Here is a 110,795-nt window from a genome sequence, read left to right on the forward strand (position 1 = left end):
AACCCTAGTGTGAGAGAGAGCGGTACCGCGACGAATTACCCCAAAAGCAGACCTGGACTTGCATTCCCGCCGCTAGGGTGATTCGTTATAATGCAAGCGGTTTATAACTGCGACCTGGGGCGCTAGTGTACCATCGCGCTTTAGCCAGCAGCGACCAACACGACATTGTTGTTCGTTTTGGCGGAGCTGACCCTGGTAATGTGCTGAACCTGGGCAGCGCCCAGGGTGCGTACCAGTCAATAATCAAACGGCATAGTGGATTAGCAATGAGAAAGTTACTGGCAAGCCTGGCAATTACCATGGGTGCCGTTGGCACCGCCCACGCCCAAGCGGACCTTCAAGCCGACGCTGACGCAGCGGCAGGACGTGAACTCGCCCAAACCTGTGCAGCCTGCCATGGCCAGCAAGGTATCAGCGCAGTGGGTACCTTCCCCAACCTGGCAGGGCAGCAAATGTCCTACCTCGCCAAGCAAATCATGGATATCCGTGATGGCAACCGTGTCGTCCCACAGATGGCCGGTTTGGTCGATGACTACTCAGACCAAGATGCTTGGGATGTCGCTGCCCACTTTGCAGGCCAAGAGGCTAACCTCGGTCAAACCAGTGATGAAGACGCTGAGTTGCTGGCCCGCGGTGAAGAGCTGTATCGCGCAGGCGATATGTCTAAAGGCATTCCCGCCTGTAGCGCTTGCCACACTCCCACCGGGGTAGGTATTGGTAGCGCTGTGTATCCGGCTCTTTCTGGTCAGCATGCGGAATATACCATCTCCACGCTGCAAGCATTTGCCTCGGGTGAACGTACCAATAGCCCCAACAACCTGATGGGCGATATCGCTTCCAAAATGAGCGACCGGGACATGGAAGCCGTGGCCAACTACGTGCTGGGCTTGAACTAATTTCCCCGCTGTTGGCCTCCCCATTCTGTGAAACATCCGCAGAATGGGGAACCTGTCTGACACACTAACGGTCACAGGTTCACTTTTGTTGGCCGCTTATTTGGAGAATGCTCGTTATGTTGAAAACGTTGATGGTCGCGCTTGCTGGTCTTGGCCTGTCTGCTGCGGTAAGTGCCCAGGAGCTGGTAGAAGGTCAGCACTACACGTTGCTTGAGTCACCGGTAGCTACCCAGGTAGACGAAGATCAGATTGAAGTGACCGAAGCGTTCTGGTTTGGCTGCCCGCACTGCTACCGGCTGCAAACGCCAGTAAACGAGTGGTACGAAACCCTGGATGACGATGTCAGCATTGTCAAAATGCCAGCGACCATGGGCGGTGACTGGAACACCCATGCCACGGCCTTCTATGCGGCCAAATCGCTGGGTATTGAAGAGGAGCTGCATGCGGATTTCTTCGATGCGATTCACCAGGATGGTCGTTCACTGACCGACGCTGACAAGATTGCGGAATTCTTCTCTGATTACGGCGTTAGCGAAGAGGAAGCCAAACAGGCGCTCACCGCCTTTAGCGTACGTAGTGAGGTCAATAAGGCCAACAGCCGTATGCGTGAAATGCGCCTGATGGGGGTTCCTGCGCTGATTGTGGATGGCCGCTATGTAGTGTCACCGCAGTCGGCAGGCAGCTTAGAAAATATGCCGCAAATTGCCGATGCGCTGATCGAAAAAGTTCGCAACGAGCGCGCACAATAACGGTGCTGGAGCACGGCCATACGGGCGGACAGTCGCGTTCTCCCGCTGCCCAGTCAACCTCCGCGTTGATAGAGCGTGGTCATATCCGGCTGCTAACGTTTAATTTGCAGGTGGGTATTCAAACTTCAGCCTATCACCACTATCTCACGCGGAGCTGGCAGCACGTGCTGCCTAATCCTCAGCGGCTTAAGCGTTTAGCGCTGGTAGGTGGCGTATTAGAGCAGTTTGACGTGGTGGGGCTGCAGGAGGTGGATGGTGGAAGCTTTCGCTCCAGCCGTGTGAATCAGGTGGAGTACTTAGCCGCCCAGGCCAAGTTTCCTCACTACTTCCAGCAACTTAATCGTAACCTAGGCCATTTTGCACAGCATAGTAATGGTCTGCTTTCACGTTTAACCCCTAGCCATATTGAAGAGCACCGGCTGCCTGGGATGTTGCCTGGACGCGGCGCTATTCACGTGCGCTACGGCGAAGGCCCTGATGCCCTGCATATTTTTGTGGCGCATTTGGCGCTTAGCCACCGTGGCCGTGTGCGCCAGCTCAATTATTTAAGCGATATTATTGAGCCGTTGCGCCATGTGGTGATGATGGGCGATTTAAATTGTACGCCTGAGCAGCTCCATGCTCACGAGCGGTTTAGTACGTCATTGCCGCTACACCCGGTCAAGCCGCTGCTTAGCTATCCATCGTGGCAGCCGCGCCGCGCGTTGGACCATATTCTACTCTCGCAAACCCTTGAAGCGGCCGATGTGCGCGTGCTGGATCACCTGTTCTCTGACCACCTGCCGATTGCAGTTGATTTGCCGCTGCCAGCGGCGTGTCTCGCGGCGATTCAACCAAGCGTTTAACAAGAAGCTCGCAGAACGCTTGTCGGGCGCTGCATTGTCTGCGTATATGCGCTATTGTCTGGGCCGCTGACCCCCCTTAGTCGTTTTACACGAGACACTTCCATGTCGGACACAACACAACTACCTGCGTTTATTGGTGCGCTGGACCGCGCTTCGGAGTGGTTCGGGCGTACCCTTGCGTGGCTGATCATCATTATGATGTTGATTCAGTTCGCGATTGTACTGCTTCGTTATATGTTCAGTGTGAATAGCATTTTTATGCAAGAGCTGGTGATGTACATGCACGCCAGCGTCTTCATGCTCGCTGCTGCTTACACCTTTCGCCACGATGGCCACGTGCGCGTCGATATTTTTTATCGAGGCATGACACCCCGCCGACAAGCACTCGTAAATATCCTGGGCATCCTCCTGCTCTTGATTCCGGTGATGGTGTTTGTCATCGCGTCAAGCTATGGCTACGTCGCTAACTCCTGGCGCATCATGGAAACCTCCTCAGATTACGGTGGCATCCCCGCTGTATACGCACTGAAAACGCTCATTCCAGTTTTTGCCTTATTGATGATTATTCAAGGCCTGATTGAAGTAGTGCGCAATGGCTATATCTTCACCGGGCGGATAACGCCGCCAGCCGCCGATGAAAATCACCTTGAGGAGCGTGTTTGATGCTCGAATTTATGCCGCTTATTCTGTTTGCCGCCATCTGTATCGTGTTGATGTTCGGCTTTCCTGTGGCGCTTTCGCTAGCGGGAACCGCGCTGCTGTTTGCTGGCATGGGGCTAGGCCTGGAAGCCGTTGGTATTGATGCCAATTTTGATAGTGGCTACCTTGCCGCCCTGCCGAACCGGCTCTACGGCATTATGACCAACCAGACACTCCTGGCGGTGCCGCTGTTTGTGTTAATGGGCGTGCTGCTAGAGAAGTCAAAAGTGGCCGAAACGCTGCTGGATGCCATGGCGCTGCTGTTTGGCTCCATACGCGGTGGCTTAGGTATTTCGGTCACGCTGGTGGGCATGTTGATGGCTGCCTCCACGGGCATCGTGGGTGCCACAGTGGTGACCATGGGCCTGATGTCACTGCCCACTATGCTTAAGCGTGGCTACAGCACCTCTCTTGCCACCGGTACCATCTGCGCTACCGGTACGCTTGGTCAGATTATTCCGCCTTCCATCGCCCTGGTACTGCTGGGCGACGTGCTCTCTTCTGCATATCAGCAAGCACAGCTGGATATGGGGATCTTCAGCCCGAAAACGGTCTCGGTTGGCGATCTGTTTATGGGCGCGCTGGGGCCGGGCCTGATTCTCGTCGTCATGTACATGATCTACGTGGGTTTGGTGGCGTTTTTCCGCCCCAGCATGGCGCCCGCGGCTGACCGCGAAGAGCTGATGGCAGAGCTTGGCCACACCTCGGGGTTAGGCATCCTGTTGCTCAAAGGCTTGGTGCCGCCAGTAGTGCTGATTGTGGCGGTGCTGGGCTCTATTCTGAGCGGCTTTGCCACGCCCACCGAAGCCTCGGCCGTGGGTGCCTTTGGTGCGCTGGTGCTGGCGTTGGCCTATCGCCAGTTGGACTGGGCCACCCTGAAAGAGGTGCTGCGCTCTACCACCCATGTAACCACCATGGTGTTTCTGATTCTGATCGGTGCGGCGCTATTCTCGTTGGTCTTCCGTGCCTACGGCGGTGAGCACATGGTCACCGAGCTGTTTGAAGGCATGCCTGGGGGCGTGGTGGGCGCGACGATCGTTGTTATGCTGGTAATCTTCCTGCTGGGCTTTATCCTCGACTTTATCGAAATCACCTTTGTGGTGGTGCCGATTGTCGGGCCGATTCTGCTGGCCATGGGGTTAGATCCGATCTGGCTGGGTATCATGATCGCCATTAACCTGCAGACCTCGTTCCTAACCCCGCCGTTCGGCTTCGCACTGTTTTATCTGCGCGGCGTGGCACCGCCATCGGTGCCTACCTCGGCGATTTATCGCGGTGTGGTGCCATTTATCTTGATGCAGTTAGGCATGCTGTTGCTGCTAACGTTTTTCCCGCAGCTGGCAACATGGCTCCCGACCCAGTTCTAATGTGTTCTGAGTTGAAAAATAACCCTGCTATCAACGCAAGGGAGTGGCAACCTTAACCAAAAGCAGCCAAGCTGCAGAGCACATAATGGCTTGCTTCCAGGATAAAGTAGAAGATTACCACGCGATTTCCGAGCAGGCGTACTACAACGCCCGTAACCCGGAAGGTGACACCTGCAGTAACAGGTGTAGCGCAGTACCCTTACCATGGCCGCCTTCGGGCGGCCATTTTGTTATAGGCAGGCTAGGGTTGCGATTAAAGCAGCGTAAGCGCCACCGCTTGGGTATCCTAGGGCAGATACTGTTCTGTCTCGTAAGGAGCGCTATGTCTACCGAATCCCGCCTTCGTAATGTGCTCACCATTGCAGGCTCCGACCCTTCCGGTGGTGCTGGGCTGCAGGGCGATTTAAAGACGTTTTCTGCCCTGGGTGTGTATGGCACAAATGTCATCACTGCGGTGATTGCCCAGAACACCTGTGGCGTGGCCTCGGTGTATCCGGTTTCCCCACAGGCAATTCGTGAGCAACTTGAACACCTGTTAAGCGATGTGACCATTGATGCGGTGAAAATCGGCATGGTAGCCAGCCACGATGTGGCCGAAGTGATTGCCGATGTACTGCGCCAGCAGCGCCCGCGTTGGATCGTGCTCGACCCGGTGATGGTGGCGAAGAGCGGTGACATCCTGGTGGATGACGCGGGTATTCGCGCCGTAAAAGAGATTTTAGTGCCGTTAGCGGATGTGATTACTCCTAACCTGCCGGAAGCCGCCGTGCTGCTCGATTCCCCATCGCCCGCCAGCCTGGACGAGATGGAAGCACTGCTGCCCAAGCTGGTGGGGCTAGGCGCGCCCTATGTGGTGCTGAAAGGCGGCCACTTACGGGGTGATACCTGCCCGGATCTGCTGGCGACCCCTAACGGTCATCAGTGGCTGCCCGCCTCACGCATTGCTACTGAGAACCTTCATGGCACGGGCTGCGCGCTCTCATCAGCCATTACGGCTTGCCTAGCCAAGTTGCCGGAAGATGCTAGCGCAGAGGCCCCAGAGCAGGCGATTACGGAGGCAAAGCAGTGGCTTCATCATGCTCTGGCCGCTAGCCACCGCTTAAGTGTTGGCAAAGGGCGAGGCCCAGTACACCACTTCCATGCTTGGTGGTAACTTCATGGCCGTTGCGTTGCGGCCGCAGAGTCTCCTTGCGGGATAAGCCAACGGGCACCATGCTGAAGGGTGCCCGTTTGTTTGCCTACTAGGCTGAACTGTTCGGCCAAGGAGCTGCCCATGTCCCGCACGCTGCTGTTTGCCACCGACCTCTCCCAGGAAAACCGCGCGGCCTTTGCCCGCGCGCTGCGCTTAGCCCATCAGCAGGGCGCGCAGCTTGATACCCTTCACGTGCTTGACCCTTACCTTCCGCATCGCATGCTCCATGACCTGGAACTCGCGGTAAACGACGATATTAGTGCGATGCTCACCGACCTGCGCGAAGATTACGCCTTGGAACTGCCATCGCTGATGATTCAAACGGTGGTTGGGGAGCCTCATGTAGAAATCGTGAGGGAAGCCCACGAGCGTCAGGCGTCGCTCATCGTGCTGGGTATGCACCGCAAACGTGGTCAAAAAGACCTGCTTTACGGCACCACCATGATGCGTATTTTGCGTAGCGCGCCGTGCCCCGTGGTGGTGGCGTCTTACCTGCCTACTCAGCCGTGGCAACATATTGTGGTGCCTATCGACTTCTCGCTGACGGCTCGGCAGACCCTGAAAGAAGCGCTGATTCGCTTTCCTGAGGCCAAGCTAACGCTTCTACACGCCTGGAGCCTGCCCGGCGAATTGGAGCTGGGGAGTCAAGCGTTCTACGCCCAGTGGCGTGACCGCGAGGTCAGTCGCCTGCGGGAGGCGCTGGATAACGAAGTCGAAAGCCTGCTGCGGGAGTTAGATGGCGTGCCGGACATTGAGCTTGCGCTAGAGCCGGGCCAGCCCTGCGATGTGCTGCATGACTATGTTAAACGGCACTCGCCAGATTTGGTCATGTTAGGCAGCCGCAGTCGACCACACCAACCTAATCCGCTAACCGAAATGCTGCTCAGTGAGCCCCACTGCGATGTGATGCTCTGTCGGCCTTGGTAAAGGCTTTGTGGCGGCTCAATGACTCCTCAATCGAGTGGTTGTACGGAACCTTTATGAGTTGTTTATGTGTGTATAGCTATGCATAGTGTTACCCAAACCAACAAAGGAGATGGTCACCGTGCAACGACCAACAAAGAGTACGCTATGGCTAGCCGCGTTACTGGGCGCTACGCTCGTCACGACTAGCGCCGCCGCTAGCAGCTGCGTCTCGCGCTCAATGGCGAAACGCTCTATGAAGATAGCAGCGCCTAATGAACGGACGAAGGGGCAAGCGTGAAAGCACTGATTCAACGGGTTAAGAGCGCCAGTGTCACGGTGGAAGGCAACAGCGTCGGTGCCATCGACCATGGGCTGCTGGCACTGGTGGGGGTGGAGAAAGGTGACAGCGAGGTGGATGCCGATAAGCTACTGCATAAGCTGCTTCACTACCGCGTGTTTAGTGACGAGGCGGGCAAGATGAACCATAACCTGCAGCAGGCCCAGGGTGGGCTGCTGCTGGTATCACAGTTCACGCTCGTTGCCGATACCCGCAAGGGCCTACGCCCTAGCTTCTCCAGCGCCGCCCCGCCCGACGAGGGAGAGCGGCTGTTTAACTATCTGGTAAGTCAGGCCCGCGCCGCTTGGACCCATATTGCAGAAGGGAAGTTCGGCGCGGACATGCAGGTTGCCTTGGTCAACGATGGGCCGGTCACCTTTTTGCTAGAAAGCTAGGGCTGATCAGGCGTTTTCGCTGGCCAGTAGCTCGGCTTCCATGGCCTCTAACGCCTCTTCTGCGGCGAGCCATGTCTGCTCGGCGGCATCCAGGCGCGCTTTAATCTCCGCCTGCTTGGCGAGTGCTTGGGTCAGCTCTGCCTTGCGGGTGCTGTCGGTGTAGAGCTCGGGGTCGGCGAGTACCGCTTCTACTTCCTCAAGTGCCTGCTGCGCTTTTTCCATGCTCTTTTCCGCCTGGTCGCGCTCTTTTTTCAGTGGGCGCAGCTTTTCGCGCAGCTCCGCTGCTGCTTTGCGGGCGGCTTTACGGTCGCCGCTGGGCTGTTGGCTCTGGCGTTCGCTCTTTTCGCTACGGGCGTCGCGGCGGTTCTCTTCCAACCGCGCCTTAAGCCAAGCCCGGTAATCCTCCAAGTCGCCGTCGAAGGGTTCAACCCGGTGGTCGGCCACCCGCCAAAACTCATCCACCGTGGCACGCAATAGGTGTCGGTCGTGCGAGACCAGGATGACTGTGCCCTCAAAGCTTGCCAGTGCCTCGGTCAACGCTTCGCGCATTTCCAGATCCAAGTGGTTAGTGGGCTCATCGAGCAGCAGCAGGTTGGGCTTTTGCCAGGCCACGAGTGCAAGTGCCAGGCGTGCTTTCTCACCGCCAGAGTAAGTGGCCACCTCGCCAAAGGCGTCATCGCCTTTGAAGCCAAAGCCACCTAGGAAGTTGCGAATTTCTTGATCACTTGCTGTGGGAGAGAGGCGTTGTACATGCACAAAGGGCGTGGTGGTCACGTCCAGGCTTTCTAACTGATGCTGAGCAAAATAACCAATGGCTAAATGTTCACCGGGTACGCGTTTGCCTTCTAACAGCTCAAGCTCGCCCGTGAGTGACTTGATCAGGGTCGATTTACCCGCACCGTTCGGACCTAATAAGCCGATACGGCTCCCGGGGAGTAGCGTAATGTTGACCTTCTCTAACTGAGCGATATCGCCCGCTTCGCCGCGATAGCCAAGGGTGGCTTGGTCCAGCACCAGCAGCGGGTGCGACGTTTTATCAGCGGCAGGCAAGGTGAAGTGGAAAGGGGAGTCCGTGTGGGCGACGGCGATATCCCCCATGCGTTCTAGCATTTTTACCCGGCTTTGCGCCTGCTTGGCTTTTGTTGCCTGAGCGCGAAAGCGGGCAATAAAACGTTCAATCTCTTCACGGCGGGCCTGCTGCTTGGCCGCTTCAGCCTGTTGCAGCGCGAGCTTTTCGGCCCGCGTGCGCTCAAAGCGAGAGTAGTTGCCCCGGTAAAGCTCTAGCGTTTGGTGATGCATATGCACAATGTGATCGCACACAGCATCCAGAAAGTCGCGGTCGTGAGAAATCAGCAGCAGCGTGCCGGGGTAGCGAGTGAGCCACTGCTCCAGCCAAAGCAGGGCGTCTAGGTCCAGGTGGTTGGTCGGCTCATCCAGCAGCAACAAGTCGGAAGGCATAAACAGCGTCCGGGCAAGATTTACCCGCATTCGCCAACCGCCGGAAAAGTCCGATAGAGGTCGCTTAAGGTCCGCCTGCACAAAACCCAGCCCGACCAGCAGCTGTGATGCCCGTGATTCTGCCGTGTAACCATCTAGGGTTTCGATTAGCCCGTGGAGTTCGGCTTCTCGATGCGCGTTATCGGCTTCGCGGGCGGCAAGCAGGTCGGCTTCGGCTTGGCGTAAGGCGTAATCGCCGTCTAATACATACTCTACAATGGGGCGATCCAGCGCCTCCACTTCCTGGGCCATGTGGGCAATTCGCTGGCCGCCGCTCATCTCTACATCCCCCTGATCGGGCCCCAGCTCGCCCAATAGGAGTTTAAACAGGCTCGACTTACCGGCACCGTTGGCCCCAATAATGCCGGCCTTCACGCCGTTATGTAGCGTAAGGTCGGCGCTTTCTAGGAGCGTTTGCGTGCCCCGTTGCAGGGCGACTTGGCGCAGTGCGATCATGTTTTCTCCCGAAAAAAGTGGGTAAACCAATGCGCGATTCTAACCGATTGCAGCGCTTGCAGCAGAGGCCGCTATGGGATTTTGCCTTAGCGCTTTATGCAAAGCCTGGCGTAGAGCAAGCCTGTCTCACCTTGCAAGATGAGGCTGGCGTGGATGTGTGTGAGTTACTGTTTCACTGCTGGCTGTATCAGCACGGATTAGCCGCCGAATCTGGCCCGCTAAAGGCCATACGGGAAGAGCGCTACCGTTGGCAGCAGCGGGTCACCGCAACGTTGCGCGAATTGCGCCGAACATTAAAGCCTCAAGCTGCTCATAACGATGACATTAAGGCGCTGCGTGCCACCTTACAAAAGGCGGAACTGCAGTCTGAGCGTGAAAACCTTCAACGTTGGCAGCAGTGGGCACTGCGCTCTTCGGTGGAGGAAGTCCGGTTAACAAAAAGCGACATAAGCCAGCACAATGTTGCACAGTGGCTGCAAGATACGCTGTTTTCGGCACCGCTTGACAACCGTTCGCCGCAAGCGTCACGCGTACGCGAAAACACACAAACGGCACTAATGGCCCTGACAAGCCAGCTTGACCGCTGTGATCCACCACGCTAGCCTGAATTTAAGCTGTTTTTGATCAACCCGCGTTGGCAGCGCTTATTTCGCCCGCTAACCCACAGCAATGCATACAAAGTTACGAATGACGTTTCTGCGTGTTAGCGGCTGAGCATAAACGCAACGCTGCTAGGGATAGACAAAAATTAGATTCTGGCGCTCTCGTACGGCGCGCTTACCACTGCTAGGGGAACTCTGCATGAAGGCAAGCAAATTAGTTTCAACTCGTTCCGTTACCACCAAATTAATCACTACGGCAAGCGTAGGTGCTCTGCTGTTGGGCCTAAGCGCCACTGCCCAGGCGGATAACTGGCGTTATGCCCACGAAGAGTACGAAGGCGACGTGCAGGATGTGTTCGCTTACGCGTTTAAAGAGTACATCGAAGAGAACTCCGATCACTCTGTACAAGTTTACCGTTTTGGTGAGCTGGGTGAGTCTGATGACATCATGGAGCAGACTCAGAACGGCATTCTCCAGTTTGTTAACCAGTCGCCTGGTTTTACTGGTGCACTGATTCCAGAAGCCCAGATCTTCTTTATTCCTTACCTGCTGCCGACCGACGAAGAGACCGTTCTAACATTCTTCGACGAGAGTAAAGCGATCAATGAAATGTTCCCGGAGCTTTATGCGGAACAGGGACTTGAGCTGCTGAAGATGTACCCAGAGGGTGAAATGGTAGTCACTACCGACGAGCCGATCAGCTCGCCGGAAGATATGGATAATAAGAAAATCCGTACCATGACCAACCCGCTGCTGTCGGAAACCTACGACGCCTTTGGTGCGACGCCGACGCCGCTGCCCTGGGGTGAAGTTTACGGTGGCCTGCAGACCGGTATTATCGATGGTCAGGAAAACCCGATTTTCTGGATCGAGTCCGGCGGTCTGTATGAAGTATCTCCGCACCTGACCTTTACCGGCCATGGCTGGTTTACCACTGCCATGATGGCCAATCAGGACTTCTACGAAGGCCTGTCTGACGAAGATAAAGAGCTGGTGCAGGAAGCCTCCAACGCGGCTTACGACCACACCATTGAGCACATCAAAGGTCTGGCCGACGAAGCACTCGCCAAGATTCAGGAAGCGTCTGATGAAGTCACCGTCACGCGTCTGAACGAAGAGCAGATCCAAGCGTTCCGTGATCGTGCGCCGCAGGTTGAGGAAGTGTTTCTCGAAATGACGGGCGATCGCGGTGAAGAGCTGTTGCAGCAGTTCAAGGCGGACCTTGAAGCCGTTAACAGCGACTCCTAATGGGTTAGCGCTTTTACGTTAATCAAGTAACGTCATAAGGGGCAGCCAGCGCTGCCCCTTTTTTGTTGCCAAAGCGCCCTGCAGGTGAGTGGGTTCATCGGCGCAGCTCGCCCCACCACGAAAAAATGTGTACCTCGGCGGCGTAACACAGAAAAATCTACGTACATCCAGCGTTGAAGCGAAAAGAGTCATTACCCGTTACGCTACAAAATGAAGCAAGGCCGAACATACTCCGTTCGGTGGTCAGTGACGGGAGGGTCGCTACGCTGAGATAGCAAGCGACCACGCTGCGTTTAAAGGAGAACGGCCATGACGGAAGAAGAGTCCGAAAAGAGCTACCGGTCCGGTTTGCCCGGGTTTTTGGGAGTGATCGACACTGCAATTAGCAAAATCGAGTCAGTGATACTGGCGATGGGGGTTTTGCTAATGGCGCTGAATACGGTCACCAACGTGATTGCCCGCTTTGTATTCGGCAATAGCATTATGTTCTCAGGTGAGCTGAACCGTATCTTGATTATCATGATTACCTTTGCGGGCATTGGTTACGCTGCCCGCCACGGTCGTCATATTCGGATGTCGGCGATTTACGATGCGCTGCCGGTGGGTGGCCGTAAAGTATTGATGATCGGCATTGCGTTCCTCACCTCGCTGGTGATGTTTTTCCTACTTTATTACTCGGTGGTGTACATCCTCGACCTGTATAGCAAAGGGCGCGTGCTGCCGTCGCTAGGTTTGCCGGTATGGATTATTTATATCTGGGTGCCCATGGGCTTTTTGATTACCGGGATTCAGTACATGCTGACCGCGATTAAAAACCTGACCACCCGAGACGTGTATCTCTCGACTGGGGTTGTGGACGGCTACAAAGATACCGAAACAGAAGTGTAAAGCAGGGATTGCACCCTAGGGGAACGCTATGACGACGATAATGGTAGTCACCATGATTGCCCTGCTGCTGCTGGGCTTTCCAATGATGATCCCGCTGATCACCGCCGCGGTGATTGGCTTCTATATGATGTTTAACGGCTTTGGCCAAATGGATACGCTGATTCAGCAGATGATGGCGGGCATTCGCCCTGCCTCGCTGATCGCCGTACCGATGTTTATTCTGGCCGCCGATATTATGACTCGTGGGCAATCCGCGAACCGCCTGATTGATATGGTGATGTCGTTTATTGGCCATATTAAAGGTGGGCTGGCGGTGAGTACTGCCGCTTCTTGTACGCTGTTTGGGGCGGTATCGGGTTCGACCCAGGCCACCGTGGTGGCTGTGGGGTCTCCGCTGCGTCCGAAGATGTTAAAGGCGGGCTACTCTGATCCCTTTACGCTGGCGCTGATTATTAATGCCAGTGACATTGCCTTTTTGATCCCACCCAGCATCGGCATGATTATTTATGGGGTGATTTCCGGTACCTCGATTGGCGAGCTGTTTATCGCCGGGATTGGGCCGGGCCTGTTAATACTGTTTATGTTCTCTGCCTACTGCATCGTTTATGCCATCGTAAAAGATGTTCCTACCGAAGAGCGCGCCAGTTGGAAAGAGCGGGCCACCGCCGTGCAAAAAGCGCTCTGGCCGCTGGGTTTCCCGGTGATTATCGTGGGTGGTATTTACGGCGGTATCTTTAGCCCCACCGAAGCGGCGGCAGCCTGTGTGCTGTACGCGGTGCTGTTAGAGTTTGTGGTGTTCCGCTCGCTGAAAATGCGCGATATCTACGCCATCGCCAAATCCACTGGCCTGATTACCGCCGTGGTATTTATCCTGGTGGCCGTAGGCAATGGGTTCTCCTGGATTATCTCTTTTGCGCAGATACCCCAGGCTATCCTGGAGGCCGTGGGCGTGAATGACGCCGGGCCAACGGGTGTACTGATCGCTATCTGTATTTCGTTCTTTGTGGCCTGTATGTTCGTTGACCCTATCGTGGTTATTCTGGTGCTGACGCCTATCTTTGCACCGGCGATTGCGGCCACCGGGCTAGACCCCGTGTTGGTGGGTATTCTGATTACCTTGCAGGTGGCGATAGGTTCGGCAACGCCACCGTTTGGCTGCGATATCTTTACCGCTATTGCAATCTTTAAGCGCCCCTACTGGGAGGTGATCAAAGGCACGCCACCGTTTATCTTTATGCTGATTTTGGCGGCGGCGCTGCTGATTATGTTCCCGCAAATTGCGCTGTTCCTGCGTGATGTTGCCTTCCGTTAAGCAGTCACAAGGAGAACGCGGATGTTTAATCGCATTTTGGTTCCAGTCGATGGCTCCAAGGGGGCCATCAAAGCGCTAGAGAAGGCCGTTGGCCTGCATATGCTCACTGGTGCAGAGCTGTACCTGCTGTGCGTATTTAAGCACCACAGCCTATTGGAAGCGTCGCTCTCTATGGTGCGCCCCAATAGGCTGGATATCCCCGATGATGCGCTCAAAGAGTACGCCACGGAAATTGCTGTGCACGCTAAGTCCCACGCCATTGAGTTAGGGGCGGATAGCATGCGAGTACGTGCCTTTGTGAAAGGAGGACGACCCTCCCGCACAATTGTACGCTTTGCCCGTAAACGGGAGTGCGACCTGATTGTGATTGGCGCTCAGGGCACGAACGGTGAGAAAAATCTGCTGCTGGGCAGTGTGTCCCAGCGTGTTGCCGGTGCCGCCCACTGCCCAACGCTGGTGGTGTAACGTACGCGGTAGCACTGGCTAAACCTCTACGCATCATTGTGGTCTGACTAACACCCGCCGTTTCAGGTAATGCAGCCTGAAGCGGCGGGTGTTAGTCTTTGAGGCACCCAAAAACATATGGCGCACTGCGCCGCTGGATAAGGTTTTTTCCATGAAAGCACTACTCTCTTCTACCGCGCTGACTGGCCTTCTGCTGGTAGCGCCGTTTGCCGCCGCCGCCCCGGAAACCGACGAGCAGCGCTTGGCTTACAGCCTGGGTGTTACGCTGGGCGAAAGCATGCAGGCAGATATTGAAGACCTCGATATTGATGCGTTCACCGACGGTATGCGCGATGTCTTCGATGGCAACGAGCTGGCGATGAACGAAGAAGAGATGATGGAAGCGCTAATGGCTTTCCAAGAGAGTTCAATGGAGGCGCGTGAACAGCAAGCCGCCGAGCTGGCGCAGACGAATCTTGAAGAAGGACAAGACTTCCTGGCAGAAAACGCTGAGCGGGATGAAGTCGAAGTAACCGAGTCTGGCTTGCAGTACGAAGTGCTTGAGTCTGGCGACGGCGCAACGCCCGGCGCAGAAGACACCGTAGAGGTGAACTACGAAGGCATGCTGCTCGACGGTACCGTATTTGATAGTTCCTTCGAGCGCGGTGAGTCGGTTAGCTTCCAGGTCAACCAAGTGATCGAAGGCTGGCAAGAAGCCCTGCAACTGATGAGCGTTGGCGATAGCTGGATGCTCTATATTCCTGCTGATCTTGCGTATGGCGAACGCGGCCAAGGCCCCATTGGCCCGAATGAAATGCTCACGTTCCGCGTTGAACTGCTAGGCATTGAATAAGCCATGGGCATAGCCGTTCATCAGCGCCGTCTCATGGCTGCGCTTATTCTGTTGGGCAGCGCCGTTGCCCACGCCGAGGAAGAGGCACCCGGCCTACCTGCGCTGGGTGCTGCTAACGACCAAGCCAGCGTGGTAGGAGTCTCTTCTGGCGGCTATATGGCCTCTCAGTTGGCAGTTGCTTGGCCTGAGCGCTTTAGCGGTGTGGGCATGCTAGCCGCAGGCCCATGGGGGTGCGCTCAAGGGGCATTAAGCCTAGCCCTGAACCAGTGCATGATGACACGCCGCGGGCTCCCATCGCTGGATGAACTGGAACAGCGGCGTGAGCGCTATCTTTCATTAGACCAAGTAGGCAGCCAAGACGCGCTAAGCCAGCTACGCGCTTTTGTGTGGCATGGCGATGCGGACGAGACGGTGTCGCCTGCGTTAGGAGATCTGCTGGCTCAGCAGTGGCAAGGCTGGCTGGAAAGCCCTGAGCAGCAACTGCGCTACGTTCAGCGGGCAAACACCGGGCACGGCTGGCCGGTAGCGATGCCAAAAGACGCCCCTATTGACCCGCAGTCTTTGGGCGATTGTCGCAACGGCGGCGGCAGTCATGTGCTGGCGTGTGGAGAAGACGTGGCCGGTGAGATGATGGCTTGGCTCTATCCCGAGCGTGAGACGAACGCCAGCAAAGGCGAGCTGTTAGCTTTTGACCAGTCCGACTTTGCAGCGAAGGGCTTTGCCGATACCGGTTATGTGTTCGTACCAGAGGCATGTGAGGCGGGCGGTTGCCCGGTAACGGTGGCGCTGCACGGCTGTCAGATGAACGCGGAGGCCATCGACGACACCTTTGTTCGCTACAGCGGCTTAAACCGCTGGGCGGCGGAGCATGGTCAGGTGGTACTTTACCCACAGGCAGAGAGCAGCATGGCCAACCCGCAAGCGTGCTGGGACTGGTGGGGCTTTGCTGAGAGTACGTGGCAGATCAATCCGCTGCACGATACTCGCGATGGCACCCAGACACAGGCGCTGATGGCGATGTTGGATCATCTACAATCGGCAACTGCTAACCAAGCCGCAACGGCTGAGTAACTACATGGCAGCTAACTTATTGAGGGTCCCCTTTTAGCGTTAGCTGCCAAGTTCGCTTTCCAGCGCCGATACTAACCCGTGGGGCGTTGGAGAGTAGAGCACCCGCTGCAATATTTCCCCTTCACGGTTGACCAAAAACAGCGAAGCGCTGTGGTCGATGGTATACGCCATGGCCGATTCCGGCGCTTCTACCCGCCGCCAAATCACCCCGTAACGCTCAGCCACATCGGTAAGCTGCTCTTGGCTTCCCACTAAGCCGATAAACTCACTGCCGAAGAATTGCATATATTCGCTCATCCGGTCGAGCGTATCGCGCTCTGGGTCGACCGTAATCATGACAGGCACAACTCGCTCTCGCTGGGCATCGCTCAGTTGGGCCAGCGCCTGACGTTTCACCGCCTGATTCATGGGGCAGACATCAGGGCAGTAGGTATAGGTATAGCCAAAGGAGACAATAGCGATTTCATTATCGCCTAGCTGGGTAAGGGAGACGTCACCCAGGGTAGAGGGCATTGCGATAGGGCCGCCCTGCGGTTCGTCGCTCTCCTGGCCGACGCCTAGCTGGTAAAGGCCCAGGGTGGCCGCCACCACTAGCACGCCTAACAGGGCTAGGCCAAGCCAAAGCGGCTTGCATTTTATGGAGGCTGCCATGCGCTTAACTCCTTTTAACATCGAAATCGAACCAGCTACCCAGCTTACCGTCAGGCGTCTCCAGAATAACCCTAGCGCGCCACGGCATCACCTCTTGCGTGCAAACGCCCACTTGGCCCTGGCCATGAAAGTGTCCGGGCGCAGTGGTGGTAAGCGCAAAGCGGTTTAACCCCATATCCATATCGCGGCCAACAAAATCCACCGTCACTTGGCTGGGGGTGATGCCCTCCACCTCGACATCCAAGGGCAGCACTTCAAGCGCCTCGATACGGCCATCGGCATCAATGGCTAACGTAAGACGGCCTCTGTCCCCCAGCGTTGTCGAACAGGGAGTCATATGCAAGTTGCATTCGCCGCTAGGAGAGAACCACACGATATCGCTATCGGCGCGAAGCCAGTTAGCGAACACGTACCATGTGCACGCGGCCAGCGCGAGGCCAGTCACCAGGATAAGCACTTTTAGCGCTGGAAAACCCGTAACATCGACAGGTTTAGGCAAATTCTTCATGGCAGAATAGTCGCTACGCAGGCCATAAGGCGGGGAAATTTATTACATGGTATGCGTTTCATGGTAACAGCTATCCCGCAGATGTCGCTGTGCTGGGATGTCGCACTTAATAAGGAAGAACAATGGAGAGCATTACCGGAGCACTAGGACCGCTGTTTTTATTGATTTTATTGGGTGCCGCCATGGGGTATGGGCGCTGGCCTCATCTCGATTTTTGGGCGCAAATGGAGCGGTTTATCTATTTTGTGCTGTTCCCTGCCATGCTGGTGGGCACGCTGGCGACAGCCGATGTGAGCCAAGTGCCCGTTGGCCGGTTGGCGCTGGCATTGCTGGGGGCAATGGCGCTGTTTGGCCTTGTGCTGTGGCATTTTCGAGCCTGGTTACAGCTCAGCCCGGCGGCATTCACCTCGGTGTTTCAAGGTGCCGTGCGCTTTAATACCTATGTGGGCGTAGCGGGGGCCGCCGCGCTGCACGGCCCGTTGGGGGCCACAACGGCTGCGGTCGCCGTGGCGCTGATGGTGCCCGTGGTGAACGTTATGTGCGTGGCCAGCTTTGTGGCGGCGGGCACGCTGGGTCGCGCAAGCCTAGGTAAAAGCGCGCTAGCGCTGGCGAAAAATCCGCTGATTTTGGCTTGCTTGGCAGGGATTGGGCTGAATCTTAGCGGCGTTGGCCTGCCCGGCTGGAGCGAAGATACCGTCACGTTACTGGGACGCGCAGCACTACCGCTGGGACTGGTGGCCGTGGGGGTCGCGCTTAAGCCTATGGCGCTGCTGCGTATTGACCGAGGGGTGATTGCTACTAACGCCATTAAGCTACTGTGCATGCCAGCATGTGTACTGCTGTTAGCGTGGCTACTGGGGCTCGACCCCGTCAGCCGGAACGTCGCGCTGCTGTTTGCTGCGCTACCCACGGCCACCTCGGCATACATCCTTGCCCGCCAGCTGGGCGGCGATGCGGAATTAATGGCGGCCATTATCACCGGGCAAACACTGCTTGCCATGCTGACGCTGCCGTTTTGGCTCAAATTAGTCAGCTGATATAAAAATAAATAAAAAGTATTCGCATTTGTGTTGACGGGGTAAATGAGAATGATTATATTGTGTTTGTCAGCGTTTGATGAGCCGCTGGCAACCACGACAGCGACTAGGCAGTTCAGCGCCGGTACCCTGTCATGGTTTCTCCCTCTCATTGCTAGTCACGGTCTTTTGCCGCTCCTTTGGAGCGGCTTTCTTTTTTTATGCCTTCCTATAAATACCACTCAGCCCTTCATGCCCTGTTGATGGGCTGCAGGGCAAACTTTTTCCCATGGGTTGTGCGTTGACGTCGGTGGCCTACCTCAAAAGTGGTAGCGGCAGGCCGCATCGAGTGGTTTACGATACGTTTTCGTCACCTGAGGGGAGTCCACCATGCAGCTTTATCTCAATACTTCTTCACCTTACGCCCGTGTCGTGCGGGTATGCCTGTATGAAAAAGAGCTAATGGAGCGCACAGAGCTCTGCTGGTGCGACCCCTGGGCGGCGGATAGCGAGCTTTTAAAGATTACCCCGCTGAGTCGTATTCCGACGCTGGTGACGGAAGGCGGCGAGGTGCTGACAGAGTCGCTACTGATTGCCCACTATCTGGATGCCGTGGGCGAAGGCGCGAAGCTGCTACCAGCGGATGGTTTAGCGGAAACCCTGGCGTTGGCGGGGCTGGGGCAGGGCTTGATGGAGGCGGCGTTTAACGTGGTGATTGGCCGCAAGCATGGTGGGCCAGACGTGGATGAGACGCTGTTAGGAAACCGGCGGTTAAAAGCGATTGAGCGCACACTGGTGACGCTGGAAGCGCACCCTAGCGTGCTGGCTGGCCATACCCAGTGCACGCTAGGGGCGATTGTGGTCGCTGTTGCCCTGGCTTACCTCAGCTTTCGCTTACCGGCCTTTGATTGGCCGAACCGCTTTCCACGGCTGCAGGCGTGGTTTGCCAAGGTGACCGAGTGCGACAGCTTTGCGCTAACGGCGTTTGAGTAAGCGTTACGCTTCCCGCCGGTAAATCAGATCCCAGACGCCGTGGCCGAGCTTTTCGCCGCGGGCCTCAAACTTGGTGAGCGGGCGGAAGGCCGGGCGGGGCACGTAGGGCGACGTCTCGGCGGTGGCGGTGTTAGCGTAGCCGGGGGCGGCGTCCATCACTTCCGCCATCCACTCGGCGTAGGCTTCCCAGTCGGTGGCCATGTGGAACGTGCCGCCGGGCTTGAGGCGTGTGCGAATCAGCTCCACGAACGCAGGCTGCACGATGCGCCGCTTATGGTGCTTCTTTTTCGGCCACGGGTCGGGGAAGAATAGCTGCAGCGTAGTCAGCGAGCCTTCGGGCAGACACTGCTCCAGTACTGCCAGGGCGTCTTCCCGGTAAACGCGCAGGTTGGTCAGGCCGCGTTTATCCACTTCATCGAGCAGTTTGCCAACGCCGGGGGCGTGCACTTCGATGCCGATAAAGTCGGTATCGGGATGAGTTTCGGCCTGCTCGATCAGCGAGTTGCCCATACCAAAGCCAATTTCCACCACGCGGGGGGCTTGGCGACCGAACAGGGCGTCTAAATCCTGGCGGCCATCGGCAATGGTCAGCCCCAGGCGCGGCCATACGTCTTCCAGGCCGCGTTGTTGGGCTTGGGTCATGCGCCCGGCGCGAATCACATAGCTTTTAATGCCGCGGCGGTGCAGCGGCGCATCGGCACTTTCGGGGCCAGTGGTGTTGCTCTCGGGCGCGGTGTCGTTCGTATCGGTCATGGTGTCTCTGTATCAGCCGTTGATTCGGCCTGCAAAAGGCGAAGAGGGATCGGCATTTTGGCGGCGCGGCATGCGGCCTGCCAAGAACGCATCGCGGCCAGCCTCGACGGCGAGCTTCATGGCGTTGGCCATGCGCAGCGGATCGCGGGCGTGGGCAATGGCGCTGTTGAGCAGCACGCCGTCGCAGCCAAGCTCCATGGCCATAGCGGCATCGGAGGCCGTACCAATGCCTGCATCCACCAGGACCGGCACGCTGCTCTGCTCCACGATCAGGCGGACATTATGCGGGTTTTGAATGCCGTGGCCCGAGCCAATCAATGAGCCCAGCGGCATGATGGCGCAGCAGCCCATGGCTTCCAGCTCGCGTGCCACAATCGGGTCATCGCTGGTGTATACCATCACGTCGAAACCGTCGGCCAGCAGGGTCTCGGCCGCTTTGAGCGTCTCGACCACGTTGGGGTAGAGCGTGTGATCGTCGCCGAGCACTTCCAGCTTGACGAGGTTGTGGCCGTCCAGCAGTTCGCGGGCCAAGCGGCAGGTGCGCACGGCATCTTTGGCGTTGTAGCAGCCAGCGGTATTGGGCAGCAGGGTGTACTGCTTGGGCGAGATGACGTCGAGCAGGTTCGGCGCATCGGCATCCTGGCCAAGGTTGGTACGGCGCACGGCAAAGGTGACGATTTCGGCACCGCTCTGGGCAATGGCAGCACCGGTTTCGGTAAAGTCTTTGTACTTGCCGGTACCCACTAACAGGCGGGAGCTAAAATCACGTCCGGCAATGGTGAACGGTGTATCAGTCAGTTGCGTCATAGCGATTCCTTGAAAAAGCACCGGCAGCTAGCCGCCGCCAATGGCGTGGACCACTTCGATCTGGTCGCCTGCGGCCAGCGGGGTCGCGGCCAGTTGGCTCTTAGGCACAATCTGTTCGTTGATTTCGACAGCGATACGACGCCCGCCCAGGCCAAGCTGCTCGACCAAGTCGGCAGCGGTGAGGCCTGCGGTCATGGCGTAGGGTTCGCCGTTGAGCGTAAGCTGTATCGACTCATTGGGGGTAGGCATAAACAGTAAGCACCCTGGTGGATGAGGCAAAACGGCCTCTATTGTAGCGGTTTCGACCCGTGCAAGGTATGCAGCGGGGTGAATATCTCATGATTAACGGGGTGGCGATGCGCCGCCAACATAGGTGAAAAGGAGTCAGGCGTGCAGCGAATCGACAAGCTGTGGTGGTGTGTGGTGGCGCTTTTAGGGGCAACCATGGTGATGCTGGGGGCTTACGCGGCCCATGGGCTCTCGGCACGCACCAGCGCTGCCATGGTAGATATCGTAGAAACCGGCGTGCGCTACCAAGCGTGGCACACGCTGGCCATGCTGGCGGTGCTTGCTTGGCGCAGCCAACGTCCGCTCCCCGGTCAGCAGGTCGTACTCGCCTTATGGGCGTTAGGTGTGCTGGCCTTTGCTGGTTCGCTCTACCTGATGGCGCTGGCCGGGTTGAGCGTAGGTATCGTGACGCCGATCGGCGGGCTGCTGCTGATGGCCGGTTGGCTGGCCCTGGGCGTCACGGCGCTGCTAAGCCGCTCTTAATCGATGCTAGCCCAGTAGCATGCGCAGCGGCATCCACAGGCCCATGCCGATCATCACCAGGTTTTCGGTGAGCGACACAAAGCCGAGCGGTACGTTGCTGTTGCCACCCACGCAGGCGCACTTGAGTTCGCGCTTATCGATGTAAACCGCTTTGAAGACTGATACCGCGCCCACGGTGCCGACGAATAGCGCCAGCGGCGCGGCTACCCAAATCAGTGTACCAGCCAGCATCAACAGCCCGGCGGCGGTTTCGGCGTAGGGGTAAACGTAGCTATAGGGCACGTAGCGCTGGGCGAGCAGGTCGTAGTTGAGAAACATGGTGCTGAAGCTTTCGATATCCTGCAGCTTCTGCAGGCCCAGCAGCACCATCGCGGTCGCTACGGCAAACTCTGGCATGCGCGCCGTGAGCAGCGTGCCCTGGGTCGTCCAGCTCATCGCCAGGCCTATCAATAGCGCGATGGCAAAAATGGCCAGCACCGGGCGGTAGGTAGTCTCTTTGGCATTGGGAACGCTCATCCCTAGATGCTCACGCAGCTCTTCGTAGCCGCCGATACGCTCCCCATCGATATACACCTGCGGCGTGGTATCGACATCTTCTCGCGCCTTGAACGCGTCGATCTCCTCACGAGAGGTGAGGGTGTGGTCATCCACCGCGTAGCCTTTGCGTTTGAGCAGGTCGACGGCCTTCAAGCCGAACGGGCACATGTGCTCGGCGGTTTTCATCCGATACACCTGTGCGGTGTGGTGGGTCGTTGCTGCCATCATCAGCCTCCTTGTCGTCTTACGATCAACGTCCAGCCTTTAGCGTAGAACACCAGTGCCGCCCATAGGTCAAATGAGAGGGAAAGACCGTTGTCTGGTCCTTGACCTGTGGGTAGCCCCAAGGTGGTAAGCTTTGCAAAAAACGGTGTCATAGGAGAGCGATATGAAACGACATGCCACTGCGCTGCTGGTATCCGGTGCTTTGATGTTCGGCGCTGCGACCGCCCACGCCGCGCTGCCGGATGAGGCGACGCTGTATAAGAACCCTCAATGTGGCTGCTGCGATGAGTATGCGCGTCATCTTGAAGAACTTGGCGTAGACGTCACCATCATCGATGACGTCGAGCTGGGTGATATTAAGCAGCAGGCGGGCGTGCCTTACGGCATGGGCTCGTGCCACACCATCGAGATAGGCAACTACTGGATCGAAGGGCACGTGCCGATGGAAGCGGTTGAGGCACTGTTTGAACAGCAACCGGATGTCGATGGCATCGGCTTAGCCGGTATGCCAATTGGCACACCGGGCATGCCTGGGCCCCAAAGCGAGCCTTACAACGTTTACCTATTCAGCGATCAAGACGCCCAGCCGTTTATGACGCTGTAGGCGAAGAAGCGCCGTTGCGTCGCGCAAACTCTGCTGCGGGTGCTGGCTTGCCAAAATAGTAGCCTTGATACACATGGCATCCTAAGCGAACCAGCACCGTGCACTGGTCGGCAGTTTCCACACCCTCGGCAATCACATCAAGCCCTAGGCTCTCTGCTAGGGCGATAATGGTGGCGGCTGCCAGGTGGCTGTGGCGGGGTTTGTGCAGCGTTTCCTTAACGCCACCGGTATTCGCGTACGGGACTACCCGATGACGCTGGATCGGCTGATCGACCAGCTCCCCAAAGTGAGTTGAGCGCGTTAAAGCGTGAACGACCGCGCTGTTCGGCTGCCTAGAGTTTATCCGGCAGCGCATAGCTGGCGGTGACATGCACCACGGGGCGCGTGTCATCGCTGGCGGAGAAAATCTGTACTTCGCCCACCGCCAGGCGGCGGCCCAGCTTAATCAGCTTGGCGTGGGCGATAATATCGTGATCGCCGGAGGCTGCGCGTAGAAAGTGGCAGTTTAAATCGCTGGTCACGGCCATCGCTTCGGGGCCTATTTGGGCGAGTATCGCCACGTACAGCGCCACATCCGCAAAGCCCATCATGGTAGGGCCTGACACGCGGGGGCCAGGGCGCAGGTGCTCATGGCCAATGTGTAGGCGCATGGTGGCGCACATCTCTCCAACGCTCACTATCTTGCCCATCCGCTGGGGAAAGACTTCATCTAAAAAGTGCTCAATCTGCTCGGCGGTCATCACGGTCATTGTTGTTATTCACTCTGACAGGCTGGGGATCTGCTGCCAGTAGGTCGCCAAGAGGGCGCTGTGAACCCATCCCTGGGCGCTACTTATGCCATCCTTGGCATAAGACCCTCTCGGCAACCTACTGCCAGCGCATTAAATTGTCGCGTAGCTTGCTGTGTGTTTCTTTTACGTCAACGTAAGGCTAGCATAAATAAAAAAGCCCCAAGGCGCGAGCCTTAGGGCTGGGTGGCTATTAAGCGATTGGGCTTACTTAGCCTTATGCACCTGACGCCACGCGTGCAGGAGCGGTTCGGTGTAGCCAGAAGGCTGTTCACGGCCCTTGAAGATGAGGTCTGAGGCCGCTTTAAAGGCGGTAGAGCCTTCAAAATCGGCGCTCATGGCGGTGTAAGTGGGGTCGCCAGCGTTCTGCTCGTCAACTACTTTCGCCATACGCTTGAGGGTTTCCTCAACGCGGGGTGCATCAACGATGCCGTGGTGCAGCCAGTTGGCAATGTGCTGGCTTGAGATACGCAGCGTGGCACGGTCTTCCATCAGGCCAACGTTGTGAATATCCGGCACCTTGGAGCAGCCGACGCCGTGTTCAACCCAGCGCACCACGTAACCCAGAATACCCTGGCAGTTGTTATCCAGCTCTTGCTGAATCTCTTCATCCGACCAGTTGGGGTTTTCCGCTACCGGCACGGTGAGCAGGTCATCCAGGAAGTCCGGCTCGCCCTGGGCTTCCAGCTCGCGCTGAACGTCGTTCACGTTTACTTGGTGGTAGTGTAGCGCGTGCAGGGTCGCCGCTGTGGGGGAAGGTACCCACGCGGTGTTGGCACCGGCTTTCGGGTGGCCAATCTTCTGCTCCAGCATGCTGTGCATCAAATCGGGCATGGCCCACATGCCTTTACCGATCTGGGCGCGGCCACGCAGGCCACAGGCCAAACCGACCTGCACGTTGTTCTTCTCGTAGGCGGTGATCCACGCAGCGCTCTTCATGTCACCCTTGCGCACCATCGGGCCGGCTTCCATGGCGGTGTGCATCTCATCGCCGGTGCGGTCCAGGAAGCCGGTGTTGATGAATACCACGCGCGAGGTCGCTTCGGCAATACATGCCTTGAGGTTGACCGTGGTGCGACGCTCTTCGTCCATGATGCCCATTTTCAGGGTGTCACGGCTCATGCCGAGAATGTCTTCCACGCGGCCAAACAGCTCGTTAGCGAAGGCGACTTCTTTAGGGCCGTGCATCTTCGGCTTGACGATATACACCGAGCCTGCACGGGAGTTGCGCGGCTGGTCGGCATCTTTTTTCAGGTCGTGCAGGGCCAGCAGCGAAGTCACCACCGCGTCCAGAATGCCTTCCGGCAGCTCGTTGCCGTTTTCGTCCAGAATCGCCGGGGTGGTCATCAGATGACCCACGTTGCGCACGAACATCAGCGAACGGCCCGGTAGCGTGACGGTGTTGCCGTCAGTGGTTTGCCAAGTGCGGTCGGCGTGCAGCTTACGGGTGAAGGTTTTGCCGCCTTTCTCGATGGTCTCTTCCAGGTCACCCTTCATCAGGCCGAGCCAGTTGCTGTACACACCGACTTTATCTTCAGAATCCACCGCCGCAACGGAGTCTTCGCAATCCATGATGGCGGTCAGCGCGGCTTCAACCACGACGTCTTTGACGTGTGCCGGGTCGGTCTTGCCGATGGGGTGGCTGGCGTCGATCTGGATTTCCAGGTGCAGGCCGTTGTTGGCCAGCAGAATCGATTCGGGGGCGGAAGCATCACCGTTAAAACCAATCAGCTTACCGGAGTCTTTTAGGCCGGTTTCACGGCCGCCTTCCAGACTGACGACCAAGTGGCCGTCGCGGATGGTGTACTTCACGGCATCCCGGTGCGAGCCAGTGGCCAGCGGGGCGGCACGGTCCAGCACGCCACGGGCGTAAGCGATGACTTTTTCGCCGCGTTTCGGGTTGAAGCTGGTGCCTTTTTCCGCGCCGTCCTCTTCGGAGATGGCGTCGGTGCCATACAGCGCGTCGTACAGGCTGCCCCAGCGGGCGTTGGCCGCGTTCAGGGCGTAGCGGGCGTTGCTCACCGGCACCACCAGCTGCGGGCCTGCTTGCGTGGCGACTTCGCGGTCAACATTGGCCGTGGTGGCTTTCACGCTATTTGGCGCGTCTACCAAGTAACCCACTTCTTTCAGGAAGCTGCGGTAGGCGGGCATGTCGCTGACCGGGCCGGGGTTTTCACGGTGCCAAGCGTCCAGTTTCTCTTGCAGCGTGTCGCGCTCTTCGAGCAGCTGGCGGTTTTTCGGGGTCAAATCGTGAAATAGAGCATCGACACCGGCCCAGAAGGCGCTTTCGTCGACGCCGGTGCCCGGCAGAGCCTGCTCGTTGATGAAACGATCTAGGTCGGCTGCCACCTGTAAACGGTGACGCGTGATACGCTCGCTCATGGGGTTCTCCTGTGAAGGTGCCCGTGGTTGGTTTGAGTGCCACGGTTCGGGTGAAGGGTGATTTATGGAAAATACTTCCACACCTGCGTTGGCATGTAAACAGCGTAGACCCTAAAGCGTTAAAATGCTCGACCAAATGATAAGAGCGGGCGGCACCGCCGCTGTTATTTTGTGCTGTTACTCAGCCCATGGAAGTGTGGTGTTCACGGAGAGATGTCAATGCATAATTTCCAGCACTTGGAAGACCTGTTTCGGCAGGCGCAAGGGGAGTCGTCGCTCTCCCGCTTGACGCCAGGCGACGCGCTAACGGACGCTGTGCATGACTACTTTCGCCACTACGGCTTAGAGGCGCTGCTCAACGACACTAGCGAAGTGCATGCTGGATTCGTCGATACCGGACGGTTCGCGCTGTGGTGCCAAGTGTGGAGTCCCCCCGAGCCTACCGGCACCGCCTTTGTCATTCATGGCTATTTCGATCATTTGGGCCTGTACCGCCACCTGCTCAGTTGCCTGCTGGCCAAAGGCTGGCGCGTGGTGCTGTGGGATTTGCCCGGCCACGGGCTTTCCAGCGGCCCCCGGGCGGAAATTGAGGACTTCGATGACTACCAGCACTGCTTGGCGCACCTGCAAGAGACGCTGCAAACTCTCGGCATGGCACCGGAACCGTGGCTGGGCGTTGGCCAAAGCACCGGCGCGGCGATTCTCGCCACCGATGCGCTCACCCGTCGCGACACGGCCGGCTGGGCTGGCATTGTGCTGCTGGCCCCGCTGGTGCGCCCCTGGCGCTGGAGCCAAGCCAGCTGGCTGCATTTAATCGCCAGCCCCTTTGTCAAAGAGCTGCCGCGCAAGTATCGTCCCAACTCCACCGATGAAGCGTTCACCGCCTTTCTACGCGACCAGGACCCGCTACAGCCCGAGCGCTTGAGCGTGGCCTGGATCACGGCCATGCGCCGTTGGATGCCGCGCCTGTTAGCGCTTGAGCCCAACCCGCTGCCCACGCTGATTCTGCAGGGCGAGCAGGACCTCACCGTGGATTGGGAGTGGAACCTGGCCATCCTGGCGGAAAAATTCCCCAACGCGGAGATTCACCGCCACCCGGAGGCGCGCCACCACTTGGTGAACGAAGCAGATCCTATCCGTGAAGTACTGTTTGAAGCGCTGGATAATTTTGTCGATGGGGTTGTCGAGAGTGCTCACCGATAGGTTTCGTCAACGATATCGGTGAGAGGTCTGTCTAAACGTTACGAGCACGAAATGAACGCCGCTGAGCATTCATTCCGTGCTTCACCGACCTATGTTCACACTCATCTTACTGGGCGTTCAGAAAGTCCTCTACATCGAGCAGTATCAGCTCATTATCATCCGCTTGCCCCTGCTGGCGTCCAATCGAGAACGGATAGTTATTATCGTTGGCGACTACGATGGTGCGCTCATCGACGCGATCAACGTTCTCAATGGTGACGAAGGGGAAATTAAAGGTGCCGTCGATCGTGCCTCTCGGCGCAAGGCCCTCTGGATCCTGGATGTCCATCAAATCGATATAGGCGATTTTCTCAAGCACGCCCTGCTCGTCCTTACGTTCGAGATCAATGAGATAGATACGTTTGAATTCGGCGGGGTTCTCTGCCCACGCTTCTCGCGGATCGCCCTGGCGACCATCACGCTCGATGATTAGGCCGCGGGTGCCACCGATAAGATTGAAATCGCCGATGGCGTGACCCGCTGATTCCAATGGGTAATAGCGGGTGGTGTCGCCCCATTCGCCGGTGTCAGTGTCGAGTTCGAACATTCTCAAGACGGGAGTGCCATTGATGGTTTCCGGGGCATTGGCGGTGCTGTCCCAGATCGGCTTTTCCAACAGCGGATAGAGGGTCGTTTGATCTTCGGAGAGCGCCATGCCCTCATAACCGCCGGAGCGAAACACCACCACATCCTCAGCGAGAGGTGCGCCGGGATTTGGGGTGAGGGCAAAGGCATTGTCAGGGGAGCGCAGCGGCGTGCCGTTGGGGTCTGTGGCCAGCACCTGAAGCACTTCGCCTTCGCTATCGACCTGGATGATCCAGGGGCCGAATTCATCGCCAATCCAGTAGTTATCGCCCACTGGCTGTATCGATTCGATATCGAAATCAGCGCCGGTTAAAAAACGACCTGGCGTGGCTTCATTCATAATCGGGAAGGGGACTCGGCGGTTTGGGTCCGATAGTCGAACGGTCTTTTCGATGGCGACGCGGCCGGTGTCCCAGTCGGGCTTGATGATGTTAAACATCAGAATGACGTCGGAGGAGTTCGCTTTGGAGCCAAAGCCGTTATCGGTTAAGACCAAGAAACGGTCATCGCCCAGCGAGCGAATGCCTGAAAAACCCTGCAGTGGCTGGCTGGGGAACGGAAGCGCTAGCCCCGTGGCTTGAACGGTGGTGTAGAGTTGCTCAGCGCGTCCCTCTTGGGCGGTAAAGCGGCCAGAGACGTTGTAGTGCTCAGGGGCGCCGGCCGGAGCCGCCACAAAGGTGCTGCCGGGCAGCTGGGCATGACCGGTTAAGGTGGCGGGAAAGACTGCTTGAGCGTTTGCCGTGCCGGTAAGCGCAAAGAGAGTAGTAAGGGCAGTGGCTAATGCTGGCTTTATCATTGCTATCTCACCATTTTAGACGAGGAGTGGTTGGGGCTGGTTCAGCTTTCGATGATTCTCCTCGGCAATGGTGACGATTGGGTGACAATCAGCAGACGTTTCAGTGGCTGTTAGTGTCCAGCGTGAGCCTGTCCGTTAATAAGCCAAAAACGCCTTGCCTATCAGGCGTAAATGCTAAATGGTTGAGTCTTTAAAGTACGTTACGGAAGGAGAGGAAAATGGCGTCATCGGTAGCGAAAGTTCTTGTATTTGCAGGCAGCGCCCGTGAAGGCTCACTCAATAAACAGCTTGCCAAGCTAGCCGCCCGGCGCATCGAGGCGTTGGGCGGCAAGGCCACGTTCATCGACTTGAAAGCGTACCCCTGCCCGCTGTTCGATGAGGATATCGAAGCCCAAGGAATGCCGGAGAACGTGCTGAAACTGCGTGAAATCTTGGCGGATCACCAGGCGCTGCTAATCGCTTCGCCGGAGTACAACGGTTTTATCACGCCGCTGCTGAAAAACACCCTGGACTGGCTCTCGCGCCCCTACGGCGATACCCCCGGCTTGGGACTGTTTGCCGGTAAGTGGGCGGCGCTGGTGGCGGCTTCCCCCGGCGGCCTAGGCGGTATTCGCGCGCTGCCATTGGGCCAGCAGTTGCTGGCCAACTTGAGCCTCACCGTACTGCCCCAGCCGCTCTCGCTACCTAAAGCGGGCAGCGCCTTCAACGACAGCGGCGCGCTGCATGATGACGCCACGGGGCAAAAGCTGGATGCGCTGTGCCAGCGCTTGGTCGATGCCCTTGCAGCAACGCACGCCCAATGACGAAGGGGCTTATGCCCCTTTCAATAGCCGATCCAACTGCCGGTAGCCGATGGCTTCGATAAAGTGCGGCTGGGAGGGCTTGGGCTCGCCCTGCAGGTCGGCCAGGGTGAGGGCAACGCGCAGCACGCGGTGGTAGGCGCGGGCGGAGAGCTTGAGCTTTTCCAGCACGCCTGCCAGCCAGGCGCGCTCTTCATCATTAAGGGCGCAGGCGGCTTCCAGCGCTTTACCGCTGAGCTGGCTGTTGAGCGCGCCCCGAGCCATTTGCCGCTCCCGGGCCGCCATCACTCGCTCGCGCACCGCGCTGGAGGGCTCGCCCTGGGTTTGTGCGGTGAGCTGCTCCGGGGGCAGCGCGGGCACTTCCACTTGCAGATCAATACGATCCAACAGCGGGCCAGAGAGGCGTGCCTGATAGCGCTGAATTTGGCTGGCACTGCACTGGCAGCGTTGGCGTGGGTCGCCCAGGTGCCCGCAGGGGCAAGGGTTCATCGCGGCAACGAGCTGAAATTGAGCGGGATATCGGCGCTCATGGCTGGCGCGAGACAGATGAATTTCCCCTGTTTCTAGGGGTTGCCGAAGGACCTCCAGTACGTTGCGGGAGAACTCTGGCAGCTCATCCAAAAACAGCACGCCGTGGTGCGCAAGCGATATTTCACCCGGTTTGGGTTTGGAGCCGCCGCCGACCAGTGCGGCGGCGCTAGCGCTGTGGTGGGGTTGGCGGAAGGGCCGTTGGCCCCAGTCGGCTTCCAGTGGCAAGCCACATACCGAACGCACCGCCGCCACCTCCAGGGCGTCGTCCTCGGAAAGCGGCGGCAGAATGCCGGGCAAGCGGCTGGCGAGCATGGTTTTTCCGGTGCCGGGTGGGCCTGCGAGCAATAGGTTATGGCCTCCTGCGGCAGCGACCTCTAACGCCCGGCGGGCCTGATGCTGGCCGCGCACGTCGGCTAAGTCCGCCATGGGGGCGGTAGATTTGACGGAGGCGGAGAGCTGGTGGGGCGGAATTTTCTCCTGGCCCAGTAAGTGAGCCACCACTTGCCAGAGAGAGTCGGCGGGCAGCACCGGCAAATCGCCCGCCAGGGCGGCTTCATCGGCGCAGGCGCGGGGCACGATCAGCGCTTTGTTGGCGCGCCGGGTGGCCAGCGCAAACGGCAGCACACCGGGTACCGCCCGCAGCTTGCCATCCAAGGCCAGCTCGCCTGCGCACTCCATGCCTTCCAGCGCATCCACCGGGATTTGGCCCGAGGCCGCGAGGATGCCCAGCGCAATCGGCAAATCGAAACGGCCACCCTCTTTGGGCAGGTCCGCCGGGGCGAGGTTGAGGGTAATGCGCTTGGTGTTGGGGAAATCGAAGCCCGCGTTGATCAAGGCGCTGCGCACCCGTTCGCGGCTCTCTTTCACGGCGGTTTCCGGCAAGCCCACCAGGGTTAACCCCGGCAAACCGTTGGCTAAATGAACCTCTACATGCACCGCCGGTGCTTCCAACCCCACGCCTGCCCGCGTGGCCACAATGGCTAGCGTCATCGCCTTTCCTCTGCTGTTGTCACTTACTCCAATGTAGGATAAAGATACATTAGCTTAAGTATTTAACCTAACGTAATTAAGAAGGCTTTGGTAGCGCTTAAGCAACTGGTTCAAGTAGCGGAGACGGCTTGACAAGGTAATGCGCTTGCATTAACTTTGTATGCATTACCTTTGCATTGCTATCAGGCGGAGAGCGACAGTGAGCACGCTTATCGAAGACGACTCAACTCTGACGGATCGCTATCAAACGACTGTTCCGGCATCGATTCGCCGGGCGCTAAAGCTGAAGCGCCGAGACCGTATCCATTATACCGTTCGTCCTGATGGAGAAGTGGTGCTTACCCGGGCGAGTGATGAGGCAAAGCCCGACCCTGTGATGGTCAACTTCCTCAATTTTCTAGAGCGCGATCTTCTGGCGCATCCGGAAAATATTCGCCCGGTGACTGCCAGTAGCTTTGCCGAGGCCGAACGGCTTACCGCAGGTATTGAGGTAGACCTCGAAGAGGCGCTGGAAGAGGATGATGACGACGAATGAAGCCTCTGGAGGTTAATGGGTGGACGATTTATGCCCATCCGTTGTTCTTGGAACAAGTCGAAGCACTCACCTTGAAGGTGAGACATCTTCAATCGAAAGATCCTGCCGGATATCGCAACAAGGCGGCCACCAAGCGCCTTGCAGCGATCATGAAGCTGGCCTTGAATGATATTCCGCAGGATCCATCAGGCACTCAATACCGCCAAGGGAACACGCTTGGCACAGAGCACACTCATTGGCAACGAGCAAAGTTCTACCAGCAGTACCGGCTGTTCTTTCGCTACGATGCTGCGAGCAAAATCATTATTTATGTATGGGTCAATGATGACGCTACAAAACGCGCTTACGGCAGTAAACATGATGCTTATTCTGTCTTTCAGAAAATGCTCAGCAGTGGCAACCCACCGGATAGCTGGAAAGCCTTACAGAAAGCCTCAATGAGCGAAGTTGAACGAATTCATTTACTTTTAGCGGCAGATAACAACGATAACTAATTCACACTAGATCTCTTTGGGGAGATCCGCCGGGGCGAGGTTGAGGGTAATGCGCTTGGTGTTGGGGAAGTCAAAGCCCGCGTTGATCAAGGCACTGCGCACCCGTTCGCGGCTCTCTTTCACGGCGGTTTCTGGCAAGTCCATCAGGGTTAATCCCGGTAAGCCGCTGGCTAAGTCTACTTTATCTCAAGCGTTGAGCGCTACTCAGCATAATGGGCATTCAACGCGCTGGTGAGTTCACGGGCAAAGCGCTGGGCGGAGGGGAGAGCGCCAAAGCTCCAAACTGGCGGCAGGCGCAGCAGTCGGCCGTTTTGCACGTTGGGTAAGTGCTGCCAGAGGCCGCTCCCTTCCAACTGCTCTTCCACGCCTGCGGGGAGTGGGTCGACGATGACCAGCGTGGCATCGGGGTAGCGTGCTAGCGCTTCAATACCGGCCAGTGAAAACCCCCAGGCGTTGGTGGGCTGATCCCAGGCGTTGGGCAGCTCAAGCTGCTCTAGAACGGCGTTGTAGAGGCTGTTCTCGCCAAATACCCGCACATGGCGGGCATCCATAAACTGCACCATCAGCAGTGGGGGCGAGTCGCTGTGCTGGCGGCGCAGCTCGGCCATCAGCTGTTCGGTGCTCTCAATCAGCGCCTCGGCTTCGGCGTTGCGGTCGGTCAGCTCGCCCAGTTGGCGGGTGAGGCCCTGCATCTCCTGCCATGTCTCCGCGCCCGGTGAGTAGAGGGCGAAGGTGGCTACCGGGGCGATTTTCTCCAACCGGGGAATTAACCCGGTAAACATAGGCGAGAGCAGCGTTTGCTCGGGAGGCGATTGGGCCAGCAGCTCGAAGTTGGGCTGGGTGCGCAGGCCAATATCCATCACATGCTCGGGAATGCGCGGCTCGCCCACCCAGTCGTGGTAGGCGGGCTGCTGTGCAATGCCGCTCACGGGGGCATTGATGGCCAGCAACGTCTCGGCAATGGTCCAGTCGATGGTGGCCCACTGGGCGTGGCTGGCGGTAGACAGCAGCAGGCCCGCCGCAAGCAGGCTGCGGCGGGCTAGGGTAAGCAGTTTGGGGAAACAGCGCATGTGGTTAGTACCTAGCAATAAGCGCTTTATTTAAACGATTCTTTTTATCAATTGCAAATAGAAACACCCAGGCATGCACAGGGCGCGTGCGCCTGGGTGTGGTCGCTGCTTAGAAACGGTAATGAACGCTGGCGGTGACGCCGCGTTCGGCACCGAAATAGCAGTACTCCAGTGAGTTACACGACGCCACGTACTCTTTGTCCAACGCGTTGTGCACATTCAGGCGGGTTTCGACGCCGTTGAGGCCTGCTGGGCTCCAGTCGTAGCCCAGCGTGGCGTCAACGAGGGTGTAGTCCGGCACCGTGGCGGTGTTGGCGCGGTCAGCGGCAATGTCAGCGTAGTGGCGCACGCCTATGCCAACATCCACACCGCTCAGCCAGCCTTCCTGTATGGCATAGTGGCCCCACAGCTGTACTTGGTGGCGGGGCGAATAAATGGCGTTATTGCCTTGGTTACCGTCGTCGCTCTTGGCGTAGGTAATATCGGTAAAGCTGTAGCCTGCCTGAAGTGAGAGCGCCTCGGTGAGCTGCGTTTGGGCTTCCAGTTCGATGCCTTGCGACTCAATCTTGCCCACGGCGCGGTAGGGGTCGGTAGGCTGCTCTTTGGTGGCCACGTTCTCCTGGCTAATGTGGAACAGCGCTGCGCTGTACTGCTGCCCCTCGTTGGGCTGGTATTTCACGCCGGTTTCCCACTGTTCACCCTCCATGGGAGCAAGCAGGTCGCCGTTGGCATCGACGAAGCTGGTGGGGGTAAAGGCCGTCGAGTAGCTGACGTAGGGGGCGATGCCGTTATCGAACAAGTACACCACCCCGGCGCGGCCGCTAAATTGGGTGTCGCTGAGCGTGCTGGTAGCGCCGCTGTCGCGGTTGGTGTTGTCGATATTGACCCAGTCAAAGCGCCCGCCCAGCGTCACGCGCCAGTTATCCACGGCGATCTGATCCTGAAGGTAGACGCCGGTTTGCTCCAACTCGTGGTTCTCACGAACGGGCGCATAGAACGCCAGCGGCTCGCTACCGTAGACTGGGTTGAAGGCATCCAGCGAGGGAAACGCCCCGGAAGGCCAGGCAACCTCGTTTTCACGCTGCTGGTAATCCGCTCCCAACAACAGGGTGTGCTCCATAAAGCCGCTGGTCAGGCGGGCTTCGAGCTGGTTATCCACCGTTAAGGCCTGAAGCGACTCTTCGCTGCCGGAGTAGTAGCGGGTCAGCTCGTTTGAGGTGGGCGATGCCCAGCCAAAACCATACACCTGATTTAGCGTCACATCTGAATTGAGATAGCGCAGCAGTTGGCGGGCGGATACTCGGTCATTAAAGCGGTGCTCAAGGGTATAGCCAAGCATGCGCTGGGTGCGCTTATAGGCGTCGTAGTTGGCTTCACCATCGAAGAAGTTATTGCTTATTTGGCGGCCATTGCGAGGGGTCACCGCGCCTTCATAAGGCACGCCGGAGTGGTAGCCGCCTTCTGGCTCATCCTGAAGATACGCTTCGACGGTCAGGCTGGTGGCGTCGGTCATGTCCCAGGTCAGCCGTGGCGCAATGGCGTAGCGCTCCTCCTCGGCTGGGCCAAACTGGGTATCGGCGGCGCTGGCAATACCGGTGAGCCGAAACGCAACGCGCTGCTCTTCCCCCAGCGGGCCCGTGAGATCGAACGCGGCACTGCGCTGGTTACTGTTGCCGACTCTGAAGCGCAGCTCGCCGCCCGGTTCAAACTCAGGGCGTTTGCTGTTGAGGGCCACCACGCCGCCCGGTGAGGCGCGGCCATACAGCACGGATGCAGGGCCGCGCACCACTTCGATGCTGTCTAAAAACCAGGGGTCGATGCGCATGCTGCTATGGGAGTTGGCGTCGCCCATCACCTTCAAGCCATCTAAAAAGGTGTTGCTCAAGCTGCCGTCGGAGAAGCCTCTTAACACTAGGTAATCAAAACGGTTAGAAGCCCCTACTTGGTTGCTGTACACGCCGGGAGTGTAGTCGGTGGCGCGTTGCACCGTGGTGACACCGCGCTGTGTCATCTGCGTGTCGGTGATGGTTGAGACGCTCTGCGGGGTTTCGATAAAGGGCGTAGCAACTTTGGTCGCCGCCTGTTGGGCAGTCACAGTGACGGTGGCTAAAGCAGTGCTTGGCTGTGCCGCAGCAGGCGTTGCCAGCGCGATGAGTAGCGCACTGCTCAAGGGAGCCAGTAAAAACAGACGATGGGTGGAGGCCATAAGTGATCCTGGGAGGAGGTGGAATCAGTGTTATTAAGCAATGAGAATTATTACTTTTTATGGCATCGTAAAGGTATGCGTTGTGCCAAGCCAGCTATGCGCGCTGTCATAAGTGATCGCATCAAGGGAACGATGGCTTATGGCTTGTCTCGTTGAAGCTCGTGAGGGGAAACACCGAAGTGGCGCTTAAAGGCGCTCGAAAAATTGCTGGCATGGCGGTAACCGCAGCGGTGGGCCGTGTGTTGAACGCTGTGGCCTTGGCGCAACGATGCGTGCGCCTGCTCCAGGCGCACTTGGCGAATATAGTCGAACAGCGTGCAGCCGTAGCAGGCACGAAACTTCTGGCGCAGGCTGCTGGGGCTCATAGCGGCTTCTTTGGCTAATGCGGTGAGGCTATAAGGCTCGGCGGGATGCTGAGTGATGCGCGCGTGCAGTGACGTGAGGCAATGACGATCACGGGTAGAAAGGCGTTTGTGCTCGGGTAGCGCTGTCTGACATTCGGGCAAACCTAATCCAATCAGTTGCAGTGCTAACCCCTGCCAAACGAGCGCCTGTCGCCAGAGCGAGGGCGGTTGCTCACTAATGGTGCAAAGCGTTTCGCAGAGGGCCTCGGGTAGCTTCCAGCAATGCAAACATGAAGCATCAGGCGGGGTGGGTAGGCCTAAGGGTGCAGTGGTCAGAACCGCAATATTCACAGTACGAAGGCGTGCCTGAACAGGTTGATGCACCGTGAGTGGGTGCCGGGTATCAAAGTGGCTGCATACGCCATCTCCTGCAGAGAGCTGTATCTGCTGCTTGCCCATTTGGAGATGAATAGTGCCTTCCAAGATAACGCTCAAGAACCATGGCACGCTTTGGTAAGACGTGGAGGTATAGCCACGTTCTACCTGCAAATCAGAAAGCGTTAAGTGAATCCCGTGGTGCAGGCTAACGTCATGAACATGACCAGTGGCGACCGGCTGGCGCGGAGAAGTCGGGCCTTCAATGCGGTAGTGAATGCCGAAGCGCTGGCCAAGCTGGGCCAACGAAAAGGGGGTGATTTTAGGCGTTGCTAAGCGTTCCTGCTGAGGCATCGGGGCAGTTGCTATCGTGGGTGGAGCGTAGTGCCTGCGCCGTATTGGTGCTTAACGGCACGCGGGAGGCTGCGGATAAGCGCACGATAGCACTATCACTAGGGTTGTCAATGATAGTGATTCTTGTTCACTGGCATGGGGTGTTGAATTAAGCACAGGGGAGAGGACGGGAGAGAGTGTAGAGATAGTATGAGAGAGAGAGAGGGGCAAGAAGTGGGGCAGCCGAACCTGCCCCATGCCGTGCAAAACGGCGTACTTACTCAGCGCCGTCAGCGGTTGGCTTAGTTGTGCTGGAAGGTTGCACAGGGGCGGGCGGTACTTCAGCTTCTACAGGCGTGGCGGCGGGGGTGTTAGATGCTTCTATCGCCGCTTCCAGGCTGGCCACTTGGCGCTCTAGAGCTTCTACCCGCGAGCGGGTGCGCTGCAGCACATCCATCAAAATATCAAAGTCTTCCCGCGATACCAGCTCCAGGCGGTCAAACGCGCCGCGTACCACCTGCTGGACACCTTTCTGAATATCTTCCGGGGCTTGCGACGCATTCTGTAAGCGGTCGCCGATCTGCTGGGCTAAGCGGCTAATGCGGTCTTGGGGCGCCATGGCTCTCTCCTTAAACGATCACGCATAAATGTGAACTGCTTGTGAGTAAGGATACGCAACCCGCCGACGATTCGCATGTACCGTTTGTTAATTAAGCGCGGTGGGCGTACGTGTACAAATGCATCGAAATGGAGCGACTAGCTTTTTTCAATGTTCTTTTATGGTGCAGGGCAAGTCCGGCACGTAGTAGGTAGTGGTGCTTAGTTACCGCCACTTGCTTATGTTAATAATTTAAGTTTTTGAATTTAAATAATAAAAAAGTGAGTGGCACGGTATGAGCATTAGTAGGGTAAGCACTAAATTCGGGCGGCCATGCCGCTATCCACCGAGCCAGCAGGGGAGATCCGGGATGAAACTCATCACCGCTATCATCAAGCCATTCAAGCTTGACGACGTTCGTGAAGCACTCGCCGACAACGGCGTTCAAGGGATTACGGTTACTGAAGTGAAAGGCTTTGGTCGCCAAAAGGGGCATACCGAACTCTACCGTGGTGCGGAGTATGTGGTCGACTTTCTGCCCAAGGTGAAAGTGGAAGTCGCCGTCGACGATGCGCGCCTGGAGAGCGTGCTGGATGCCATCTGCAATGCAGCGAATAGCGGCAAAATCGGCGACGGCAAAGTGTTCGTCACACCGTTGGAAGATGTGATCCGTATTCGTACCGGTGAGCGCGGTGCTGACGCCGTTTAAGGGCCGACTTTGAGTTGCTGATGACGTTTTAACGTCGCCAAGTATCTCTTCTAAGTACCTTTTCCAAGTACCTCTTCTTAGTACAAACGGGGAACACCTCATGAATGAGTTAGCTGATTTGAGCTATGCGCTCGATACGTTTTACTTCCTGATTTGCGGCGTACTGGTCATGTGGATGGCCGCCGGCTTCTCGATGCTCGAGGCCGGTATGGTACGTTCCAAGAACACCGCTGAAATTCTGACCAAGAACATTGCGCTGTTTGCCATTGCCTGCACCATGTACCTGCTGGTGGGCTACTACATCATGTACTCCAGCGGCGAAGGCGGTTTCCTGCCTAGCCTTGGGTTCCTGATCGGTACCGAGAACAGCGTCGATGCGGTGCTGGCCGGTGGTGATGATGCGCCTTACTACTCCATGCGTTCGGACTTCTTCTTCCAGGTCGTGTTTGTGGCCACCGCGATGTCGATTGTCTCGGGTGCGGTTGCTGAGCGTATGAAGCTGTGGGCGTTCCTAGCCTTTGCCGTGGTGATGACTGCGTTCATCTACCCGGTGTCTGGCTACTGGACGTGGGGCGGCGGCTGGTTGTCTGAAGTGGGCTACTCTGACTACGCGGGTTCCGGCATTGTGCACATGGCCGGTGCGGCTGCAGCGCTTGCCGGTGTGCTGGTACTTGGCCCGCGTAAAGGCAAGTACGGTAAAGATGGCTCTATCCACGCCATTCCCGGTGCCAATATGCCGCTGGCAACGCTGGGTACCTTCATCCTGTGGATGGGCTGGTTCGGCTTCAACGGTGGCTCTGAGCTGAAAATGTCCGATATCGGTTCAGCTAACAACGTTGCGCAAGTGTTCGTGAACACCAACGCAGCGGCTGCTGGTGGTGTCATCGCCGCGCTTATTCTAGCCAAGCTGTGGTTCCGCAAGGCGGACCTCACCATGGCGCTGAACGGCGCGCTGGCTGGCCTGGTGGCGGTTACCGCCGACCCGCTTTCTCCTTCAGCGCTGGGTGCTGCCATTATTGGCGCAGTAGGTGGCCTGATTGTTGTCGCGGCTATCGTAACGTTGGACAAACTGAAGCTGGACGATCCGGTTGGTGCGATCTCCGTTCACGGTGTGGTCGGTATCTGGGGTGTGTTGGCAGTACCGCTGAATAATGGCGATGCTTCTTTCGGTGCACAGTTGATCGGTATCGTGGGCATCTTTGGCTGGGTCTTCATCGCAAGCTTAGTGGTATGGCTGGTGCTGAAAGCGGTCATGGGTATCCGCGTTAGCGAAGAAGAAGAGTATGAAGGCGTCGATATCGCTGAATGCGGTCTGGAAGCCTACCCCGAGTTTAGCGTCAAGAAATAAGCTTGCGCTAATCATGTGAGCTGGCGTGCTCCTTTTGGCCTCCCCACCGTGGGAGGCCTTTTTGTCCTTCCCAGGTAGGTTGCACGCTGGTTGTTATTAGCTAGGTACGTACTGGCTTTTTATTCTCTGCCCATGGCGGTGTATGCTTAACCCACTGGGTAACGGGCTTGGCTATGCGAGCGCCCCGCCAACCTTGATGGGTTATGACAACCGTTCAATAACGCTGTTTTGATAACAGTGGGCCACCAAGCTAGAGGATGTCGCAATGAAATTGATCTCAGCCATTATCAAGCCGTTCAAGCTTGATGACGTACGCGAATCGCTCTCTGATATCGGCGTGCAGGGCATTACGGTAACGGAAGTGAAAGGCTTTGGCCGCCAGAAGGGCCACACGGAGCTCTACCGTGGCGCGGAGTACGTGGTGGATTTCCTGCCCAAGGTGAAGCTGGAAGTGGCCGTCGACGACGATATGGCCGAGCAGGTAATCGACGCGATTACCCAGGTCGCCAATACCGGCAAAATCGGTGACGGTAAAATCTTCGTGATGCCGCTCGAGCAGGTCATCCGTATCCGGACCGGCGAAACCGGTAAAGACGCTGTTTAACCACGGTGAATGGTAAGGCGTGAACAGTGAGTCGCGCTGAATCGACAAAGCCCCTGTGGATAATATCCACAGGGGCTTTGTGCATAAGGCGACGATGACACGGGCTACGATTTTCTATTCACCCTTCACCTTTCACCCTTCGAACGAGGCTCACTTCTCAACGAAGGCGCGTTCGATGACGTAGTCGCCCGGCTCGCCCATACGCGGGGAGATGTTCAGGCCCAGCTCATCGAGCAGGGCGCTGGTGTCGTCCAGCATCGCCGGGCTGCCGCAGATCATGGCGCGGTCTTGGCGCGGGTCGATGGGCGGTAGGCCGGTGTCCTCGAACAGCTTGCCGGTGCGAATATGGTCGGTCAGGCGACCCATGGTGTGAAACTCTTCACGGGTCACCGTGGGGTAGTACACCAGCTTCTCGGCGATCTCTTCGCCCAGGTACTCGTGGGCGGGCAGCTCTTTGGTGATGAAGTCGGCGTAGGCCAGTTCGGAGACTTCGCGCACGCCATGTACCAGCACGACTTTCTCGAAGCGCTCGTAGACTTCCGGGTCTTGAATCAGGCTCATAAACGGCGCCAAGCCAGTGCCGGTCGAGAGCATATACAGGTTGCGGCCCGGCAGCAGGTCGTCGCACACCAGTGTGCCGGTCGGCTTGCGGCTGACCATGATCTGGTCGCCCACTTTCAGGTGTTGCAGGCGCGAGGTGAGCGGGCCATCCGGCACCTTGATGCTGAAGAACTCAAGGTGATCTTCGTAGTTGGGGCTGGCGATGGAGTAAGCGCGCATCAGGGGTTTGCCGTCCACTTCCAGGCCGATCATAACGAACTGGCCGTTCTTGAAGCGCAGGCTGCGCTCGCGAGTGGTGCGGAAGCTGAATAGGGTATCGTTCCAGTGGTGAACGCTTAGCACTTCTTCCAGGGCAAACTTGCTCATGCTAACTCCTCCAGGGGCAGCGAGGCCTAAGCCTTGCTCGCCATATTCCAAAAAAGAATAAAAAATAGCTCTATAGGTTGCTCTCAATTCTAAATAAGGGTGGTATATCTGTTAAGCAAATTATCTTGATAACGCTTATCTTTAAAATCGATATAGCCCTTTCGCGGACCACTCTACAGATAGGTTTTGGCCATGCACTACACCCTGCGACAGTTAGAAGTTTTCGTAGCCGTTGCTCAGCACGAGAGCGTTTCTCACGCGGCGCGCGCGCTGGCCATGTCGCAATCGGCTACCAGCACAGCGCTGGCGGAGCTGGAGCGCCAGTTCGATTGCCAACTGCTTGATCGCATCGGGAAACGGCTGAAACTCAACGCGCTCGGCTTCCAGCTACTGCCCAAGGCGGTGGCCCTGCTGGACCGCGCCGAGGAGGTCGAGGAGCTACTGCGGGGCCAACAGGGCGTGGGCGCATTGGACGTCGGCGCGACGCTCACCATCGGTAACTATCTCGCCACGCTGCTAATCAGCGATTTCATGCAGCGCTATCCCGGTAGCCGAGTGCGGCTGGCGGTGCGCAATACGCGGCATATCATCGAGGGCGTGCGCCAGCACTCGCTGGATTTAGGGCTGATCGAGGGGCAGTGCGATGACGACATGATCATCAGCCAGCCCTGGGTCGAGGATGAGCTGTGCGTGTTCTGCTCGCCGCGCCACCCGCTGGCAGGGCGGGAGCACCTGGAGCTGGATCAGCTGCTGCGGGAGGATTGGATCATGCGTGAGGAGGGCTCAGGCACGCGCATGACGCTGGAGCATGCCGCCCGCCACCGTCGCAGCCGGTTCAATACGCTGTTGGAGCTGGAGCATACCGAGGGCATTAAACGCGCGGTGGAGTCGGGATTAGGGATTGGCTGCGTGTCGCGGCTGGCACTGCGTGATGCCTTCCGGCGCGGCAGCTTGGTGCCGCTGCCCACGCCGGAGTTGGATCTCAAGCGCCAGTTCACGTTCATTTGGCATCGCCACAAGTACCTCACCACCGGCGTTCGGGAGTTTTTACGTCTCTGCCGGGAAATGACCGCCGGGGCCAAGCGCAGTGACGATATCCCGCTGCCACCGATACCCTAGCGGTTACACCTTGGCCTTTTCAGGGCTTGGCAGCGCCTGAGCCGGGTGCTGCGACGCCTCTAGCGTAAAGCCACCCACTAGCGCGGCCAGCTTGTCCGCTTGGTCTTTGAGCTGCTCTGCAGCGGTGGTGGACTCTTGCACCAGGGCGGCGTTTTGCTGGGTCATCTGATCCAGGTCGGTCACCGCGATGCTGACTTGGTTGATCCCGTCGTTCTGCTCACCGGCTGCCGTACTGATATCGCCCAGCATTTGGGTGACGCGAGTTACGCTATCGGCCAGCTCGTGCATGGCGGCGTCGCTGCTGCGCGAGGCGAGCTTGCGCACTTCATCGGCCACCACGGCAAAGCCGCGCCCGTGTTCGCCAGCCCGCGCTGCTTCTACTGAGGCGTTGAGTGCCAGCAGGTTGGTTTGGAAGGCAATGCTGTTCATCAGCAAGAGGCGGAAGAGCGTATCGAGTGCCATCCTTGAACCAGTAGAACAAAGATTCATGGTTAACGCATGACATGGCCGCCACCGCGAGCGCTGCGGCGGCCATGGAGGAGTGGCAGACGAGACGTTTAGAAGGTCTCTGACGTGCGCGGTAAGCGATCCTGCGGCGCTTGCAGCGCGGGTGATGCCGCGTTAGAGAGTTTGAAACTGCTGATCGTGCCGGTCAGGCGATCCGCCTGCTCTTTCAACTGCTCGGCGGCGGTGGTGGACTCTTCCACCATGGCGGCGTTTTCCTGGGTCATCCGGTCCAGCTCGGCCACGGCGATGTTGACCTGTTTGATGCCATCGCTTTGCTCGCTGGTTGCAGCGTTGATCTCTTCCAGTACGTCGGTTACGCGGGTGATGTGGTCTACGATATCCTTCATCGTGCTACCCGCATTGCGTACCAACGAGGTGCCGTTATTCACCTTGGCTTGCGAGTCTTCGATCAGTTTCTGGATATCGTTGGCCGCGTCGCTGCTGCGGCCAGCCAGTTTGCGCACTTCCTCTGCCACGACGGCAAAGCCACGGCCATGCTCGCCAGCCCGCGCTGCTTCTACCGAGGCGTTGAGCGCCAGCAGGTTGGTCTGGAAGGCAATGCTGTTCATCAGCGTGACGATCTCGCCAATCTTGTTGGAGGCGTCGGAAATATCTTCCATGGTGGTGACCACGTTCGACACCACCTGACCGCCCTCTTTCGCGACTTCGGTGGCCGCGTGGGAGAGCTTGTTGGCTTCCTGTGCTGAGGCCGCCGTGTGCTGCACGGTGCTGGTGATTTGCTCTACCGATGCGGAGGTTTGCTGCAGGCTAGACGCCGCGTTGTCGGTACGGCGGGAGAGGTCTTGGCCGCCCATGGCAATCTCGTTAGCGGCGTGGTGCACCGATTCGCTGCTGGTGCGCACATCGATTAAGACGTGCTCCATTTTGTTAACAAAGCGGTTAAAGGCGCTAGCGATTTGAGTGACTTCGTCGTTGCCTTCTTCTGGCAGACGCTGGGTGAGGTCGCCCTCGCCGGAGGCGATGTTATCCATCGCGTTGCGCACCCCCAGCAGGCGGCGCAGCAGCAGCGACAGCAGCAGCCCAAATACCACAGCGGTAATGGCCGCGACGATCAGCAGGGTAACGATGGACGTGGTGGCAATGGCGCGCAGGTCTGCGGTGGCCTCTGCTTCGTCTAACGCGACGACCAACTGCCAACCGCTGTTGCCGCCTACAGCACTGCCCATTAGCAGTTTATCGCTGCCTTGCAGAGCTAGCGGCTGTGGGGAGTCTGCCTGCACGATGCGAGTGAGGTCCGAAGGCGTGAGCGCATCGCTTAATACACTTGAAGGCTCCAGCGTCAGCGACTCATCCGGATGGGCAACCAGCGTGCCATCGTTGGTGGTTAGAAAGCCAAAGCTAGACGGTGTGGGGGAAATGCTGGCAACAATATCGATAACGTCAGCAATCGTAATATCGGCCCCAACCACAGCGGCTAGTTCGCCGTTTTGATAGAAGGGGCGAGCGAAGGTAATGATCAGGCCGCCCGTTTGAGCATCGACATACGGGGCGGTGATGATAGTGTCTTGCGCGTTCACCGCGCCTTGATACCAGGGACGCTGGCGTGGGTCATAATCGCTAGGGGGTTGCCAGCCGTCTGAGAAAATTCCCTCTGATGTGGACGGGTAAGCAATGTAAGCGGTCATAAAGTCGCCAGAATCGGCTAATTGTCGCAAGGCTTGTAGCGGCTCTTCGCTAACTGCAGTGTGTTCCATGCTGGCTAACATCGTGTAGCGCGCATTGAACCACTCATCGATGGCCTGTGTGTTTCCATTCACAACAGCGCTTAGGTTGCGATTAACCTGCTCACTATTGTGATGCTTTACAGTCGTGTAACTAGCAATGCCATTCACCGTTAAAGCCAACACAATAGCGATAAGGGCCGCTAGCAAGATACGTAAACGTAGGGAAGAAAACATAGTCGCTCTCGGGATCATCAGGGTTCATGATGGGTATCGGCGAGAGCGACTACGCCTTTAGTAAAAAGCAGGAAAAAAAGTTAGTAAGCGCTAACTGTAGTGTTAACGAAGATCGCTGACCGCGTTCTGAATATCAGCCATGGACGCTTTGCTGAGGTCTTTCGAGAGCGTGTGGGTGACCAGCTTCTGCGTGGGGTTATCGAGCTTCTCTTTGAGCAGCCCCAAGAACTTGGGAGGCGCGACCATGATCAGCTTGTCCATGCTGTTGTCCACCCGCGCAGTGTAGAGTCGCTGGGCGACTTCTTTGGCAAACAGCTCGTTTTCATGTTGGGAGGCCGCGCCTTCCTCGCCGGATGAGCGCGATGACGTTGACGTAGACTCATGAACATCGGCACCGCGGCGGTCCGTGATCAAGTCGCCTTCATGCAGCCTGCCTGCAGCGTGTACCAAGCTCTCCTGCTCGGCGAGGTGAAGTGCATCACGGGTGAAGATACGTGCCCGAGCGGCGTCGGCTACCACGATATAGGTGGTCATTGTCATACGTCCTCCATGTCATTGATTACCCTTTAACCATGGCAACCGTTCCGTGTTTGGTCAAACACGGTTTTCATAGAGAAAAGAGCATGGATATAGACGACTCACGTCATCATTGGCGAAACCGCTATCTGCTGATGCGCCACGGCCATAGCCAGGCTAACGCACAAGGCACCATCATCAGCTCCCCCGAGCGAGGGCTGTTGGCGTATGGGCTGTCGCCGCAGGGCGAGCAGCAGCTGGCAGATACCGTCGCACGGTGGCACTGGCCGGTACCCACACAGGTCGTGCATTCGGACTTTTTACGCACCACGCACACCGCCGCCCGAGTGGCCGCCGCGTTTGGGTTGGAGATGCAAAAAGAGGAGCGCTTGAGGGAGCGCCACTTTGGTGAATTGGAGGGCAAGGCGGATAGCCACTACCCGGAGGTGTGGGCCTTCGATGCCCAGAACGCCGACCACACCCAGTGGCAGGTGGAGCCGGTCAAGCGTGTCGCGGCGCGCATGGTCGCTGCGCTGGAAGCGTTGGAGCAACGCTTTGAGGGTGAAACGGTGCTGGTGGTCAGCCACGGCGACCCCCTGCAAATTCTGCTCACGGCGCTGGCGGGCAAGCCGCTGACGAAGCATCGGGAGCAGCCTGCGCTACTGCCTGCCAGCATTACACTCGTGGGTGGTTAAGCGCCCGCTTTGGGAGGAATCCAGGCGATCATATCGACTTCGACATCCGCGCCGCCCGCAAGCCCGGTCACGCCAATGCAGGTGCGGGTGGGCAGTGGTTGTTGGAAGTAGCTGGCGTAGACCTGATTCACTTCATCGAAGTGGCCCATATTGGTGATGAAGACCCGCGACTGAACCACGTATTCGAAGCTACTGCCGACCTCTTCCAGCACGATGGCCAGATTCTGCATCACCCGGTGGGTTTGCTCGGTAAACGTGCCCAGCAGCATCTCGTTGGTTTCCGGCACCGTGGGCATTTGGCCGGTGATGAAGACCAGGTCGCCCACCCGGCAGGCGTGTGAGAACGGGGCAATGGGCTGCGGTGCGCGGTCAATGAAGAGCTTTTCCATGATGACTCACTTGTTGTGATGTTGTGGCGTAGAGGGTCCATGAAAATGGGCCTCACTGGAGGCCCACGTTCAGTACATCGTGGCACTGGAGACAGGATTAGTGCCCCAGAATCTGGCTCAAGAAGAGCTGGGTGCGCTCGGATTGCGGATTATTGAAGAACGGCTCGGGGGCGTTCTCTTCGATGATTTGCCCTTGGTCCATGAAGATGACGCGGTCGGCCACGGTCTTGGCGAAGCCCATCTCGTGGGTAACGCACAGCATGGTCATGCCCTCTTCGGCCAGCTCGATCATGACGTCCAGTACTTCCTTGATCATTTCCGGGTCGAGGGCCGAGGTCGGTTCGTCAAACAGCATGACGTCCGGGTGCATGCACAGCGAGCGGGCAATCGCTACCCGCTGCTGCTGGCCGCCGGAGAGCTGGCCGGGATACTTATTGGCCTGCTCGGCAATACGCACCCGCTCCAGATACTGCATGGCCATGGCTTCGGCCTCTTTGCGGGGCTTCTTCTGTACCCACATTGGCGCGATACAGCAGTTTTCCAGCACCGTGAGGTGAGGGAACAGGTTGAAATGCTGGAATACCATGCCGACGCTGCGGCGAATTTGCTCGATGCGCTTGACGTCTTGGGTCAGCGGCACGCCACCCACCACGATCTCGCCTTTTTGGTGCTCTTCTAGGTGATTGATGCAGCGGATCATGGTGGATTTGCCCGAGCCAGAAGGCCCGCAAATGACGATCCGCTCGCCGCGTTTCACTTCCAGGTAGATATCCCGCAGCACGTGAAAATCGCCGTACCACTTGTTGACGCCGCGCATTTCGACCATCAGATCCGAAGTGCCGGTGCCAGGGTTATGGGAAGCTGCTTGTGTCATGTCACTATCCTGCTAAAAAATCGTTGATAAAAGCGGCGTTAGCGCTTGTGGCCGGTATGCAGCTTGCGTTCTAGGTACTGACTGTAGCGCGACATGCTGAAACAGAAGATCCAGAACATGAAGGCGGCAAACACGTAACCTTCCAACGAGAAGCCTAACCAGCGTGAGTCGGCCAGTGCCGCTTGCACGATCCCCAAAAGGTCAAAGAGCCCGATAATCATGACCAGGGTGGTGTCTTTAAACAGCGAGATAAACGTATTCACGATGCCGGGAATCATCATCTTCAGCGCTTGGGGAAGAATGATCAGCCCCATGCGCTTCCAGTAAGTCATGCCGAGCGCTGCCGCGGCCTCTTCCTGGCCTTTTGGAATCGCCTGCAAGCCGCCACGAATGACCTCTGCCATATAGGCGCTCTGGAACAGCGTTAAGCCGATCAGGGCACGCACTAGGCGGTCAACGCTCATATCGGAGGGCAGGAACAGCGGCAGCATGACCGAGGCCATAAACAGCACGGTGATCAGCGGCACGCCACGCCAGAACTCGATAAAGATGACGCAGAAGCTCTTGACGATGGGCATGTTCGAACGCCGCCCCAGGGCCAGCACGATACCGATCGGCAGCGCGCCTACCATGCCCACGGTGGCCAGCAGCAGGGTCAGCATCAGGCCGCCCCAGCGATGGGTCGGCACACGCGGCAGGTCGAAATAGCCGCCATGCAGCAGCACGTAGGCGATCACGGGGAAGCCGACCAGCGCAAACACGGCCACCCAGCGCTTGAAAGGCAGCTTGGGAATCGCCAGCCAGGCAATCAGGGTGAAGAACCCGGCAAAGACGATATTGGCACGCCAGATTTCCGAGCGCGGGTACAAGCCGTAGATGAACTGGGTGAAGCGTGCGTTGATGAACACCCAGCAGGCGCCTTCCCGGGAGCAGTCTTCGCGGGAGGTGCCTACCCAGTCGGCGTTGATGAACGCCCATTGCACCGTGGGAACCACGAGCAGGTAGAGAATATACAGGCCGATCAGAGTAAAGATCGTGTTGATCGGGCCGTTGAACAGGTTGCTGCGTAGCCATGCCACAGGGCCCACGGAACTGCTGGGCGCCGGCTTTGGCTCGATCATCGTTCGGTTGTGAATCATGGGAATGCCCTCGCCAACGGCCTAGCGTTCAACCAGCGCCACACGGGCGTTGAACCAGTTCATGAACATGGATACCAGCAGGCTGATCGTCAGGTAGACCGCCATGGTCATGGCAATGACCTCGATGGCTTGGCCTGTCTGGTTCAGCGTGGTCCCTGCAAACACCGATACGAGGTCCGGATAGCCAATGGCCGTAGCCAGCGACGAGTTTTTGATCAAATTCAGGTATTGGCTGGTGAGCGGGGGGATGATGACCCGCAATGCCTGAGGAATGATGACGAGGCGCAGCACCAGGTTGCGCGGCAGACTCAGTGCCTGCGCCGCTTCGGTTTGGCCATGTGAAATGGCCTGAATACCGGAGCGCACGATCTCGGCAATGAACGACGCCGTGTAGATCGAGAGTGCGAACCACAGCGCCAGAAACTCAGGAATCACCGTGATGCCGCCGCGGAAGTTGAAGCCACGCAGCTCGGGCATTTCCCAAGTAATGGGTACGCCAGTGGCCAACATGACCAACAGGGGCAGCCCAAAGATCAGTGCAAAGGAGATCCAGTAAGCGGGAATTCGCTGCCCCGTGGCTTCCTGACGGCGTTTTGCCCATATCACCAGCGCAATACTGGCCGCGATGGCGATCACAAAGGTGACAGGAATCAGCCCGAAGCCCGATTCGAACAGCGGCTCAGGTAGATAAAGCCCGCGTACATTAAGAAACACGGCTTCGCCAAACGCCAGGCTTTCCCTCGCGCTGGGGAGCGCCCGCAGCACGGCAAAGTACCAAAAGAAGATCTGCAGCAGCAGCGGGATATTACGAAACGTTTCGATATACGCCGCCGCCAGTTTGGCGATCAGCCAGTTGGGCGATAAACGGGCGATACCGACAATGAAGCCAATGATGGTGGCGGCAATCACGCCTAGCCCGCCCACCAACAGCGTATTCAGTAGGCCAACGAAAAAGGTGCGGCCATAGGTGCTTTGGGAAGAGTAGTCGATCAGACTCTGAACGATCCCAAAACCGGCGGTATTACTCAGGAAGCCAAAACCTGTGGTGATACCCCGTGAGGAGAGGTTGTCTTGCACGTTGCCGACGATATAGAACAAAAAGGCGATAACAGCGGCGATGAGCAGACATTGGAAGATGAGCGCACGTTTGGCGCGGTCTCGCCAGAACGGTGGCTTTTGGCCAACGGGGCGAGCGTTAGGTCTTACGGACATGGGTGGCGTCTCCGCGATACGGAAGGTCAATCAAATGGCCCGCCATGACCAAAAAGGTGGCGGGCCGGGGTCAAGCGAGACGCTTAGCGAATCGGCGGTGCGTACTGGAAGCCGCCTTGGTTCCACAGGGCATTGACACCGCGTTCGATTTCCAGCGGTGAACCCATACCTACGTTGCGCTCGAAGCTTTCACCGTAGTTACCCACTTGGCTCAGGATGTTATAGGCCCAGTCGGCGTCAAGACCCATGCCTTCACCATAGTTGCCGTCCTGGCCGAGTAGACGCGCTACGTCCGGGTTATCGGAGCTGAGCATCTCTTCAGCGTTTTCGCTGGTGACGCCGTACTCTTCACCGTTGATCATAGCGAACAGCGACCACTTCACGATGTTGAACCACAGATCGTCACCCTGACGCACGACCGGACCCAGCGGCTCTTTCGAGATGACATCCGGCAGAATCATGGCGCCCGCCGGGTCGTCGAGCTGAATGCGCAGGGCCGCCAGCTGAGAAGTGTCAGACGTCAGAACGTCACAGCGGCCAGCCTGGAAGCCACCTACGGTTTGCTCGGAGGTATCGAAAACGATGGGGTCGAACTCCATGCCGTTGGCACGGAAGTAATCAGCCAGGTTCAGCTCGGTAGTGGTGCCTGATTGAATACAAATCGCCGCGCCATCCAGCTCGGCCGCGCTGGTGATACCCAGGTCGCGAGAGACCATGAAGCCCTGGCCGTCGTAGAAGTTAACGCCGGTGAAGTTCAGACCCAGCGTGGTGTCACGGGTGGTGGTCCAGGTGGTGTTACGAGAAAGGACATCCACTTCGCCGGACTGAAGGGCAGTGAAGCGCTCAACGGCGTTCAGGGAAATGTAGTTAACGGCGTCCGCATCGCCCAGTACGGCGGCAGCCACGGCACGACATACGTCAACGTCCAGGCCCTGCCATTCGCCGCTATCGTCCGGCGCGGAAAAACCTGGCAAGCCATCACTAACGCCACACTGTACGGCACCGCGAGAGCGCGTTTCTTCTAATGTGTTCGCTTGCGCGGTAGCGATACCGGCCAGCGTAATTGCACCCGCAGAGGCAAGCAGTACCAGGTGTTTCTTATTAATCATGTTTGTTCCCCTTCCTCGATTTAATGTCATTATGCATGGTGATGCATCATTAAAAGCTAGCAAGGAAGGTGCCAAGAAAGATATGTCGGCAAATTCAGCGCTTTTCAACGTAAAATCAGCGGATTTGACGAAGGTAGTGGTGCAAAAAAGTAGGCCAGCAGCTACGCCATGCGCTTTTTTGGTGCGCAGCCGCTGGCGGAGGTCGGTGGCTAGTCGCTTAGCGTGTTAGCGAATGGGCGGCGCGTACTGAATGCCGCCATCTTTCCAAAGCGCGTTTAAGCCTCGTGCAATCTTAAAATCAGAGCCTGTGCCCACGTTGCGATCATAAATATCCGCGTAGTTACCTACCTGTTTGACGATTTGGTAGGCCCAGTCCGGCTGTAGGCCCATGGCTTCGCCAAAATCACCATCTTGGCCGAGCAAACGCATCACATCTGGGTTGTCTGAGCTTAGCTGCTCATCCACGTTGGCTTGACTGACGCCCAGCTCTTCGGCATTCAGCATGGCAAATAGCGACCACTTCACGATGTTGAACCACTGGTCATCCCCTTGGCGCACGGCGGGGCCCAGCGGCTCTTTGGAGATGATCTCCGGCAGCACCACGGCCATATTGGGGTCGGCCAGTTGAATGCGCTGGGCGTAGAGCTGCGAGGCATCCGAGCTCAATACGTCGCAGCGGCCTGCTTCGAAGCCCGCAATCGACTGTTCAGGTGAATCAAACACCACCGCATCATAGGTCATGTTGTTAATGCGGAAGTAGTCGGAAAGGTTGAGTTCGCTGGTGGTGCCTGACTGAGTGCAAACAGCCGCCCCATCCAGTTCTTTTGCGCTCTGTACGCCGAGGTCGCTGGCCACCATAAACGCCTGGCCGTCGTAGTAGCTGACGCCAGTGAAGTTCATCCCGAGGGTGGTGTCGCGGCTGGAGGTCCAGGTGGTGGTGCGGGAGAGCACGTCCACCTCGCCAGACTGCAGTGCGGCAAAACGCTCCACCGAGTCTAACGGTACGAAATTGACTTTGCTGGCATCACCTAGCGCGGCAGCGGCAATGGCGCGGCACACATCGGTGTCCAGGCCGCGATATTGGTCGTTATCGTCCAGCGATGAGAAGCCGGGCTGGGCGGCGTTAACGCCGCAGCGCACGCTGTCGCGCTCTTGAATGGCCTCAAGGGTATCGGCCATGGCCGTGGCAGGTACCCAGAGGGTCGGGGCTAATAGAGTGATTCCCAATCCTAACCAACGCGTTGTAGTCATTTATTATTCCTTAACGTCGAGCGCAGCAACTCCTGCGCATAAAAAAGGCCGGGCAGAGCCCGGCCTGATACATAGCGGAACCGCGAAGTTATGCGAACGCTTTACGCATAAAGGGCGGCAGCGCCAGGGCACCACGGTGGGCATCTACTGTGTAGTACTGTAGCGGCATTTCGTGGCTGGCGGCAGCCTCTTCTCGGAAGCTTTCAACGTTGGTGCTTTTGCCTGCCAGCGTCACGCTCCACCAGCCGGAAGGGTACACCGGCTGGGGGAAGGGCAGGGTGGCTACGCTATCAAAGCCTGCTTCGCGCATGTCGTTACGCAGTTCGCGGATGATTGAGCCGCTATGATACAGCGGTGACTCACTCTGCTGCACCATCACCCCGCCGCTTTTCAGAATGCGGTGGCAGCGCTTCAAAAAGTCGGTTTTGAACAGGCCTTCGGCAGGGCCTACCGGGTCGGTGGAGTCGATGATCAGCACGTCGATGCTCTCGTCGGCGGCGTCGTCGACCCATTTCACGCCGTCGGCAAACAGCAGCTCGGCGCGTGGGTCGCCGTTGGCTTCCACGAGTTCGGGGAAAAAGCGCTCGGCGGCCTTGGTGACTTCCTCGTCGATATCGATCTGGGTGACCTTCTCGACGCCCGGATGGCGCAGCACTTCTTTCAAGGTGCCGCAGTCGCCGCCACCAATGATGACCACCCGCTTGGGGTCCTGATGGGTGAACAGCGCCGGGTGGGCGATCATTTCGTGATACAGGAAGTTGTCGCGGTCGGTGAGCATCACGCAGCCATCCAGCACCATCAGGTTGCCGTAGGTTTCGGTGGCGTACACTTCCAGGTGCTGGTAAGGGCTTTGCACATCCAGCAGTTTTTCAGAAACTTTCAGCGAGAAAGCGCTACCGTGGCTATCAAAGACTTCGGTAAACCACTGGTCGTCGCGTAGGTCGCTCATTGCTTGGCTCCTGGGCATGAGTCGTTCGATTGAGTCGGAATGCCCTGATGGTACTGCGGGCTTAAGTCGTGCAGCGCCTCCATAAAGGCGGTGACATGATCAGGGTTGGTGAACTGGCTGATGCCGTGGCCCAAGTTGAACACGTGGCCCGGGCCGTGGCCGTAACTCTCCAGCACGCGGGCAACTTCGGCGCGAATGGCGGAGGGGCGAGCAAACAGCACGTTGGGGTCTAAATTACCCTGCAGGGCGACTTTATGGCCTACGCGGGCGCGGGCGTCGGACAGCTCGGTGGACCAGTCGATGCCCAATGCGTCGGCACCGGCACAGGCAATGTGCTCCAGCCACTGGCCACCGTTCTTGGTGAACAGAATGACCGGTACGCGACGGCCATCGTGCTCGCGGATCAGCCCGGAGACGATCTGCTCCATGTAGCGCAGCGAGAACTCCAGGTAGGCCGGTGTGGACAGCGCGCCGCCCCAGGTATCAAAAATCTGTACCGCCTGGGCACCGGCGCGGATCTGGGCATTCAGGTAGTCGGTGACCGCTTGTGCCAGGGTGTCCAGCAGCTGGTGCATGGTGTCCGGCGTGTCATACAGCATGGTTTTTAAGTGGCGGAAGTCTTTGCTGGAGCCGCCTTCAACCATATACGTTGCCAGCGTCCAGGGGCTGCCGGAAAAGCCGATCAGCGGCATGCGGCCGTTCAGCTCGCGGCGGATCGTGGAGACCGCCCGCATCACGTAGTCCAGGTCGCGCTCGGCGTTTGGCACGGTCAGCGCGGCGACTTCTTCGGCGGTGCGTACGGTCTTCTTGAATTTGGGGCCTTCGCCGGTTTCGAAGTAGAGGCCCAGCCCCATGGCATCGGGGATGGTCAAAATATCCGAGAACAGAATGGCAGCGTCGAGCGGGTAGCGCTCCAGCGGCTGCAGGGTGACTTCGCAAGCCAAGTCATGATTGCGGCACAGGTCCATAAAGCTGCCTGCGTCGGCGCGGCTGGCGCGGTACTCCGGCAGATAGCGGCCGGCTTGGCGCATCATCCACACCGGAGTGCGGTCAACGGGCTGGCGAGCCAGCGCGCGAAGAAAACGGTCGTTTTGCAAAGGTGTGGTGGTCATAAACACTTGCTCTTGAGAAATTTGCCCGCATTGTAAGGGAGTCATCGTACCTGAAGATAGGAATTGTACGTGAAGATAGCCGGGGGTGGCGGCGCAAACCGTGGCAAAAATCGTCGCACCCCGCTAAGACCGTGAGGCCTGCGCGGCTTCCTGGTAAACTGTCCGCCCACTTCGCCAACACTGGTGTGGTTAACTGGTTTGGTTAATCAGCGAGGAACCCTGTGACCATTCGCTTCATTGCTGCCTCTCGGCTGCCCACTCCCTGGGCCACATTCACCATGCATGGCTTCGAAGACGACGCCACGGGTAAAGACCATATCGCCCTAACGTTGGGCGATGTGAGCGGCGGCGAGCCGGTGTTAGGGCGCGTGCACTCTGAGTGCTTAACCGGCGATGCGCTATTCTCGATGCGCTGCGACTGCGGCTACCAGCTGCAAGAAGCGCTAAAGCGTATTGCCGAAGAGGGGCGCGGCGTGCTGCTCTATTTACGCCAGGAAGGGCGTGGCATTGGCCTGCTCAATAAAATTCGCGCCTATCATCTGCAGGACCAGGGCGCCGATACCGTAGAAGCCAACGAGCAGCTCGGCTTTGGCGCCGACATGCGCCGCTACGACCTCTGCGTGCCGATGCTCAACCACTTGGGCATTACCGCGCTCAAGCTGATGACCAACAACCCCCGCAAGGTGGATGCGCTAACCCGCGACGGCGTGAACGTCGTCGAGCGTCTGCCCATTACCACCGGTTTAAACCCCCACAACGAACAGTACCTCTCCACCAAAGCGGGCAAGCTCGGCCACATGATGGTGCTGGATGACTTTACCCAAGCCAGCGATGTGGATATCGAGCGTAAGGGATGACGGTGGCTGTGTGAGAGTGTTGAATTAAGCTTTTGTTAAATGTTAATTAAACATTGGAATACCATCGCGGCGGCAGAGGTGCGGTTTTCCACCCCTAGTTTGCGAAAGATTTGCTCTAAATGTTTATTGACCGTGCGCGGGCTGAGTTCGAGGATTTGGCCTATTTCACGATTTGTTTTGCCTTGGGCGATCCAGAGCAGCACTTGTGATTCACGCTTTGTAAGCCGCAGCTGCTTTTGTAATAGCAGGCTTTCGCTATCTCCTTCTTGATGTAACAAGCGGAATAAGTGCTCATTGGTAACTGATTCACCCAAATATCTCAATCTTAAGGCGTTATGAGGCAGCGGCAGGGCTAACTGATCGCCGCTTCGCGGTAGTCGGTTTAGCCAGCGTCGGATGTGCTCGGCAAGCTCTTCGTGTGGTTTGGCCAAATTTTCTTCAGTAATGTTGATCCACTCTTCTGCTTGGGGCGTACCCCATAGCCATCTACCTTGTCTATCTGTTGCGAAAGAGGCTTGCCCCAGCTTATCCAGGGCTGTCTGAGTGCTTTGGGCCAGGCGGGCATTGTTGAGATGCACGCGAATGCGCGCCACCAACTCCTTTGGCCGAATAGGTTTGGTCATATAGTCCACGCCACCCGCTTCAAGCCCACGCACCACGTCTTCAGTATCGGTGAGCCCGGTCATAAATATGACGGGAACGTTGGCTAAGGCGGGGTGTAACTTCAACGCACGACACGCCTCGAAACCATCCATTGCTGGCATTAAGGCATCCATCAGAATTAAATCCGGGGTCATTTTTTCGGCAATGGAGATTGCCTGCTCTCCGCCCATCGCCACTAATGCTGTCAGTCCTGACTGCTCTAAGGCTTGGTGGATCATGCCTAGGGAATCGGCGGAGTCATCTACTACTAACACTACATCCTTGCGCTCAATTGTTGTCATAGCGATTTCTTCAACAAATGTGAGATTTGGTGAAAGTTAAAACGATCTAAAGCACTTTCTAATTCCTCCGACAATGAAGGGCTAATACGTCCGTCGACTTGGGCAGTGCTTAAGCAGCTACGTAAACCACTTAAATGACCGATGTCGGCCAGCGCCAGCATTTCCTCACGCAGGGAGGCCTCTATATGAGTAGGCATTGTCGTTGAAACCGTTGTTGAACCCGACATTGAGTCAGTCAGCGAAAACGTCGCTGGTCTGTCCAATACAGTAGCTGCCGAGCTCAAGGTGTTAGCTTGATGCTGCCATTGCAGCTGTAGCTGCCGCGCTAGGGTATCGAGTAAGGCGCCTTGCTTGAATGGCTTGATCAAGTAGTCGTTGTGTAGCCCTTCTCCAAGTGCGTTCAATTGGCTCTCCCGTGCGTTAGCGGAGAGCATCACAATAGGCCCCTGAAACCCTTGTTGGCGGAGCAGTCGTGCGGTTTGCCATCCGTCGGTATGCGGCATAGCGATATCCAGCAGTATCAGGTCGGGTTGGGAGTGATTGGCCAGTGGCAAGCTGGTGATTCCATCGGGTGCTTCCAACAGGGTGAAGCCAAGCGGTGTCAGCATGTCGCTAATCAAGCCCCTGTGAGAGGGGTCATCATCAATTACCAATAGAGTTCGGCGCTCACCTTTATACCCTTTAACGATTTGACTGGGTGACCGAACAAGCTCCAAGGGCTCGATGCTTGAAAGCATTACCGAAAGCCGAAATTCACTTCCGCTTCCCGGCGTGCTAACTACCTGGAGATCCCCCCCCATGATGTCGGTCAACAGTTTGGTAATTGTCAGGCCTAACCCGGTGCCGTTGGCGATGGGAACGCCGGGTTTGCGCACCCGTTCAAAGGGTTTGAAAATACGCTGAATATCCTCCTCTTCTATACCTACACCAGTATCGTGAATAGTGAATTCCGCCACTTGATTGCGGTAGCGGAAGTTCAGCGACACCTGGCCATGGTTAGTAAATTTGATGGCGTTGGAAAGCAAGTTGATGAGTATTTGGCGCAGGCGTTTTTCGTCGGTGATGACCCATTCAGGAATGCGGCCTTCGCTGGTAAAGGTAAAGTCGATGCCCTTTTCTTGAGCTTGGAGGCGAAACATTGCGACAATTTCATCAATCAGCGCGCTGACTCTGACCTGGTTGCGATACAGTTCCAGTCTACCCGCTTCAATTTTGGAGATTTCCAATAGCCCTTCGATCAAGTCAGACAGGTGTTCCGTGCTGCGGCGTATGATGGCGACCGCTTTGCGCCGTTCTGGGGGAATAGTGTCATCGTGTTCCAGTAATTGGGCATAGCCAAAAGCGGCATTGAGCGGAGAGCGAAGTTCATGGCTCAAACTGGTTAGATAGCGGCTTTTGGCCTGATTGGCTGCTTCAGCTAGCTCTTTGGCTTTTTGTAGTTCCCGATCGGTCTTCTCATGGGCATCGATTTCTTCCAGCAGCATGCGTGTTTGGCGATGAGATTCTTCGTGAGCGACGACGCGGCTTTCGCTGGCCAGCACAAAGAGCCAAGCTACTACGCCGCTGACAATCACAAAAATGGCAAATATTTTAGCCAGTGTGGTCGCCATCAAGGCTTCCACCTCCATAGAAAGGGTGGGAAGCTGATAAAAAACTAGAATCAAGAACCCCGCAATCACCAGAGTGACTAGCATCAATAGACTAGCGAAATGGCCCATTCGAGAGTTGAAATGCTTGAGTATACGATTAGGGAGCAGTGTGCCCAACCAGTCCATTAATTGCTCCTGAAAGGTAGCGTGCTGCTTGCATGCATCGTTGCAGCGAGCGTCCAGAGAACAGCAGAGTGAACAGATAGGGGCATTATAAGCAGGGCAAAAGGCCATATCTTCACTATCGAAATGGTGCTCGCAAATGATACAGGCTTGGCCTTGGAGGACCATCTGGGGTTCTGGGGGGCGAGCGATGTAATAGCGCCCCTTGGTCAACCAAGCGATGGTGGGAGCGCAGATGAACGCGGTCAACAAAGCCAAAAAGGAAGCCAGTGCTGCTGCCGTGTCGCCCCAGAGCCCTGCCCTGGCGGCGAGTGCAACGGCTGTTGCCAAGAGCATTGCGCCAAACCCTACAGGATTGATGTCATAAAGATAAGCGCGCTTGAATTCGATATGGCGTGGGCTAAGCCCTAATGGTTTGTTGATGACTAGATCGGCTACTAGCGCTCCTATCCAGGCCATGGCCACCATCGCGTAGTTGGCTAAAATGACTTCAAACGCACGGTAAATGCCGATCTCCATGAGTACCAGTGCGATCATGACATTAAATAGTAGCCAGACCACGCGCCCTGGGTGGCTATGGGTAAGGCGTGAGAAGAAATTGGACCAAGCGATGGAGCCCGCATAGGCATTGGTGACATTAATCTTAAGTTGGGAAAGTACAACGAAAATACCTGCCAGTGCCATCAAAGTGGCAGGATGCGTGGTGACATGACTAAATCCTACCAAGTACATATGCATCGGCTCTTGAGCTAGCTCTGTGGCCAAGCCGTGGTGGAGTGCGAGTACCGCCAGCAACGAGCCTGCCAATGCTTTTAGAGCACCAATGATGATCCAGCCTGGGCCACCGGCGAGCACTGCGGTCCACCAACGCAGGCGTTTACCCGGCTGTGCTTCGGGAATAAAGCGTAAGTAGTCGACTTGCTCGCCAATTTGGGCAACCAGTGAAAACATCACCGTGGTCGCCGCTCCGAACAGTAATAGATCGAACCCTTGAGGGCCTACAATGGTGTTGTCGAATGCCAACCAGCGTGGGAGAGAGTCGGGATCCTGAAATAGGATAAAAATAAAGGGAGTCAGCTGCAGAATAATCCAGAGTGGCTGAGTCCAAACCTGGAAACGACTAATGTAAGTAAAACCATGGGTGACGATGGGGATCACCACCAGAGAGCTGATGACATACCCCAGGGTGAGCGGAACGTTGAACAGCACTTCTAGTGCCATCGCCATGATGGCGGCTTCTAATGCAAAAAAGATGAAAGTGAATGTCGCGTAGATGAGCGACGTCAGCGTCGACCCCAGATACCCAAACCCAGCGCCGCGAGTGAGTAGGTCGATATCCACCCCATAACGGGCCGCATGGTAGCTGATCGGAATGCCGAGCAGGAATATCACGACAGTGACGGCGGCGATGGCGGCAATAGCATTGACGATGCCGTAGTTGAGGGTGATTACCCCGCCAATCGCTTCCAGAGCCAGAAACGAAATCGTTCCTAGAGCCGTTAGGGCAACACGTTTAGCGCTCCAGCGCCGGGCAGACTTAGCGGTAAAACGTAGCGCAAAATCTTCTAGCGTTTGGTTAGCCACCCATTTGTTGTAGTTGCGTCTCACCGGGAATATGCGTTGTTTTGTGGTCGTCATGGCGGGCCTTTGTGTTGGCCAATCATTATCGGCCAGTAGGATGGGATGCTCTCTTCTCTTAGTCTCTTAACGCTCAAAATTGAAAAGAATCATGCAAATTCCATGCCATGGACGTGTTGATGAGTTTAAATGGTTGGTTAGTGGCTAGGTATGGGGTAAATGACGTAGTGGTCTGGTGTATTCCCCGCATGGTGGCTTCAATAAACGCTCCCCATACTCGTTCGTGAGGAATCAATAAGGTTCTTTCTCTGACAGGGGGCTCACCATGATGATGAAGAAACACACAACGTTTTCGCACTTGCGGCGCTCTTTACTGACCGGCATCGTAGCGCTACCACTCGCGCTTAGCCTATCGTCCAAGGCGTTAAGTGCACCACCCACTGAAGAGGTTAATACCACTGGTCTTGCGGTGACTGACGATACGGTTCATGTGGGTATCCTTCACTCACTGACAGGCACCATGGCGATTAGCGAGACCGGCTCGGTTGAAGCTGAGCAGCTGGCTATTGAGCAGATCAACGCACAGGGCGGTGTTTTGGGCCGTCAAATTGTGCCAATTATTGAAGATGGCGCTAGCGATTGGCCGACTTTCGCTGATAGAACGCGGAAGTTGCTCACTCAGGATAATGTGCCCGCCATCTTCGGTGCTTGGACATCGGCTTCGCGCAAGGCAATGCTACCGGTGCTCGAGCGTGAGAATGGTCTGCTCTATTACCCCACTTTTTACGAAGGGCTAGAAGAGTCACCTAATGTGATTTATACCGGCCAGGAGGCCACCCAGCAGATACTGGCAGGCATCAACTGGGCATGGAATGAACAAGGAGCGCGAACATTCTATCTGATTGGTTCGGATTACATCTGGCCGCGTACCTCAATGAAAATTGCCCGTATTCATATCGAAGAAGTGCTTGGCGGGGAAGTGCTGGGTGAAGATTACGCCCCGTTAGGCCACACCTCCTTCGGCTCCAACATCAACCGCATTCGCCTTCGCAAGCCGGACGTCATTTTCGCAGCAGTAGTCGGTGGAAGTAACGTTGCTTGGTTTCGCCAGCTTAATGCCGCAGGCATTAATGCGGACAACCAAACGTTGCTGACCATTTCGGTCACTGAGGATGAAGTGCTCGGTATTGGTGGTGAGAACGTCGAAGGCTTCTACTCCTCCATGAAATATTTTCAGAGCCTAGATAACGAAAATAACGCTGACTTTGTGGAAGCGTTCAAGGAGCGCTGGGGTGAAGACAGCGTTATCGGAGACGTTTCACAAGCCGCCTATCTGGGGCCTTGGCTATGGAAGGCAGGGGTCGAGAAAGCGGGCAGCTTTGACGTAGACGCTGTTTCTGCTGCCATGGCCGATATTGAATTGACGACAGCGCCGGAAGGCTACGTAAAGGTGCACCCGAACCGCCACCTGTGGAGCAAAACGCGCATAGGTCGTTGGAACGAAGATGGTCAAGCCACCGTCGTGTGGGAGTCTGACCTGGTCGAACCCAACCCCTTCCCAGAAGGTTATCAATAAGCTTCGCTTCACATCACGGCGGTGAAAGCCGCTGTGATGTCGATGATGTTGCCGGATATTGATTTTTATAACGGGGGAGGCAGCCATGAGTGGATTTAGTACTCAAGAGCTATTAGCAATTTTTGCCATGCAAGGCTTTGCTGGCGTGAGCTTTTTTAGTGTTTTGCTACTGATGGCCCTAGGTCTGGCCATCATCTATGGCCAGATGCGCGTGATCAATATGGCGCACGGTGAGTTTATGGTCATCGGCGCTTACGCCACTTACCTGTGTTCTATCACTCTGGGTGCCTTGCCAGGGATGACTGATTACTATCTTTTCTTCGCTATCCCCATCGCCTTTGGTAGCGCTTTTTTGGTTGGCTATGTCGTCGAGATAGCACTCATAAGGCATCTTTATCATCGCCCCCTGGATACTTTGCTAGCCACCTGGGGCTTGGCCTTGATTATGCAGCAAGGGTTTCGGTCTGCTTTTGGGGCCCGAGAGGTGAGCGTACTAGTGCCGGACTGGCTACGTGGCTCTTACCGGCCCACCATGATGATTGATATTCCACTCAACGGTATCGCCATCCTGGTACTTACCCTGCTGGTAACAGTAGGCGTGTGGTGGTTCCTCTTCCGCTCACGCTGGGGGCTGCGAGTGCGCTGCACCACGGCCAACCGGGATATGAGCGGTGCGGTGGGTATTAATACCAAGCGTGTTGACCGTGTCACCTTTGCGCTGGGCTGCGGTATTGCCGGTATTGCTGGCGCTGCCTTTACCACCATTTCTTCCACCGGCCCAACCAGCGGTTCGCTGTATATCGTTGATACCTTCCTGGTGGTGGTGTTTGGAGGCGCGGGAAGTCTGGTGGGCACGATCGCGTCGGCCTTCTCTATCGCTCAGGCCCAGTCACTTATGGAATTCTTTCTGGGCTCCTCCATGGCCAAAGTACTCACGCTGCTGACGGTGATTGGCATTCTGCTGTTGCGCCCTGAAGGGCTTGTGGCTAGCAAGGTTCGCCGCTAAGGAGTCCCATCTAATGAACAAACTTTTCCATTTCTTTCAGGATCGTCACGCAGGCTTAGGCAGCATTCTGCTACTGGCGGTCGTCCTGATGGTGGTTATGCCGCTTGTGTTTGATATCTACCGCCTTAACTTGGCAGGACGTTACCTGACCTATGCTTTTGTGGCACTCGGCCTAGTGCTTTGCTGGGGGTATGGTGGAATTCTAAGCCTGGGACAGGGTATTTTCTTCGGTATCGGTGGCTATGCCATGGCAATGTTTTTGAAGATTGAAGCCTCTGACCCGGAAAGCACCAGCATCCAGACTACGCCGGGCATACCCGACTTTATGGACTGGAACCGTATTACTGAATTGCCGTGGTTCTGGGTTCCTTTCAATAGTCTGACGTTTACCATCATTGCTGTGTTGGTGCTGCCTGCGGCTTTTGCCTTTTTGATTGGTTTCGCCATGTTCAAACGGCGTGTCAGTGGCGTTTACTTTGCCATTATCACCCAGGCCCTTGCGGTAGTGCTGACTATCCTGATTGTCGGCCAGCAGGGCTATACCGGTGGTATTAATGGAATCACCGATCTGCGAACCTTGATGGGGTGGGATATTCGCGATGATAGCGCCCGCTACCTGCTGTATTACCTAAATGCTATTTTGCTAATCGGTTGCCTGCTGGTTGGCCGCTGGGTACTCAACTGCAAATACGGCCGTATTCTGACCGCCTTACGTGACAAGGAGGAGCGGGTGCGCTTTTCCGGCTACGACGTGGCCAACTTTAAAGTGTTCATCTTTTGCCTTGCCGCGTTTATTTCCGGTATCGGTGGCGCGATGTTCACCCTGCAGGTGGGCTTTATGTCGCCCTCCTTCATCGGCATTGTGCCCTCCATCGAGTTTGTGATTTTTGCCGCAGTAGGTGGGCGCCTATCACTAGTAGGAGGCGTTTACGGCGCGCTATTGGTCAGTTTTGCCAAAACCATGTTCGCCGAGGCCTACCCACAGCTTTGGCAGTTCTTGATTGGTGCCGTTTTTATCCTGGTGGTGTTAGTGCTGCCCTACGGATTGGCCAGTATTTACGGCCGCTTTGGTCAACACCTGCGCGCCTTTTTTGAACCCTGGCTCGGCGAAAGAAAGGCTCACCCGTCTGATTCAGGCGATGGATTTCAAGCGCCATCGCCAGAGGCGCTGCAGGAGAAAAGGCCATGAGTTCTAACACCAATTTTATGCTCGCCATCGAAAATCTAACGGTCTCTTTTGATGGTTTCAAAGCCATAGAAGATCTGAATTTTTATATGGATGAGAGTGAGTTAAGAGTGATTATTGGCCCTAACGGCGCAGGTAAAACCACGCTGCTGGATATGATTTGCGGCAAAACCCGCGCCAGTGAAGGGTCGATCAAGTTCAGGGGAAAAGAGCTTACCCGAATGCATGAGCATCGCATTGTCTGGGAGGGCGTAGGTCGTAAGTTTCAGACTCCTTCTATCTACGAGGAATTGAGTGTCTTTGACAACCTCGAAGCTTCTTACCCGCGGGGTCGAAGCGTCTTTGGCGCCTTGGCGTTCAAGCGTGACGAGGAAGTGCTCCAGCGTATCCATGAAGTGGCCGAAGAGATCCAGTTAGAAACGCGTCTTGATGATCTGGCGGGATTGCTTAGCCATGGCCAAAAGCAGTGGCTGGAGATTGGCATGCTGCTCATTCAAGACCCAAAGCTATTAATGCTGGATGAGCCGGTAGCGGGAATGAGCGTAAGCGAACGCGAAGCAACGGCGAAGCTTTTGCGTAAGATTTCCCAAGGGCGTTCAGTCATCGTGATTGAGCATGATATGGAGTTTGTCGCCTCTCTGGGCGGCAAAGTGACGGTGCTGCATCAAGGCAAGATTCTGGCCGAGGGCGACATGCAGTCAGTCAAGCAGGATAAGCGCGTCATTGATGTTTACTTGGGCCACTAAAAGGAGGCTATCCACATGCTTGAAGTCAACGATTTACGCGTTAGCTATGGCCAGAGCGAAGTGATTCACGGTATCAATCTTGCCATGAATCAGGATGAAACCTTAGCTGTCATGGGCCGTAATGGCATGGGCAAGACAACACTATTTAAAGCCTTGATGGGGGTGCTGCCAAGCGGGGAGGGCAGCATTTGTTTGGAGGGTCAAGAGCTGATTGGCCTGCCCGCCCATAAGCGTGTCGCCGCAGGTTTAGCCTATGTTCCCCAGGGGCGCATGATTTTTCCCAACCTCACCGTGATGGAGAACATCGAATCTGGGCTCGAGACCGCAAAAAGTCGCAAAGTGCCCCGAGAGATATTTGATCTATTCCCGGTATTGCTGGATATGCGCAACCGCAAGGGGGGTAACCTCTCTGGCGGTCAGCAGCAGCAACTTGCCATCGCCCGGGCATTGGTTACCGAGCCCAAGGTATTGCTGCTTGATGAGCCTACCGAAGGTATTCAGCCCTCAATCATCAAAGAGATTGCGCGGACGCTTAATGAGATTCGCGAGATGAAAAAGATTGCCATTCTGGTATCCGAGCAAGTGCTCAGTTTCACCATGGAGATTGCCGATCGGCTCACGGTCATTGAGCGGGGCGAGCTTATTCACGAAGAACCCCGTGCCACCGCCGATCAAGCCAAGATTGCCAGTTATCTGTCGGTTTGATTTTGCTTTTTAATCAATCGTTTTTATCAGTATTCAACAAGCAAAGGAGTGAACTTTATGCGTCATGGCGATATTTCCAGCAGTGCCGATACCGTCGGTGTAGCTGTGGTCAACTACAAAATGCCTCGCTTACACAATCGTGAGGAAGTTTTAGAGAACGCTCGCAACATCGCTGAAATGATCAAGGGTATGAAAGTCGGTTTGCCTGGAATGGATCTCGTCGTATTTCCCGAGTACAGCACGATGGGCATCATGTACGACAACGAGGAAATGATGGCCACTGCCGCAACTATCCCAGGGGATGAGACGGCAATTTTTTCAGCAGCCTGTCGCGAGGCGAATACTTGGGGCGTGTTTTCTCTTACCGGAGAGCGACATGAAGATCACCCTCATAAGGCACCGTACAACACACTGATATTGATCGATAACCAAGGTGAAATCGTGCAACGTTATCGCAAGTGCATTCCTTGGTGTCCCATCGAAGGTTGGTACCCAGGAGATACCACCTACGTTACGGAAGGCCCGAAGGGTATGAAACTTAGCCTAATCATCTGTGATGACGGTAACTACCCTGAAATCTGGCGCGACTGCGCCATGAAGGGAGCCGAGCTGATCGTGCGTTGCCAGGGCTATATGTACCCTGCCAAAGAGCAGCAGGTGTTGATGTCTAAGTCCATGGCCTGGGCCAACAACTGTTATGTGGCGGTGGCGAACGCCAGCGGTTTTGACGGGGTTTATTCCTATTTTGGCCACTCAGCGATCATCGGCTTCGACGGTCGTACTCTCGGCGAGTGTGGCGAGGAAGACATGGGCATCCAGTTTGCTCAGCTATCGATCAGCCAGATTCGTGATGCCCGTGCCAATGACCAATCGCAAAACCATCTGTTCAAGCTGTTGCACCGAGGCTATTCAGGTGTTCATGCATCAGGGGATGGTGACAAGGGTATCGCCGATTGTCCTTTTGATTTCTATCGCACCTGGGTGATGGATGCCCAGAAGGCGCAGGAAAACGTCGAGGCGCTAACGCGCAAAACGATTGGCGTTGCCGAATGCCCGGTGGGTGAATTACCCGTTGAAGGCAAGGAGCGTGGCGCAGGGCACGATTCACACTGAAAGGCCTCAAGGCCCAGGGGGAGTAACAAATGCCCTTTATTAATGATCGTCTGGAGGAGAGTCGTGCAATCGCTGGTCTAGAACACGTAGAGAAGGCCAAGGAGAGGCCTTCACGCTTCCGTTTTGACCCTGCAAGGGTAATGCAGCGATTGCGTGAACGTATTGTCGGCCAGGAAGAAGTACTAGATGCCATGGAAGCAATGTTGTACGTGGTCAAGGCTGATATCGGTGCCGAGGAACGCCCATTAGCCGTTAATCTTTTCCTTGGCCCCACGGGGGTGGGCAAGACCGAGACGGTACGACTGCTGGCTGAGGCTATTGCTGGTCGCGCAGATGCGCTGTGCCGTATCGATATGAACACACTGGCTCAAGAGCACTATGCGGCGGCATTGACGGGTGCCCCCCCGGGTTATGTAGGGAGCAAAGAGGGTCATACCCTGTTTGATATTGATGCTATTCAAGGCAGTTACAGTAAACCCGGTATCGTGCTATTCGATGAGTTGGAAAAAGCCTCGAAGGAGGTAGTGCGTAGCCTGCTTAACGTCATGGACAGTGGCCAGTTAGTACTATCGGGCGGCACACGGAAGATCGACTTTCGTAACACACTTATTTTTATGACCAGCAATATCGGTGCTAATGACGTGGTGGCCTATCGTCAACGCTTTGAGCAGGGTTGGCGGCGTTGGCTAAGGTTACAGCCAAGTAAAGAATCTTGGGTACAACAGCAGGCGCTAAAGCGTCATTTCGACCCTGAGTTTCTCAATCGTATAGACCGCATATTGCCTTTCGAGAAGCTGGATGAGAACTGGTGGTCGTCCCTGCTGGATATCGAGCTAGCGAAACTTGATAAACGCCTAGCTAAACAGCAAATCACGCTGCACCTAACCGACGATGCACGAAACTGGTTGTGCGAAAAACGCGACCCACAATTTGGCGCTCGCGATTTAGCTCGAAGGTTGCGCGTGACGCTAGAGCCAGCGCTGGCTAGCGCTCTGTTGAGGCATCCGGATAAGCAGTTATACCAAGCCAGCATCAACGAAAAGCATACTCTTAGCGTTTTGCCGATCACCACTCCATAGATTTTTATACGTCATATAACGTAGTGCCCGTGGTGCATTAGCTTATGGCTGCCTGAGTAACGATTTTACATAGTGGTACAGGGAAAACGGGTTTCTCTATAACCACTATTCGATGTTACGTAAAAGAGGTATGTGTCATGGCTGAAACAATTATTAAAATTGACCTTAATCAGTCGCCTTACGAGAACGAGCAGGTTCATAACCGCTGGCATCCCGATATACCTATGGCCAGCATGGTGAAGCCTGGCGATGACTTTATTATTGAGTGTCATGACTGGACCGGTGGGCAAATCCACAACAATGACAGTGCCGACGATGTTCGCGATGTGGATCTAACCCAAGTCCACTTTTTATCAGGCCCGGTGGGTGTTGAAGGTGCTGAACCCGGTGATCTACTGGTGGTGGATATTCTCGATATTGGCGCCTTTGAAGAGAGCCAGTGGGGGTTCAATGGTTTCTTTTCCAAGCAGAATGGCGGTGGTTTCCTAACCGAGCACTTCCCAGAGGCACAAAAGTCGATTTGGGACTTCAATGGCATGTTCACCAAATCCCGGCATATTCCCGGTGTCGAGTTTGCCGGTCTGATCCATCCCGGCTTAATTGGCTGCCTGCCTTCAAAAGAGATGTTGGATGAATGGAATAGGCGAGAAAAAGAGCTCTATGATACCGAGCCTGATCGTATCCCCCAGTTAGCGGCACTGCCCTATGCCGACACAGCCCATATGGGGAAGTTGACAGGTACCGCCAAGCAGCAGGCTGCCGCTGAAGGCGCTCGAACAGTTCCTCCGCGTGAACATGGTGGTAACTGTGATATCAAAGACTTATCAAGGGGATCAACAATTTATTTCCCCGTCTATGTCAAAGATGGCGGACTATCGGTAGGCGATTTACATTTCAGCCAAGGTGATGGGGAAATCACTTTTTGTGGTGCCATTGAGATGGCCGGTTGGATTCACTTGCGGGTTAACCTGATCAAAGGCGGCATGGAGAAGTACGCCATCAAGAACCCTATTTTCAAACCGAGTCCTATCACGCCTAAATACGATGATTATCTAATTTTTGAAGGGGTATCGGTAGACGAGCAGGGCAAGCAGCACTATTTGGATGTGCATGTGGCTTATCGCCAGGCCGTTCTCAATGCTATTGAGTATCTCAAAAAGTTTGGGTATACCGGTGCTCAAGCCTACTCATTGCTAGGGTGCGCGCCAGTGCAAGGGCATATTAGCGGCGTCGTCGATATTCCCAATGCTTGCGCAACGCTTTGGCTGCCAACGGATATTTTTGATATTGATGTGAAACCGAATGCGCATGGGCCCGGTGCCCAAGTCGCTCAGGGGGCTGACTTACCACTCTCAAAAGATAAATAGAGACTTCCAAGCGTTAATAGCATTGAGATAGGCGGCGACGTCTTAACATCGCTGCCTGTTTAAAACAGAAACTATTAAGGAGAAAGTGGTATGCCTCTTTATGATTATAAGTGTGCTTCCCATGGCTTATTCCATGAGCTTGTTCCCCTACGAGAGTCGGGTGATTCTCACGCTTGCCCAACGTGCGGAACGCTATCCCCTAGAGTGCTGATGGTTGCCCCTCAGCTTTTAATGATGGATGCCTCAAAACGCAATGCCCTTGCGCGCAATGAAAAAGCCGCACACGAACCCAGGCATGGGAACCAGCATAGTGAGCACGAGAACGGATGCTGTCATCGAGAACGTCAAAAACCCCAGGTATTTTATACTGCAGAAGGTAATAAGATGTTCCCCTCAGCACGCCCATGGATGATTAGTCATTAAGGCCTAAGTCACTTCTACTAGGCTCTTCGCCCAGGCCAGCAACGTGGATATTGAGCGCAAAGGCTAGGTAGGTAGCGATTGTTATCCGTTGTTAACTTAAGTTGCCTGATTAGGGCGTGATTGTCGTCGAACACCCGTAAAAAAGCTTTTCTTAACTTTGGGTGCCGTGTGTCTGAGCTATGGTGATACATGGCAGGACGCTATGCGCAACCATGTAAGGAGAAGCAGCCATGAAAGCACTTTGCTGGCACGGTAAGAACGATGTTCGTTACGATACCGTGCCCGACCCCGCGATCGAACACCCCCGCGATGCCATTATCAATGCCAGTAGCTGCGCCATCTGCGGCTCTGATCTGCACCTTTACGATCACTATATCCCCGGTATGTCCTGTGGCGATGTCCTAGGCCATGAGTTTATAGGCGAAGTGATGGAAGTGGGTAGTGAGACGAAAAATCTCAAAGTAGGCGATCGAGTGGTGGTGCCCTTCACCATTGCTTGCGGCGAATGCGAGCAGTGCCAGCGCGGCAACTACTCGGTTTGCGAGCGAGCGCTCCAACCGTAATAAATCCCTGGCGGATAAAGTCTTTGGCCATGGCGGTGCCGGGCTGTTTGGCTACTCTCAACTTACCGGCGGCTATACGGGCGGCCAGGCCGAGTTTGTGCGCGTGCCTTTTGCCGACACCACGCATATTAAAGTGCCCGATACGCTCACCGATGAGCAAGTGCTGTTTCTAGGGGATATTTTCCAAACCGGTTGGCAGGCCGCCGCGCAGTGCGACATTCAACCCACCGATACCGTGGTGATCTGGGGCGCAGGCCCGGTTGGTCAGTTCTGCGTGCGTAGCGCGGTGCTGCTGGGCGCCAAGCAGGTAGTGGTGATTGATAACGTACCCGAGCGGCTCTCAATGGCCGCTGCCGGTGGCGCGATCACTATTAACTTTGCCCACGAAAGCGTACTGGGCAGGCTGCAGGAGCTGACCCACGGTAAGGGGCCAGAAAAGTGTATCGATGCGGTGGGGCTGGAAGCCCACGCCACGCGTTCGCTGGACTCGGTGTATGACCGGGTAAAACAGGCCATGTGGCTGGAAACCGACCGTGCTCATGTGCTGCGCGAGATGATATATGTCTGCCGTCCGGCGGGTATTTTGTCGATCCCCGGGGTGTATGGCGGGCTGGTTGATAAAATCCCTATGGGGGCGGCGCTGATGAACAAAGGATTGACCGTGCGCACCGGGCAAACCCATGTCAAACGCTGGACGGATGATCTGTTGAGGCGCATTGACGAGGGCCAGATCGACCCTTCGTTTGTGATTACCCACTCGGTGGATTTAGCCCAGGGGCGTGAGATGTACCAAACCTTTCGGGATAAGCAGGATGGCTGCGTCAAAGTCATTCTGAAGCCGTAATACTGCACAGGGAGGAGAGTATGAAAACATCGATGAAACGCCATTCCCACTCGCCAACACGCTCAATGTCACCAGCGGATAAATTAGCTAGAGGCTTGGGTTGGCTAAGCTTGGGGATGGGGTTGTATCAGCTAGTGGCCCCGCGTCGGGGTTGAGCCGCGTGTTAGGTATGCCTCATCGTGAAAATAAGATACGCGCCAGCGGTGCGCGGGAAATCCTCAGCGGCATCGGCGCGCTGTCGGATAACCCGACCAACGCGATTTGGAGCCGAGTTGGCGGAGATGTGCTGGATTTTGCCGCGCTCACCTTTGCGTTAAAGCGCCACCCATCGCATAAAGAGAACCTCTATTTAGCACTTGCGGTGGGCGTGCTGACGGTAGTGGATTATAGCTGCGCCAAAGCGCTAAGCCAGCGCCATGCCTACCAGGGCAGTGTCACTCCGGATTACAGCCAGCGAAGCGGCTTCCCTGGCGGGCTGGAAAGTGCCTGGGGAGCCGCCCGTGCCGAAGGGAGTAAAGCGCAGGAAACACTCCGGCTGCCTTCGCCTAACGCGGTGTAATCAGGTCGCTTGCGCTGCCGCCTGCTCTTTTTCGGCGGCGCGGGCAAGCGCTGGGCGATTGGCGTGGCGGGCGCGATAGGCCACCAGCGGCTCCGGCAAGCGATGTTTCATGCTTGTGGCCCAAGTGAGCGTGTGCGTTAAGAACAGATCCGCCAACGTGAAGGTATCACCCACTAGATTTTCCTGGCCACGATAGCGGCGCTCGAGCGCGAGCAGGGCTCTCTGGAATTCCCAAGCGGCGGTGGGTAGCACTGAAGGCACGCGCTTATCTTGAGGCAGGGCGAATTTGTGCTTGGCTTGCAGCCACAGTGGCTGCTCGATCTCGGTAACGATGAAACTAAGCCACTGGTCGACCTGGGCGCGCTCGGCAACGCTTTGAGGCAGCAGTTGCCCAGCGCCATACTGCTCGGCGAGATAACGGCAGATAGGCGCAGACTCAAACAGCATTAGCTCGCCATCTTCCAGCACCGGCACCTTGCCATCCGGGTGGCGAGCAAGATGCTCGGCACTTTGCCCCTCGCCTTTATCCAGCGCTACGTGGTGGCACTGGTACTCTAGGCCCAGCTCTTCAAGCGTCCAAGCAGCGCGTAGCGAGCGGGAATTGGGAAAGCTGTATAGCGTGATCATTTGGCGGCTCCAGGCAGTACCGTGAAGTTTTCACTGTAGCGACTCCCTGGAACCCTGTCACGAGCTACTGGCCCCGCGCCGCGCGGATGCGCTCGTAGGCATTGCCAATCTCGCTGGTGCGGGCCTGCGCCACCTCGCGCATGCTCTCCGGAAGCCCCTTGCCCGCCAGCTTGTCCGGATGGTTTTGGCTCATCAGGCGACGATACGCTTTCTTGATCTCGGCGTCGCTGGCGTCTTCTGATACCCCAAGAACGCGGTAAGCATCTTTTAAGGCTTCTTCGCTGGCGCCTTGAGAATTGGCCGCCGCACCGTGCAGCATGGCTTCGATCTGCTGAACTTCGGCGTCGCTACAGCCAACGCCGCGGGCAACGCGTAGAATCATCTCATGCTCGGCGGGGTGCAGCACGCCATCGGCGGCAATCGCGCTCAACTGAACCTGTAAAAACACTTGGCGCAGTACCGGCTGGCGCTGGGTGAGGCGGTTGACCTTGGCCAGCTCGGCCTCCAGGTCGAAGTCGTCGGCACGGCCCCGTTCGAAGGCGGCGCGAGCTTTGACGCGGTGCTCGCCCTGAAGGCGCATCTGATCGAACAGCTTTTCGGCCACGCCCAGCTCACCTGGAGTGACCTTGCCATCGGCCTGGCAAAGGCAGCCCATCACCGAAAAGATCGACTCCAGGAAACCTTCCTGCAAACGCGTGCGGGCGGCATTCAAGCGGCGCCCCAGCTGGCGTGCCAACCACCAGCCCAGACCCGCTCCCACCAGCAGGCCCACGGGGCCGCCACTGGCAAGGCCAATCAAACCAAACAGAATCATCAAAAAAAGCATAACGGTCTCAACAAGTTAGTCAGTAAGCTCAAGGCGACGGCAGGCGCGAACGAATGGCTGCTTCGATGCCGGCAGCATCCAGTCCGCAGTCGCGCAATAGCTCGGCGGGGGTGCCGTGTTCCACAAAGGCGTCCGGCAAGCCTAAGTTCAGCACTTCCACCTGAACGCCTTCCGCGTTGAGCAGCTCGTTCACCGCGCTACCCGCACCACCCGCAATGACGTTCTCTTCCAGGGTGACCAGCAGTTCATGCTCGTCCGCCGCGTGGAGCACAGCATCGCGGTCCAGTGGTTTCACCGAGCGCATGTTGATATGGGTGGCGTTGAGCTTCTCAGCCACTTCGGCGGCGGCGCTATTGACGCTGCCAAACGCCAGCAGCGCGATGCGTACGCCGTCGCTGGTGCTCTCGCGACGCACCTGGGCCTCGCCAATCGCCAGCGGCTCTAGGTGCTCTGGAATGACGGCCCCAGGGCCGGTGCCACGGGGGTAGCGTACGGCAGCCGGGCCAGAATGGTAGTAGGCGGCGCTGAGCATGGCGCGGCATTCGGCTTCATCGGCAGGCGCCAGAATCACCATGCCCGGCACGCAGCGCAGGAACGAAAGATCCATGCTGCCGTGGTGGGTGGGGCCGTCTTCGCCCACTAGGCCTGCCCGGTCGATGGCGAAGGTGACATCCAGGTCCTGCACGGCCACGTCGTGGATCAACTGGTCGTAGCCACGCTGCAAGAAAGTGGAGTAGATCGCCACCACTGGCTTCATGCCTTCGCAGGCCATACCGGCGGCTAGCGTGACCGCGTGCTGCTCGGCGATGGCCACGTCGAAGTAACGCTCGGGATAGGTTTGCGAGAAGCGAATCAAATCCGAGCCTTCGCCCATGGCGGGGGTAATGCCCATGAGGCGTGGATCGGCGGCGGCCATATCGCACAGCCAGTCGCCGAACACGTTGCAATACTTTTTCTTGGGGGCGTTCTTCGGCGCGCTGGGGCTGGCCGGTTTGCTCACCAGCGAGGTGCTCACGGTCGTGGTGGTTTTTTCCAGCTTAGTAATCGCGTGATAGCCAATCTGGTCGGCTTCGGCGGGCAGGAAGCCTTTCCCTTTGACCGTTTTGATATGCAGGAACTGCGGGCCTTTCTGGTCGCGCAGGTTACGCAGCGTTTGAGTCAGCGCCTCTAAGTCGTGGCCGTCGATGGGACCAACGTAGTGGAAACCCATCTCCTCAAACAGGGTGGCGGGACTGACCATGCCCTTCATGTGCTCTTCGGTACGCTTGGCAAGCTCCAGGGCGCCGGGCAGGTGGGATAGCACCTTTTTGCCCTCTTCGCGCATTTTGAGGTAGGGCTGGCTGGAGAGCACCCGTGCTAAATACGTGGCAATGCCGCCGACATTTTCAGAAATCGACATCTCATTGTCGTTCAGCACTACCAGCATATTGGCATTCACGTGGCCTGCGTGGGCCAGCGCTTCAAACGCCATCCCTGCGGTGAGCGCACCGTCGCCAATGATGGCGCAGACCTTGCGCGGGTCGTTTTGTGCTTGCGCGGCCAGGGCCATGCCTAGCGCCGCAGAGATGGAAGTGCTGGAGTGGCCAACGCCAAAGGTGTCGTATTCGGACTCTGCCCGGCGGGGAAACGCCGCCAAGCCGCCGTGCTGGCGAATGCTGAGCATGGCATCGCGCCGCCCGGTGAGGATTTTATGCGGGTAGGCTTGATGACCCACGTCCCACACCAAGCGGTCTTTCGGCGTGTGAAAGGCGTGGTGCAGCGCGACGCTGAGCTCAACAACGCCCAGGCCTGCGCCAAAGTGGCCACCCGTCACGCCAACGCTGTAGAGCAGGTAGGCGCGCAGCTCATCCGCTAGCTGGGCGAGCTGTTTAGCATTCATGGCCCGCAGCGCGGCGGGATGATCAAAAGAGTCGAGCAGTGGCGTCGCCGGGCGCTCGCGGGGTATCTCGTCGAACAGCTTCATAGGCATGTGTTAGTGGTCGCGCTCGATCATATAGTGGGCAAGATCGGCCAGGGGTGCGGCCTGCTCGCCTAACGGGGCGAGGGCGGCAATGGCCTCGTCAATAAGCGTGTTCGCTTTGCGCTGCGCCCCCGCCAGCCCCAGTAAGCTTGGGTAAGTGGGCTTGGCACGGGCGGCGTCAGCGCCGGAAATTTTGCCCAGCGTGGCGGTGTCACCCGTCACATCCAGGATGTCGTCATGAATCTGGAAGGCTAGGCCAATGGCGCGGGCGTAGCGAATTAGCGCTGCTAGGCGCGGGTCGTCCTCTTCCACCGCGACCAGACCGCCCAAACGTACGGCCGCCACGATCAGCGCGCCGGTTTTATGGGCGTGCATATGCGCCATCGCTTCGGCGTCCGGGTGGCCGCCCACGGCGGCTAAATCCAGCGCTTGGCCTGCCACCATACCGTCGCGGCCAGAGGCGACCGCCAGCGTGGTGACTAGCTGGCCCAAGCGCGGGTGCGGGCAGCTGGCCAGCACTTCAAACGCCAGGGCTTGTAAGGCATCGCCCGCTAAAATAGCCGTCGCCTCATCAAAGGCTTTATGCACCGTGGGCTGGCCGCGGCGCAGGTCGTCATCATCCATGGCGGGCAGGTCGTCGTGAATCAGCGAGTAGGCGTGAATCAGCTCGATGGCCGCCGCGGGAGCATCCAGGGCGTCGTCACTTGCCCCAAGGGCTTGACCCGCTAAATAGACCAACAGCGGGCGTAAACGTTTGCCGCCGACCAAAAGCCCGTGGCGCATGGCCGCTTCTAAACGCTCATCTACCGCTGGGCGTGCATCGAACAGCGCGGCTAGCGTGGCATCTACTCGGGTGCTGCTGGCATGGCGCAGCGTGGCTAGTCGGGAGGCGTGGGCGGTCACCATGGCGGCGTCTCCTCGCTGTCGTTGCCAGCATCCGGGGCACCTGCGAACGGGGCAACTGCCAGTTTACCGTCGGGGTCTTCGCTCAGTGCCCGTACTTTTAGCTCAGCGCTATCGAGTCGCTGCTGGGCATCGCGGGTCAGTCGAACGCCCTGCTCAAAAGCGGTCAGCGCATCTTCCAATGAGAGTTCGCCGGACTCCAGGCGTTCCACAATGGTCTCTAGCTGGGCAACCGTTGCGGCAAAATCTTGTGGGGGTGTGGTGTCGCTCATTGGGCAATGCCTACCGTTTTCCGGGCGCCCTGGTATCAGCAAGGGCGACGAGTGTGGCTGCGGATGCTGTTAAATAAACGCACAGTATACACCGAGGCGAGGGGGTGGCGTCTGCCCTCCCTATGGGTTGATTGTTCGACTTGCACTCTGTTCATCTTGAAAGCGCACACTTTTCATCACGCCAAGACACCGGGAGCGCAAGCGGCTGTGCTACCATACGGGCCTCCCGTGAACCGATACACGGCGCATGCCGCCGACCATAGAGGTTGATTCAGCCATGGCCAAAACGTCCCTGGAAAAGAGCAAGATCAAGATCCTGCTACTCGAGGGCGTCCACCAAAGCGCGGTGGACAATTTTCACAACGCAGGTTACGAGAACATCGAGCATCTGCCGACTTCGCTGGATGAAGAGTCGCTGATCGAGAAGATTCGTGATGTTCACTTTATCGGCATCCGTTCCCGCACTCAGCTAACCGAGCGCGTGTTTGAGGCGGCCGAGAAGTTAGTAAGCGTTGGCTGTTTCTGTATCGGTACCAACCAAGTTGACCTGGATGCGGCGCTCAAGCGCGGTATCGCGGTATTTAATGCGCCTTACTCCAACACCCGCTCAGTGGCGGAGCTGGTACTGGCAGAAGCCATTATGCTGCTGCGCGGTATTCCCGAGAAGAATGCTCGCGCGCACCAGGGCGGCTGGCTGAAGTCGGCGAAAAACTCCCACGAAGCTCGCGGTAAAACCCTCGGTATCGTGGGTTACGGCAGTATCGGCGCACAGCTCTCCGTCTTGGCGGAATCGCTCGGCTTCAACGTGATTTACTACGATGTGATCACTAAGCTGGGTATGGGTAATGCCAGCCAGGTCGCCAGCCTGGAGGAGTTGCTGGGTCGTTCGGACGTGGTCAGCCTGCACGTGCCGGACCTGCCCTCTACCCGCTGGATGATTGGCGCGAAAGAGATCGCCGCCATGAAGGATGGCGCGATTCTGATCAACGCCGCCCGTGGCAGCGTGGTGGAAATCGAGCCGCTGGCGGATGCCATTAAAGCAGGAAAACTCAATGGGGCGGCCATCGACGTCTTCCCGGTTGAGCCGAAAGGCAACGATGAAGAGTTCCAAAGCCCGCTGCGCGGCCTGGATAACGTGATTCTGACGCCGCATATCGGTGGTTCTACCCTGGAAGCCCAGGAGAACATCGGTATCGAGGTCTCCGAGAAGCTGATCACTTATTCGGACAACGGCACCACGGTCACGTCGGTCAACTTCCCCGAAGTGGCACTGCCCGCACACCCGGACAAGCACCGTTTGCTGCATATTCACGACAACGTGCCCGGCGTGCTTTCCCAGATCAACCGCGTGCTGTCAGAAAACGGCATCAACATTTCTGGCCAGTATCTGCAGACCAACGATAAGGTCGGTTACGTGGTGATTGATGTCGATAAAGCCTACGGCCCGCAGGCGCTGGAAGCGCTGAAGCAAGTAGAGCACACGCTGAAGATTCGCGTGCTCTATTCGGCGCAGAATAGCTGATATTACCGACCCGCGCAGCGTCACAAAACGGCCCGAAAGGGCCGTTTTGCCTATCAGGCCAGGTCGAACAGCAGTACTTCGCTGGCCTCGGTGCACGCCAGCGCAACGTCCTCGCTGGGGGTGAAGGCCGCCGCGTCACCGGTGCGCAGAGTTTCTCCGTTCACTTCAACGGCCCCCTTCACCACATGCAGCCATGCGTAGCGTGAGGGCGGTGTCGTGAGGTGGTCCCCGGCGCTTAGCAGGCTGGCGTACAGGTTGACATCCTGATTCACGCTCACTGAGCCATCGCGACCATCTGAGGAGAGCACCAAGCGCCACTGGCCCTGCCGCTCGGCAGTGGGGAAGTGCTTCTGCTCGTAGCTGGGCTGGATGCCACGCTGGGCCGGTTCGATCCAGATCTGCAGAAAGTGCAGCCCGTTTTCTTGAGAGTGGTTGAACTCGCTGTGCAGTACGCCCGTGCCTGCGGACATGCGCTGTACGTCGCCAGGGCGCATCACTTCGCCATTGCCCATGTTGTCCTTGTGCTCCATCTCGCCATCAAGCACGTAGGAGATAATTTCCATATCCCGGTGGGGGTGGGCGCCAAAGCCGTGGCCGGGGGCCACGCGGTCTTCGTTGATCACCCGCAGCGCGCGGAAGCCCATGTGGTTGGGGTCCATGTAATTGGCGAACGAAAAGGTGTGGTAAGAGCGCAGCCAGCCGTGGTCTGCGTAGCCCCGCTCGTTGGAACGACGAATCTGCATGAAAAGCACCCCATCACTGAGTTATGTTGGCGCCTACTATACGACCGAGTGCGTGTGACGTGGGGTGAAGCTTTCTCAATGATGTTGTCGAAATAATCGACGATTGGCGGTGTCGTTGATCTGAGTCAAACACGCCGAGATGCACCCACGGCGGGCTTTTTGTTATCATGCGCGCCTTTATTGACCCGGTCCGCCCTTTGCGAGGGCGACTACCAGGAGCACTCCATGACGACCCCGACCCCAACACCGCCCGTTGTGGTGGCAGCGCTGTATAAATTTGTCACCCTGAACGACTTTGAAGCACTGCGCGAGCCGCTGCGCCAAACCATGGTCGATAACGGCGTGAAAGGCACGCTGTTGCTCGCCAAAGAGGGCATCAACGGCACCGTGGCCGGTAGCCGCGAAGGCATCGATGCGTTGCTAGCATGGCTCACCGCCGACCCACGTTTAAGTGATATCGACCATAAAGAGTCGTTCTGCGACGAGCTGCCGTTCTACCGCACCAAGGTCAAACTGAAAAAGGAGATCGTCACGCTGGGCGTGCCGGGCATCGACCCCAACGACACCGTGGGCACTTACGTTGAGCCGGAAAACTGGAACGACGTGATCTCCGACCCGGAAGTGCTGGTGATCGATACCCGTAACGACTACGAAGTCGCGATTGGCAGCTTCGAAGGCGCGGTCGACCCCAAGACCACCACGTTTCGCGAGTTTCCCGAGTACGTGCGCCAGCACTACAACCCGGAGCAGCATAAAAAGGTCGCCATGTTCTGCACAGGCGGTATCCGCTGCGAGAAAGCCTCCAGCTTTATGCTGAAAGAGGGCTTCGAAGAGGTCTACCACCTGAAAGGCGGCGTGCTCAATTACCTGGAAAAGGTGCCGGAAGAGCAGTCGCTGTGGCGCGGCGAGTGCTTCGTGTTCGATAACCGGGTCACTGTGCGCCATGATCTCACCGAGGGCGAGTACGAGCAGTGCCACGCCTGCCGCATGCCGATCTCTCAGGAAGATATGCAGTCGTCGGCCTACGAGCCCGGCATCAGCTGCCCGCACTGTATCGACTCACTGCCTGAGAAAACCCGCGCCGCCGCCCGCGAGCGTCAGCGCCAGATTGAGCTGGCCAAAGCCCGTGGTGAGCCTCATCCGCTGGGCTATAACCATCGCCAAGGCACTCGCGAGAAAGCGTAATCATCAGTGGCCGACGATGTGGCAGAAGGCATCGATGCGTTTATCGAAAAGCGCGCGCATCGCTAGTACACGCTGCTAGCCATTGGTGGAATTTGTTTCCGTAAACGCGACAGCGCCCCCTGCGGCGCGTTATCCTGCTGGCTTTTTACGTATTGAGTGCCGTCAGGAGAGTAGTAGGTGAGTGAAGCCAAGCGCAGATCAGTCGGACGTCCGGCGGGAGCCACGAAAGCGAGCGGAGGGCATAGCCAATCGTTGGTGCGTGGCCTCACGCTGCTCGAATACCTATCCGCTAGCCCGCTGGGCCTTGCGCTTTCAGAGCTGGCGGAAATGGCTGACCTTGCCCCTTCCACCACTCATCGCCTGCTTCAGGCGCTGCAAAGCCAGGGCTTTGTCACCCAAGAGAGCGAGCAGGGCCTGTGGCGCATCGACGTCAAAACCTTCCGAATTGGTAACAGCTTTTTAGAAGCACGCGACGTGGTGGCCAAAAGCCGCCCGTTTTTGCGCCGCTTAACCGCAGAAACCGGCGAAACGGCGAATCTGGGTATCCGTGATGGCGCCACGGCGGTCTTCTTGGCTCAAAACGAATCCCCGCAGATGATGCGCATGATCACGCGGCTGGGGTCCCGTGCGCCGCTGCACGCCTCCGGCGTGGGCAAGGCGCTGCTGGCGTGGATGAGCGAGGAGGAGCGCAGCGCGCTGTTAGAAGGCGGCTACGAGCTGGCCCGTGTGACTGAAAATACCCTGTATCAAACGGATTCACTGCAGGCGGAAATGGCCGCCATTCGCGCCCAAGGCTTTGCCTGCGACCGGGAAGAGCATGCGATTGGCCTGCACTGCGTGGCGGCCTGCATTTTCGATGAGCACGCCACGCCGTTGGCGGCTATTTCCGTCTCGGGCCCCATGGCGCGTATTCCCGAAGAGCGCCTGCTGGTACTGGGGGCGCTGGTGCGTCAAATAGCCGACGAAATTACCCAGCAGCTCGGTGGCCAGTTGCCCCGTTAAACGTTAGAGGGCGCGTATCGTGTTCAGCCTGTTTTGGGTGGCGCTAGCCAGCGCCACCCTGCTGCCTGGTGGCTCGGAAGTGTGGCTGGCGCGGCTATGGTGTGTTGGTGAGCCAGCGCTGGTGCTGTGGGTTGTGGCGACGGCTGGCAACACGCTGGGCAGTTTGATCAACGTGGCTCTTGGTCGCTACGCTCGCCAATTTCAACATCGCCGCTGGTTTCCTGCATCTCCCCAAGGACTTGCCCGTGCCGAGCGCTGGTATCACCGCTTTGGCGAGGCGAGCCTATTACTCTCCTGGTTACCTGTGATTGGCGACCCGCTCACCGTGCTGGCTGGGGTGATGCGCCTTGCCTGGTGGCGGGCGCTGCTCTGGATTGTGCTAGCAAAAGGTGCCCGCTATGGGCTGCTGATTGCGCTGGCCCATCAATGGTTGGCGCCTTACTGCCAATAAACGGCAATTACCTTCACTCGGTTTCATTGGTGCTCCAAAAGCAGGCGCGTTAACGTCTCTTACATTGAGTCATGTTACGCTAGTTACTTTGGATCGAGCGTTATACAAAGCTTGCATTTCCATTGGATGCACTATCCTGTGTTTAACATTCTTAGGTTGAATTTTAACGAGGGCAGGATGGCAAATACTCACCCAAAAGGAGGTTATGGTGTGACGTCACTACGTTTACTCCCCTGGCTCAGCGTCTGGATGCTGGCGCTGTTCGCCATGCTGGCCGGGCCAGCCATGGCGCAAACCACGTTAAGCGCCGAGAGCGATGCGTCCGTCGCTGAAGAGCAGCCCTCTTATGCGGCGCTGGCGGATCTGCTGGAAGACGAGCAGGCCCGCCAGGAGCTCATTGAACTGCTGCGTAATCAAGCGTCTGAGTTGCCTGCTGGCGTTGCGGCCGAGCTGTCGCCGGAAGCCGCTGCCGCGGGGGGCAACGTAGCGCCCGAGGACGTCTCACTACCCCGCCAGTTGGCAGAGTTAACCAGCCGTGTAGTAGGTGATGTGGGCGGTCAGATCGAGCAGGCTGTGGCGATCGTCGGCAATATATTCACCGGCCAAGGCGCGGGCAGCAGCTTCGATATGGCGGCCTTCATGAACGCAGCCATCAATCTGGGCATCGTGATCGTGGCGACCTTCGCCATTTTTATGGTGTTCCGCCGGTTGGCAAAATCATTGTTCACCAAAATCAGCGGCTGGTCACAGCAGGGCACGGGACTGACGCCGGTGCTACGTTTAGTGCTGTGTGTCGCGATCGCCGCGGTCGTCGATATTCTTTTGATCGCCCTGGCGTACGTTGGCGGTAACTTGGTGGCCACCTTTGCCGTGGGGGAGACCGGTGAACTCTCTACCCGCGCGTCGCTGTTTTTAAATGCCTTCTTGATCATCGAGCTGCTCAAAGCCGGTGTGCGAATGCTGTTCTCCTCGCGTTACGAGGGTCTTCGCTTATTACCGATTTCAGCTCAAGAAGCCTCGTATTGGAACCGCTGGCTGGCGCGCCTGATTGGCATGGTGGGATACGGCCTGATGGTCGTCGTACCGCTGGTCAACTTCTATGTGGCCGCCACCCTGGGACAAGCGGTCGGCACGCTGATTATGCTGCTGGCGTTTATTTATGCGGTGGGCGTGGTGCTCAAAAACCGCGTGCGGCTGCGCGATAATCTAAATCAAATGAGCGCGCGCTCGACGCTGACGGCGAGCCGTGTATCGCTGCAGCTGTTTGCCCGCACGTGGCACCTGTTCGCGCTGATCTATTTCTTAATGGTGTTTGTACTGACGCTTACCCGTCCGGGTGATGCGCTGCCCTTTGTCCTCTTTGCGACGTTGAAGACGCTCGGCGCCGTGGTCGTGGGCCTGCTGCTGTCTGCGTTCCTGACACAGACCATTGGTCGTCGTATTCAACTCTCCGATGACCTGCGCCGTAAGCTGCCGCTGCTGGAAGTCCGGTTGAACAGCTACGTACCCAACGCGCTGCGCGTGCTGCGCACGGTGATCGTCGTTGCGGTGATCATGGTGGTGCTGGATGCTTGGGGCGCCTTTGACCTGGCCGGCTGGTACGCCTCCGAGCGCGGTGCCAATCTGGTGGGTAACCTGATCAGCGTAGCAGTGATCCTGATTGTGTCGCTGGGCATATGGCTGGGCTTGGCAAGCCTGATCGAGCACAAGCTCAATCCGGAAACCGGTCACGGCGAACCCTCTGCCCGTGCCAAAACGCTGCTGAGTCTGTTCCGTAATGCGCTGGCCATTGCCATGGTGACCATCACCGGCATGATCGTGCTCTCGGAAATCGGCATCAATATTGGGCCGCTAATTGCTGGTGCCGGTGTGCTGGGTCTGGCGATTGGTTTTGGTGCCCAGAAGCTGGTGCAGGATGTGATCACCGGGGTGTTCATTCAGGTAGAGAACGCCATGAACACCGGCGACGTGGTGACCGTGGGCGGCGTGACCGGCACGGCCGAGCGTTTGAGTATCCGCTCGGTGGGCATTCGTGACCTGTCCGGTACCTACCATATCGTGCCGTTCTCCAGTGTGGATACCGTCTCCAACTACATGCGTGAGTACGGCAACCATGTGGGCGAGTACGGTATTGGTTACAACGAAAGTATCGACGAGGCGATCGAGCAGCTACAGCTGGCCTTCGAAGATCTTAAAGCCAGCGAAGAGCATGGTCATAAACTATTGGCAGATATGACCGTGGCGGGTGTCACCGCGCTGGCCGACAGCTCGGTTAATATCCGTGTCGTGATCAAGACCACGCCAGGCGATCAGTGGGCTGTAGGCCGTGCCTACAACCGCCTAGTGAAACTGCGCTTTGATGCGGCGGGTATCGAGATTCCGTTCCCGCATACCACGCTCTACTTTGGCGAAACCAAAGGCGGCAAGACTCCGCCCGCCAACGTGCGCATTCTGGATGCGAAAGCGGAAAGAAAGCGCACCGAGACGGCACCGCTTGCAGAGCGTAGCGAAGCCTCGCTTGAGCATGAACCGGATCACCATAAGCCGGACCATGATGATGTGGATGAAACCTAAGCGTACGCTTAGGTAAGCCAATGAGGCCGCCTTCGGGCGGCCTCATTGCGTTGGGTCAGTCGCGCCGCTCGCCAGGGTAGTTTTCGGAGTGGCGACCCTCTAGGTTGATCGATTCGCCGCCGTCTACAAATAGCACTTGCCCGGCCACAAAGGCATTATCCAGCAAATAGTGCAAGGCTTGTACAAGGTGTGCTGGGTTGCCTTGGTGATTGACCGGAATGCCTTCGATGCGCCATTGGATATAGTCGCTGGTACGCTGGGAGGCAGGCAGCACTACCCCGGGGGCGATACCGTTAATCCGTAGGCGCGGAGCAAACTCCAGCGCTGCCATACGGGTCATCTCAGCTAGGCTTTTCTTGGAGAGCAGGTACGCCGCATACGGATATTGGTGATAGGCCACTTTGTTGTCGATGATGTTGATCACCTGACCGTGCTCTACCGCCTCGGCAAAATGGCGTGTGAGTAGCAGCGGGGTAAACATATTGACCCGAAACTGGGTCTCCAGCATGGCCATATCGGTACGGGCAATCGGCGCTGGTTCATAAGCTGAGGCGCTATTGAGCAGCACGTTCAACCCAGGAAAACGCGTTTTAGCTTGGGTGATTAATCCTTCTAGCGAATCCTCTAAAAAGTTGCAGGGCAGAATCTCGCACTCACGACCCTTGCCGCGAATTGCGTCTGCCACTTCCTCTGCTTCCCCCCGGGAGCTATTCACGTGTAACGCGATATCAAAGCCCTTATCGGCTAGCGCTTCAGCAAAATAGCGGCCCAGGCGCGTGGCGCCGCCGGTTACAAGTGCAGCAGGTGTCTCCATTGCTTTATCCCTCGCAGCAGGTAGTGTTTGTTAACTAACGTTGTCATGGTAATCAAAAAGACTCTCTGCGTGAGCGTAGCGTTTGTCAATAACTTGTACAGAGATTGAACGGGATGATTAACCGTCTACTCTGTTGGGGCGCCGATTGATGCCTATACGCTAAAACGGTGTGGGCTAGGTCATAGGCTCACCAGCCGTTAGTCATCCAGCCTCTTATATTGGGATATAGTTATGTCATTAAGGTCGTCACCCGTAACGTCAACCCCCCCGCCCGCGTCGGCTCAACACGAGTGCGTTATCTCGCTAGGAACCAATATTGAGCCAGAGCACCACTTTGCCCAAGCCCTTGAGATTTTGAGCAGTGAGTGCGAACTGCTGGCCCGCTCCGAAGCGGTGCGCACTGCCCCGGTAGGCTTTCAGCAGCAGCCAGACTTCTTAAATGCCGCCCTGGTGGTGCGCACTACGCTTGAGCTGGGCGACTTTAAAGCCTACCTAAAAGAGGTTGAGCATCGCTTAGGCCGTGTTCGCGGGCCGATCAAATCTGGCCCCCGGACCATGGACTTAGACATTGTGGTCTGGGATGGCGAAGTGGTCGACGATGGCTACTTTCATCATGACTATGTTCGGGGGCCAGTGGACGAAGTGCTAGCCGTACTGAAGAGACCGAACTGAAAAAACCGAACTGAAAAAAATAGTAGCGACTGGGAAAGTTTTACGGGGCAGGGCTCACGTTTTCTAAAGATAGGCCGATATTCACGCTACCACCGCACTGTTTGCGTTCACTTCCGAGGTCACGCCCGTGATCAGCCTTGCGACTAATATCACGTCGCTACTGGTGATGAATAATCTACGCAGTAGCCAGCAAGCGATGCAGACCTCCATGGAGCGTCTGTCATCTGGGCTGCGTATTAATAGCGCCAAGGATGACCCGGCAGGCCAGGCGATTGCCAATCGCATGGGCGCACAAATTCGCGGTATGAACCAAGCGATCCGTAATACCAACGACGGCATCTCTATGGTGCAAACCGCCGAAGGCTCGTTGGACCTGATCAACGATAGCCTTCAGCGCATCCGCGAACTCAGCGTTCAGGCGCTCAACGGCACCAATTCCTCAGAAGATCGCGCGTCTATTCAGTTAGAGATCGACCAACGGCTGGAAGAGATTGACCGCGTCGCCAAGCAGAGCAACTTTAACGGCATTAAGCTGATCGAGCGCGATAAAACGCTCAATATTCAGGTAGGGGCCAACGCTGGGGATGTGATTGGCGTGAGCTTTTCGGCGATGGGGCATCAGGCGCTGGGGTTGGATAACTTCAGCGTATTAGATGATGGCTCGGCCACGCCCAAACCAATGGATATCGTCGATGAAGCCATGAAGCAGGTCGACCGCCAGCGCAGCTATTTAGGCGCGGTGCAGAACCGCTTCGAGAGCGTCATTGACGGGCTCAACACCAACATCATTAACACCTCCGCCGCACAGTCGCGTATTCAAGACGCCGACTACGCGCAAGAAATTTCCAACCTTATTCGCGCCCAACTGCTTCAGCAGGTGGGTATCGCGATGCTGACCCGGGTGAACCAACAGCCGCAGATGATTCTGCGGCTGTTGGAAGGGCTGTAGTTAGAGCTAGCTGATCACCGTTAGTCGATGATGCCCTGTTCCCGCGCCATGGCGTAAGCCGCTTGCGGGCCGTTCCATAGCGAGGGCAGCAGAATCAGCGACACCGGGATCGCGGTGATCACGATAAACTGCTGCAGCGCGCCAATTTGACCTGCACCCATATACAGCAGCACGGCCGCCATCAGGGCCATCGCAATACCCCAAAAAGCGCGCATGTAAGGGCTAGGGTCATCATGGCCTGCGCCGACGACGGCAATCGCATAGCTCATGGAGTCGCCGGTGGTGGCCACAAAAATCGTGGTCAGTAGTAGAATCGCCAGCGCCATCCAGGTGCCGCCGGGCAGAGCTTGAGCCACCGTGAGAGTCGCCACGTCAAACTGGAAGTTATTGAGCGCTTCGGTCAGGTCAATTACCCCGGTCAACTGATAGTAAATGCCGGAGCCGCCCAGTAGCGTAAACCATACGGTGGTGGCAATCGGGGCGAGTACGGCAACCGCCAGAATCATTTCACGAATACTGCGGCCCCGTGAAATGCGCGCCACGAAAATCGCCATCAGCGGTGCATAGCCGATAAACCAAGCAAAGAAGAACACTGTCCACCACTGCATCCACCACGCTGGGGCGGTTTCAGAGGTCATCGTGGCCATGGTGAAAAACTCGCTGACATACGCGCCCATGCTGGAAACGTAGGTGTTCACCAAAAACAGCGTGGGGCCGAACATGATAATCACGGCGCCGATTGCCAACGCCAGCAGTACGTTGAAGCGGCTCAGCAGTTGGATGCCTTTATGCACCCCGCTCATGGAGGAGAGCACATAAATAGTGCCCAGTACGGCCAGAATCATCAGTTGCCCGGTGTAGCCTTCCGGCAGGCCAAACAGCTCATGCAGGCCAAAGCTCACCTGAGTTGCCAAAAAGCCGATGGGGCCTACCGTGCCTGCCACTAAGGCAATCACGCAGCAGGCATCCACTAAGCCGCCCAGCGGGCCACGCATCAAGCGTTCACCAAAAATCGGGTAGAGCAATGTGCGCGGCTGCAGCGGTTGGCCTTTCACGTAGTGCGCATGGGCCAGCACCACGGCGGTGAGCGAGCCCAGCACCGCCCAGGCCATAAAGCCCCAGTGCATAAACGACTGCGCCAGCGCGCCGGATACCGCTTCAGCGGTGCCCGCTTCGGTATCAAAGGCGGGTGGGGTGACCACAAAGTGGTACACCGGCTCGCCCGCGGCAAAAAACACCCCACCACCGGCTAACAGCGTACATAGAATGATGGAGAGCCACTTAAAGGTGCTTATTTCTGGTGCATCGAGATTGCCGATCTTAGCTTTTGCCGCAGGCGTTAAAGCAACGCCGATGGCGATAAAAAACGTCAGCAGAAGCAGCAGCTGGAAATAGCTGCCCAGCACCAGCGCGGTCCAGGCAAAGCCTGCGCTGATAGAGTTGGCGACCCGATCAATGTCGTAAAACGAAAGCGCCAGAAACGCCACGATGAAGCCGATGCTAAGCACCAGCACGATAGGATCGCCGAGGGAAAACCGCGAGGGCCCCTCGGCGCGTTGGGCAGGTTGGTTCATGAAGAGTACCTATTTGGAATGGGAGGTTGCAGGAAAGAGCGGGAGCAGAACCTTTAGCTTAATAAACCCAAGAGGGAGCCGACTTAACGCCGCTGGCCCCAGGTTTTCAAAGCAAAAAAAAGCGCCATTCAATGAATGGCGCGAGGACAGGAAACTGAGCACAGTATACCGATGACCTAGACCAAAGTCTAACGGCTTGGTCAAAAATGTTTTCTAATGGTGCGCGGCCAATGCGTGGCGCACCATTTTGGCGCTTTCGAGGGCGCTGGCTGATCCATTTGCAGGCCTAAGCTCATGAATGAAAAGTAAAAAGAAAAAGATGGCAGTGTTGCTGCAAAGCCTCTTCAATTTTGTATACAAGGTGCTCACTGCCATGCCGATTCGTTTCCGTACTGCCCGCTCCCCTCTGTTTCCGCTAGCGCTATTTGGCGCGGTGCTGATGATGCCGCTCGGCGCTGCTGCCGAGACGACCTCGATTCGCTTCCAGCTGGACTGGCGCTTCGAAGGCCCGGCAGCGCCGTTTCTGATGGCAGCCGAAAAAGGCTACTTCGCCGAAGAAGGTCTGCAGGTTCAGATCGATTCGGGAAGCGGCTCTGCAGGGGCGGTGAACCGGGTGGCCTCGGGCGCCTATGAGATGGGCTTTGGCGATCTCAACGCGCTGGTCGAATTCCTTGCGGAAAACCCGGAAGGCCCCGGCATCAAGGGCGTCTATATCGTTTATGACGGCACGCCCGCGGCGGTGTTTGCGCGCAAGGAGAGCGGCATCGAGAGCCCCGCTGACCTGGCAGGCAAGACCATCGCCGCCCCGGCCTTCGACACCGGCTATCGCGCCTGGGGCATCTTTGCCGCTGCCAATGGGCTGGAGGCCGACGCGGTGGCATGGCAAAACGTCGACCCTGCGCTACGCGAAACCCTGCTGACCCGGGGCGATGTCGATGCCATTACCGGCTTCTACTTCACCAGCCTGCTGAACCTGGAAGAGCGGGGAATGAGCGAAGAGGAGCTCACCATCATGCCGTTCCCCGAGTATGGGGTCCCGCTTTACGGCAATGCCATCATTGTTAGCGAGTCCTTCGCCAACGAGAACCCTGAGGCTGTGCAAGGCTTTTTGCGGGCGTTTAACCGCGCCCTGGGCGACACCCTGGATGATCCCGAAGCGGCGATTGAGTACGTGCGCGAGCGCGATAGCTTGATTGACGTTGAAATGGAAACCCGCCGTCTGAAGCTGGCCCTGGAAAGCGTGGTAGACACCCCAGATGCCCGCGAGTATGGCGTGGGGGGAGTGGACGATGAGCGCCTACGGGATGCTGTTGCGCTAGTGGCTAAGGCCTACGACCTACCCACACTGCCATCACCCAGCCAAGTCTTCGACTCCCGTTTCTTACCGCCCGTCGATGAGCGCATGCTGCTGCCGGAGGCTGAGTAATGTCGGCAGCGTTTGTCCGCTTTGATGATGTGAGCCTAGCCTATGACGGCACAGGCAACGCCATTGAGGATATTAATCTCTCCATCCGCGAGGGCGAGTTTGTCGCCTTCGTGGGGCCATCCGGGTGCGGTAAATCCACCTTTATGAAGTTATGCACGGGCCTGCACGCACCTACCCAAGGGAGTGTCAGCGTGGATGGCGTGCCGGTCACCGGACCACTGAAAATCTCCGGTATGGCGTTTCAGAATGCCAACCTGCTGCCCTGGCGTACCACGCTGGATAACGTGCTGCTGCCGCTGGAAATTGTTGAGCCCTACCGTCGGCAGTTTCGTAAGCGCCGCGAGGAGTTTGTGGGCTGGGCGCGCTCACTGCTGAAAACCGTCGGGCTCGCCGAGCATGAGAATAAATACCCTTGGCAGCTATCAGGCGGTATGCAGCAGCGGGCGTCCATTTGCCGGGCGCTGATCCACCAGCCGCGTCTGCTGATGTTGGATGAACCGTTTGGCGCGCTGGATGCGTTTACACGCGAAGAGCTGTGGTGCGTACTGCGGGATTTATGGGAAGCCCAGCGATTTACCGTTGTGCTGGTGACCCATGACCTTCGTGAAGCGGCCTTCTTAGCCGATACGGTGTATGTGATGAGCCGCCGCCCAGGTCGCGTGATTGAGCGTCGCTCCATTGAGCTGCCTCGCCCCCGAGCGTTGGAGACCACCTACGAAAAACCCTTTATTGATCTGGTGCAGGAACTACGCGCCCAGATTGGTGAAGTGCGTAGCACCTGATCGATGACTCTCTGCGTCGGCACCATTAAGGCATTTTTTATGACCGTAAATAGCAAACTGATTGAACGTCTGGCGCCCTGGATCGCGGTGGTGGTGCTGGTGATGATCTGGGAAGTCACGGTGCGGCTATTTAACGTACCGAGCTTTATCTTCCCCGGCGCCTTGGAAACCGCGCAGGCGTTGATTACCTATGCAGGCCCCATTGGTCAGCACTCTTGGCAAACCTTCTGGACCACGCTGATCGGTTTTGGGTTGGGAGTGGCGGTCGGGTTAGTGCTGGGCTTTATCATCGGCTCGTCGCGCTTTTTGTATAACGCCTGCTACCCGCTGCTGGTGGGGTTTAATGCCATTCCTAAAGTGGCCTTTGTGCCAATTCTGGTGGTCTGGTTTGGTATCGGTTCGGTACCTGCGATTCTCACTGCCTTTTTAATCTGCTTTTTTCCCATTGTCGTGAATGTGGCCACAGGGCTGGCAACCCTGGAGCCAGAAATGGAAGACGTGCTGCGAGTACTGGGTGCGCGGCGCATGGATGTGCTTTTGAAAGTAGGGCTGCCGCGTTCGCTGCCGTACTTTTTTGCCTCGTTGAAAATCGCCATCACCCTAGCGTTTGTGGGCACCGTCGTATCGGAAACCGTCGCCTCTAACCAGGGCATCGGCTACCTGATGATGAGCGCTGGTTCGCAAATGCGTATGGGGCTGGTATTCGCCGGGCTGCTGGTGATCAGCGCGATGGCCATGGTGATGTACGAACTGTTTGCCCAATTAGAAAAGCGTATGACTGCCTGGGCACACCGTAGTTGAGAAAAGAAACGCCGTAGCGGCGAAGTACCGCTGCGGTTTAACTGAATTTGCTGGCATAGCCAGTGTTGAACAATAAGGGGACCCAATGAAATATTTACCCATCGCTAGTTTAGCCGCTGCCATGTTGATATCACCGCTTGCCTCGGCTGAAAAACTATTTTCAGACTCAAGTATCTCGCTGCTATATAGCGATCAGTACCAAGCGTTTGGGCGTAATGAGCGCACCGATACCTATGTCACCTTTGAAAACGTGACGGCACACGACTGGGGCGGCACTTTTTTGTTTGTGGATCGTAACCAAGGGCGAGGTAAAGCCGATGGTGACGACGATCTGTATGGCGAATTCTCCCCAACGCTCAGCCTTGGCTGGCTAAGTGGCGTCGATTTGCAGCGGGGCGCGCTGAAAGATGTGTCGCTAGCAGGAACCTATGAATTTGGCGGTGGCACCAATGCTACCAACATTCTGACAGGCGTGAGCTTCGCCTGGGACGTGCCAGGCACAACGTACTTCAACAGCACGTTCTACTACGTCAATAACAGTGAAATCGCCGATGATCTGCAAATGACGCTCACCTGGGGTGCGCCGTTTGAGGTGGGAGCATCGCGTTTTCTGTTTGATGGCTATATCGACTACTCAACGTCGGCATCGGACCATGACGCAGAGTTTCATTTCAACCCACAGCTAAAATTAGACTTAGGGCACTACCGTGGCCGTCCAGGAGTGCTCTACGCAGGGATTGAGTACTCCTACTGGCACAATAAATATGGCCTTTCCGACAGCGTTATGGATACGGAAAGCGCGGTGAGTGCACTGGTTAAATTTCACTTCTAATCGGCGTGGGTAGCACCATGATGGTGCTACCAGCTATACAGCAGCGAGGCGCTGGTCGTGGTATCAGTGCGCTCGCTGGCATCCTCCGGGGGTTGTGAGTTGTGCTTCACTTCATAAGAGAGGCGCAGCGACAGCCTAGCGTTAAGACGGGCGGTAAGCGCCGTTAGCGAACGGCCGGTGGTGTTTGCATCGGTGTACTCTACCGACATCTCCTGGGCAATATCAGCGTAATCAGAGAGTCGGTAGCGGTAGTCCAGCGCGGTATAGGCCACGGCCAACTGCTGGTTATCTTCTTTTCGCGGGCGATCATTGCGGTAACCCGGGCCTGCTTCCAGCGAGAGCGTGTGCTGCTTATTCTCTAACAACTGCCGTCCATAGCCACCAATTACCGAAAGCTGTTGGCCGTACCCGGCAAAACGGTCCTTCTCCCAGCGGGCAAAGCCAAACAGGTAGTGCGGCCCGCTAAAGTCGTAGCGTTCACGCCCTGCGAGCAGATATTGCTCCGCGCTGGTTTCGCCATCCTTGCTGACGTTACGCACTTCGCCGCGTAGCGAATGGGTCAACTGACCGGTCAGCCAGGTCAGACGCGATTTGCCGATCAGTGTTTGGCTGTCGGTGTTGCCAGAAAGACGGGTAAAACCAAGCTCCGCATCGCCGCTAAATTCGGGGGTGTCCTCTTTCGGAGGCGGCGGCGCATAGAACGGCGAGGCCGCAACGCCGGTCGCCCAAAGTGCGCTGCTAGTGAATACCAGTGAGCGTAGCAAATGTCGCACGACACTCCTCCTTGAGCTTGGGTTCAGTAAGTGGCTGCTATATAAGCAAAGTGAGGTGAAAGCGCAACGACTAACGCCGCTTGGCACTGCGTGCCATAATGACGCGGTCGCGCACCATGAGTTCCGTTATGACCGCCCCCCGCCCTAGAACACTGGCCGAATTACAGCGCTGGCGCCGCACCCGCGCCAAGCGCCGCTGGTATAAGCGCAGTTTTCGCCTACAGGTAATGATGCTGGTGGGGCTACTGTTATCGGGCATGTTGCTGGCCCAGGGCACCTATTTGAACCACCGCAAAGCCGAGATCATCACCCACCAAATGGGCTAGCGGGCACTGGCTGTGGCCAAAACCGTGGCCGGGATGCCGCAGATTGTAAACGCTTTTTCCTCTCCTGACCCCTCCGCCATTATTCAACCCCTTGCCGAACGAGTGCGTCAGGAGACCGGCGCGCGCTACGTGGTGGTGGGTAATGCCCAATCGATCCGCTACTCCCACCCTGTGCCCGAGCGTATCGGCCAGCCCATGGTGGGCGGCGATAACGACCAGGCGCTTATCTATGGCCAGTCGTATGTCTCCGAAGCCACCGGCACGCTGGGTACGGCCATGCGCGGCAAAACGCCGGTGTGGGATGAGGAGGGCAATATCATCGGGGTGGTCTCGGTGGGCTTTATGCTCGACCGCGTCGATATGGATGTGGCCCGCTACACCAGCCTCGGCTGGGCGCTGGTGGCGCTGATGATTGTGCTGGGGTTTGCGGGCGCTTACTGGCTGTCGCAGCACTTGAAAAAGATCATTTTAGGGCTGGAGCCTTACGAAATCGCCCGCTTGGCGATGGAGAAAGAGGCCATCCTGCAATCGATTCACGAAGGCATTCTCGCGGTGAACCAGGATGGCCATATCACCCTGGTGAACCAGCAGGCGCGGCGCTTTTTAGAGCTGCCCGACGAGCATGTGCTGCTGGGTCAGCCGATCCGTGAGGTGGTGCCCAATTCGCGGCTGTTGGAAGTCTTGAAGCATGGCGAGCAGGAGTTTGACCAGGAGATGTGGCTGGGGGATCACCCGGTGGTGGTCAACCGAGTGCCGATTCTGCATGAAGGGGAAATAGAAGGGGCTGTGGCCACTTTTCGTAGCCGCCGAGAAATTATCGACCTCTCCCAAGCACTCACCCAAGCCAGTCGCGATGTGGATATGCTGCGCGCCCAGGCCCACGAGTTCTCCAACAAGCTCTACACCATCTCCGGCCTGTTGCAGTTGCAGCGTATCGACGAAGCGCTGGCGCTGATTCATCAGGAAACCGAGCGCGCCCAGGCGCAAATGAGCTTTTTAATGCGCCACGTGGCGGATGCGGTATTGAGCGGCACGCTGCTGGGCAAACTCACCCGCGCCCGCGAGCTGGGCGTTACGTTAGAAATCGACGAGCAGAGCTCGCTCTCCTGCCCGCTAACGCCCACCGGCCAAGAGGTCATGATGAGCGTGGTGGGTAACTTACTGGATAACGCCTGCCACGCCGCGCTCAACGGCCCTCACGGCGACCAGCCCACTGTGCGGCTGTTTTTCACCGACCTGGGCGAGCAGCTACTTATTGAAGTGGAAGATAACGGTGCCGGGGTGCCCGCCGAGCATGCGGAGTCGATTTTTGCCGAAGGATTTTCCACCAAAACCGGCAAGCATCGGGGCATAGGGCTGGCTCTGGTGGCGCGGCTGTGCCGCCAGCACGGGGGCGCAGTGACGCTGGAAGAGAGCGAACTGGGCGGCGCATGCTTTATTGCCGTGCTGGACCGCTCGCTATGCGCCGAGGCCGCCACCGAGCCTGCGCCCTCATAACGACACGAATAATGACGACGCTAATGAATAAGAGGAAACGCCATGTCTGCGACGCAATACGGCATTTTGGTCGTCGAAGACGATTTTCGCATCGCCGATATCCACCGCGCCTTTATTGAGCAGGGCGACGGGTTTTATGTGGTCGGCATGGCGCGCAACGGCAGTGAAGCCAAGGCGCTGATGGCCCAGCACGCCGCTGATATTCAGCTCATTTTGCTGGATGCCTACTTGCCCGACGTGGAGGGGCTCGAACTACTCTGAGCCATCCGACGGGATCATGTTCATGTGGATATTGTGATGGTGACCGCCGCCAAGGAGGTGGAGACCATCAGCGAAGCGCTGCGCGGCGGCGTATTCGATTATCTGATCAAACCCATTGAAGCGGCCCGCATGAACCAGATGTTGACCCGCTTCCGCCGCGAGCGTGAAGTGCTGGCGAACCGTGCCGAGATGAGCCAGGACGAGTTGGATCACGTGTTGGCCCGGGTTACCCCGAGCGAACCCACACGCTCCGACAGCCGAGCGCTACCCAAGGGCATCGACCGCTTAACGCTGCGCCGGGTGGTGGATGCGCTGGCTGCCGCGCCCGACTCGCTCACCGCGATGCAGGTAGCACGCACTATGGGCGCCAGCCGCTCAACCGCGCGGCGCTATTTGGAGTTTTTAGTCGCTGAACAGGCGGTGAGCGCCGAGCTAGGGTATGGCGATGTTGGCCGCCCCGAACGGCGCTATCGGCTGCTAGGCGCCGCTAAGGGGTGGTTGGACAGTCTCTAAGTGCCTCGGCGTGAACAAAATGAACAAAACGCACAAAAAGAACAGTTTGTCGTTTATGGTCATAAGCTTGTCGTCGGGGGTAGCACTCTTCTAACGTTCACGGCGTAACCACACAAAGCTAATCATCGAGTGCTAAGCGCTGCTGGTTAGCCGTGCTTTTGGTTTGTTCGGCGCACACAACAAACCGCGCCCACCAAAACACCGTTTGAACAATAACGCCTGAACAAAAACGTGGAGAACGCCAATGACTACGCTTTCCTTGAAGCGCATCGCCGTGCTGGCCCTGCCGATGGCGGCCCTGGCCATGACGACATCTGCCCAAGCGCAGGAGTGGACGCCGAGCAAGTCCATCGAATTCATCGCCCCCGCCAACCCCGGCGGTGGTTGGGATACGCTGGTACGTACGGTGTCTCGTGTGATTCAGCAGGAAGGTCTGGCCGACGAAAACTTCGCCGCAATTAACGTACCAGGCGGCGGCGGTGCGGTTGCATGGGCTCAAATTGCCCGCGATAGCGGCAACCCCCACAAACTGTTTGCCACCAGCCCGCCGATGATTCTGGTGCCGCTGGCAGGCGCTTCCCGCTACGACCACACTGACTTCACGCCGATTGCGCGTATCAACACCGACTACTCGATTATTCTGGTCGCGGCGGATTCCGAATACCAAACCCTGGAAGACCTGTTCGAAGCGCTCAAAGCCAATCCCGGCCTGAGTGTGGGCGGCGGCAGTGCGCCAGGCTCCATGGACCACATCTCGATGGCGGGCTTGGCGTCGGCGGCGGGAATGGAGCCCTCGGCAGTGAACTATATCCCGTTCTCTGGCGGCGGCGATGCCATGACCAACCTGATGGGCGGCCACATTGAAGCGGTGATCGGTGGTGCTGGTGAAGCCGTGGGCCAGCTTGGCGAAGGCAGCCAGCTGCGCGCGCTGGGCGTCTCTTCTGAAGAGCGTCTGGGCGGCGGTTTGGCCGAAGTGCCCACCTACCAAGAGCAGGGCTACGACTACACCTTCGATATCTGGCGTGGCGTGATGGGCGCGCCGGAAATGCCGGAAGAAGCGGTGGAGTACTACGAAACGCTATTCGCTGAAATGCTCGAAACCGACGCATGGCGCGAAGCCAGCGACCAGCTGGGCTGGATCGATGCCTACCAGGATAGCGAAACGTTTGGTGCCTTCCTGGACGATCAGCAAGCGCAGTTCAGCAGCGTGCTGACCGATCTGGGCCTGCTGCGCCAGTAAGCGCCAGCGCCCGTTAGAGATTCCCCGGCGGCGCCACGCCGCTGGGATCTTCTGTCTGTTACCGCGAGGGCCAGCGCATCCGCGTTGGCTCCTTCGGAGAAATCCCAATGACCCGATTGAATACTAACCAGTGGCTAGCGCTTGTACTGGCACTGGTGGCGGCTGCTTATTTAGCCATGGCTTGGCAAATCCCGACGTTCCCCTTACCGCGCCCGGTGGATTCCGACCTGTTCCCCAAAGTATTGGGCGTGTCTCTGCTGCTGCTGGCGGCGCTGCTGTTTTTTGAAAAGCCGAGCGCCATTGCTGGTGCCGATGAGATCGACCATGAGGCTACCAACGGCCCGCTGCTGTTCACCCCCTGGGCGCGTGTCATTGTGACCTCGTTAGCCATCGCCGCCTATGCGTTTTTGCTGGTGCCGCTGGGCTTTGTCTTGGCCTCCACGCTCTTAAGCGTTGGTTTAACCGCCTACTACGGCTATCGCCGCCACGGCGTCAACCTGGCGGCATCGCTGGGTGTGGTACTGGCCCTTTACCTGACTATGACACGGGTAATGGATGTTTACCTACCCACCGGCGTACTGCCGTTCTGAGCAGGGCGTGCTGACGCACGCTTAGCGGGTTTTAACGAGAGACACTCCCATGGATGCCTTAAACAATCTGATGTATGGCTTTGGCATCGCGCTTGAGCCAATCAATATCGCTTACGTTTTCGCCGGTGTGTTTGCCGGTACCATTATCGGTATGCTGCCAGGCCTAGGGCCGATCAGCGCGCTGGCGCTGATGATTCCGATTACCTTTGCCATGGAGCCCTCCTCCGGTTTGATTCTGATGGCAGGGGTCTATTACGGCGCTATTTTCGGCGGCTCGACCTCATCCATTCTGCTCAACGCCCCCGGCGTGGCGGGCACGGTGGCAACCTCCTTTGACGGCTACCCGATGGCCAAGCAGGGCATGGCGGGTAAGGCACTGGCCATTGCGGCGTATGCCTCCTTTATCGGCGGTACGGTATCGGTGATCTTTTTGATGCTGGTGGCACCGCTGCTCTCCAAAGTGGCGGTGAGCTTTGGCCCTGCTGAGTACTTTGCACTGATGGTGCTGGGCTTAACGGCGGTGGTGTCACTGTCGGATAAATCCTTGGTAAAAGGCCTGATTGCGGCGGTGGTGGGTGTGATGATCTCGATTGTGGGGATCGACACGCAAACCGGTACTGAACGCTTTACCTTCAACTCGATTCAATTGCTCGACGGCATCGACTTCCTGGTCGTGGCGCTGGGTATCTTCGCCCTGGCGGAAGTGTTCTACATGCTGCTGCGTGGGGGCGGTGGCAAGGAAGCTCCGCGCAATGCCATCGGCTCGCTCAAGCTGAGCCGTGGCGAAGTGAAGAAAATTGCTGGCCCCATCAGCCGCAGCTCGGTACTGGGCTTCTTTACCGGCGTATTGCCGGGGGCGGGCGCCACCATTGGCTCTTTCCTGGGCTATAGCATGGAGAAGCGCCTGGCGAAAGATGGCGACACCTTTGGCCAGGGCAACATTAAGGGCGTGGCCGCCCCGGAAGCGGCGAACAACGCCGCCTGTACCGGCTCTTTCGTGCCGCTTTTAACCCTGGGTGTACCGGGTTCCGGCACTACGGCGGTACTGCTGGGCGCGCTGCTGGTAATGGGCGTCACCCCTGGCCCGATGATGCTGGAGCAACGTCCGGATGTGTTCTGGGGCGTGATTGCCAGTATGTACATCGGCAACATCTTCCTGCTGGTACTGAACCTGCCGCTGATCCCGCTGATCGCTAAAATCCTCGATCTGCCGCGCCCGCTGCTGCTGTCGATGATTTTAATCTTCTGCATGATCGGCGTTTACGGCATGAGCTTTAGCGTCTTCGACCTGCTGCTGCTGTTGGGCTTTGGCCTGTTGGGCTTGGGCATGCGCCTGTTTGGCTTCCCCACGGCGCCGCTGATTCTGGCGCTGATCCTGGGTAACATTATGGAAGAGTCCATGCGCCGGGCGCTGCAGATCTCTGGTGGCGACTGGAGCACCTTTATCGATAAGCCGATTTCGCTCTCTCTGTTGGTGATTGCGATGCTGTCGCTGGGCCTGCCGTTGCTCAAGAAGCGTCGTAATAAAGCGGCCACTGCCGCTAACTAACGCTCAGTGCGGTACCCCCAAAGCGCCCTAGCGTCTGCTAGGGCGCTTTTTTTATGGTGCATCCCCGCCGGTGGTGCAAAGCGCCGTGTTGGTGCATGAATATCGTGCATGCGCGCCGCCGCGTTGCGCCATCTTGGTGCTAAGCCGCCTGAGTTGTGTTTTTTTGTACACGGCTAAGTGATTGATTGTATTTTTAATAGTGGCCTTTGTTCCACATTGGCGCACCCCTTGCAGTGTGTATAGCGACGTGTGAATACGAGTTGTAACTCGCGACCCACGAGTGGACGCACCAAGTGCCCCGTCGCCTCAATAACGACAACGCTTGGTCGCGGTACCCCAAACACGAGCCCTAACCATAAGGGGCGCAAGGAGGTTCAAGTGACCACACTGCAGCGCAAGACACACCCACGTACCCTTAGCCGTTTCGCCACTGCCCTGGTCACCGCCGCTGTGATGGGCGCCAGCGTGCAAGCGGTTGCCCAAGACGACGCCCCCATCAAAGTCGGTATTCTGCACTCGCTCTCCGGCACCATGGCCATCAGTGAATCGACCCTGAAAGACACCGTGGAAATGCTCATCGAGCAGCAGAACGAAGCCGGTGGCCTGCTTGGCCGTCAGCTAGAAGCCGTGGTGGTTGACCCCGCGTCTAACTGGCCGCTGTTTGCCGAGCGCGCCCGCGAGCTGCTGGCCCAGGAAGAAGTGGATGTGATCTTCGGCAACTGGACCTCCGTCTCCCGTAAAGCGGTGCTGCCGGTGGTGGAAGAGCTGAATGGCCTGCTTTTCTACCCGGTGCAGTACGAAGGCGAAGAGTCGTCTGAAAACGTCTTCTACACCGGTGCCGCCCCCAACCAGCAGGCCATTCCTGCCGTTGAGTATTTGATCAACGAAGTCGGTATTGAACGCTTCGCGCTGATCGGCACCGACTACGTCTACCCGCGCACCACCAACCGCATCTTGGAAGCGTTCCTGAAAGATGAGCACGGTGTGGCCGAAGAAGACATCATGGTCAACTACACGCCGTTTGGTCATTCGGACTGGCAGAACATCGTCTCCGAAATCCGCCGCTTTGGCGAAGAGGGCAAGCCCACGGCGGTGGTCTCCACCATCAATGGCGATGCCAACGTGCCGTTCTACCGTGAGCTGGCCAACCAGGGGATCGATGCTGCGGATATTCCCGTCATCGCCTTCTCGGTGGGTGAGCAGGAGTTATCCGGTATCGATACCGGGCCGCTAGTGGGCCACCTGGCCGCCTGGAACTACTTCATGAGCGTGGACACCGACGCCAACTACGACTTCATCGACGCTTGGATCGAGCACACCGGTGACGAGATGGCGGTGACCAACGACCCCATGGAAGCGCACTACATCGGCTTCAACATGTGGGCCGAAGCGGTGCGTAAAGCGGGTACCACCGACGTGGATACGGTGAAAGACGCGATTATCGGCGTGACCGTGCCTAACCTTTCCGGTGGCTATGCCGCCATGATGCCCAACCACCACATCACCAAGCCGGTGTTGATCGGTGAAGTGCAGGACAACGGCCAGTTCGACATCGTCTGGCAAACGCCGTCCACCGTGGCAGGCGATGCCTGGTCGGATTACCTGCCGGGCTCCCGTGACCTGATCTCTGATTGGCGCAAGCCCATGGAGTGCGGCAACTTTAACGTTGTGAACGGTTCCTGTGGGGGCAGCACCGCAGCAGAAGAAGCCGAAGCAGCGCTCGCCGAGTAACTTTCGTCCCCTACTGCGCCAGCGCAATGGCGCAGTAGAGGAGCACGCTACCTCTCCCATTTGATCACCAAAGGAAGAACCCCATGAGGCGTTTCCTTTCCTTGGGGCTACTGTGCCTGATGCTACTCGGCACCGCCGTGTCGGCGCAGGCACAAAGCAGCTCCTCGACTCCCGATGACCAAGCCGCACTCGCGCTGTTGACCGCGCTGGATGTGGACTCCTACCGCGATAAAGGCGAAGCCATTACCGCTATTCTACAAAGCGACGATGAGCGCGCCCGCGACTGGCTGCAAGCCTTGCTCGATGGCCGTCTGCAGCGCACTGACGATGGCCGCTTCGTGCTGGTGCTGGATAATCGCGGCCGTGACTGGCCGGTGGCCGATGCGCTGACTAACGAGCCGCTGGGCGAGATGTCCCGCCGCGACCTGGACCGTATCGGCATCAACAATGCGCTGCGTAACCAGCTACGTAGCGCCATCGCCGTGGTGGACCTCTACTCGCCCAATGTGGAACGCCGCCGTACCTCCGCCGAGCGCCTGTTGGGCGAAGTGGACGAGACGCTGGCCGAGCCTCTGGAAGCGCTGATTGCCGAAGAAGAGGATAGCCAGGTGCAGCGTCGGTTAGCACAGGCACTGGCCATTTATCAAACCGAAGCGGGCCAGATGGAAGGTGTGGAAGCGCTGCGTGGCAGCCTGCATCCGCGTGCCCGTGTGGCCCTCAATCGCGCGGCCAATGGCGATGACCCAGTGGTCGCCGACGCGGCCAGAGAGGCGCTCCTCAGTATCGAGCAAAACCTCAAGCTCAATCGTGGCCTCGAAACGCTCTACTTTGGCCTGAGCCTGGGATCGGTCCTGGTGCTGGCGGCCATCGGCCTGGCCATCACCTTTGGCGTGATGGGCGTGATCAACATGGCCCACGGCGAGCTAATGATGTTAGGCGCCTACACCACCTGGATGATGCAGCAACTGCTGCCGGGCCAGCCCGGGTTGGCGCTGATTCTATCGATTCCGGCGGGCTTTATGGTGGCCGCGCTGGTGGGCATTGCCATTGAGCGGGGCGTGATTCAGTTCCTCAAAGGCCGCCCGCTGGAAACCCTGCTGGCCACTTTCGGTATCAGCCTGATTCTTCAGCAACTGGTGCGCACGGTGATTTCACCGCTCAACCGCACCGTGGTGACGCCAGAGTGGATGAGCGGCTCGCTGGTGATCAACGACGCGCTCTCGCTGACCCTCAACCGTATGTACGTGCTTGGCTTTGCGCTGGTGGTGTTTGCCGCGCTGATGCTGATTATGCGTCGCACCCGCTTAGGGCTTGAAGTGCGTGCCGTTACCCAAAACCGCGCCATGGCGCGCTCTATGGGTATTCGCGCCACCCGCGTGGATATCATGACCTTTGCGCTGGGTTCCGGCGTGGCGGGCTTGGCGGGCGTGGCGCTCTCCCAGCTCACCAACGTAGGCCCCAACCTCGGACAAAACTACATCATCGACTCGTTCATGGTGGTGGTGTTCGGCGGCGTGGGTAATCTGTGGGGCACGCTAGTGGCGGGGCTCTCGCTGGGGGTGATCAACCAGGTGCTGGAACCTTGGGCGGGCGCGGTGCTGGCCAAGATTATCGTGCTGGTCTTCATCATTCTGTTTATTCAAAAACGCCCGCGTGGACTCTTCCCGCAGAAGGGCCGGGCTGCGGAGGGCTAACCCATGATGACGCAAGCAACATCCAGCCAGTTTTGGCTCACCCGCCCGTTCGGTGAGCGGGCCACTCAGACCTTCCTCGGCGTGCTGTTTGCCGCGCTGCTGCTGGTCACCGTGCTGCATCTGGCGGTGCCCCAGGGGCACCCGCTGCATGTGAACGCTTACACTGTTAACCTGTTCGGCAAGTACCTGAGCTACGCGCTGCTCGCCGTTGCGGTCGATTTAGTATGGGGTTACCTGGGCATCTTGAGCCTGGGCCATGGGGCGTTTTTCGCCATTGGCGGCTACGCCATGGGCATGTACCTGATGCGCCAGATTGGCGACCGTGGCACCTATGGCCATCCGGTTCTGCCCGACTTCATGGTGTTTCTGAACTGGGATAGCCTGCCCTGGTACTGGCTGGGCTTCGATATGGCCTGGTTCGCCTTTGCCATGGTGCTGCTGGCCCCTGGCCTGCTGGCGCTGGTGTTCGGCTTCCTGGCGTTCCGCTCGCGGGTGACCGGGGTGTATCTGTCGATCATCACCCAGGCGCTGACGTTTGCCCTGATGCTGGCTTTCTTCCGCAACGAGATGGGCTTCGGCGGCAACAATGGCCTCACCGATTTCCGTGAGCTGCTGGGCTTCAACCTGCGCAGCAACGACACGCGGCTGGGGCTGTTCATTGCTACCGGCGTGGCGCTGGCACTGGGCTATATCCTCTGCCGGGCAATCGTCACCAGCAAGCTGGGCCGGGTATGTGTGGCCACGCGGGACGCCGAAGCGCGCACGCGCTTTATTGGCTACCGCGTCGAGCGCTTCCAGCTGTTTGTGTTTGTGGTCTCGGCCATGCTGGCGGGCCTTGCCGGGGCGCTTTATGTGCCGCAAGTAGGAATTATCAACCCCAGCGAGTTCTCGCCGCTGTTCTCGATTGAAATTGTATTGTGGGTGGCGCTGGGTGGCCGGGCCACGCTGTACGGCGCGGTGATCGGCGCTATTTTGGTCAACTACGCCAAAACCATCTTCACCGGCATTATGCCCGACGCCTGGTTGTTCGCTCTGGGCGCGCTATTCGTGCTGGTCACGGTGCTGCTGCCCAAAGGTGTAGCGGGGCTGTTAGGCCACCTAAAACGCCGCAAAGAGGATGATCACCCACCCAAGGAGGCCGCCGCATGAGCCTATTACAATCGCTAAAAGCGCGGGATCGGGTGTTTGATTTTATGGCCACCGAGGCCTCGCCGGTCGACGTGCGCCACGGCCCGATTCTGTATATGGAAGATGTCACCGTCAGCTTTGATGGTTTTAAAGCCATCAATAACCTGAACCTGACCATCGACGACGGCGAGCTGCGCTGCATTATCGGCCCCAACGGGGCCGGTAAAACCACCATGATGGATATCATTACCGGCAAAACCCGCCCCACCGAAGGCAGCGTGTGGTTCGGCAGCCGCCATAACCTGCTGCAGATGAACGAGCCGGAAATCGCTAGCCTCGGCATTGGCCGCAAGTTCCAGAAGCCCACGGTGTTCGAAGCGCTCAGCGTATTCGAGAACCTGGAGCTTGCCATGGCCGCCGACAAGCGCATCTTTCCCACGCTGACCGCCCGCATGACCGGGGAGATTAAAGACCGCATTGACGACGTGCTGGAAACCATCGGCCTGACTGCGCTGCGCTTTCAGCCCGCCGGTATTCTCTCCCACGGCCAAAAACAGTGGCTGGAGATTGGCATGCTGCTGATGCAGCGCCCGCGCCTGCTGCTGGTGGATGAGCCGGTGGCCGGGATGACTGAGCAGGAGATGGAGCGCACCGCCGAGCTGCTCACCGGTTTGGCGGGCAAGCAGTCGGTGGTGGTGGTGGAGCACGACATGGGCTTTGTGCGCTCGATTGCGCGCAAAGTAACCGTGCTGCACCAGGGCAGCGTGCTGGCCGAAGGCAGCATGGATCAGGTCTCCAACGACCCCAAAGTGGTCGAGGTGTATCTAGGGTCGGATGAAGAGGAGAGCGCCTGATGCTGGCGATTGAAAAGCTCAACCAGTTCTACGGCGAGAGCCATACGCTGTGGGACTTAGACCTAGACGTGCCCGCCGGGCAGTGCACCTGTGTGATGGGTCGCAACGGGGTGGGTAAAACCACCCTGATGAAAGCCATCATGGGCGAAGTCGCGGTGAAGAGCGGCCAACTGCGCTACCAGGGCAATGATGGCGAGATCGAACTCACCAAAAAAGCCGTGGAAGCGCGCTCGCGACTGGGCATCGGTTTTGTGCCCCAGGGGCGGCAGATCTTCCCGCTGCTGACGGTGGAGGAGAACCTGCGTACCGGGCTTGCTGCGCGAGGCGACGGGCTGAAAAAAATCCCCGAGCGTATCTACGAGCTGTTTCCGGTGCTCAAAGAGATGAAACACCGCCGTGGCGGCGATCTCTCCGGTGGGCAACAGCAGCAGCTCGCCATTGGCCGCGCGCTGGTGATTGAACCGAAACTGCTGATTCTGGACGAGCCCGGCGAGGGCATTCAGCCCAATATCGTCGCCCAAATCGGCCAGGTGATTCGCCAACTGATCAAAGAGGACGGCCTGACGGTGCTGCTGGTAGAGCAGAAGCTACCCTTCGCCCGCAAATACGCCGACCGCTTCGTGATCATGGACCGCGGCCGCCCGGTGGCCAAAGGCGAGATCAGCGAACTCTCCAACGAGCTGATTAAGCAGCATTTGACGGTTTAAGTTATCCACAACCACTTTAACCTTTCTTTTCCTGTTGACAGAGCACACTCTAATAGCCCTCTCGTTTCATGTAGAAAAGAGGGGGCTTTTTGCTTAAAACCCTGCGCTGAGTAGGTTTTGGCGCTGCGTTTTATGTGTAATATGGCGGGTTTCAACAATAACCATCGGGTGGGATATGCGTTATAAAGACAAACATCAGCTCGCTGCCGAGTGGCAGTCACTCCTGGAGCGCACGCCTTTGGCGCTACGCCAAGCGGTGGAGACACTGGTGGAATCCCGCCGCGATATCTTTGCCGATCATTTCTATCAAGTGATGCTGGAAGACCCCCACGCGTCGCTGTTTCTCTCCAATGAGCAGGTGAAAAACCGGCTTCACCCCTCCATGCAGCGCTGGCTCAGCGCTATGTTTGCCGTCGAGCACGCCGATTTCGAATCCCTGGTCGAGCAGCAGGAAAAAGTCGGCCAGGTGCATGCGCGTATCGATATCCCGGTGAACTTGGTACTTAATGGCGCACGGCAGCTAAAGCAGGCGCTTTATGAGCACATTAACAGCACCTTTAGCGCTGAACTCTCTTCCGGTGATGCAGCGGTTTACGTGTCTGATCATATTGATATGGCCATGGAAATAATGAGCCATGCCTATTCAGTGGCGAATAATCGTAATACCCGTATGGAAGAAGCCTATAAGCTGTTCTCTTTAACCCAGAGCATCGGCGATGAGCGCGAGCGACAGCGCTCCGCACTGCTCGATTGGGAGAACGCACTGATGTTTGCCGTGGCTGCGCAGCAGGCAACGACGGCTTTACCCCGATTAGCCAGCTCCGAGTTTGGGCTTTGGTATCACCATAAAGCGTGCCACGCCTTTGAGGGCGCGCCGGAAATTACCACCATTTCACAGCATGTTCGTCGCGTGGACGAGGAGTGGCTCGCCCAGCTAGGCGACTCAGACAGCCAGCGTCGCCTGACTGCGTTGAGCAGCATTCGCGATGCGGCTCGCACGATCTTGATGCTGTTGGATGACGTTCTGGATCGCGCCTCGGGGCTCGAAGCAGGCCGCGATAGCCTGACGCGTCTGCTCAATCGCAAGTTCCTCTCGGTGGTGCTGAGCCGTGAAATAGAGATCGCCCGGCATTCGGAAAAGTGTTTTGCGCTGCTCATGGTGGATATTGATCACTTCAAATCAATTAATGACACCCATGGCCATGATGCTGGCGATAACGTACTGCAGCAGGTGGCCAGAATTCTTGACCGCTCGACCCGAGGTGGCGACTACGTGTTTCGTATGGGCGGTGAAGAGTTTCTGATTGTGCTGGTGGATACGGATCAAGACGGCAGCCGACTGTTTGCCGAACGGCTGCGCCACGCGGTGGCCAAAGAGCCGATGTTAGCCGCTGCCGATACGCTATTGAACGTCACGGTGAGCGTCGGGGTTACGCTTCATGATGGCCACCCAGACTACCAACGCTCGATGCAGCGCGCCGACCAAGCGCTGTACCAGGCGAAACGCAGTGGTCGCGACCGAGTGGTTGTCTGCTAGTAACGGATTGATTGGGGAGAGAATCATGTTTCCGCAGCGCATAATGCCGTCAAAGGTTGTGTGGCTACTAACGATGCTGTTAATAAGCGCACCGCTATCGGCCGCCCATCATGGTGGTGCCCGCCAGGAAGGTATGGCGGGGCAGGCATCCTCTATTGAGGTTGCCCACCCCTGGGCACGCGCCACTCCGCCGGGGGCCGGAGCGGGCGGTGGCTTTGTTACTCTCACCAATCACGGCGATGGCGATGACATGCTGCTGGGGGCGACCAGCCCGATCACCGAGCGTGTCGAGATTCATATTATGGAGATGGACGGCGATGTGATGCGCATGGTACCCCTGCCCGGTGGCATCGAGCTACCGGCGGGCGAGAGCGTGACGCTAGCGCCGGGCGGTTTACACTTGATGTTGATGGAACTGGGCTCACCCATCGTGGAGGGTGCACCCGTCTCTGTGACGCTGGAGTTCCAGCACGCCGAGCCGATGGAGATCGAACTTCAGGTGCTGCCAGTGGGTGCCTCTCCGGAAGGGAGCCACCATGAAGGTGGTCACCCTAAAGGTGCCCATGATCATGGGCACGCGGCGCACTAAGTCGGCCTACCGTCCTGTTAGCCTTGGCGAGCGGGGCGACGCTTCCACCATATCACGCCTGCGGCCACGCACATCACGATGATGGCGATGCATACCGCCAGCAGGAAGAGCTGATTGGTAAGCCCAAACTCCTGCCCCAAGTGAACGTTAATCCCAAACTCCAGCCAGCGGCCTAGCGGGCCATAGTCGGCGTAGCTCATATCGAGCAGCGGCTCACCACGCCGCCCCTGCCGTTGCGCGGCCACCAGAGATAAATGCCGGTGGCGACTAACAAAATCGACCAGCCCGCGGCAATCTCAATCAGCTTGCGCGGGGTTTGCCCGAAGAACTTGAAGCTATGCAGGTAGCGAACGGTCCACATCACCGTTCCCCGGTCATCCAGCGAACCAAGCACCTCAGCCGTATAGGGATTGACGTACACGGCCAGCCGTTCGCCGGTTAGGTGCAATGTGATGGCTATATGCACATATTTGGTGCATTGGAGGGCTGGGCAAGAGGGTTGAGGCTCAAAAAAAGATCTTTATGACGGTAAAAAAGCGCCTTCACCATTTTGGCGCATTCTTTGCATTTATAAGGCAATGATGAATCCACAAGGAAGCGACAGCGCCCCATGATGTTGAGCGAACTTGCCCCACCCGCTGCTGGTTCCGGCCACCGCTTTGACGCCGAGCGCCGCTGGGCCGCCTCGCTGGCCTTGCGCTTTGCCAACCGCGACGACGTGACAAGGCTAATTCAGGCGCGCCACCAAGGGCCGTTACGGGTACAGCGCCCCTTCTACCCGGAAGGCAGCCAGGAAGCGTGCCACGTTTACGTATTGCACCCGCCCGGCGGGCTCGTGAGCGGTGATGCGCTGACCATCCGCGCCCATATCGAGCGCGGTGCCCATGCGCTGCTCACTACGCCCGCTGCCAATAAGCTCTACAAAGCCGACAGCCAAGGCGTGGCCTGGACACAGCACACCGAGCTGACGGTAGAAGAGGGCGGCACCTTAGAGTGGCTACCCCAGGAAACCATCGCGTTTAACGGCTCAAAGGGTACTCAGGGCACCCATATTGCGCTGCAGGGTAATGCCCGCTGCCTAGGCTGGGAAGTGATGGCGCTCGGACGCCCGGCCAGCGATCTGCCCTATGTCACGGGGCGCATCGAACAGCACTTTCGCTTAACCCTGGATGGCAAGCCGCTGTGGCTTGAACGCCAGCCGCTGGACCCCGCACACCCACGCTTTGCGGGCCGCTGGGGGCAGGGCGGCGCCACGGTGCAGGCCACGCTCTGGGCGGTGGGTATTGACGATGCCGCTGTGGCTATTGAAGCACTGCGCGAAGCGCTGCCGGATAACCCCCGCTGGGCGGTAACCGTGCGCCACGGCGTACTGCTGATGCGCTATCTAGGCACATCCCGTAACGAAGCCTGGGCCCTGTGTGAACACGCCTGGCAGCTACTACGGCCGCGCTGGATCGGGCGCGAAGCGCATACGCCGCGCATTTGGCTAACTTAATTGGCAACACGCTGATAACGCTGGAGACACTCCATGGAACTGACCCCACGAGACAAAGACAAGCTGATGCTGTTTACCGCCGCCCAGCTTGCCGAGCGCCGCAAAGCGCGTGGTTTAAAACTGAACTACCCCGAAGCGGTAGCGCTGATCAGCTTTGAGATTATGGAAGGCGCGCGAGATGGCCGCAGCGTGGCGGATTTAATGAGCTACGGCCGCGAAATCCTCACCCGAGACGACGTGATGGAAGGCGTGGCGGAGATGGTCGATGAAGTACAGGTGGAAGCCACCTTCCCCGACGGCACCAAGCTGGTCACCGTTCACACGCCGATCAACTAATCATCCACCGTTAGGAGAGCGCCATGATTTCCGGCCCAATGATTCCAGGACAGTATCAGTTACAAGAGGGTGATATCGAGCTGTGCGCGGGTCGCGAGCGTATCACCGTGGAGGTGGCCAACACCGGCGACCGGCCCATTCAGCTTGGCTCCCACTACCACTTTGCCGAAGCCAACCCCGCGCTGGTGTTTGACCGCGATAAAACCCGTGGCTACCGCCTGGACGTCGCCGCCGGAACCGCCATCCGTTTCGAACCCGGCCAAACCCGCGAAGTCACGCTGATTCCGTTTGTCGGCAAGCGGGAAATCTACGGCTTCCGTGGCGATGTGATGGGGCCGCTCGATTAGCCAACGGATTAATAAAGAACAACCGACGGTAGGGCGGGCATCGGTTGGGTGACTGTCTGCGCCATGGATGGCGCAGTCAAGCTTACAGGGATGTATTCACAGCGTGTCACACAGACGATGGCCGCCCAGCACTGGACTCAACGCTTGAGGCAGAGGCAAATATGAAACCGGTAAACAAAATCAGTCGGCAAGCCTACGCCGATATGTACGGCCCCACCGTAGGCGACCGCGTGCGCCTGGGCGACACCGAGCTTTGGATTCAAGTCGAAAAAGACGCCACCCACTACGGTGAAGAAGTGAAGTTCGGCGGCGGCAAAGTTATCCGCGATGGCATGGGCCAAAGCCAGCGTCAGGATGCCTCGGTGATGGACACCGTGATCACCAACGCGCTGATTCTAGACTGGTGGGGCATCGTCAAAGCCGATGTGGGGCTGCAAAACGGCCGCATCGCCGCCATCGGCAAGGCAGGCAACCCCGACACCCAGCCCGATGTCGAGATCGTCATTGGCCCCGGTACCGAAGTGATCGCCGGTGAAGGCAAAATCCTCACCGCAGGCGGCATCGACGCCCACATTCACTTTATCTGCCCCCAGCAGGTGGAAGAAGCGCTGATGAGCGGTGTTACCACCATGCTGGGCGGCGGCACCGGCCCCGCCACGGGCTCCAACGCCACCACCTGCACCCCCGGCGAGTGGCACATTGGCAAAATGCTTCAAGCGGTGGACGACCTGCCCATGAACATCGGCCTGCTCGGCAAAGGCAACGCCAGCCTGCCGGAAGGGCTCGAAGCGCAGTTGGAAGCCGGTGCCATGGGCCTCAAGCTGCATGAAGACTGGGGCACCACCCCCGCCTCGATTGATACCTGCTTAAGCGTGGCGGAAAAGTACGATGTGCAGATCGCCATCCACACTGATACGCTCAACGAATCCGGCTTCGTGGAAGACACCCTGGCGGCCTTCAAAGAGCGCGGCATTCACACCTACCACACCGAAGGCGCAGGCGGCGGCCACGCCCCGGATATCCTCACCGCCTGCTCCAAAGAGTACGTGCTGCCGTCCTCCACCAACCCCACGCGGCCCTACACGGTGAACACCATCGACGAGCATCTCGACATGCTCATGGTCTGCCACCACCTGGACCCCAATATTCCCGAAGACGTGGCCTTTGCCGATTCACGTATTCGTCGCGAAACCATCGCCGCCGAGGATATCCTCCACGACCTGGGCGTGATCTCGATGATCGCCTCCGACTCCCAGGCCATGGGTCGCGTAGGTGAAGTCGTCTGCCGCACCTGGCAAACGGCGCACAAAATGAAGGTGCAGCGCGGCCTGTTGCCGGAAGATGAAGCACTGGGGGCCGACAACCTGCGCGCCAAGCGCTATATCGCCAAATACACCATTAACCCCGCCATTACCCACGGCATCGCCCATGAAGTTGGCTCCATTGAAGTGGGCAAGCTGGCCGATTTGGTGCTGTGGAAGCCCGCCTTCTTCGGCGTCAAACCGGCGCTGATTTTGAAAGGCGGCATGATTGCCGGTGCGCCCATGGGCGACCCCAACGCCTCCATCCCCACGCCGCAGCCGGTGCATTACCGCCCCATGTTCGGCACCTTTGGCCGCGCCGCCAGCCAGGTAAGACTCAACTTCGTCAGCCAGGCCGCCATCGATGCGGGCATCAAGGAACGGCTGGGCCTGCAAAGCACGCTGTCCGCCTGTAAAAACGTGCGCGGCGTGCGTAAAAAAGATATGAAGCTCAACGATGCCTGCCCAGAACTCACCGTCGACCCGCAAACCTACGAAGTGCGCTGCGACGGCGAACTGCTCACCTGCGAACCCGCGACCGAGCTGCCGCTGGCGCAGCGGTATCACTTGTTTTGATTGGAATACACTGCCCATAGCGATAGACGCTAGGGAGCTTTTTCGAAAGTTCGTTCATCGATATGAATCCACTTCTGCCAGCCTGAGAGTGGCACAGTGGGAGGTAGCTTTAGCTCGCGACCATTCAGGCCTAACAAGCCGGCGTGCCTTCGGTACCCTTCGCCCGCTGAAGCGGCCTCCCACAGAGGTTGCTGGCTCCATGGCTTCAAGCTGGAGAGTGAGACACAGAATATGACGAACAACTCTTTCAACGGGACGGTAGTAATGTTGAAACTGATTGAACGCCTTGGCCCCATAGATGAGGGCACCGCCAGCGACACGCTGACACTGCCCTTTGAGCTACGCATTCGTGGCCGCTTAAAAGCTGAGAGCGACAGCGGCCAGCCTCTTGGGCTGTTTCTGGATCGCGGCCCCGTGCTGCGCGATGGCGAAGGCCTGAAAGCCGAAAATGGCGAGATCGTGCGCATTTGCGCCGCCATTGAGCCCGTGGTGACCGCGCGAGTGAGTACTGGCTTACCGCTGGCACGGCTGGCCTACCACCTTGGCAACCGCCATGTGCAGCTCGCGCTGGGCGAAGATGAGCAAGGCGGATGGGTGCGTTTCCCGCCCGACCACGTCCTCGAAGAGCTAGCCGAGCTGCTGGGTGCCACGCTGGAACACCACAACGCCACCTTCGACCCCGAACCGGGCGCTTACAACCAAGTGGGCGGTGGGCATTCGCACAGCCATTCGCATAGTCATTCCCATGACCACGATCACGATCACGATCACGCGCATGAGCACCACCATGCCCACTGAACAGCCCTCAGACCTCGCCCTGCTAGGGCTGATGCAGCTCGTCAGCCCCGCACTGCCCATTGGGGCCTTCGCCTTTTCCCAAGGGCTGGAGAGCGCTTTTGAGTTGGGCTGGGTGAGTGATGAACCCAGCCTCTCTCAGTGGTTATCCGGCGTGCTGGAAGATGGCATAAGCTGCTGTGAGCTGCCGCTGATTGAGCGGCTATATCGCGCTTTCGAGGAGCAGGATGGCACTGCGGTGGCCGAGTGGGACGACTGGCTGGCCGCCACCCGTGAAACCGCTGAACTCGCCGCTGAAGACAGCCGCTTGGGTGCATCGCTGAAGCGGCTACTGGGCAGCCTCGACCTATTACCCAAAAATGAAGGGCTGCCTAGTGAAGACTCACTTACGCCCTTGCTACCGGTCCAGGCAGGCTATGTGACCCTATTTGCCTGGGCGGCCTACCAGCGCGGCATCCCTGTGCGTCAAGCGCAGCTCGGCTTTGGCTGGGCGTGGCTGGAAAACCAACTCGCGGTGGCCTGTAAAGCGCTGCCGCTGGGGCACACCGCTGCTCAGCGCATTATCGAGCAGTTACGTGGCGAACTGGTGAATGCCGTTGAGAAGGCCCAGCGGCTAGACGATGACGAGCTTGGCCCTGCGCTGCCTGGCGTCGCGCTGGCCAGCGCCCTACACGAAACCCAATACTCCCGTTTATTTAGAAGTTAACTGGCATCATTCAGGAGAAGACAATGACTCACTGTTTACGCGTTGGCGTGGGTGGCCCGGTCGGTTCAGGTAAAACCGCCCTGCTCAAGCAGCTCTGCACCGCGCTGCGAGACCACTATGACATTGCCGTTGTCACCAACGACATCTACACCCGCGAAGACGCCGATTTCCTGCTCAAGCACGATGCGCTGCCCGCCGACCGCATTCTGGGGGTGGAAACCGGCGGCTGCCCGCACACGGCGATTCGGGAAGATGCTTCCATGAACTTGGCGGCCATCGATGAGTTACACGCCCGTCATCCTAAGCTAGAGCTGGTGCTGGTCGAGTCTGGCGGCGATAACCTTTCCGCCACGTTTAGCCCCGAGCTTTCTGATTTAACGCTCTACGTGATCGACGTGTCGGCAGGCGACAAAATTCCCCGCAAAGGTGGTCCCGGCATCACCAAATCCGACCTGCTGATTATCAACAAAATCGATATTGCCGAGCAGGTCCACGCCTCACTGGAAGTGATGGAGCGCGACTCGAAAAAAATGCGCGGCGAGCGCCCGTTCGTGTTCACCAACCTCTACGATGGCGTCGGGCTTGAAGAGATCATCCGCTTTATTCTCGATAAAGGCATGCTGGACGAGCGTCGCCCAAGGGCCGCTGTAACACATTAAACGGAAGTGGGTATAGGTATAATTAGAAGGTATAAAAAACTGCCCAGCTTTGATGGTATGAAAGGCTGGGCAGTTGCAGTTGTTTAGGTGAGATCCTGCCAAAACGGGCCATCCCTGGCCACCACATTTCTACAATGAACTGATAGGCTAGCGTCTCCCCACTTTTCCACAGGTGGTGCTGTAACTGCCTGAATAGCGTTGAAAATTTCAGTGCTATCAACGAGATCGGGGGCTTTCCCGCCGGTATCATGTTGTTACCCCTAACACCATGAACCAAAAGGAAAACC

At 57.6% G+C, this 110,795-nt stretch carries 110 protein-coding genes and 4 pseudogenes; 71 read left to right on the plus strand and 43 right to left on the minus strand.

Annotated features, from left to right (window positions below; genetic code table 11):
- Positions 1 to 266 precede the first annotated feature (266 nt).
- From AC13CN_RS10015 to dtd, 8 genes are all read left to right on the plus strand, one after another.
- Positions 267 to 896: a c-type cytochrome gene (locus tag AC13CN_RS10015; protein ID WP_483053125.1), complete on the plus strand. Its 630-nt coding sequence runs from the start codon at positions 267 to 269 to the stop codon at positions 894 to 896.
- A gap of 116 nt (positions 897 to 1,012) precedes the next feature.
- Entirely contained in the window at positions 1,013 to 1,645 is a 633-nt protein-coding gene (locus tag AC13CN_RS10020; protein ID WP_054640743.1) for a thiol:disulfide interchange protein DsbA/DsbL, read from the plus strand.
- 2 nt (positions 1,646 to 1,647) lie between these two features.
- Positions 1,648 to 2,490 (plus strand): endonuclease/exonuclease/phosphatase family protein, encoded by an 843-nt coding sequence (locus tag AC13CN_RS10025; RefSeq protein ID WP_054640744.1) that lies wholly within the window; start codon positions 1,648 to 1,650, stop codon positions 2,488 to 2,490.
- Positions 2,491 to 2,592: 102 nt separating this feature from the next.
- On the plus strand, positions 2,593 to 3,153 hold the full coding sequence (locus tag AC13CN_RS10030; RefSeq protein ID WP_062359237.1) for a TRAP transporter small permease subunit: 561 nt from the start codon (positions 2,593 to 2,595) through the stop codon (positions 3,151 to 3,153).
- Positions 3,153 to 4,556: a TRAP transporter large permease gene (locus tag AC13CN_RS10035; protein WP_054644907.1), complete on the plus strand. Its 1,404-nt coding sequence runs from the start codon at positions 3,153 to 3,155 to the stop codon at positions 4,554 to 4,556. The genes AC13CN_RS10030 and AC13CN_RS10035 overlap by 1 nt, the downstream gene beginning before the upstream one ends.
- Before the next feature lie 322 nt (positions 4,557 to 4,878).
- The gene (gene thiD / locus AC13CN_RS10040) at positions 4,879 to 5,709 is read left to right on the plus strand and encodes a bifunctional hydroxymethylpyrimidine kinase/phosphomethylpyrimidine kinase (protein WP_058577702.1); all 831 of its coding nucleotides are present in this window, start codon (positions 4,879 to 4,881) and stop codon (positions 5,707 to 5,709) included.
- Between the two features lie 120 nt (positions 5,710 to 5,829).
- Positions 5,830 to 6,675: a universal stress protein gene (locus tag AC13CN_RS10045; protein WP_058577703.1), complete on the plus strand. Its 846-nt coding sequence runs from the start codon at positions 5,830 to 5,832 to the stop codon at positions 6,673 to 6,675.
- 273 nt (positions 6,676 to 6,948) lie between these two features.
- A complete protein-coding gene (gene dtd, locus AC13CN_RS10050) occupies positions 6,949 to 7,386 on the plus strand; it encodes a D-aminoacyl-tRNA deacylase (RefSeq protein WP_044629857.1) in 438 nt (145 codons plus the stop codon).
- Positions 7,387 to 7,392: 6 nt separating this feature from the next.
- Here the strand turns inward: dtd and AC13CN_RS10055 are convergent, their stop codons facing one another.
- Positions 7,393 to 9,339 (minus strand): ABC-F family ATP-binding cassette domain-containing protein, encoded by a 1,947-nt coding sequence (locus AC13CN_RS10055; RefSeq protein WP_062359234.1) that lies wholly within the window; start codon positions 9,337 to 9,339, stop codon positions 7,393 to 7,395.
- Between the two features lie 29 nt (positions 9,340 to 9,368).
- On the opposite strand from AC13CN_RS10055, the gene AC13CN_RS10060 reads away from it, so the two are divergent.
- From AC13CN_RS10060 to AC13CN_RS10090, 7 genes are all read left to right on the plus strand, one after another.
- Positions 9,369 to 9,941, plus strand: coding sequence for a TIGR02444 family protein (locus tag AC13CN_RS10060; protein ID WP_474789781.1), 573 nt, complete (start codon positions 9,369 to 9,371; stop codon positions 9,939 to 9,941).
- 199 nt (positions 9,942 to 10,140) lie between these two features.
- Positions 10,141 to 11,190: a TRAP transporter substrate-binding protein gene (locus AC13CN_RS10065; protein ID WP_054644906.1), complete on the plus strand. Its 1,050-nt coding sequence runs from the start codon at positions 10,141 to 10,143 to the stop codon at positions 11,188 to 11,190.
- 309 nt (positions 11,191 to 11,499) lie between these two features.
- Entirely contained in the window at positions 11,500 to 12,078 is a 579-nt protein-coding gene (locus AC13CN_RS10070) for a TRAP transporter small permease (RefSeq protein WP_044629861.1), read from the plus strand.
- Between the two features lie 28 nt (positions 12,079 to 12,106).
- Positions 12,107 to 13,390 carry a TRAP transporter large permease gene (locus AC13CN_RS10075; protein ID WP_044629862.1) on the plus strand — a complete coding sequence of 428 codons (1,284 nt, stop codon included), beginning with the start codon at positions 12,107 to 12,109 and terminating at the stop codon, positions 13,388 to 13,390.
- Positions 13,391 to 13,411: 21 nt separating this feature from the next.
- The gene (locus tag AC13CN_RS10080; RefSeq protein WP_054640748.1) at positions 13,412 to 13,855 is read left to right on the plus strand and encodes a universal stress protein; all 444 of its coding nucleotides are present in this window, start codon (positions 13,412 to 13,414) and stop codon (positions 13,853 to 13,855) included.
- Between the two features lie 151 nt (positions 13,856 to 14,006).
- Positions 14,007 to 14,687 carry a BamJ family beta-barrel-assembly machinery protein gene (gene bamJ / locus AC13CN_RS10085; RefSeq protein ID WP_054640749.1) on the plus strand — a complete coding sequence of 227 codons (681 nt, stop codon included), beginning with the start codon at positions 14,007 to 14,009 and terminating at the stop codon, positions 14,685 to 14,687.
- 3 nt (positions 14,688 to 14,690) lie between these two features.
- Positions 14,691 to 15,758 (plus strand): alpha/beta hydrolase family protein, encoded by a 1,068-nt coding sequence (locus tag AC13CN_RS10090; protein WP_483053126.1) that lies wholly within the window; start codon positions 14,691 to 14,693, stop codon positions 15,756 to 15,758.
- A gap of 39 nt (positions 15,759 to 15,797) precedes the next feature.
- On the opposite strand, the gene AC13CN_RS10095 is transcribed toward AC13CN_RS10090, so the two are convergent.
- Both AC13CN_RS10095 and AC13CN_RS10100 read right to left on the minus strand, forming a co-directional pair.
- Entirely contained in the window at positions 15,798 to 16,409 is a 612-nt protein-coding gene (locus tag AC13CN_RS10095) for an SCO family protein (protein ID WP_074211278.1), read from the minus strand.
- A 4-nt stretch (positions 16,410 to 16,413) separates the two neighbouring features.
- Positions 16,414 to 16,917, minus strand: coding sequence for a hypothetical protein (locus tag AC13CN_RS10100; RefSeq protein ID WP_062373046.1), 504 nt, complete (start codon positions 16,915 to 16,917; stop codon positions 16,414 to 16,416).
- A gap of 122 nt (positions 16,918 to 17,039) precedes the next feature.
- On the opposite strand from AC13CN_RS10100, the gene AC13CN_RS10105 reads away from it, so the two are divergent.
- Both AC13CN_RS10105 and AC13CN_RS10110 read left to right on the plus strand, forming a co-directional pair.
- Positions 17,040 to 17,954, plus strand: coding sequence for an AEC family transporter (locus AC13CN_RS10105; RefSeq protein ID WP_253556766.1), 915 nt, complete (start codon positions 17,040 to 17,042; stop codon positions 17,952 to 17,954).
- Positions 17,955 to 18,323: 369 nt separating this feature from the next.
- A complete protein-coding gene (locus tag AC13CN_RS10110; RefSeq protein WP_054640752.1) occupies positions 18,324 to 18,926 on the plus strand; it encodes a glutathione S-transferase family protein in 603 nt (200 codons plus the stop codon).
- Positions 18,927 to 18,929: 3 nt separating this feature from the next.
- Here the strand turns inward: AC13CN_RS10110 and trmB are convergent, their stop codons facing one another.
- From trmB to thiS, 3 genes are read right to left on the minus strand one after another with little or no spacing between them, the layout of a single operon-like run.
- Positions 18,930 to 19,679 carry a tRNA (guanosine(46)-N7)-methyltransferase TrmB gene (trmB, locus tag AC13CN_RS10115; RefSeq protein WP_054640753.1) on the minus strand — a complete coding sequence of 250 codons (750 nt, stop codon included), beginning with the start codon at positions 19,677 to 19,679 and terminating at the stop codon, positions 18,930 to 18,932.
- 12 nt (positions 19,680 to 19,691) lie between these two features.
- Positions 19,692 to 20,486 carry a thiazole synthase gene (locus AC13CN_RS10120; RefSeq protein ID WP_062359228.1) on the minus strand — a complete coding sequence of 265 codons (795 nt, stop codon included), beginning with the start codon at positions 20,484 to 20,486 and terminating at the stop codon, positions 19,692 to 19,694.
- A gap of 27 nt (positions 20,487 to 20,513) precedes the next feature.
- Positions 20,514 to 20,735, minus strand: coding sequence for a sulfur carrier protein ThiS (thiS, locus tag AC13CN_RS10125; protein WP_044629870.1), 222 nt, complete (start codon positions 20,733 to 20,735; stop codon positions 20,514 to 20,516).
- A gap of 141 nt (positions 20,736 to 20,876) precedes the next feature.
- Here thiS and AC13CN_RS10130 point away from each other — a divergent pair, with 141 nt between their 5' ends.
- Positions 20,877 to 21,257 (plus strand): DUF423 domain-containing protein, encoded by a 381-nt coding sequence (locus tag AC13CN_RS10130; protein WP_054640754.1) that lies wholly within the window; start codon positions 20,877 to 20,879, stop codon positions 21,255 to 21,257.
- 6 nt (positions 21,258 to 21,263) lie between these two features.
- On the opposite strand, the gene AC13CN_RS10135 is transcribed toward AC13CN_RS10130, so the two are convergent.
- Entirely contained in the window at positions 21,264 to 22,019 is a 756-nt protein-coding gene (locus AC13CN_RS10135) for a glutaredoxin (RefSeq protein ID WP_074211279.1), read from the minus strand.
- Positions 22,020 to 22,182: 163 nt separating this feature from the next.
- On the opposite strand from AC13CN_RS10135, the gene AC13CN_RS10140 reads away from it, so the two are divergent.
- Entirely contained in the window at positions 22,183 to 22,623 is a 441-nt protein-coding gene (locus tag AC13CN_RS10140; protein ID WP_054640755.1) for a DUF411 domain-containing protein, read from the plus strand.
- Here the strand turns inward: AC13CN_RS10140 and AC13CN_RS10145 are convergent.
- The 3 genes from AC13CN_RS10145 to AC13CN_RS10155 all read right to left on the minus strand — a co-directional run bounded on the left by AC13CN_RS10145 (position 22,610) and on the right by AC13CN_RS10155 (position 25,793).
- On the minus strand, positions 22,610 to 22,759 hold the full coding sequence (locus AC13CN_RS10145; RefSeq protein ID WP_483053144.1) for an EAL domain-containing protein: 150 nt from the start codon (positions 22,757 to 22,759) through the stop codon (positions 22,610 to 22,612). The genes AC13CN_RS10140 and AC13CN_RS10145 overlap by 14 nt on opposite strands.
- Before the next feature lie 196 nt (positions 22,760 to 22,955).
- Positions 22,956 to 23,372 (minus strand): PaaI family thioesterase, encoded by a 417-nt coding sequence (locus AC13CN_RS10150; protein ID WP_054640757.1) that lies wholly within the window; start codon positions 23,370 to 23,372, stop codon positions 22,956 to 22,958.
- Between the two features lie 246 nt (positions 23,373 to 23,618).
- Positions 23,619 to 25,793, minus strand: coding sequence for a malate synthase G (locus AC13CN_RS10155; protein WP_062373074.1), 2,175 nt, complete (start codon positions 25,791 to 25,793; stop codon positions 23,619 to 23,621).
- Between the two features lie 219 nt (positions 25,794 to 26,012).
- Here AC13CN_RS10155 and AC13CN_RS10160 point away from each other — a divergent pair, with 219 nt between their 5' ends.
- Complete coding sequence (locus tag AC13CN_RS10160; RefSeq protein ID WP_273682185.1) at positions 26,013 to 26,996, plus strand: alpha/beta hydrolase; 984 nt, start codon at positions 26,013 to 26,015, stop codon at positions 26,994 to 26,996.
- A 106-nt stretch (positions 26,997 to 27,102) separates the two neighbouring features.
- Here AC13CN_RS10160 and AC13CN_RS10165 read toward each other — a convergent pair whose 3' ends face one another.
- Positions 27,103 to 28,416 carry an esterase-like activity of phytase family protein gene (locus AC13CN_RS10165; RefSeq protein ID WP_089674681.1) on the minus strand — a complete coding sequence of 438 codons (1,314 nt, stop codon included), beginning with the start codon at positions 28,414 to 28,416 and terminating at the stop codon, positions 27,103 to 27,105.
- 218 nt (positions 28,417 to 28,634) lie between these two features.
- Between AC13CN_RS10165 and AC13CN_RS10170 the strand changes: the two genes are divergently transcribed.
- Positions 28,635 to 29,219 (plus strand): NADPH-dependent FMN reductase, encoded by a 585-nt coding sequence (locus AC13CN_RS10170; protein WP_054644904.1) that lies wholly within the window; start codon positions 28,635 to 28,637, stop codon positions 29,217 to 29,219.
- Positions 29,220 to 29,228: 9 nt separating this feature from the next.
- Here the strand turns inward: AC13CN_RS10170 and AC13CN_RS10175 are convergent, their stop codons facing one another.
- A complete protein-coding gene (locus AC13CN_RS10175) occupies positions 29,229 to 30,737 on the minus strand; it encodes a YifB family Mg chelatase-like AAA ATPase (protein ID WP_253556760.1) in 1,509 nt (502 codons plus the stop codon).
- Positions 30,738 to 30,936: 199 nt separating this feature from the next.
- Here AC13CN_RS10175 and AC13CN_RS10180 point away from each other — a divergent pair, with 199 nt between their 5' ends.
- Positions 30,937 to 31,272, plus strand: coding sequence for a type II toxin-antitoxin system PrlF family antitoxin (locus AC13CN_RS10180; RefSeq protein WP_054640759.1), 336 nt, complete (start codon positions 30,937 to 30,939; stop codon positions 31,270 to 31,272).
- Positions 31,269 to 31,766: a type II toxin-antitoxin system YhaV family toxin gene (locus tag AC13CN_RS10185; protein ID WP_044629886.1), complete on the plus strand. Its 498-nt coding sequence runs from the start codon at positions 31,269 to 31,271 to the stop codon at positions 31,764 to 31,766. The genes AC13CN_RS10180 and AC13CN_RS10185 overlap by 4 nt, the downstream gene beginning before the upstream one ends.
- Positions 31,767 to 31,778: 12 nt before the next feature.
- Here AC13CN_RS10185 and AC13CN_RS10190 read toward each other — a convergent pair.
- The 5 genes and pseudogenes from AC13CN_RS10190 to AC13CN_RS10210 form a co-directional block, all read right to left on the minus strand.
- A pseudogene (locus tag AC13CN_RS10190) lies at positions 31,779 to 31,949 on the minus strand (magnesium chelatase domain-containing protein); the annotation flags it as partial.
- 17 nt (positions 31,950 to 31,966) lie between these two features.
- Positions 31,967 to 32,836 carry an ABC transporter substrate-binding protein gene (locus tag AC13CN_RS10195; RefSeq protein WP_483053127.1) on the minus strand — a complete coding sequence of 290 codons (870 nt, stop codon included), beginning with the start codon at positions 32,834 to 32,836 and terminating at the stop codon, positions 31,967 to 31,969.
- Positions 32,837 to 32,945: 109 nt separating this feature from the next.
- On the minus strand, positions 32,946 to 35,042 hold the full coding sequence (locus tag AC13CN_RS10200; protein ID WP_483053128.1) for a TonB-dependent siderophore receptor: 2,097 nt from the start codon (positions 35,040 to 35,042) through the stop codon (positions 32,946 to 32,948).
- Between the two features lie 137 nt (positions 35,043 to 35,179).
- Entirely contained in the window at positions 35,180 to 36,115 is a 936-nt protein-coding gene (locus tag AC13CN_RS10205; RefSeq protein ID WP_483053129.1) for a helix-turn-helix transcriptional regulator, read from the minus strand.
- A gap of 256 nt (positions 36,116 to 36,371) precedes the next feature.
- Positions 36,372 to 36,713, minus strand: coding sequence for an accessory factor UbiK family protein (locus AC13CN_RS10210; protein WP_054640763.1), 342 nt, complete (start codon positions 36,711 to 36,713; stop codon positions 36,372 to 36,374).
- 349 nt (positions 36,714 to 37,062) lie between these two features.
- Between AC13CN_RS10210 and AC13CN_RS10215 the strand changes: the two genes are divergently transcribed.
- The 3 genes from AC13CN_RS10215 (at position 37,063) to glnK (ending at position 39,353) form a co-directional block, all read left to right on the plus strand.
- Positions 37,063 to 37,401, plus strand: coding sequence for a P-II family nitrogen regulator (locus AC13CN_RS10215; protein ID WP_058579766.1), 339 nt, complete (start codon positions 37,063 to 37,065; stop codon positions 37,399 to 37,401).
- Between the two features lie 100 nt (positions 37,402 to 37,501).
- Positions 37,502 to 38,749 carry an ammonium transporter gene (locus tag AC13CN_RS10220; RefSeq protein ID WP_483053130.1) on the plus strand — a complete coding sequence of 416 codons (1,248 nt, stop codon included), beginning with the start codon at positions 37,502 to 37,504 and terminating at the stop codon, positions 38,747 to 38,749.
- Between the two features lie 265 nt (positions 38,750 to 39,014).
- Positions 39,015 to 39,353: a P-II family nitrogen regulator gene (glnK, locus tag AC13CN_RS10225; protein WP_009098335.1), complete on the plus strand. Its 339-nt coding sequence runs from the start codon at positions 39,015 to 39,017 to the stop codon at positions 39,351 to 39,353.
- 150 nt (positions 39,354 to 39,503) lie between these two features.
- Here the strand turns inward: glnK and AC13CN_RS10230 are convergent, their stop codons facing one another.
- The gene (locus AC13CN_RS10230; RefSeq protein ID WP_044629891.1) at positions 39,504 to 40,280 is read right to left on the minus strand and encodes a ferredoxin--NADP reductase; all 777 of its coding nucleotides are present in this window, start codon (positions 40,278 to 40,280) and stop codon (positions 39,504 to 39,506) included.
- Between the two features lie 192 nt (positions 40,281 to 40,472).
- On the opposite strand from AC13CN_RS10230, the gene AC13CN_RS10235 reads away from it, so the two are divergent.
- Complete coding sequence (locus AC13CN_RS10235) at positions 40,473 to 41,399, plus strand: LysR family transcriptional regulator (RefSeq protein WP_044629892.1); 927 nt, start codon at positions 40,473 to 40,475, stop codon at positions 41,397 to 41,399.
- A gap of 3 nt (positions 41,400 to 41,402) precedes the next feature.
- Here the strand turns inward: AC13CN_RS10235 and AC13CN_RS10240 are convergent.
- The 3 genes and pseudogenes from AC13CN_RS10240 to AC13CN_RS10250 form a co-directional block, all read right to left on the minus strand.
- A pseudogene (locus tag AC13CN_RS10240) lies at positions 41,403 to 41,819 on the minus strand (methyl-accepting chemotaxis protein); the annotation flags it as partial.
- Between the two features lie 137 nt (positions 41,820 to 41,956).
- The gene (locus tag AC13CN_RS10245; RefSeq protein ID WP_253027516.1) at positions 41,957 to 43,825 is read right to left on the minus strand and encodes a methyl-accepting chemotaxis protein; all 1,869 of its coding nucleotides are present in this window, start codon (positions 43,823 to 43,825) and stop codon (positions 41,957 to 41,959) included.
- A gap of 102 nt (positions 43,826 to 43,927) precedes the next feature.
- Entirely contained in the window at positions 43,928 to 44,359 is a 432-nt protein-coding gene (locus tag AC13CN_RS10250; RefSeq protein ID WP_044629926.1) for a host attachment protein, read from the minus strand.
- Positions 44,360 to 44,448: 89 nt separating this feature from the next.
- Between AC13CN_RS10250 and AC13CN_RS10255 the strand changes: the two genes are divergently transcribed.
- Positions 44,449 to 45,036 carry a histidine phosphatase family protein gene (locus tag AC13CN_RS10255; RefSeq protein WP_228219191.1) on the plus strand — a complete coding sequence of 196 codons (588 nt, stop codon included), beginning with the start codon at positions 44,449 to 44,451 and terminating at the stop codon, positions 45,034 to 45,036.
- Here AC13CN_RS10255 and AC13CN_RS10260 read toward each other — a convergent pair.
- From AC13CN_RS10260 to hemE, 8 genes are all read right to left on the minus strand, one after another.
- On the minus strand, positions 45,033 to 45,425 hold the full coding sequence (locus AC13CN_RS10260) for a RidA family protein (protein WP_083023016.1): 393 nt from the start codon (positions 45,423 to 45,425) through the stop codon (positions 45,033 to 45,035). The two genes, AC13CN_RS10255 and AC13CN_RS10260, sit on opposite strands and share 4 nt — an antisense overlap.
- A 97-nt stretch (positions 45,426 to 45,522) precedes the next feature.
- On the minus strand, positions 45,523 to 46,251 hold the full coding sequence (locus AC13CN_RS10265; RefSeq protein ID WP_463004171.1) for an amino acid ABC transporter ATP-binding protein: 729 nt from the start codon (positions 46,249 to 46,251) through the stop codon (positions 45,523 to 45,525).
- An 86-nt stretch (positions 46,252 to 46,337) separates the two neighbouring features.
- On the minus strand, positions 46,338 to 47,438 hold the full coding sequence (locus AC13CN_RS10270) for an amino acid ABC transporter permease (RefSeq protein ID WP_483053131.1): 1,101 nt from the start codon (positions 47,436 to 47,438) through the stop codon (positions 46,338 to 46,340).
- 21 nt (positions 47,439 to 47,459) lie between these two features.
- Positions 47,460 to 48,650, minus strand: a complete 1,191-nt coding sequence (locus AC13CN_RS10275) for an amino acid ABC transporter permease (RefSeq protein WP_289073437.1) — start codon at positions 48,648 to 48,650, stop codon at positions 47,460 to 47,462.
- An 83-nt stretch (positions 48,651 to 48,733) separates the two neighbouring features.
- Positions 48,734 to 49,759, minus strand: coding sequence for an amino acid ABC transporter substrate-binding protein (locus AC13CN_RS10280; RefSeq protein WP_483053132.1), 1,026 nt, complete (start codon positions 49,757 to 49,759; stop codon positions 48,734 to 48,736).
- 225 nt (positions 49,760 to 49,984) lie between these two features.
- On the minus strand, positions 49,985 to 51,010 hold the full coding sequence (locus tag AC13CN_RS10285; RefSeq protein ID WP_483053133.1) for an amino acid ABC transporter substrate-binding protein: 1,026 nt from the start codon (positions 51,008 to 51,010) through the stop codon (positions 49,985 to 49,987).
- A gap of 88 nt (positions 51,011 to 51,098) precedes the next feature.
- Complete coding sequence (gene speE / locus AC13CN_RS10290; RefSeq protein WP_287836899.1) at positions 51,099 to 51,959, minus strand: polyamine aminopropyltransferase; 861 nt, start codon at positions 51,957 to 51,959, stop codon at positions 51,099 to 51,101.
- Positions 51,956 to 53,071 carry a uroporphyrinogen decarboxylase gene (gene hemE, locus AC13CN_RS10295; protein ID WP_016915400.1) on the minus strand — a complete coding sequence of 372 codons (1,116 nt, stop codon included), beginning with the start codon at positions 53,069 to 53,071 and terminating at the stop codon, positions 51,956 to 51,958. The genes speE and hemE overlap by 4 nt, the downstream gene beginning before the upstream one ends.
- A 221-nt stretch (positions 53,072 to 53,292) precedes the next feature.
- Between hemE and ribA the strand changes: the two genes are divergently transcribed.
- Positions 53,293 to 53,928, plus strand: a complete 636-nt coding sequence (ribA, locus tag AC13CN_RS10300; protein ID WP_089674704.1) for a GTP cyclohydrolase II — start codon at positions 53,293 to 53,295, stop codon at positions 53,926 to 53,928.
- Positions 53,929 to 53,963: 35 nt separating this feature from the next.
- On the opposite strand, the gene AC13CN_RS10305 is transcribed toward ribA, so the two are convergent.
- Positions 53,964 to 54,872 carry a response regulator transcription factor gene (locus AC13CN_RS10305; protein ID WP_172416670.1) on the minus strand — a complete coding sequence of 303 codons (909 nt, stop codon included), beginning with the start codon at positions 54,870 to 54,872 and terminating at the stop codon, positions 53,964 to 53,966.
- Positions 54,869 to 58,282, minus strand: coding sequence for an ATP-binding protein (locus tag AC13CN_RS10310; RefSeq protein ID WP_213262653.1), 3,414 nt, complete (start codon positions 58,280 to 58,282; stop codon positions 54,869 to 54,871). The genes AC13CN_RS10305 and AC13CN_RS10310 overlap by 4 nt, the downstream gene beginning before the upstream one ends.
- A gap of 265 nt (positions 58,283 to 58,547) precedes the next feature.
- On the opposite strand from AC13CN_RS10310, the gene urtA (AC13CN_RS10315) reads away from it, so the two are divergent.
- The 12 genes from urtA (AC13CN_RS10315) to AC13CN_RS10370 all read left to right on the plus strand — a co-directional run bounded on the left by urtA (AC13CN_RS10315) (position 58,548) and on the right by AC13CN_RS10370 (position 69,389).
- A complete protein-coding gene (urtA, locus tag AC13CN_RS10315; RefSeq protein ID WP_228168781.1) occupies positions 58,548 to 59,798 on the plus strand; it encodes an urea ABC transporter substrate-binding protein in 1,251 nt (416 codons plus the stop codon).
- Between the two features lie 85 nt (positions 59,799 to 59,883).
- On the plus strand, positions 59,884 to 60,804 hold the full coding sequence (gene urtB, locus AC13CN_RS10320) for an urea ABC transporter permease subunit UrtB (protein ID WP_058579776.1): 921 nt from the start codon (positions 59,884 to 59,886) through the stop codon (positions 60,802 to 60,804).
- Between the two features lie 13 nt (positions 60,805 to 60,817).
- Entirely contained in the window at positions 60,818 to 61,993 is a 1,176-nt protein-coding gene (urtC, locus tag AC13CN_RS10325) for an urea ABC transporter permease subunit UrtC (RefSeq protein WP_058579777.1), read from the plus strand.
- Positions 61,990 to 62,736 carry an urea ABC transporter ATP-binding protein UrtD gene (gene urtD / locus AC13CN_RS10330; RefSeq protein WP_058579778.1) on the plus strand — a complete coding sequence of 249 codons (747 nt, stop codon included), beginning with the start codon at positions 61,990 to 61,992 and terminating at the stop codon, positions 62,734 to 62,736. Before urtC (AC13CN_RS10325) ends, urtD (AC13CN_RS10330) begins: the two co-directional genes overlap by 4 nt.
- A gap of 15 nt (positions 62,737 to 62,751) precedes the next feature.
- Positions 62,752 to 63,441, plus strand: coding sequence for an urea ABC transporter ATP-binding subunit UrtE (urtE, locus tag AC13CN_RS10335; RefSeq protein ID WP_058579779.1), 690 nt, complete (start codon positions 62,752 to 62,754; stop codon positions 63,439 to 63,441).
- A gap of 57 nt (positions 63,442 to 63,498) precedes the next feature.
- The gene (locus AC13CN_RS10340; protein ID WP_172416668.1) at positions 63,499 to 64,554 is read left to right on the plus strand and encodes an aliphatic amidase; all 1,056 of its coding nucleotides are present in this window, start codon (positions 63,499 to 63,501) and stop codon (positions 64,552 to 64,554) included.
- 29 nt (positions 64,555 to 64,583) lie between these two features.
- Positions 64,584 to 65,633 carry an AAA family ATPase gene (locus tag AC13CN_RS10345; protein WP_058579781.1) on the plus strand — a complete coding sequence of 350 codons (1,050 nt, stop codon included), beginning with the start codon at positions 64,584 to 64,586 and terminating at the stop codon, positions 65,631 to 65,633.
- Between the two features lie 137 nt (positions 65,634 to 65,770).
- Positions 65,771 to 67,000 carry a formamidase gene (gene fmdA / locus AC13CN_RS10350; protein WP_058579782.1) on the plus strand — a complete coding sequence of 410 codons (1,230 nt, stop codon included), beginning with the start codon at positions 65,771 to 65,773 and terminating at the stop codon, positions 66,998 to 67,000.
- 90 nt (positions 67,001 to 67,090) lie between these two features.
- Entirely contained in the window at positions 67,091 to 67,423 is a 333-nt protein-coding gene (locus AC13CN_RS10355; protein WP_172416667.1) for an FmdB family zinc ribbon protein, read from the plus strand.
- A 230-nt stretch (positions 67,424 to 67,653) separates the two neighbouring features.
- Entirely contained in the window at positions 67,654 to 67,986 is a 333-nt protein-coding gene (locus AC13CN_RS10360; RefSeq protein ID WP_232059471.1) for an alcohol dehydrogenase catalytic domain-containing protein, read from the plus strand.
- Positions 67,916 to 68,830 carry a zinc-binding dehydrogenase gene (locus AC13CN_RS10365; RefSeq protein ID WP_228168784.1) on the plus strand — a complete coding sequence of 305 codons (915 nt, stop codon included), beginning with the start codon at positions 67,916 to 67,918 and terminating at the stop codon, positions 68,828 to 68,830. Before AC13CN_RS10360 ends, AC13CN_RS10365 begins: the two co-directional genes overlap by 71 nt.
- A gap of 169 nt (positions 68,831 to 68,999) precedes the next feature.
- Positions 69,000 to 69,389, plus strand: coding sequence for a hypothetical protein (locus AC13CN_RS10370; protein WP_228168785.1), 390 nt, complete (start codon positions 69,000 to 69,002; stop codon positions 69,387 to 69,389).
- Here the strand turns inward: AC13CN_RS10370 and AC13CN_RS10375 are convergent, their stop codons facing one another.
- From AC13CN_RS10375 to AC13CN_RS10395, 5 genes are all read right to left on the minus strand, one after another.
- Positions 69,390 to 70,016, minus strand: a complete 627-nt coding sequence (locus tag AC13CN_RS10375; RefSeq protein WP_483053134.1) for a glutathione S-transferase family protein — start codon at positions 70,014 to 70,016, stop codon at positions 69,390 to 69,392.
- A 64-nt stretch (positions 70,017 to 70,080) separates the two neighbouring features.
- Positions 70,081 to 70,842, minus strand: coding sequence for a co-chaperone DjlA (gene djlA / locus AC13CN_RS10380; protein ID WP_483053135.1), 762 nt, complete (start codon positions 70,840 to 70,842; stop codon positions 70,081 to 70,083).
- Between the two features lie 28 nt (positions 70,843 to 70,870).
- Positions 70,871 to 72,811 (minus strand): 1-deoxy-D-xylulose-5-phosphate synthase, encoded by a 1,941-nt coding sequence (gene dxs, locus AC13CN_RS10385; RefSeq protein ID WP_172416664.1) that lies wholly within the window; start codon positions 72,809 to 72,811, stop codon positions 70,871 to 70,873.
- A gap of 3 nt (positions 72,812 to 72,814) precedes the next feature.
- Positions 72,815 to 73,708, minus strand: coding sequence for a (2E,6E)-farnesyl diphosphate synthase (gene ispA, locus AC13CN_RS10390; RefSeq protein WP_483053136.1), 894 nt, complete (start codon positions 73,706 to 73,708; stop codon positions 72,815 to 72,817).
- Complete coding sequence (locus AC13CN_RS10395) at positions 73,702 to 73,977, minus strand: exodeoxyribonuclease VII small subunit (RefSeq protein WP_054644899.1); 276 nt, start codon at positions 73,975 to 73,977, stop codon at positions 73,702 to 73,704. The genes ispA and AC13CN_RS10395 overlap by 7 nt, the downstream gene beginning before the upstream one ends.
- Positions 73,978 to 74,254: 277 nt before the next feature.
- Here AC13CN_RS10395 and serA point away from each other — a divergent pair, with 277 nt between their 5' ends.
- Positions 74,255 to 75,499: a phosphoglycerate dehydrogenase gene (gene serA, locus AC13CN_RS10400; protein ID WP_172416663.1), complete on the plus strand. Its 1,245-nt coding sequence runs from the start codon at positions 74,255 to 74,257 to the stop codon at positions 75,497 to 75,499.
- Between the two features lie 53 nt (positions 75,500 to 75,552).
- Here serA and AC13CN_RS10405 read toward each other — a convergent pair whose 3' ends face one another.
- Positions 75,553 to 76,242: a pirin family protein gene (locus AC13CN_RS10405; protein ID WP_483053137.1), complete on the minus strand. Its 690-nt coding sequence runs from the start codon at positions 76,240 to 76,242 to the stop codon at positions 75,553 to 75,555.
- A gap of 225 nt (positions 76,243 to 76,467) precedes the next feature.
- Here AC13CN_RS10405 and trhO point away from each other — a divergent pair, with 225 nt between their 5' ends.
- The 4 genes from trhO to ybiO all read left to right on the plus strand — a co-directional run bounded on the left by trhO (position 76,468) and on the right by ybiO (position 81,454).
- A complete protein-coding gene (gene trhO, locus AC13CN_RS10410) occupies positions 76,468 to 77,427 on the plus strand; it encodes an oxygen-dependent tRNA uridine(34) hydroxylase TrhO (protein ID WP_483053138.1) in 960 nt (319 codons plus the stop codon).
- 177 nt (positions 77,428 to 77,604) lie between these two features.
- Complete coding sequence (locus AC13CN_RS10415) at positions 77,605 to 78,429, plus strand: IclR family transcriptional regulator domain-containing protein (RefSeq protein WP_058579788.1); 825 nt, start codon at positions 77,605 to 77,607, stop codon at positions 78,427 to 78,429.
- 19 nt (positions 78,430 to 78,448) lie between these two features.
- The gene (locus AC13CN_RS10420) at positions 78,449 to 78,880 is read left to right on the plus strand and encodes a YqaA family protein (RefSeq protein WP_058579789.1); all 432 of its coding nucleotides are present in this window, start codon (positions 78,449 to 78,451) and stop codon (positions 78,878 to 78,880) included.
- A 210-nt stretch (positions 78,881 to 79,090) separates the two neighbouring features.
- Positions 79,091 to 81,454 carry a mechanosensitive channel protein gene (ybiO, locus tag AC13CN_RS10425; RefSeq protein WP_058579826.1) on the plus strand — a complete coding sequence of 788 codons (2,364 nt, stop codon included), beginning with the start codon at positions 79,091 to 79,093 and terminating at the stop codon, positions 81,452 to 81,454.
- 55 nt (positions 81,455 to 81,509) lie between these two features.
- On the opposite strand, the gene AC13CN_RS10430 is transcribed toward ybiO, so the two are convergent.
- Positions 81,510 to 82,268 carry an SDR family oxidoreductase gene (locus tag AC13CN_RS10430; RefSeq protein WP_044629914.1) on the minus strand — a complete coding sequence of 253 codons (759 nt, stop codon included), beginning with the start codon at positions 82,266 to 82,268 and terminating at the stop codon, positions 81,510 to 81,512.
- A 231-nt stretch (positions 82,269 to 82,499) separates the two neighbouring features.
- On the opposite strand from AC13CN_RS10430, the gene folK reads away from it, so the two are divergent.
- Both folK and AC13CN_RS10440 read left to right on the plus strand, forming a co-directional pair.
- Entirely contained in the window at positions 82,500 to 82,940 is a 441-nt protein-coding gene (gene folK / locus AC13CN_RS10435) for a 2-amino-4-hydroxy-6-hydroxymethyldihydropteridine diphosphokinase (protein ID WP_083602254.1), read from the plus strand.
- Positions 82,941 to 83,067: 127 nt separating this feature from the next.
- Positions 83,068 to 83,889 (plus strand): flagellin N-terminal helical domain-containing protein, encoded by an 822-nt coding sequence (locus AC13CN_RS10440; protein WP_058579791.1) that lies wholly within the window; start codon positions 83,068 to 83,070, stop codon positions 83,887 to 83,889.
- A 20-nt stretch (positions 83,890 to 83,909) separates the two neighbouring features.
- On the opposite strand, the gene AC13CN_RS10445 is transcribed toward AC13CN_RS10440, so the two are convergent.
- Positions 83,910 to 85,463 (minus strand): BCCT family transporter, encoded by a 1,554-nt coding sequence (locus tag AC13CN_RS10445; RefSeq protein WP_483053139.1) that lies wholly within the window; start codon positions 85,461 to 85,463, stop codon positions 83,910 to 83,912.
- A 373-nt stretch (positions 85,464 to 85,836) separates the two neighbouring features.
- Here AC13CN_RS10445 and AC13CN_RS10450 point away from each other — a divergent pair, with 373 nt between their 5' ends.
- From AC13CN_RS10450 to AC13CN_RS10465, 4 genes are all read left to right on the plus strand, one after another.
- Positions 85,837 to 86,889, plus strand: a complete 1,053-nt coding sequence (locus tag AC13CN_RS10450) for an ABC transporter substrate-binding protein (protein WP_483053140.1) — start codon at positions 85,837 to 85,839, stop codon at positions 86,887 to 86,889.
- On the plus strand, positions 86,889 to 87,671 hold the full coding sequence (locus AC13CN_RS10455; RefSeq protein WP_483053141.1) for an ABC transporter ATP-binding protein: 783 nt from the start codon (positions 86,889 to 86,891) through the stop codon (positions 87,669 to 87,671). The genes AC13CN_RS10450 and AC13CN_RS10455 overlap by 1 nt, the downstream gene beginning before the upstream one ends.
- A gap of 39 nt (positions 87,672 to 87,710) precedes the next feature.
- Positions 87,711 to 88,472, plus strand: coding sequence for an ABC transporter permease (locus AC13CN_RS10460; protein ID WP_044629920.1), 762 nt, complete (start codon positions 87,711 to 87,713; stop codon positions 88,470 to 88,472).
- A gap of 85 nt (positions 88,473 to 88,557) precedes the next feature.
- Positions 88,558 to 89,304 carry an outer membrane protein OmpK gene (locus AC13CN_RS10465; RefSeq protein ID WP_044629921.1) on the plus strand — a complete coding sequence of 249 codons (747 nt, stop codon included), beginning with the start codon at positions 88,558 to 88,560 and terminating at the stop codon, positions 89,302 to 89,304.
- 26 nt (positions 89,305 to 89,330) lie between these two features.
- On the opposite strand, the gene AC13CN_RS10470 is transcribed toward AC13CN_RS10465, so the two are convergent.
- A complete protein-coding gene (locus tag AC13CN_RS10470; RefSeq protein WP_483053142.1) occupies positions 89,331 to 90,077 on the minus strand; it encodes a DUF481 domain-containing protein in 747 nt (248 codons plus the stop codon).
- A gap of 128 nt (positions 90,078 to 90,205) precedes the next feature.
- Between AC13CN_RS10470 and AC13CN_RS10475 the strand changes: the two are divergent.
- From AC13CN_RS10475 to AC13CN_RS10530, 12 genes and pseudogenes are all read left to right on the plus strand, one after another.
- A pseudogene (locus AC13CN_RS10475) lies at positions 90,206 to 91,900 on the plus strand (ATP-binding protein).
- Between the two features lie 42 nt (positions 91,901 to 91,942).
- A pseudogene (locus tag AC13CN_RS10480) lies at positions 91,943 to 92,674 on the plus strand (response regulator).
- A gap of 244 nt (positions 92,675 to 92,918) precedes the next feature.
- Positions 92,919 to 93,914 (plus strand): Bug family tripartite tricarboxylate transporter substrate binding protein, encoded by a 996-nt coding sequence (locus AC13CN_RS10485; protein ID WP_253556726.1) that lies wholly within the window; start codon positions 92,919 to 92,921, stop codon positions 93,912 to 93,914.
- Positions 93,915 to 94,021: 107 nt separating this feature from the next.
- A complete protein-coding gene (locus AC13CN_RS10490) occupies positions 94,022 to 94,504 on the plus strand; it encodes a tripartite tricarboxylate transporter TctB family protein (protein WP_054644893.1) in 483 nt (160 codons plus the stop codon).
- Positions 94,505 to 94,553: 49 nt separating this feature from the next.
- Positions 94,554 to 96,053, plus strand: coding sequence for a tripartite tricarboxylate transporter permease (locus tag AC13CN_RS10495; RefSeq protein WP_253556724.1), 1,500 nt, complete (start codon positions 94,554 to 94,556; stop codon positions 96,051 to 96,053).
- A 378-nt stretch (positions 96,054 to 96,431) separates the two neighbouring features.
- Positions 96,432 to 97,784 carry an urea ABC transporter substrate-binding protein gene (gene urtA, locus AC13CN_RS10500; protein ID WP_253556722.1) on the plus strand — a complete coding sequence of 451 codons (1,353 nt, stop codon included), beginning with the start codon at positions 96,432 to 96,434 and terminating at the stop codon, positions 97,782 to 97,784.
- Positions 97,785 to 97,867: 83 nt separating this feature from the next.
- The gene (gene urtB, locus AC13CN_RS10505) at positions 97,868 to 99,478 is read left to right on the plus strand and encodes an urea ABC transporter permease subunit UrtB (RefSeq protein ID WP_062359186.1); all 1,611 of its coding nucleotides are present in this window, start codon (positions 97,868 to 97,870) and stop codon (positions 99,476 to 99,478) included.
- Positions 99,479 to 99,481: 3 nt separating this feature from the next.
- Positions 99,482 to 100,627 (plus strand): urea ABC transporter permease subunit UrtC, encoded by a 1,146-nt coding sequence (gene urtC, locus AC13CN_RS10510; protein WP_253556720.1) that lies wholly within the window; start codon positions 99,482 to 99,484, stop codon positions 100,625 to 100,627.
- Positions 100,624 to 101,460 (plus strand): urea ABC transporter ATP-binding protein UrtD, encoded by an 837-nt coding sequence (urtD, locus tag AC13CN_RS10515; RefSeq protein ID WP_159343467.1) that lies wholly within the window; start codon positions 100,624 to 100,626, stop codon positions 101,458 to 101,460. The genes urtC (AC13CN_RS10510) and urtD (AC13CN_RS10515) overlap by 4 nt, the downstream gene beginning before the upstream one ends.
- Positions 101,460 to 102,167: an urea ABC transporter ATP-binding subunit UrtE gene (gene urtE / locus AC13CN_RS10520; RefSeq protein ID WP_089674721.1), complete on the plus strand. Its 708-nt coding sequence runs from the start codon at positions 101,460 to 101,462 to the stop codon at positions 102,165 to 102,167. Before urtD (AC13CN_RS10515) ends, urtE (AC13CN_RS10520) begins: the two co-directional genes overlap by 1 nt.
- Positions 102,168 to 102,342: 175 nt before the next feature.
- On the plus strand, positions 102,343 to 103,704 hold the full coding sequence (locus AC13CN_RS10525; RefSeq protein WP_062359182.1) for a diguanylate cyclase: 1,362 nt from the start codon (positions 102,343 to 102,345) through the stop codon (positions 103,702 to 103,704).
- Positions 103,705 to 103,777: 73 nt separating this feature from the next.
- A complete protein-coding gene (locus AC13CN_RS10530; protein WP_228219181.1) occupies positions 103,778 to 104,293 on the plus strand; it encodes a copper chaperone PCu(A)C in 516 nt (171 codons plus the stop codon).
- Between the two features lie 17 nt (positions 104,294 to 104,310).
- Here the strand turns inward: AC13CN_RS10530 and AC13CN_RS10535 are convergent, their stop codons facing one another.
- Together AC13CN_RS10535 and AC13CN_RS10540 are read right to left on the minus strand one after the other, a co-directional pair.
- Positions 104,311 to 104,493 (minus strand): PepSY domain-containing protein, encoded by a 183-nt coding sequence (locus AC13CN_RS10535; RefSeq protein WP_062375534.1) that lies wholly within the window; start codon positions 104,491 to 104,493, stop codon positions 104,311 to 104,313.
- Positions 104,490 to 104,759, minus strand: coding sequence for a PepSY domain-containing protein (locus tag AC13CN_RS10540; protein WP_062375536.1), 270 nt, complete (start codon positions 104,757 to 104,759; stop codon positions 104,490 to 104,492). The genes AC13CN_RS10535 and AC13CN_RS10540 overlap by 4 nt, the downstream gene beginning before the upstream one ends.
- A gap of 144 nt (positions 104,760 to 104,903) precedes the next feature.
- Here AC13CN_RS10540 and AC13CN_RS10545 point away from each other — a divergent pair, with 144 nt between their 5' ends.
- The 7 genes from AC13CN_RS10545 to ureG all read left to right on the plus strand — a co-directional run bounded on the left by AC13CN_RS10545 (position 104,904) and on the right by ureG (position 110,508).
- Positions 104,904 to 105,788, plus strand: a complete 885-nt coding sequence (locus tag AC13CN_RS10545) for an urease accessory protein UreD (RefSeq protein WP_228219180.1) — start codon at positions 104,904 to 104,906, stop codon at positions 105,786 to 105,788.
- 33 nt (positions 105,789 to 105,821) lie between these two features.
- The gene (gene ureA, locus AC13CN_RS10550) at positions 105,822 to 106,124 is read left to right on the plus strand and encodes an urease subunit gamma (protein ID WP_016915359.1); all 303 of its coding nucleotides are present in this window, start codon (positions 105,822 to 105,824) and stop codon (positions 106,122 to 106,124) included.
- 38 nt (positions 106,125 to 106,162) lie between these two features.
- On the plus strand, positions 106,163 to 106,471 hold the full coding sequence (locus tag AC13CN_RS10555) for an urease subunit beta (RefSeq protein WP_089674735.1): 309 nt from the start codon (positions 106,163 to 106,165) through the stop codon (positions 106,469 to 106,471).
- Positions 106,472 to 106,632: 161 nt separating this feature from the next.
- Positions 106,633 to 108,348, plus strand: a complete 1,716-nt coding sequence (ureC, locus tag AC13CN_RS10560) for an urease subunit alpha (protein WP_062359178.1) — start codon at positions 106,633 to 106,635, stop codon at positions 108,346 to 108,348.
- 264 nt (positions 108,349 to 108,612) lie between these two features.
- The gene (ureE, locus tag AC13CN_RS10565) at positions 108,613 to 109,146 is read left to right on the plus strand and encodes an urease accessory protein UreE (RefSeq protein ID WP_228219177.1); all 534 of its coding nucleotides are present in this window, start codon (positions 108,613 to 108,615) and stop codon (positions 109,144 to 109,146) included.
- Complete coding sequence (locus tag AC13CN_RS10570) at positions 109,136 to 109,849, plus strand: urease accessory protein UreF (RefSeq protein ID WP_228219216.1); 714 nt, start codon at positions 109,136 to 109,138, stop codon at positions 109,847 to 109,849. Before ureE ends, AC13CN_RS10570 begins: the two co-directional genes overlap by 11 nt.
- A gap of 23 nt (positions 109,850 to 109,872) precedes the next feature.
- Complete coding sequence (gene ureG, locus AC13CN_RS10575) at positions 109,873 to 110,508, plus strand: urease accessory protein UreG (RefSeq protein ID WP_044630219.1); 636 nt, start codon at positions 109,873 to 109,875, stop codon at positions 110,506 to 110,508.
- A 22-nt stretch (positions 110,509 to 110,530) separates the two neighbouring features.
- Here ureG and AC13CN_RS10580 read toward each other — a convergent pair.
- Positions 110,531 to 110,795: hypothetical protein (locus AC13CN_RS10580; RefSeq protein WP_483053143.1), on the minus strand; the 265-nt coding region annotated here is incomplete at its 5' end.

The organism is Vreelandella sp. L-25, from assembly GCF_056857535.1.

What these genes read in the sequence shown, in the direction of transcription:
- AC13CN_RS10035 (WP_054644907.1), top strand. Translation starts at nt 3,153, where the DNA reads ATGCTCGAATTTATGCCGCTTATTCTGTTTGCCGCCATCTGTATCGTG.
- AC13CN_RS10210 (WP_054640763.1), bottom strand. Translation starts at nt 36,713, where the DNA reads ATGGCGCCCCAAGACCGCATTAGCCGCTTAGCCCAGCAGATCGGCGAC.
- AC13CN_RS10205 (WP_483053129.1), bottom strand. Translation starts at nt 36,115, where the DNA reads ATGCCTCAGCAGGAACGCTTAGCAACGCCTAAAATCACCCCCTTTTCG.
- AC13CN_RS10535 (WP_062375534.1), bottom strand. Translation starts at nt 104,493, where the DNA reads ATGAGCTACGCCGACTATGGCCCGCTAGGCCGCTGGCTGGAGTTTGGG.
- AC13CN_RS10045 (WP_058577703.1), top strand. Translation starts at nt 5,830, where the DNA reads ATGTCCCGCACGCTGCTGTTTGCCACCGACCTCTCCCAGGAAAACCGC.
- AC13CN_RS10100 (WP_062373046.1), bottom strand. Translation starts at nt 16,917, where the DNA reads ATGAAGAATTTGCCTAAACCTGTCGATGTTACGGGTTTTCCAGCGCTA.
- djlA (WP_483053135.1), bottom strand. Translation starts at nt 70,842, where the DNA reads ATGCTTTTTTTGATGATTCTGTTTGGTTTGATTGGCCTTGCCAGTGGC.
- AC13CN_RS10405 (WP_483053137.1), bottom strand. Translation starts at nt 76,242, where the DNA reads ATGCAGATTCGTCGTTCCAACGAGCGGGGCTACGCAGACCACGGCTGG.
- AC13CN_RS10265 (WP_463004171.1), bottom strand. Translation starts at nt 46,251, where the DNA reads ATGGTCGAAATGCGCGGCGTCAACAAGTGGTACGGCGATTTTCACGTG.
- folK (WP_083602254.1), top strand. Translation starts at nt 82,500, where the DNA reads ATGTCATTAAGGTCGTCACCCGTAACGTCAACCCCCCCGCCCGCGTCG.
- AC13CN_RS10490 (WP_054644893.1), top strand. Translation starts at nt 94,022, where the DNA reads ATGACCCGATTGAATACTAACCAGTGGCTAGCGCTTGTACTGGCACTG.
- ispA (WP_483053136.1), bottom strand. Translation starts at nt 73,708, where the DNA reads ATGGTGACCGCCCACGCCTCCCGACTAGCCACGCTGCGCCATGCCAGC.
- AC13CN_RS10120 (WP_062359228.1), bottom strand. Translation starts at nt 20,486, where the DNA reads ATGACGCAACTGACTGATACACCGTTCACCATTGCCGGACGTGATTTT.
- AC13CN_RS10465 (WP_044629921.1), top strand. Translation starts at nt 88,558, where the DNA reads ATGAAATATTTACCCATCGCTAGTTTAGCCGCTGCCATGTTGATATCA.
- urtC (WP_253556720.1), top strand. Translation starts at nt 99,482, where the DNA reads ATGATGACGCAAGCAACATCCAGCCAGTTTTGGCTCACCCGCCCGTTC.
- AC13CN_RS10255 (WP_228219191.1), top strand. Translation starts at nt 44,449, where the DNA reads ATGGATATAGACGACTCACGTCATCATTGGCGAAACCGCTATCTGCTG.
- hemE (WP_016915400.1), bottom strand. Translation starts at nt 53,071, where the DNA reads ATGACCACCACACCTTTGCAAAACGACCGTTTTCTTCGCGCGCTGGCT.
- AC13CN_RS10175 (WP_253556760.1), bottom strand. Translation starts at nt 30,737, where the DNA reads ATGACGCTAGCCATTGTGGCCACGCGGGCAGGCGTGGGGTTGGAAGCA.
- AC13CN_RS10055 (WP_062359234.1), bottom strand. Translation starts at nt 9,339, where the DNA reads ATGATCGCACTGCGCCAAGTCGCCCTGCAACGGGGCACGCAAACGCTC.
- AC13CN_RS10545 (WP_228219180.1), top strand. Translation starts at nt 104,904, where the DNA reads ATGATGTTGAGCGAACTTGCCCCACCCGCTGCTGGTTCCGGCCACCGC.
- AC13CN_RS10165 (WP_089674681.1), bottom strand. Translation starts at nt 28,416, where the DNA reads ATGATAAAGCCAGCATTAGCCACTGCCCTTACTACTCTCTTTGCGCTT.
- AC13CN_RS10340 (WP_172416668.1), top strand. Translation starts at nt 63,499, where the DNA reads ATGCGTCATGGCGATATTTCCAGCAGTGCCGATACCGTCGGTGTAGCT.
- AC13CN_RS10250 (WP_044629926.1), bottom strand. Translation starts at nt 44,359, where the DNA reads ATGACCACCTATATCGTGGTAGCCGACGCCGCTCGGGCACGTATCTTC.
- AC13CN_RS10090 (WP_483053126.1), top strand. Translation starts at nt 14,691, where the DNA reads ATGGGCATAGCCGTTCATCAGCGCCGTCTCATGGCTGCGCTTATTCTG.
- AC13CN_RS10495 (WP_253556724.1), top strand. Translation starts at nt 94,554, where the DNA reads ATGGATGCCTTAAACAATCTGATGTATGGCTTTGGCATCGCGCTTGAG.
- AC13CN_RS10155 (WP_062373074.1), bottom strand. Translation starts at nt 25,793, where the DNA reads ATGAGCGAGCGTATCACGCGTCACCGTTTACAGGTGGCAGCCGACCTA.
- AC13CN_RS10185 (WP_044629886.1), top strand. Translation starts at nt 31,269, where the DNA reads ATGAAGCCTCTGGAGGTTAATGGGTGGACGATTTATGCCCATCCGTTG.
- AC13CN_RS10525 (WP_062359182.1), top strand. Translation starts at nt 102,343, where the DNA reads ATGCGTTATAAAGACAAACATCAGCTCGCTGCCGAGTGGCAGTCACTC.
- urtE (WP_058579779.1), top strand. Translation starts at nt 62,752, where the DNA reads ATGCTTGAAGTCAACGATTTACGCGTTAGCTATGGCCAGAGCGAAGTG.
- AC13CN_RS10555 (WP_089674735.1), top strand. Translation starts at nt 106,163, where the DNA reads ATGATTCCAGGACAGTATCAGTTACAAGAGGGTGATATCGAGCTGTGC.
- AC13CN_RS10235 (WP_044629892.1), top strand. Translation starts at nt 40,473, where the DNA reads ATGCACTACACCCTGCGACAGTTAGAAGTTTTCGTAGCCGTTGCTCAG.
- urtC (WP_058579777.1), top strand. Translation starts at nt 60,818, where the DNA reads ATGAACAAACTTTTCCATTTCTTTCAGGATCGTCACGCAGGCTTAGGC.
- AC13CN_RS10105 (WP_253556766.1), top strand. Translation starts at nt 17,040, where the DNA reads ATGGAGAGCATTACCGGAGCACTAGGACCGCTGTTTTTATTGATTTTA.
- AC13CN_RS10345 (WP_058579781.1), top strand. Translation starts at nt 64,584, where the DNA reads ATGCCCTTTATTAATGATCGTCTGGAGGAGAGTCGTGCAATCGCTGGT.
- AC13CN_RS10375 (WP_483053134.1), bottom strand. Translation starts at nt 70,016, where the DNA reads ATGATCACGCTATACAGCTTTCCCAATTCCCGCTCGCTACGCGCTGCT.
- AC13CN_RS10460 (WP_044629920.1), top strand. Translation starts at nt 87,711, where the DNA reads ATGACCGTAAATAGCAAACTGATTGAACGTCTGGCGCCCTGGATCGCG.
- AC13CN_RS10160 (WP_273682185.1), top strand. Translation starts at nt 26,013, where the DNA reads ATGCATAATTTCCAGCACTTGGAAGACCTGTTTCGGCAGGCGCAAGGG.
- fmdA (WP_058579782.1), top strand. Translation starts at nt 65,771, where the DNA reads ATGGCTGAAACAATTATTAAAATTGACCTTAATCAGTCGCCTTACGAG.
- trmB (WP_054640753.1), bottom strand. Translation starts at nt 19,679, where the DNA reads ATGACCGATACGAACGACACCGCGCCCGAGAGCAACACCACTGGCCCC.
- AC13CN_RS10310 (WP_213262653.1), bottom strand. Translation starts at nt 58,282, where the DNA reads ATGACGACCACAAAACAACGCATATTCCCGGTGAGACGCAACTACAAC.
- AC13CN_RS10360 (WP_232059471.1), top strand. Translation starts at nt 67,654, where the DNA reads ATGAAAGCACTTTGCTGGCACGGTAAGAACGATGTTCGTTACGATACC.
- AC13CN_RS10275 (WP_289073437.1), bottom strand. Translation starts at nt 48,650, where the DNA reads ATGTCCGTAAGACCTAACGCTCGCCCCGTTGGCCAAAAGCCACCGTTC.
- bamJ (WP_054640749.1), top strand. Translation starts at nt 14,007, where the DNA reads ATGAAAGCACTACTCTCTTCTACCGCGCTGACTGGCCTTCTGCTGGTA.
- AC13CN_RS10095 (WP_074211278.1), bottom strand. Translation starts at nt 16,409, where the DNA reads ATGGCAGCCTCCATAAAATGCAAGCCGCTTTGGCTTGGCCTAGCCCTG.
- AC13CN_RS10270 (WP_483053131.1), bottom strand. Translation starts at nt 47,438, where the DNA reads ATGATTCACAACCGAACGATGATCGAGCCAAAGCCGGCGCCCAGCAGT.
- AC13CN_RS10355 (WP_172416667.1), top strand. Translation starts at nt 67,091, where the DNA reads ATGCCTCTTTATGATTATAAGTGTGCTTCCCATGGCTTATTCCATGAG.
- ureA (WP_016915359.1), top strand. Translation starts at nt 105,822, where the DNA reads ATGGAACTGACCCCACGAGACAAAGACAAGCTGATGCTGTTTACCGCC.
- AC13CN_RS10070 (WP_044629861.1), top strand. Translation starts at nt 11,500, where the DNA reads ATGACGGAAGAAGAGTCCGAAAAGAGCTACCGGTCCGGTTTGCCCGGG.
- AC13CN_RS10280 (WP_483053132.1), bottom strand. Translation starts at nt 49,759, where the DNA reads ATGATTAATAAGAAACACCTGGTACTGCTTGCCTCTGCGGGTGCAATT.
- AC13CN_RS10110 (WP_054640752.1), top strand. Translation starts at nt 18,324, where the DNA reads ATGCAGCTTTATCTCAATACTTCTTCACCTTACGCCCGTGTCGTGCGG.
- AC13CN_RS10245 (WP_253027516.1), bottom strand. Translation starts at nt 43,825, where the DNA reads ATGTTTTCTTCCCTACGTTTACGTATCTTGCTAGCGGCCCTTATCGCT.
- AC13CN_RS10485 (WP_253556726.1), top strand. Translation starts at nt 92,919, where the DNA reads ATGACTACGCTTTCCTTGAAGCGCATCGCCGTGCTGGCCCTGCCGATG.
- AC13CN_RS10020 (WP_054640743.1), top strand. Translation starts at nt 1,013, where the DNA reads ATGTTGAAAACGTTGATGGTCGCGCTTGCTGGTCTTGGCCTGTCTGCT.
- glnK (WP_009098335.1), top strand. Translation starts at nt 39,015, where the DNA reads ATGAAATTGATCTCAGCCATTATCAAGCCGTTCAAGCTTGATGACGTA.
- AC13CN_RS10170 (WP_054644904.1), top strand. Translation starts at nt 28,635, where the DNA reads ATGGCGTCATCGGTAGCGAAAGTTCTTGTATTTGCAGGCAGCGCCCGT.
- AC13CN_RS10445 (WP_483053139.1), bottom strand. Translation starts at nt 85,463, where the DNA reads ATGAACCAACCTGCCCAACGCGCCGAGGGGCCCTCGCGGTTTTCCCTC.
- AC13CN_RS10450 (WP_483053140.1), top strand. Translation starts at nt 85,837, where the DNA reads ATGCCGATTCGTTTCCGTACTGCCCGCTCCCCTCTGTTTCCGCTAGCG.
- AC13CN_RS10570 (WP_228219216.1), top strand. Translation starts at nt 109,136, where the DNA reads ATGCCCACTGAACAGCCCTCAGACCTCGCCCTGCTAGGGCTGATGCAG.
- AC13CN_RS10285 (WP_483053133.1), bottom strand. Translation starts at nt 51,010, where the DNA reads ATGACTACAACGCGTTGGTTAGGATTGGGAATCACTCTATTAGCCCCG.
- AC13CN_RS10135 (WP_074211279.1), bottom strand. Translation starts at nt 22,019, where the DNA reads ATGGCAGCAACGACCCACCACACCGCACAGGTGTATCGGATGAAAACC.
- AC13CN_RS10260 (WP_083023016.1), bottom strand. Translation starts at nt 45,425, where the DNA reads ATGGAAAAGCTCTTCATTGACCGCGCACCGCAGCCCATTGCCCCGTTC.
- AC13CN_RS10065 (WP_054644906.1), top strand. Translation starts at nt 10,141, where the DNA reads ATGAAGGCAAGCAAATTAGTTTCAACTCGTTCCGTTACCACCAAATTA.
- ureE (WP_228219177.1), top strand. Translation starts at nt 108,613, where the DNA reads ATGTTGAAACTGATTGAACGCCTTGGCCCCATAGATGAGGGCACCGCC.
- AC13CN_RS10370 (WP_228168785.1), top strand. Translation starts at nt 69,000, where the DNA reads ATGCCTCATCGTGAAAATAAGATACGCGCCAGCGGTGCGCGGGAAATC.
- AC13CN_RS10015 (WP_483053125.1), top strand. Translation starts at nt 267, where the DNA reads ATGAGAAAGTTACTGGCAAGCCTGGCAATTACCATGGGTGCCGTTGGC.
- dxs (WP_172416664.1), bottom strand. Translation starts at nt 72,811, where the DNA reads ATGCCTATGAAGCTGTTCGACGAGATACCCCGCGAGCGCCCGGCGACG.
- AC13CN_RS10430 (WP_044629914.1), bottom strand. Translation starts at nt 82,268, where the DNA reads ATGGAGACACCTGCTGCACTTGTAACCGGCGGCGCCACGCGCCTGGGC.
- AC13CN_RS10530 (WP_228219181.1), top strand. Translation starts at nt 103,778, where the DNA reads ATGCTGTTAATAAGCGCACCGCTATCGGCCGCCCATCATGGTGGTGCC.
- AC13CN_RS10230 (WP_044629891.1), bottom strand. Translation starts at nt 40,280, where the DNA reads ATGAGCAAGTTTGCCCTGGAAGAAGTGCTAAGCGTTCACCACTGGAAC.
- thiD (WP_058577702.1), top strand. Translation starts at nt 4,879, where the DNA reads ATGTCTACCGAATCCCGCCTTCGTAATGTGCTCACCATTGCAGGCTCC.
- AC13CN_RS10075 (WP_044629862.1), top strand. Translation starts at nt 12,107, where the DNA reads ATGACGACGATAATGGTAGTCACCATGATTGCCCTGCTGCTGCTGGGC.
- AC13CN_RS10150 (WP_054640757.1), bottom strand. Translation starts at nt 23,372, where the DNA reads ATGACCGTGATGACCGCCGAGCAGATTGAGCACTTTTTAGATGAAGTC.
- ureG (WP_044630219.1), top strand. Translation starts at nt 109,873, where the DNA reads ATGACTCACTGTTTACGCGTTGGCGTGGGTGGCCCGGTCGGTTCAGGT.
- serA (WP_172416663.1), top strand. Translation starts at nt 74,255, where the DNA reads ATGGCCAAAACGTCCCTGGAAAAGAGCAAGATCAAGATCCTGCTACTC.
- urtB (WP_058579776.1), top strand. Translation starts at nt 59,884, where the DNA reads ATGAGTGGATTTAGTACTCAAGAGCTATTAGCAATTTTTGCCATGCAA.
- urtD (WP_058579778.1), top strand. Translation starts at nt 61,990, where the DNA reads ATGAGTTCTAACACCAATTTTATGCTCGCCATCGAAAATCTAACGGTC.
- AC13CN_RS10030 (WP_062359237.1), top strand. Translation starts at nt 2,593, where the DNA reads ATGTCGGACACAACACAACTACCTGCGTTTATTGGTGCGCTGGACCGC.
- urtA (WP_228168781.1), top strand. Translation starts at nt 58,548, where the DNA reads ATGATGATGAAGAAACACACAACGTTTTCGCACTTGCGGCGCTCTTTA.
- AC13CN_RS10395 (WP_054644899.1), bottom strand. Translation starts at nt 73,977, where the DNA reads ATGAGCGACACCACACCCCCACAAGATTTTGCCGCAACGGTTGCCCAG.
- urtB (WP_062359186.1), top strand. Translation starts at nt 97,868, where the DNA reads ATGAGGCGTTTCCTTTCCTTGGGGCTACTGTGCCTGATGCTACTCGGC.
- AC13CN_RS10305 (WP_172416670.1), bottom strand. Translation starts at nt 54,872, where the DNA reads ATGACAACAATTGAGCGCAAGGATGTAGTGTTAGTAGTAGATGACTCC.
- AC13CN_RS10060 (WP_474789781.1), top strand. Translation starts at nt 9,369, where the DNA reads ATGCGCGATTCTAACCGATTGCAGCGCTTGCAGCAGAGGCCGCTATGG.
- AC13CN_RS10455 (WP_483053141.1), top strand. Translation starts at nt 86,889, where the DNA reads ATGTCGGCAGCGTTTGTCCGCTTTGATGATGTGAGCCTAGCCTATGAC.
- AC13CN_RS10080 (WP_054640748.1), top strand. Translation starts at nt 13,412, where the DNA reads ATGTTTAATCGCATTTTGGTTCCAGTCGATGGCTCCAAGGGGGCCATC.
- AC13CN_RS10200 (WP_483053128.1), bottom strand. Translation starts at nt 35,042, where the DNA reads ATGGCCTCCACCCATCGTCTGTTTTTACTGGCTCCCTTGAGCAGTGCG.
- ureC (WP_062359178.1), top strand. Translation starts at nt 106,633, where the DNA reads ATGAAACCGGTAAACAAAATCAGTCGGCAAGCCTACGCCGATATGTAC.
- speE (WP_287836899.1), bottom strand. Translation starts at nt 51,959, where the DNA reads ATGAGCGACCTACGCGACGACCAGTGGTTTACCGAAGTCTTTGATAGC.
- AC13CN_RS10220 (WP_483053130.1), top strand. Translation starts at nt 37,502, where the DNA reads ATGAATGAGTTAGCTGATTTGAGCTATGCGCTCGATACGTTTTACTTC.
- AC13CN_RS10195 (WP_483053127.1), bottom strand. Translation starts at nt 32,836, where the DNA reads ATGCGCTGTTTCCCCAAACTGCTTACCCTAGCCCGCCGCAGCCTGCTT.
- AC13CN_RS10140 (WP_054640755.1), top strand. Translation starts at nt 22,183, where the DNA reads ATGAAACGACATGCCACTGCGCTGCTGGTATCCGGTGCTTTGATGTTC.
- thiS (WP_044629870.1), bottom strand. Translation starts at nt 20,735, where the DNA reads ATGCCTACCCCCAATGAGTCGATACAGCTTACGCTCAACGGCGAACCC.
- urtE (WP_089674721.1), top strand. Translation starts at nt 101,460, where the DNA reads ATGCTGGCGATTGAAAAGCTCAACCAGTTCTACGGCGAGAGCCATACG.
- urtD (WP_159343467.1), top strand. Translation starts at nt 100,624, where the DNA reads ATGAGCCTATTACAATCGCTAAAAGCGCGGGATCGGGTGTTTGATTTT.
- trhO (WP_483053138.1), top strand. Translation starts at nt 76,468, where the DNA reads ATGACGACCCCGACCCCAACACCGCCCGTTGTGGTGGCAGCGCTGTAT.
- AC13CN_RS10215 (WP_058579766.1), top strand. Translation starts at nt 37,063, where the DNA reads ATGAAACTCATCACCGCTATCATCAAGCCATTCAAGCTTGACGACGTT.